Annotated in this window: 94 protein-coding genes, 1 tRNA gene and 1 pseudogene (2 of these 96 only partly in view); 37 read left to right on the top strand and 59 right to left on the bottom strand. The window is 73.1% G+C overall.

Annotation, left to right across the window (positions count from 1 at the left end; genetic code table 11):
* The 3 genes in view from GQS52_RS07620 to GQS52_RS07630 are tightly spaced (at most 54 nt apart) and all read right to left on the bottom strand, a layout consistent with a single transcriptional unit that may run on beyond the window.
* Positions 1-257, bottom strand: the beginning of a protein-coding gene (locus tag GQS52_RS07620; RefSeq protein WP_259370641.1) for a TrkA family potassium uptake protein. It extends 433 nt beyond the left edge of the window; 257 of the gene's 690 nt are visible here — the first part of the coding sequence; the start codon lies at positions 255-257; the stop codon falls past the left edge of the window.
* Entirely contained in the window at positions 250-1,653 is a 1,404-nt protein-coding gene (locus GQS52_RS07625) for a potassium transporter TrkG (RefSeq protein WP_182312612.1), read from the bottom strand. The genes GQS52_RS07620 and GQS52_RS07625 overlap by 8 nt, the downstream gene beginning before the upstream one ends.
* Positions 1,654-1,707: 54 nt before the next feature.
* Complete coding sequence (locus GQS52_RS07630; RefSeq protein WP_346268229.1) at positions 1,708-2,031, bottom strand: hypothetical protein; 324 nt, start codon at positions 2,029-2,031, stop codon at positions 1,708-1,710.
* 163 nt (positions 2,032-2,194) lie between these two features.
* On the opposite strand from GQS52_RS07630, the gene GQS52_RS07635 reads away from it, so the two are divergent.
* Both GQS52_RS07635 and GQS52_RS07640 read left to right on the top strand, forming a co-directional pair.
* The gene (locus GQS52_RS07635) at positions 2,195-3,016 is read left to right on the top strand and encodes a helix-turn-helix transcriptional regulator (RefSeq protein ID WP_182312615.1); all 822 of its coding nucleotides are present in this window, start codon (positions 2,195-2,197) and stop codon (positions 3,014-3,016) included.
* Positions 3,013-3,228, top strand: a complete 216-nt coding sequence (locus GQS52_RS07640; protein ID WP_182312617.1) for a DUF397 domain-containing protein — start codon at positions 3,013-3,015, stop codon at positions 3,226-3,228. Before GQS52_RS07635 ends, GQS52_RS07640 begins: the two co-directional genes overlap by 4 nt.
* Positions 3,229-3,339: 111 nt before the next feature.
* On the opposite strand, the gene GQS52_RS07645 is transcribed toward GQS52_RS07640, so the two are convergent.
* The 3 genes from GQS52_RS07645 to GQS52_RS07655 all read right to left on the bottom strand — a co-directional run bounded on the left by GQS52_RS07645 (position 3,340) and on the right by GQS52_RS07655 (position 7,261).
* Entirely contained in the window at positions 3,340-4,665 is a 1,326-nt protein-coding gene (locus tag GQS52_RS07645) for a serine hydrolase domain-containing protein (RefSeq protein ID WP_182312619.1), read from the bottom strand.
* A gap of 228 nt (positions 4,666-4,893) precedes the next feature.
* The gene (locus tag GQS52_RS07650; protein ID WP_182312621.1) at positions 4,894-5,748 is read right to left on the bottom strand and encodes an META domain-containing protein; all 855 of its coding nucleotides are present in this window, start codon (positions 5,746-5,748) and stop codon (positions 4,894-4,896) included.
* Between the two features lie 151 nt (positions 5,749-5,899).
* Positions 5,900-7,261, bottom strand: coding sequence for a serine hydrolase domain-containing protein (locus GQS52_RS07655; protein ID WP_182312623.1), 1,362 nt, complete (start codon positions 7,259-7,261; stop codon positions 5,900-5,902).
* A gap of 162 nt (positions 7,262-7,423) precedes the next feature.
* Between GQS52_RS07655 and GQS52_RS07660 the strand changes: the two genes are divergently transcribed.
* Positions 7,424-8,029: a TIGR03086 family metal-binding protein gene (locus GQS52_RS07660; protein WP_182312625.1), complete on the top strand. Its 606-nt coding sequence runs from the start codon at positions 7,424-7,426 to the stop codon at positions 8,027-8,029.
* A gap of 135 nt (positions 8,030-8,164) precedes the next feature.
* A complete protein-coding gene (locus GQS52_RS07665; protein ID WP_182312627.1) occupies positions 8,165-9,214 on the top strand; it encodes a phosphatidylinositol-specific phospholipase C domain-containing protein in 1,050 nt (349 codons plus the stop codon).
* A gap of 128 nt (positions 9,215-9,342) precedes the next feature.
* Here GQS52_RS07665 and GQS52_RS07670 read toward each other — a convergent pair whose 3' ends face one another.
* The 4 genes from GQS52_RS07670 to GQS52_RS07685 all read right to left on the bottom strand — a co-directional run bounded on the left by GQS52_RS07670 (position 9,343) and on the right by GQS52_RS07685 (position 13,334).
* Complete coding sequence (locus GQS52_RS07670; protein WP_182312629.1) at positions 9,343-10,380, bottom strand: terpene synthase family protein; 1,038 nt, start codon at positions 10,378-10,380, stop codon at positions 9,343-9,345.
* 109 nt (positions 10,381-10,489) lie between these two features.
* Positions 10,490-10,987, bottom strand: coding sequence for an ATP-binding protein (locus GQS52_RS07675; protein WP_182312631.1), 498 nt, complete (start codon positions 10,985-10,987; stop codon positions 10,490-10,492).
* 297 nt (positions 10,988-11,284) lie between these two features.
* Positions 11,285-12,052 carry an enoyl-CoA hydratase-related protein gene (locus GQS52_RS07680; protein WP_182312633.1) on the bottom strand — a complete coding sequence of 256 codons (768 nt, stop codon included), beginning with the start codon at positions 12,050-12,052 and terminating at the stop codon, positions 11,285-11,287.
* 118 nt (positions 12,053-12,170) lie between these two features.
* Positions 12,171-13,334, bottom strand: coding sequence for an Ig-like domain-containing protein (locus GQS52_RS07685; RefSeq protein WP_182316282.1), 1,164 nt, complete (start codon positions 13,332-13,334; stop codon positions 12,171-12,173).
* 416 nt (positions 13,335-13,750) lie between these two features.
* On the opposite strand from GQS52_RS07685, the gene glgX reads away from it, so the two are divergent.
* From glgX to GQS52_RS07705, 4 genes are all read left to right on the top strand, one after another.
* Positions 13,751-16,084 (top strand): glycogen debranching protein GlgX, encoded by a 2,334-nt coding sequence (gene glgX, locus GQS52_RS07690; protein ID WP_182312635.1) that lies wholly within the window; start codon positions 13,751-13,753, stop codon positions 16,082-16,084.
* A 140-nt stretch (positions 16,085-16,224) separates the two neighbouring features.
* On the top strand, positions 16,225-18,180 hold the full coding sequence (locus tag GQS52_RS07695; RefSeq protein WP_182312637.1) for an ABC transporter transmembrane domain-containing protein: 1,956 nt from the start codon (positions 16,225-16,227) through the stop codon (positions 18,178-18,180).
* Complete coding sequence (locus GQS52_RS07700; RefSeq protein WP_182312639.1) at positions 18,177-20,195, top strand: ABC transporter transmembrane domain-containing protein; 2,019 nt, start codon at positions 18,177-18,179, stop codon at positions 20,193-20,195. Before GQS52_RS07695 ends, GQS52_RS07700 begins: the two co-directional genes overlap by 4 nt.
* Before the next feature lie 244 nt (positions 20,196-20,439).
* Complete coding sequence (locus tag GQS52_RS07705) at positions 20,440-22,455, top strand: M4 family metallopeptidase (protein ID WP_259370642.1); 2,016 nt, start codon at positions 20,440-20,442, stop codon at positions 22,453-22,455.
* 160 nt (positions 22,456-22,615) lie between these two features.
* Here the strand turns inward: GQS52_RS07705 and glgP are convergent, their stop codons facing one another.
* Positions 22,616-25,297 (bottom strand): alpha-glucan family phosphorylase, encoded by a 2,682-nt coding sequence (gene glgP / locus GQS52_RS07710; protein ID WP_182312643.1) that lies wholly within the window; start codon positions 25,295-25,297, stop codon positions 22,616-22,618.
* 635 nt (positions 25,298-25,932) lie between these two features.
* Here glgP and GQS52_RS07715 point away from each other — a divergent pair.
* The 4 genes from GQS52_RS07715 to glgB all read left to right on the top strand — a co-directional run bounded on the left by GQS52_RS07715 (position 25,933) and on the right by glgB (position 34,148).
* Positions 25,933-28,071 carry an alpha-1,4-glucan--maltose-1-phosphate maltosyltransferase gene (locus GQS52_RS07715; RefSeq protein WP_182312645.1) on the top strand — a complete coding sequence of 713 codons (2,139 nt, stop codon included), beginning with the start codon at positions 25,933-25,935 and terminating at the stop codon, positions 28,069-28,071.
* Positions 28,068-29,777: a maltose alpha-D-glucosyltransferase gene (gene treS, locus GQS52_RS07720; RefSeq protein WP_182312648.1), complete on the top strand. Its 1,710-nt coding sequence runs from the start codon at positions 28,068-28,070 to the stop codon at positions 29,775-29,777. Before GQS52_RS07715 ends, treS begins: the two co-directional genes overlap by 4 nt.
* A 410-nt stretch (positions 29,778-30,187) precedes the next feature.
* The gene (locus tag GQS52_RS07725) at positions 30,188-31,690 is read left to right on the top strand and encodes a maltokinase (protein ID WP_182312650.1); all 1,503 of its coding nucleotides are present in this window, start codon (positions 30,188-30,190) and stop codon (positions 31,688-31,690) included.
* 94 nt (positions 31,691-31,784) lie between these two features.
* Complete coding sequence (gene glgB, locus GQS52_RS07730; protein WP_182312652.1) at positions 31,785-34,148, top strand: 1,4-alpha-glucan branching enzyme; 2,364 nt, start codon at positions 31,785-31,787, stop codon at positions 34,146-34,148.
* Positions 34,149-34,320: 172 nt separating this feature from the next.
* On the opposite strand, the gene GQS52_RS07735 is transcribed toward glgB, so the two are convergent.
* Complete coding sequence (locus GQS52_RS07735) at positions 34,321-35,748, bottom strand: cation:dicarboxylase symporter family transporter (RefSeq protein WP_259371064.1); 1,428 nt, start codon at positions 35,746-35,748, stop codon at positions 34,321-34,323.
* A gap of 101 nt (positions 35,749-35,849) precedes the next feature.
* A complete protein-coding gene (locus GQS52_RS27590) occupies positions 35,850-36,101 on the bottom strand; it encodes a hypothetical protein (RefSeq protein WP_259370643.1) in 252 nt (83 codons plus the stop codon).
* Between GQS52_RS27590 and GQS52_RS07740 the strand changes: the two are divergent.
* Together GQS52_RS07740 and GQS52_RS07745 are read left to right on the top strand one after the other, a co-directional pair.
* Positions 35,983-37,560: pseudogene (locus GQS52_RS07740) on the top strand (ATP-binding protein); the annotation flags it as partial. The gene GQS52_RS27590 and the pseudogene GQS52_RS07740 overlap by 119 nt on opposite strands.
* A 91-nt stretch (positions 37,561-37,651) precedes the next feature.
* Positions 37,652-38,332, top strand: a complete 681-nt coding sequence (locus tag GQS52_RS07745; protein ID WP_182312656.1) for a response regulator — start codon at positions 37,652-37,654, stop codon at positions 38,330-38,332.
* A gap of 65 nt (positions 38,333-38,397) precedes the next feature.
* Here the strand turns inward: GQS52_RS07745 and GQS52_RS07750 are convergent, their stop codons facing one another.
* Both GQS52_RS07750 and GQS52_RS07755 read right to left on the bottom strand, forming a co-directional pair.
* Positions 38,398-39,423, bottom strand: coding sequence for a 6-phosphofructokinase (locus GQS52_RS07750; RefSeq protein ID WP_182312658.1), 1,026 nt, complete (start codon positions 39,421-39,423; stop codon positions 38,398-38,400).
* Between the two features lie 49 nt (positions 39,424-39,472).
* A complete protein-coding gene (locus GQS52_RS07755) occupies positions 39,473-40,492 on the bottom strand; it encodes a 2-hydroxyacid dehydrogenase (protein WP_182312660.1) in 1,020 nt (339 codons plus the stop codon).
* Between the two features lie 182 nt (positions 40,493-40,674).
* Between GQS52_RS07755 and pta the strand changes: the two genes are divergently transcribed.
* The 3 genes from pta (at position 40,675) to pyk (ending at position 45,704) form a co-directional block, all read left to right on the top strand.
* The gene (pta, locus tag GQS52_RS07760) at positions 40,675-42,798 is read left to right on the top strand and encodes a phosphate acetyltransferase (protein ID WP_182312662.1); all 2,124 of its coding nucleotides are present in this window, start codon (positions 40,675-40,677) and stop codon (positions 42,796-42,798) included.
* Positions 42,799-42,947: 149 nt separating this feature from the next.
* The gene (locus GQS52_RS07765; RefSeq protein WP_182312664.1) at positions 42,948-44,171 is read left to right on the top strand and encodes an acetate kinase; all 1,224 of its coding nucleotides are present in this window, start codon (positions 42,948-42,950) and stop codon (positions 44,169-44,171) included.
* A 108-nt stretch (positions 44,172-44,279) separates the two neighbouring features.
* On the top strand, positions 44,280-45,704 hold the full coding sequence (gene pyk, locus GQS52_RS07770) for a pyruvate kinase (protein ID WP_182312666.1): 1,425 nt from the start codon (positions 44,280-44,282) through the stop codon (positions 45,702-45,704).
* 96 nt (positions 45,705-45,800) lie between these two features.
* Here the strand turns inward: pyk and GQS52_RS07775 are convergent, their stop codons facing one another.
* The 4 genes from GQS52_RS07775 to GQS52_RS07790 form a co-directional block, all read right to left on the bottom strand.
* Positions 45,801-46,955, bottom strand: a complete 1,155-nt coding sequence (locus GQS52_RS07775; protein ID WP_346268230.1) for a hydrogenase expression protein HypF — start codon at positions 46,953-46,955, stop codon at positions 45,801-45,803.
* 127 nt (positions 46,956-47,082) lie between these two features.
* On the bottom strand, positions 47,083-47,613 hold the full coding sequence (locus GQS52_RS07780) for a DUF6114 domain-containing protein (RefSeq protein ID WP_182312671.1): 531 nt from the start codon (positions 47,611-47,613) through the stop codon (positions 47,083-47,085).
* Between the two features lie 119 nt (positions 47,614-47,732).
* Entirely contained in the window at positions 47,733-48,350 is a 618-nt protein-coding gene (locus tag GQS52_RS07785) for a DUF6230 family protein (protein WP_182312673.1), read from the bottom strand.
* A 574-nt stretch (positions 48,351-48,924) separates the two neighbouring features.
* Complete coding sequence (locus GQS52_RS07790; protein ID WP_182312675.1) at positions 48,925-49,875, bottom strand: tetratricopeptide repeat protein; 951 nt, start codon at positions 49,873-49,875, stop codon at positions 48,925-48,927.
* Between the two features lie 275 nt (positions 49,876-50,150).
* Between GQS52_RS07790 and GQS52_RS27595 the strand changes: the two genes are divergently transcribed.
* On the top strand, positions 50,151-50,960 hold the full coding sequence (locus GQS52_RS27595) for a TetR/AcrR family transcriptional regulator (protein ID WP_259370645.1): 810 nt from the start codon (positions 50,151-50,153) through the stop codon (positions 50,958-50,960).
* A 72-nt stretch (positions 50,961-51,032) separates the two neighbouring features.
* Here the strand turns inward: GQS52_RS27595 and GQS52_RS07805 are convergent, their stop codons facing one another.
* The 5 genes from GQS52_RS07805 to GQS52_RS07825 form a co-directional block, all read right to left on the bottom strand.
* Positions 51,033-52,733 (bottom strand): methylmalonyl-CoA mutase family protein, encoded by a 1,701-nt coding sequence (locus tag GQS52_RS07805; protein WP_182312677.1) that lies wholly within the window; start codon positions 52,731-52,733, stop codon positions 51,033-51,035.
* A gap of 105 nt (positions 52,734-52,838) precedes the next feature.
* Positions 52,839-53,168 carry a DUF3817 domain-containing protein gene (locus GQS52_RS07810; RefSeq protein ID WP_182312679.1) on the bottom strand — a complete coding sequence of 110 codons (330 nt, stop codon included), beginning with the start codon at positions 53,166-53,168 and terminating at the stop codon, positions 52,839-52,841.
* Between the two features lie 78 nt (positions 53,169-53,246).
* The gene (locus GQS52_RS07815) at positions 53,247-53,756 is read right to left on the bottom strand and encodes a MarR family transcriptional regulator (RefSeq protein WP_182312681.1); all 510 of its coding nucleotides are present in this window, start codon (positions 53,754-53,756) and stop codon (positions 53,247-53,249) included.
* Positions 53,757-53,899: 143 nt separating this feature from the next.
* Positions 53,900-54,217, bottom strand: a complete 318-nt coding sequence (locus tag GQS52_RS07820) for an MTH1187 family thiamine-binding protein (RefSeq protein WP_182312683.1) — start codon at positions 54,215-54,217, stop codon at positions 53,900-53,902.
* Positions 54,214-54,585: a DUF3817 domain-containing protein gene (locus tag GQS52_RS07825; protein ID WP_182312685.1), complete on the bottom strand. Its 372-nt coding sequence runs from the start codon at positions 54,583-54,585 to the stop codon at positions 54,214-54,216. The genes GQS52_RS07820 and GQS52_RS07825 overlap by 4 nt, the downstream gene beginning before the upstream one ends.
* Positions 54,586-54,726: 141 nt before the next feature.
* On the opposite strand from GQS52_RS07825, the gene GQS52_RS07830 reads away from it, so the two are divergent.
* The 4 genes from GQS52_RS07830 (at position 54,727) to GQS52_RS07845 (ending at position 57,405) form a co-directional block, all read left to right on the top strand.
* Positions 54,727-55,365, top strand: a complete 639-nt coding sequence (locus GQS52_RS07830) for an AIM24 family protein (RefSeq protein ID WP_182312688.1) — start codon at positions 54,727-54,729, stop codon at positions 55,363-55,365.
* Positions 55,366-55,367: 2 nt separating this feature from the next.
* The gene (locus tag GQS52_RS07835) at positions 55,368-56,018 is read left to right on the top strand and encodes an AIM24 family protein (RefSeq protein ID WP_182312689.1); all 651 of its coding nucleotides are present in this window, start codon (positions 55,368-55,370) and stop codon (positions 56,016-56,018) included.
* The gene (locus GQS52_RS07840; protein ID WP_259370646.1) at positions 56,015-56,788 is read left to right on the top strand and encodes an AIM24 family protein; all 774 of its coding nucleotides are present in this window, start codon (positions 56,015-56,017) and stop codon (positions 56,786-56,788) included. Before GQS52_RS07835 ends, GQS52_RS07840 begins: the two co-directional genes overlap by 4 nt.
* A gap of 152 nt (positions 56,789-56,940) precedes the next feature.
* Positions 56,941-57,405, top strand: coding sequence for a MarR family transcriptional regulator (locus GQS52_RS07845; protein ID WP_182312691.1), 465 nt, complete (start codon positions 56,941-56,943; stop codon positions 57,403-57,405).
* Between the two features lie 108 nt (positions 57,406-57,513).
* Here GQS52_RS07845 and meaB read toward each other — a convergent pair whose 3' ends face one another.
* Together meaB and GQS52_RS07855 are read right to left on the bottom strand one after the other, a co-directional pair.
* A complete protein-coding gene (gene meaB, locus GQS52_RS07850; RefSeq protein WP_182312693.1) occupies positions 57,514-58,473 on the bottom strand; it encodes a methylmalonyl Co-A mutase-associated GTPase MeaB in 960 nt (319 codons plus the stop codon).
* A gap of 60 nt (positions 58,474-58,533) precedes the next feature.
* Positions 58,534-59,745: an acetyl-CoA C-acetyltransferase gene (locus tag GQS52_RS07855; protein WP_182312696.1), complete on the bottom strand. Its 1,212-nt coding sequence runs from the start codon at positions 59,743-59,745 to the stop codon at positions 58,534-58,536.
* A gap of 180 nt (positions 59,746-59,925) precedes the next feature.
* Here GQS52_RS07855 and mce point away from each other — a divergent pair, with 180 nt between their 5' ends.
* From mce to GQS52_RS07880, 5 genes are all read left to right on the top strand, one after another.
* Positions 59,926-60,354: a methylmalonyl-CoA epimerase gene (gene mce / locus GQS52_RS07860; RefSeq protein WP_182312698.1), complete on the top strand. Its 429-nt coding sequence runs from the start codon at positions 59,926-59,928 to the stop codon at positions 60,352-60,354.
* Between the two features lie 292 nt (positions 60,355-60,646).
* The gene (gene scy, locus GQS52_RS07865) at positions 60,647-65,020 is read left to right on the top strand and encodes a polarized growth protein Scy (protein ID WP_182312699.1); all 4,374 of its coding nucleotides are present in this window, start codon (positions 60,647-60,649) and stop codon (positions 65,018-65,020) included.
* A 102-nt stretch (positions 65,021-65,122) separates the two neighbouring features.
* Positions 65,123-66,058 carry a cellulose-binding protein gene (locus tag GQS52_RS07870; protein ID WP_182312701.1) on the top strand — a complete coding sequence of 312 codons (936 nt, stop codon included), beginning with the start codon at positions 65,123-65,125 and terminating at the stop codon, positions 66,056-66,058.
* A 202-nt stretch (positions 66,059-66,260) separates the two neighbouring features.
* A complete protein-coding gene (locus GQS52_RS07875; protein WP_182312703.1) occupies positions 66,261-67,268 on the top strand; it encodes an ABC transporter ATP-binding protein in 1,008 nt (335 codons plus the stop codon).
* A gap of 2 nt (positions 67,269-67,270) precedes the next feature.
* Positions 67,271-68,038 (top strand): ABC transporter permease, encoded by a 768-nt coding sequence (locus GQS52_RS07880; protein WP_182312705.1) that lies wholly within the window; start codon positions 67,271-67,273, stop codon positions 68,036-68,038.
* 51 nt (positions 68,039-68,089) lie between these two features.
* Here GQS52_RS07880 and GQS52_RS07885 read toward each other — a convergent pair whose 3' ends face one another.
* Positions 68,090-68,404 carry an ATP/GTP-binding protein gene (locus GQS52_RS07885; RefSeq protein WP_182312707.1) on the bottom strand — a complete coding sequence of 105 codons (315 nt, stop codon included), beginning with the start codon at positions 68,402-68,404 and terminating at the stop codon, positions 68,090-68,092.
* A gap of 191 nt (positions 68,405-68,595) precedes the next feature.
* Here GQS52_RS07885 and GQS52_RS07890 point away from each other — a divergent pair, with 191 nt between their 5' ends.
* Complete coding sequence (locus GQS52_RS07890; protein WP_182312709.1) at positions 68,596-69,624, top strand: LLM class flavin-dependent oxidoreductase; 1,029 nt, start codon at positions 68,596-68,598, stop codon at positions 69,622-69,624.
* A gap of 117 nt (positions 69,625-69,741) precedes the next feature.
* On the opposite strand, the gene GQS52_RS07895 is transcribed toward GQS52_RS07890, so the two are convergent.
* On the bottom strand, positions 69,742-70,134 hold the full coding sequence (locus GQS52_RS07895; RefSeq protein ID WP_182312711.1) for an SCO5389 family protein: 393 nt from the start codon (positions 70,132-70,134) through the stop codon (positions 69,742-69,744).
* Between the two features lie 214 nt (positions 70,135-70,348).
* Here GQS52_RS07895 and nucS point away from each other — a divergent pair, with 214 nt between their 5' ends.
* Positions 70,349-71,008: an endonuclease NucS gene (gene nucS, locus GQS52_RS07900; RefSeq protein ID WP_182312713.1), complete on the top strand. Its 660-nt coding sequence runs from the start codon at positions 70,349-70,351 to the stop codon at positions 71,006-71,008.
* Positions 71,009-71,096: 88 nt separating this feature from the next.
* Here the strand turns inward: nucS and GQS52_RS07905 are convergent, their stop codons facing one another.
* From GQS52_RS07905 to GQS52_RS07915, 3 genes are all read right to left on the bottom strand, one after another.
* Positions 71,097-73,706: an ATP-binding protein gene (locus tag GQS52_RS07905; protein ID WP_182312715.1), complete on the bottom strand. Its 2,610-nt coding sequence runs from the start codon at positions 73,704-73,706 to the stop codon at positions 71,097-71,099.
* 295 nt (positions 73,707-74,001) lie between these two features.
* The gene (locus tag GQS52_RS07910) at positions 74,002-74,343 is read right to left on the bottom strand and encodes an STAS domain-containing protein (RefSeq protein ID WP_182312717.1); all 342 of its coding nucleotides are present in this window, start codon (positions 74,341-74,343) and stop codon (positions 74,002-74,004) included.
* A gap of 116 nt (positions 74,344-74,459) precedes the next feature.
* Positions 74,460-75,308 (bottom strand): 3-hydroxyacyl-CoA dehydrogenase family protein, encoded by an 849-nt coding sequence (locus GQS52_RS07915; RefSeq protein WP_182312719.1) that lies wholly within the window; start codon positions 75,306-75,308, stop codon positions 74,460-74,462.
* A 168-nt stretch (positions 75,309-75,476) separates the two neighbouring features.
* Here GQS52_RS07915 and GQS52_RS07920 point away from each other — a divergent pair, with 168 nt between their 5' ends.
* Positions 75,477-76,049 (top strand): cob(I)yrinic acid a,c-diamide adenosyltransferase, encoded by a 573-nt coding sequence (locus GQS52_RS07920; protein ID WP_182312721.1) that lies wholly within the window; start codon positions 75,477-75,479, stop codon positions 76,047-76,049.
* Between the two features lie 109 nt (positions 76,050-76,158).
* Here the strand turns inward: GQS52_RS07920 and GQS52_RS07925 are convergent, their stop codons facing one another.
* Positions 76,159-76,728: a hypothetical protein gene (locus GQS52_RS07925; RefSeq protein ID WP_182312723.1), complete on the bottom strand. Its 570-nt coding sequence runs from the start codon at positions 76,726-76,728 to the stop codon at positions 76,159-76,161.
* Positions 76,729-76,922: 194 nt separating this feature from the next.
* Here GQS52_RS07925 and GQS52_RS07930 point away from each other — a divergent pair, with 194 nt between their 5' ends.
* Together GQS52_RS07930 and GQS52_RS07935 are read left to right on the top strand one after the other, a co-directional pair.
* Positions 76,923-78,194 (top strand): histidine kinase, encoded by a 1,272-nt coding sequence (locus GQS52_RS07930; protein WP_259370648.1) that lies wholly within the window; start codon positions 76,923-76,925, stop codon positions 78,192-78,194.
* Positions 78,191-78,895: a response regulator transcription factor gene (locus tag GQS52_RS07935; RefSeq protein WP_259370649.1), complete on the top strand. Its 705-nt coding sequence runs from the start codon at positions 78,191-78,193 to the stop codon at positions 78,893-78,895. Before GQS52_RS07930 ends, GQS52_RS07935 begins: the two co-directional genes overlap by 4 nt.
* A gap of 155 nt (positions 78,896-79,050) precedes the next feature.
* Here GQS52_RS07935 and GQS52_RS07940 read toward each other — a convergent pair whose 3' ends face one another.
* From GQS52_RS07940 to GQS52_RS08060, 25 genes are all read right to left on the bottom strand, one after another.
* Positions 79,051-79,521, bottom strand: a complete 471-nt coding sequence (locus GQS52_RS07940; RefSeq protein ID WP_182312725.1) for a DUF2550 domain-containing protein — start codon at positions 79,519-79,521, stop codon at positions 79,051-79,053.
* Between the two features lie 102 nt (positions 79,522-79,623).
* Positions 79,624-80,004, bottom strand: coding sequence for a F0F1 ATP synthase subunit epsilon (locus tag GQS52_RS07945; protein ID WP_182316286.1), 381 nt, complete (start codon positions 80,002-80,004; stop codon positions 79,624-79,626).
* Positions 80,005-80,134: 130 nt separating this feature from the next.
* Positions 80,135-81,577: a F0F1 ATP synthase subunit beta gene (gene atpD / locus GQS52_RS07950; protein ID WP_182312726.1), complete on the bottom strand. Its 1,443-nt coding sequence runs from the start codon at positions 81,575-81,577 to the stop codon at positions 80,135-80,137.
* Positions 81,578-81,582: 5 nt separating this feature from the next.
* Positions 81,583-82,503, bottom strand: a complete 921-nt coding sequence (locus GQS52_RS07955) for a F0F1 ATP synthase subunit gamma (protein ID WP_182312727.1) — start codon at positions 82,501-82,503, stop codon at positions 81,583-81,585.
* Between the two features lie 4 nt (positions 82,504-82,507).
* Entirely contained in the window at positions 82,508-84,079 is a 1,572-nt protein-coding gene (gene atpA / locus GQS52_RS07960; RefSeq protein ID WP_182312728.1) for a F0F1 ATP synthase subunit alpha, read from the bottom strand.
* 161 nt (positions 84,080-84,240) lie between these two features.
* Complete coding sequence (locus GQS52_RS07965; RefSeq protein ID WP_182312729.1) at positions 84,241-85,056, bottom strand: F0F1 ATP synthase subunit delta; 816 nt, start codon at positions 85,054-85,056, stop codon at positions 84,241-84,243.
* Positions 85,053-85,613 carry a F0F1 ATP synthase subunit B gene (locus GQS52_RS07970; protein ID WP_182312730.1) on the bottom strand — a complete coding sequence of 187 codons (561 nt, stop codon included), beginning with the start codon at positions 85,611-85,613 and terminating at the stop codon, positions 85,053-85,055. The genes GQS52_RS07965 and GQS52_RS07970 overlap by 4 nt, the downstream gene beginning before the upstream one ends.
* Positions 85,614-85,618: 5 nt before the next feature.
* Positions 85,619-85,870 carry an ATP synthase F0 subunit C gene (locus GQS52_RS07975; RefSeq protein WP_182312731.1) on the bottom strand — a complete coding sequence of 84 codons (252 nt, stop codon included), beginning with the start codon at positions 85,868-85,870 and terminating at the stop codon, positions 85,619-85,621.
* Between the two features lie 51 nt (positions 85,871-85,921).
* Positions 85,922-86,749, bottom strand: a complete 828-nt coding sequence (atpB, locus tag GQS52_RS07980) for a F0F1 ATP synthase subunit A (RefSeq protein WP_182312732.1) — start codon at positions 86,747-86,749, stop codon at positions 85,922-85,924.
* A 254-nt stretch (positions 86,750-87,003) separates the two neighbouring features.
* The gene (locus GQS52_RS07985) at positions 87,004-87,423 is read right to left on the bottom strand and encodes a hypothetical protein (protein WP_182312733.1); all 420 of its coding nucleotides are present in this window, start codon (positions 87,421-87,423) and stop codon (positions 87,004-87,006) included.
* A gap of 364 nt (positions 87,424-87,787) precedes the next feature.
* A complete protein-coding gene (locus GQS52_RS07990) occupies positions 87,788-89,104 on the bottom strand; it encodes an MraY family glycosyltransferase (protein ID WP_182312734.1) in 1,317 nt (438 codons plus the stop codon).
* Positions 89,105-89,220: 116 nt separating this feature from the next.
* Positions 89,221-90,507, bottom strand: coding sequence for a serine hydroxymethyltransferase (gene glyA, locus GQS52_RS07995; RefSeq protein ID WP_182312735.1), 1,287 nt, complete (start codon positions 90,505-90,507; stop codon positions 89,221-89,223).
* 218 nt (positions 90,508-90,725) lie between these two features.
* A complete protein-coding gene (locus tag GQS52_RS08000; RefSeq protein ID WP_182316287.1) occupies positions 90,726-91,343 on the bottom strand; it encodes a protein-tyrosine-phosphatase in 618 nt (205 codons plus the stop codon).
* Positions 91,344-91,437: 94 nt separating this feature from the next.
* A complete protein-coding gene (locus tag GQS52_RS08005) occupies positions 91,438-92,085 on the bottom strand; it encodes an L-threonylcarbamoyladenylate synthase (RefSeq protein WP_182312736.1) in 648 nt (215 codons plus the stop codon).
* Between the two features lie 190 nt (positions 92,086-92,275).
* Complete coding sequence (gene prmC / locus GQS52_RS08010) at positions 92,276-93,121, bottom strand: peptide chain release factor N(5)-glutamine methyltransferase (RefSeq protein ID WP_182312737.1); 846 nt, start codon at positions 93,119-93,121, stop codon at positions 92,276-92,278.
* Between the two features lie 59 nt (positions 93,122-93,180).
* Positions 93,181-94,257 carry a peptide chain release factor 1 gene (gene prfA, locus GQS52_RS08015; RefSeq protein WP_182312738.1) on the bottom strand — a complete coding sequence of 359 codons (1,077 nt, stop codon included), beginning with the start codon at positions 94,255-94,257 and terminating at the stop codon, positions 93,181-93,183.
* 122 nt (positions 94,258-94,379) lie between these two features.
* Positions 94,380-94,604: a 50S ribosomal protein L31 gene (gene rpmE / locus GQS52_RS08020; RefSeq protein ID WP_182312739.1), complete on the bottom strand. Its 225-nt coding sequence runs from the start codon at positions 94,602-94,604 to the stop codon at positions 94,380-94,382.
* A 149-nt stretch (positions 94,605-94,753) separates the two neighbouring features.
* The gene (locus tag GQS52_RS08025; protein WP_182312740.1) at positions 94,754-95,851 is read right to left on the bottom strand and encodes an LCP family protein; all 1,098 of its coding nucleotides are present in this window, start codon (positions 95,849-95,851) and stop codon (positions 94,754-94,756) included.
* A gap of 164 nt (positions 95,852-96,015) precedes the next feature.
* A complete protein-coding gene (gene rho / locus GQS52_RS08030; protein ID WP_182312741.1) occupies positions 96,016-98,121 on the bottom strand; it encodes a transcription termination factor Rho in 2,106 nt (701 codons plus the stop codon).
* Positions 98,122-98,478: 357 nt separating this feature from the next.
* Positions 98,479-99,396 carry a homoserine kinase gene (gene thrB / locus GQS52_RS08035; RefSeq protein WP_182312742.1) on the bottom strand — a complete coding sequence of 306 codons (918 nt, stop codon included), beginning with the start codon at positions 99,394-99,396 and terminating at the stop codon, positions 98,479-98,481.
* A gap of 552 nt (positions 99,397-99,948) precedes the next feature.
* Positions 99,949-101,055, bottom strand: coding sequence for a threonine synthase (gene thrC / locus GQS52_RS08040; RefSeq protein WP_182312743.1), 1,107 nt, complete (start codon positions 101,053-101,055; stop codon positions 99,949-99,951).
* 7 nt (positions 101,056-101,062) lie between these two features.
* The gene (locus GQS52_RS08045; protein WP_182312744.1) at positions 101,063-102,355 is read right to left on the bottom strand and encodes a homoserine dehydrogenase; all 1,293 of its coding nucleotides are present in this window, start codon (positions 102,353-102,355) and stop codon (positions 101,063-101,065) included.
* A 96-nt stretch (positions 102,356-102,451) separates the two neighbouring features.
* Positions 102,452-103,843 (bottom strand): diaminopimelate decarboxylase, encoded by a 1,392-nt coding sequence (gene lysA / locus GQS52_RS08050; RefSeq protein ID WP_182312745.1) that lies wholly within the window; start codon positions 103,841-103,843, stop codon positions 102,452-102,454.
* A 78-nt stretch (positions 103,844-103,921) separates the two neighbouring features.
* Complete coding sequence (gene argS / locus GQS52_RS08055) at positions 103,922-105,583, bottom strand: arginine--tRNA ligase (protein WP_182312746.1); 1,662 nt, start codon at positions 105,581-105,583, stop codon at positions 103,922-103,924.
* A gap of 198 nt (positions 105,584-105,781) precedes the next feature.
* Entirely contained in the window at positions 105,782-106,237 is a 456-nt protein-coding gene (locus GQS52_RS08060) for a response regulator (protein WP_182312747.1), read from the bottom strand.
* Between the two features lie 204 nt (positions 106,238-106,441).
* Here GQS52_RS08060 and GQS52_RS08065 point away from each other — a divergent pair.
* The 4 genes from GQS52_RS08065 to GQS52_RS08080 all read left to right on the top strand — a co-directional run bounded on the left by GQS52_RS08065 (position 106,442) and on the right by GQS52_RS08080 (position 111,661).
* A tRNA-Arg gene (locus tag GQS52_RS08065) sits at positions 106,442-106,513 on the top strand.
* Positions 106,514-107,135: 622 nt separating this feature from the next.
* Complete coding sequence (locus GQS52_RS08070) at positions 107,136-107,621, top strand: alkyl sulfatase C-terminal domain-containing protein (protein ID WP_182312748.1); 486 nt, start codon at positions 107,136-107,138, stop codon at positions 107,619-107,621.
* Positions 107,622-108,033: 412 nt separating this feature from the next.
* On the top strand, positions 108,034-109,020 hold the full coding sequence (locus GQS52_RS08075) for an ATP-binding protein (protein ID WP_182312749.1): 987 nt from the start codon (positions 108,034-108,036) through the stop codon (positions 109,018-109,020).
* Positions 109,013-111,661, top strand: coding sequence for a S8 family peptidase (locus tag GQS52_RS08080; protein ID WP_182312750.1), 2,649 nt, complete (start codon positions 109,013-109,015; stop codon positions 111,659-111,661). The genes GQS52_RS08075 and GQS52_RS08080 overlap by 8 nt, the downstream gene beginning before the upstream one ends.
* Positions 111,662-111,683: 22 nt before the next feature.
* On the opposite strand, the gene GQS52_RS08085 is transcribed toward GQS52_RS08080, so the two are convergent.
* Entirely contained in the window at positions 111,684-113,045 is a 1,362-nt protein-coding gene (locus GQS52_RS08085; RefSeq protein ID WP_182312751.1) for a tyrosine-type recombinase/integrase, read from the bottom strand.
* 419 nt (positions 113,046-113,464) lie between these two features.
* On the opposite strand from GQS52_RS08085, the gene GQS52_RS08090 reads away from it, so the two are divergent.
* Positions 113,465-114,703: a hypothetical protein gene (locus tag GQS52_RS08090; protein WP_259370650.1), complete on the top strand. Its 1,239-nt coding sequence runs from the start codon at positions 113,465-113,467 to the stop codon at positions 114,701-114,703.
* A 358-nt stretch (positions 114,704-115,061) separates the two neighbouring features.
* Here the strand turns inward: GQS52_RS08090 and GQS52_RS08095 are convergent, their stop codons facing one another.
* Positions 115,062-115,343, bottom strand: partial view of a hypothetical protein gene (locus tag GQS52_RS08095; RefSeq protein ID WP_259370651.1) — the end only. Its footprint extends 591 nt past the window's final position; only the last 282 of its 873 coding nucleotides appear in the window; its start codon lies off the right edge, out of view; its stop codon occupies positions 115,062-115,064.

Here is a 115,343-nt window from a genome sequence, read left to right on the forward strand (position 1 = left end):
CCGACGACCGCCCGGTCGAACTCGTGGACGGACAGCTGGCGCAGCACGTCCTCCTTGGTGGAGTCGGCGCGCACCACGTGGGTGAGGGAGCCGGAGAGGGACTGGACGATCTCCGGGTCCTGGTCTATGCCCAGGACCTCGGTGTCCTCGTCGACCAGTTCCAGTGCCAGGGAGCGCCCGAAGCGCCCCAGGCCGATGACGACGACGGAGTTGCCGTGCGCGATGCGGCGCGGTCTCGTACTGCGGTTCCTAGCCAATGACGGGTCGCTCCTCGGGCAGGTCGTACAGGCGTTCCCGGCTGCGCAGGGCCAGCGCGGAGGCCGCGGTGATGGGGCCGATGCGGCCGATGAACATCAGCACGACGAGCAGGGTCTGGTTGAAGGCGGGCAGGTCGGCGGTGATGCCGGTGGACAGGCCCACGGTGGCGAAGGCGGAGATCACCTCGAACAGGGCGCGGTCGAGGGAGAAGTCCGTGGAGAGCATGAAGACCACGGTGGAGGACGCCACGGCCGCGACCGACAGCAGCACCACCGTCAGGGCCTGCCGCTGGACGGTGCCCGGCAGTCGGCGGCCGAAGATGTTGACCGCGGCCTCGCCGCGGATCTCGGCGTAGACGACGAAGAAGAGCACGGCGAAGGTGGTCACCTTGATGCCGCCGGCCGTGCCGGCGCTGGCACCGCCGACGAACATCAGGATGTCCATGCCCAGCCAGCCGGCCGGGGTCATGGCGGAGATGTCGATGCTGTTCAGCCCGGCACTGCGGGTCATGGCCGACTGGAAGAACCCGGCCAGCACCTTGTCGGGGGCGTCCAGCGGCCCCAGGGTCGCGGGGTTGGTCCACTCCACGGCGGTGACGAACACGGCGCCCCCGGCGAGGAAGACCCCGCTCGCCCACAGCACGATCTTGGTGTGCAGGGACCACCTGGCGGGCCTGCGCAGACGGCGGCGCAGTTCGAACAGCACCGGGAAGCCGAGACTGCCGCAGACGGCGGCGAGCGCGACCGGCAGGCAGATCCACGGGTCGGTGACGAATCCCATCAGGCTGTCCGGGTACAGCGCGAAGCCGGCGCTGTTGAACGCCGAGACCGAATGGAAGATCCCCAGCCACGCCGCCCGCGGCCACGGCTCGTCGTAGCCGAGGGCGAAGCGGGGGGCCAGCATCAGGGCGACGGCGGCCTCGATGGCCAGGCTGTACTTGGCCACCCCGAGGACCAGGGACCGCAGGTCGCCCAGACCGAGGCTCTTGGTCTCGGTCGCGGCCGACAGCCGGGCGCGCAGCCCCATGCGGCGCGACACCAGGACGCCCAGCGCCGAGGCGAAGGTCATGATGCCCAGACCGCCGACCTGGATCAGCCCCAGGAGGACGACGTGGCCCAGGCCGGTCCAGTGGCTGGGGGTGTCGACCACCACCAGGCCGGTCACGCACACCGCCGAGGTCGCGGTGAACAGCGCCTCCAGCAGGGTCGCGCCGCCCGGCCCGACCCGGGCCGCGGGCAGCATCAGCAGTGCGGTGCCCACCGCGACCGCGACCGCGAAGCCGACCGCGACGGCCTGCGCGGGATGCCTCAGCCGCAGCCGCCGGAACGGCGACCGCCGGGCACGGCGGTCGCCGCCCGGGGCCCCGACTGCGCGGAGGAACGACGATGGACGCATCCGACCGACAATAGCCACCCCTCGTGAACAGCACATCCGCCCCCCGGGTCTCCGTCACGAGCCCGGGCCGCACGAGCCCGGGCCGGGCTCGGCGCGCCCGACACCGCGGCGCAGCGCGGCGGCGAGCGCGCGGGCCGTCGCGACGTTGCAGCGCCCGAGGTCGACCAGGGGCGTCGCCCACCACGTCCGCCTCGGGACGTCCAGCCACAGCGACGGCAGGGTGACGCCCGCCTCCTTGAGCGCTTCGGCGAGTTCGCCGCACACCGCCTCCGCCTCCTCGACCTCGTCCGGCTCCTCGTCCTCCTCCGGCTCCACGGTCCCGTCCGGCTCCACCGGCTCCACCGGCTCCACCGGCGCCTTCGCCGCCCGCTCCTCCACTGCCCGCTCCGTTCCGTCTCCGTTCGCCGCTCACGACGAGCGGCCGACTGACTACCTTGTGTACTCCCAGCATCACCGCCTGTCGGTGGGGGAACTGCGGTCGAGCCGTTGTCGGCCCGCAGGGCAACAGAGCATCTGAGCAAGAGGACGACCAGGGGGCACGATGGCCGACCGGCCGGTCGAGGACGAGAACTCCGCGCGGGCGGCGCTGGCGGGCACGCTGCGGTACCTGCGGGAGAGGACGGGCAAGTCCCTCGGGCAACTGGCCGAGGACACGCGGTACGACAAGAGCTACCTGTACCGGCTCGAAGCGGGCGAACGCCTCTCCAAATCCCCGGTCATGGAGGACCTGGACGCCTACTACGGATCGGACGGCCTGCTGGTCCGGCTGTGGAAGCTGGCGCGGATGGAGATGTACAAGGACAAGTACAAGGCGTTCATGCGGTACGAGGCCTCCGCCACGATCATGCACAAGTACATGCTGGCGATCCCCGGGCTGTTGCAGACGGAGGCCTACGCCCGAGCCATCCTGTCGGCGCCGCCAACTCTTCGGAACGAGGACGAACTCGAAGAGAAGGTGATGGTGCGCATGGGACGCCAGGAACTGTTGCACCGCGATCCTCCGCCGAGCATCCGGGTAATTCTGGACGAGTCAGCACTCCGACGCCCCACAGCTGTCCCGAGTACATGGACCGAGCAACTGGCTCACCTTGTCGACTCGGCGGCTCGGCAGACCGTGACGATTCAGGTGCTTCCCTTCAGCGCCGGCCTCCACGACCTTGTCAGTGGCTCGCTTTCCCTCCTGTGGCAGGCGGACGGCAGCTGCGTTGTCTACATGGAGGGCAACGCGTTCGGAGAGCTGATCGAGGAGCCTGCGGAGGTGGGCAGATTCCGCTTGTCATACGACCGAGTGCGAGATCTGGCTCTGCCACCATCGGAATCGGTGGCCTTCATCGAACGCCTTCTGGAGGAGTACTCACAATGAACCAAACCTCTGACCTCGCCACTGCCGCTTGGCGCAAGTCGAGTTACAGCGACGAGGGCGACGCCAACTGCGTCGAGGTCGCCGACGGGATACCCGGCGCCGTCCCCGTCCGGGACAGCAAGGACCCGCACGGTCCGGCACTCGTCTTCCCGGCGGACGCCTGGGCGTCGTTCGTCGCCGCCGTCAAGGGCGGGGAGTTCCCGGCCTCCTGACACCTCCGGCACCGCGTACGGCGGCGGCCCGCGCGCACCGCGTGGTGCGTGCGGGCCGCCGCCGTCCTGAACGGGTGCCGGGTCCTGCGGTTGCCGTACGGCTTCCGCTACCTACCCCGGCAGCAGGCTCCCGGTGGTGCGAGTGGTGTCGGCGGGCGCGCCGGGGCACAGGGCCGTGAGGGTGTGGCGGTCCCAGGCCGCGTCGATCGGGTGGGGGCGGGGGACGCCGTTCTCGTCGAGGTCGTTGTACTTGGTCAGGTTGGTGCCCGTGGTCACCTGGCGTCGGCCGTCCGCGCTGGACAGCGCCAGGGTGGACATTCCCATCACCGTCCCGTTGTGGCCCCAGAAACGGCCGCACGGCAGGTCGGTGGCGAAGAGGCCGAGGCCGTAGTGGCCGGCGGCGTTGCCCTGTTCGTCGGTGATCGGCACGGTGCGCCGCATCTCGGCGAGCTGTTCCGGCCCCAGGAGGGCGCCCTGGAAGAGCTGCCGGTAGAAGCGGTTGACGTCGTCCACGGTGGAGACGAGGGCCCCGGCGGTGTCGAACGCGGAGGGGTGGTAGACGCTGTAGTCGCGCGGCGGGTCGAGCGTTCCGAAGAACGCCTCGTAGGCGGCCGAGTGCGGCCCGGGGACGAACGGGGTGGCGGGGAAGGACGTGTCCCGCAGTCCCGCCCTCTCGATCACGTTCCGGGCGATGTACTTCTCGGCGGTGGTGCCGGTGACCTTCTCCAGCAGCAGTCCGGCGAGGACGTAGTTGGTGTTGGAGTAGGCCCACTTCTCCCCCGGTTCCCCGGTGGGGGGCGCGGCCAGTCCGTGGCGGACGAGTTCCTCCTCCCCGAAGGCGCGGAACCGGTTGTCGTGGATGCTCCGGGGCGACCGCTCCGCGAAGGAGGGGAAGACGGTCTCGAGGTAGTCGGCGATGCCGCTGGTGTGGTTGAGCAGCATCCGCACGGTGACGGCCCGGCCCCGCTCGCCGGGGACCAGTTCCGGCAGGTGGTCGCCGATCGGGTCGTCCAGTCCGATGCGGCCGGCCTCTACGAGTTGGAGGACCGCGACGGCGGTGAAGGTCTTGGTGACGCTGCCGACCCGGTGCCGCATGCCGGCGTCCGCCGGGCGCCCGGTGTCCACGTCGGCGACCCCGGTCGCCCCCGCCCAGCTCTCCCCGCCGTCGCGCACGGCCGAGTAGGCGCCGTACATCCCGGCGTCGCGGAGCGCGTCGAGGCTTTGCTGCAGGGCCGCCGGGTCGATCCCGGACGCCGCTCCCGCCGCCGTCGCCGTTCCTGTGGCCGTCGCCGCCGTCCGTGCGCCCTGCGCTGCGGTCGCCGCGGGTACGGCGGCCGCGGCCGGCAGGGCCGTGACCGTCAGGACCACGGCGCCGAGGCCGACCGCGATGCGGCGCAGGCCCCGGCGGGCGGTCGGTCGTGCGGCGGGTTTCGTCATGCCGTCTCCCCTGTGATGTGGGCCGTGACGGCTCGATTCTTGTGCACCCTGCGCGCCACGGCCGTCCGCCGGGGGGAGGAACCTGTCTCCGCCGCACGGTTGACCGCCCCGGACGTCCCCCTCGGGGTGACGGGGGCCGGCCCCCGTGCGAGAGCGCGGCGCGCGGCGGCACAGGGCGGGGGCGCGGCGGCACGGTCGGGGACGCGGCGATATCCGCACCCCGCCGGGTCACTTCCGGGCTGCGGTCGCGGTGAGGCCCTTGCCGGAGTCGGTGGTGAGGGTCAGGGTGCCGTCCTCGCGGTCGTGGGTGACCTTGCCGGAGAGGATCTCGCGGAGTTCGTTCTCGGTCTTCATGACCGGCCCGGGGCACATCCTGCGGCTGCTCGCGATCTCGCCGAACTCGATCCGGTCGCCCTTGACGGCGGCCTCCGTGCTGAAGCCGTTGCAGCCGAGGCTGCCGCCGGCCCTGCCGTCCTCGCCGATGGTGAAGTGCGCCTTGCCCTCGACCTCGGCGGGCAGGGACTTCGCGGTCCCGCCGTCCACGAGCCCGGTCACCACCCACTCGGTGCCCTCGAGCGGCTCCTGCGGCCCGGGGGGCTCCGGGCCGAAGGTGATGCTGTCGCCGTTGTCCTTGGTCAGGACGAGGGTCTCGCCCTTGCCGGAGAGCTCGGCGGTGAGTGCGCCGGTGAAGACCTCGGCGAACCGTTCCTCGAACCGCTGGACGTCCTCGGCGCAGCCCTTCTCGGTCATCGCGACGTCGGAGACCGTGACCGTGTCGCCCTCGACCTCGACGTCGGCGCCGAGGCTGTTGCAGCCCGCGCTGCCCCCGGACTTGCCTCCGGGCCCCTCCGCCCTGCCGGGCTCGAACTCCACGTGGGCGTCGGCGTCCGGGGGCAGGGGGTACTTCTTGCCGTCGACGGTGACGCTCTCCGGCACCCAGCGGACACCGGTCACGGCCACGTCGTTCTTCACCGCGCCGCTGCCGGCTCCCGTCCCGTCGACGGTCTGCGTGCCACAGGCCGTCAACGCGGCGGCCCCGAGCAGTGCCACGGCTGAGTGCTTGAGCTTCGTCCCTCGATCCATGGCCCTGTGACGTGCGCGGCCGGTCACCGGTTCCGCGCCGCCGCGGCGACCGGGGTGGAGTTGCGGTGCCAAACCGTCGTTCCGCAGCCCTTTTCTGCGGCGTGTCGTTGCGTTTTGGCGCCGCAACTCCCCCGTTGCCGTCGGCCGACGGTCAGCGGTTGCCGGGCGTCCCGAAGCGGAGAACCTGGGCCGACTGGTCCGGGCCGTTGACCAGCATCTCCGCCACGGCGGCCGGGTCCGTCTTCTCCGGCCCCTTGGCTGCCGCGGCCCCGCCCTCACCCGTGGGGCACAGGGCCTGGAGCAGGTACCCGCCGAGGGCCAGGTCGATCGGGTGGGGGTCGATCCGGCCGTCGTCGGTCATCTTCTGGTACTTCATCAGGTTGACCCCGTAGGACATCTGACGGCGGCCGTCCTCGCTGGTCAGCGACTCCGTGCCCGCGCCGAACACGGTTCCGCCGTGGCCCCAGTACCGGCCGCAGGGCAGGTCGAACGCCATGATGCCGAGGCCGTAGTGGCCCATGACGTTGCCCTCCACGTCGGTGACCGGCACGGTGCGCCGCATCTCGGCGAGCTGCTCGGCGCCGAGCAGCCGGCCGTCGAGGAGCAGCCGGTAGAAGCGGTTGAGGTCGTCCATGGTGGAGACCATCGCTCCGGCCGTGTCGAGCGAGGAGGGGTGGTAGACGCTGTAGTCGCGCGGCGGGTCGATGATTCCGAAGAGCGACTCGTACGCCTTCGAGTGCGGCCCGGGCACGAACGGGGTGCGGGGGAAGGACGTGTGCCGCAGTCCCGCCTTCCGGATCACGTTCCGGGTGATGTATTCCTCGGCGCTCGTGCCGGTGGCCTTCTCCAGCAGCAGCCCGGCGAGGATGTAGTTGGTGTTGGAGTAGGACCACTTCTCGCCCGGCTCGCCGGTCGGCGGGGCCTCCAGCCCCATGCGGACGAGTTCCTCCTCCTCGAAGGAGCGGAACCGGTTGTCGTCGAGGCTCTGCGGCGACATCTGCTGCAGGGAGGGGTACGCGTACATGACGTAGTCGGCGATGCCGCTGGTGTGGTTGAGCAGCATCCGCACGGTGATGCTGCGGCCCCGCTCGCCGGGGACCAGTTCCGGGAGGTGGTCGCCGATCGGGTCGTCCAGTCCGATGCGGCCGGCCTCGACCTGCTGGAGGACCGCGACGGCGACGAATGTCTTGGTGACGCTGCCGATCCGGTGCCGCATGTCGGCGTCCACGGGGCGGCCGGTGCGCACGTCGGCGACTCCCGCCTCCCCCTTCCAGCGGTCCCTGCCGTCGCGCACCGCCGAGTAGACGCCGTACATCCCGGCCTCGTGGACCGCGTCGAGTCCCTGCTGCAGGGCCGCCGCGTCGATGCCGGACGTCTCCGCCGCCGGCGCCTGCCCGGCGGGCGCGGCGACCGCCGTCGGTACCGCGGTGGCCGTCAGGACCGCGGCTCCGAGGCCGAACACGATGCGGCGCAGCCTGCGGCGGGTGGTCGGTCGTGCGGTGGTCGTCGTCATGCCGTCTCCCCCTGTGATGTGGCCTGTGACGGTTGTGATTCTTGTGCACCTCCTGCACTGCTGTCGTCATACGAGGGGACCAACCGGCATCCCTCCCGGGTGTGATGCTCCGGTTGCCCGTACTGGGTCGCCGGGAGGAGGGGCCGCTGCGAGGGTGGGTCCATGAGCGACGAGAGCCCCCACTCCCCCGACGAGGTCCTGCGGTGCCACGCAGAGGCCCTGGCGTTCTTCGGCCGGGGGGTGCACGCGGTACTCCCCGACCGGTGGGACCTGCCCACCCCCGACGAGGACTGGACGGTGCGCGACCTGGTCAACCACCTGACGGTGGAGCAGTTGTGGGTCCCGCCCCTGGTGGACGAGGGCCTGGACCCCGCCGCGGTCGGCGACCGGTTCGACGGCGACGTGCTGGGGGACGACCCGGCCGCGGCCTGGGACGCGGCCGCCGGGGCGGCGCGGCGCAGCTGGGAGCGGCCCGGCGCCCTGGAGAAGCGGGTGCACCTGTCGTACGGGGTGAGCAGCGGCCTGGCCTACTGCGCGCAGATGACCGCGGACGCCACGGTGCACGGCTGGGACCTGGCGCGGGCGGTCGGCGCGGACCCCCGCGTGCCCGAGTCGCTGGTCGCCTTCTCGCTGCGCGAGTTCGGCAGGTACTCCGGTTCGCTCGCGGACAGCGGCCTGTTCGCACCGCCGGTCGAGATCCCCGGGAACGCCCCGGCCGCGGACCGGCTGCTGGCCCTGACGGGCCGTTCCCCCGGCTGGAGGCCCTGACCCGCACGGCGACCGGCGCGGGGCGCCGGCTCCGCGCCCGCGCCCGCGCCGTACGTTCGTCCGGAGGCTACCCTCCGGTACTCCAACTCCCGTAATCTGCCGCCCACTTGTTGCTCTGCGCACCGTGGAGGTGGCATGCGGGTCCGTCGTGCACGTCGGGTCGGGGCGTTGGCGGGGGCGGTGGTGGCGGCGGTGGTCCTGGCGGCCGTGCCCGGGAGCGCCGGGGCGGCGGGGAGCGGGGCGGCGGCGGGGGCCGCCCTGTCGGCGACCACCGCCGCGGGCGTGCACAACGCCTACGAGAAGGGCACGTTCACCTACTTCGTGGACGCGCTGGACTCCGGCGCCGCCCTGGTGGAGCTGGACGTGTGGGCCGACTCCCTGAGCAGGCGGTGGCGGGTGAGCCACAGCAACCCGTTCGGGAACGACAACAACTGCGAGTACGCCGACAGCCCCGAGGAGCTGCGCGGGCAGGTCCGCAACCAGGACCTGGGCAGCTGCCTGGACAACATCCGCGCCTGGCACGACGCGAACCCCGGGCACCGGCCGATCGTGTTCAAGGTCGAGTTCAAGTCCGGCTTCAACAACAGGGCGGGGCTGGGCCCGGACGAGTTCGACGCCCTGGTGCGCGGCAGGCTCGGCGACATGGTGTTCACCCCGGCACGGCTGATGGCCGGCGGGCACGCCACGCCCGACGACGCGGCCCGGGCCGGCGCCTGGCCGAGCAGGGAGGCGCTGGCCGGCACGGTGATGTTCGAGGTGATCCCGGGCACCGTGGAGCAGTCCAACCCCACGGACACCCTGTGGACGGACGTGGAGTACGCCCGCCACCTGCGGGCCGCCCCCTCCACGGCGCAGGCCTTCCCGACCGTGCTCGGCGCGGAGGCGGGCGACCCGCGCACCCGCTACTCGGACACCTCGCTGCGGCCGTGGTTCGTGGTGTTCGACGGCAGTGCCGGCTCCTACGCGGCCGGGGGGATCGACACCTCCTGGTACGCGCGGAACAACTACCTGCTCGTGATGACGGGCGCCCACTCGGTGGCCCCGGCCATCGACGCGTACAACCCCACCGAGCAGCAGGCGCTGGACCGGCTGGCGCTGCTCGCCGGCCGGCACGCGAGCTTCGCGACCAGCGACTGGTCCTCGCTGCGGCCGGAGGTGCTGGGCACGGTGCTCCCGCGCGGCTGACAGGACGCCCGGCCGCCCCGGCCGCGCAGGAGTTCCGGAGTGCGCGGCCGAGGCGACCGGAGTGACGGGGCCCGGGCGGCAGAACCCGGGCGGCGGGGCCCGACTGACGGGCCCGGGCGGCGGGCCGCTCAGGCGGGGGAGGCCGGGCGGGGGACGCCGGGGGCGGTGCCCGGGCCCGGGGAGGGGACGCAGGCCGCCTCCCCGCCGCGGACGAACCGGTGGTGGTGGAGGTTGCCGCTCATCAGGTGGCCGAGCTCCCTGAGGTAGAGCAGGACGTCGCCCCGTTCCCCGAGCGGGCCGTGCAGGACCCGCGCGCACGTCTCGGCGAAGTCCTCCTCGGCCGCGGCCACGAGCCCGGCGAGCTTGTCCACGGCGCCCTGCACGGTGCGGCCCTCGTGCGCGACGAAGACCCACACGGCGCTCACCGACCGGGGCGCGCGGCACTCCTCGGGGAAGGAGAACAGCTCGTCGACCAGCGTCAGGTGGTCGACGGCCAGGTCGCGGGCGGCCGCCAGGGCCGGGCTCTCCGAGAGCTCGCGGGTGAGGTCGACGCCGATCGCGTACTCGGTCAGGACGGCGGCCCTGTGGGCCGCGTGGTGGGTGCGGCGCACCCCCAGGTAGGTGGCGAAGTCCAGGACGGTGTCGTCGTGCCCCTCCGCCGCCTCGTGCAGCGAGCACTCGACGGTCTCGCGGTGCGCCTGGCGGTAGCGGCGGGCCACGGCCGGGGGCATCCGGGGCGTGGTGCGCGAGAGCGCGGTGTACAGCAGCCGGCCGAGGGCGAACCCGGCGGGCGGGGCCACGTCGTCGAGCACGGACAGGAGCCGGTCGCGCAGGACGGCGGCGCGCTCGGGGTCGTCGCGGACGCCGGGGGCCCGGAACGCCTCGTCGGCCAGGGCCGTGGGGACGGCCAGGGACGCCAGCCCCGCGGCGCGGTCGTCGAGCGTGCGCGGGTAGCACAGGGCCGCACGCAGCGGGAGGCGGCGGGCGAGGAAACGTTCGGCCGCATCCTCGTTCCCGAAGTGCCCGACGAGGCCGGCCCGGGCGAGGTCGTTGCAGTGCCGTTCGATCGCGGCAGCGTCGTGGTGCCGCTCGGGCGGGAGCCACGAGGGCACGTCGGGGAGCTGGAACGCGGCGTCGCGGTACCGGGCGATCTGACTGAGCTGCACCCGGACACCATAGGACGAAAGGCGCACTTCGGGTGGCCGGGCGCAACGCCTAGTCCTACACTGCCCCCCTTTCGCAGCAGGCCTCCGCGGCAGCGCCGGGCGCCGGCCGTCAGTGGTCGGCGACGCGCATCTCGAACCAGGTGGTCTTGCCGCGCGGCAGCAGGTCCGCCCCCCAGCGGTCGGAGAGCCGGTCGACGAGGAACAGGCCGCGTCCGCCGGTGTCCTGGTCGGTCACCGGCATCAGGCACGGCAGCGCACGGGAGGGGTCGCGCACCTCGACGCGGATCCAGCCGCGCCGCCGCAGGATGCGCAGGCCGAAGGTGCGGGCGCCGGTGTGCCGGACGGCGTTGCCCACGAGTTCGGACACCAGCAGTTCCGCGTTCTCGGCGAGCTCCCCCAGTCCCCACAGGCGCAGGACCGAGACGGTGAGCCGGCGGGCGGCGGAGGCCGACTCCGGCCGCGAGGGGAGCTGCACCTCGTCGACCGAGGGGTCCCCGACGAGGTCGAGCGCCATCGACGCGCGGGTGTCCTCGACAGTGGGTGCCCGTCCGGCGGCGGCCGTCGCCGTTCTCCGCCACGACTGCTCGAAACCACCCCTGGCCGTCATGCGGAACATCATGGCCGCCTACTGGCCGGTCGGGTCCGGAACCTGCGAATTCAACGGCCCGCCGGAGCGGCTTTCGCCCGTTCGGGGCGGCGCGCGGGCCGGATGTGCGCGCGGTGCGCACGAGATGTGTGCGACGCGTGGTCCGGACGTGCGCGAAATGCAGGGGCGCGTGCGGGACGCACCCGTGCCGGGCCGGCCGTGCGGCCGGCCCGGCACCCGGGATCCCGGGGCCCGGGGGTCCGGGAACCGGGAGTCCGGAAGCCCGGGGTCCGGGGCCCGGGAGTCCGGGGTCCGGGGTCAGACGAACTTCGCCTTGCCCGGCCCCTCCTCGACGAAGCTGCGCATGCCCCGCTCGCGGTCCTCGGTGGCGAACAGGGACGCGAACAGGTTCCGCTCGATCGTCAGGCCGGTGTCGATGTCGGTCTCCAGGCCGGCGTCCACCGCCTCCTTGGCCGCGCGCAGCGCGTACTGCGGGCCGGCGGCCAGCTTCGACGCCCACTCCAGGGCCGCGGTGTACACCTCCTCCGCGGGGACGACGCGGTCCACCAGGCCGATGGTCAGGGCCTCGTCGGCCCGCACGTGGCGGCCGGTGAAGATCAGGTCCTTGGCCTTGGAGGGGCCGACGAGCCGGGACAGCCGCTGGGTGCCGCCGGCGCCGGGGATCAGGCCGAGGAGGATCTCGGGCTGGCCCAGCTTGGCGTTCTCGGCCGCGATCCGCACGTCCGCGCACAGCGCCAGTTCGCAGCCGCCGCCGAGCGCGTAGCCGGTGACGGCCGCGACGACGGGCTTGGGGATGCGGGCGACCGCGGTGAAGGCGTCCTGCAGGGCGCGGGACCGCTCGACCATGTCGGTGTGGGACATGGCCTGCATCTCCTTGATGTCCGCGCCCGCCGCGAACACCTTCTCCCCGCCGTAGAGGACGACGGCCCGCACGTCGGAGCGTCGCCCGGCCTCCTCCGCGGCCTCGCGCAGCCGGTCCTGGGTGGCCGCGTCCAGTGCGTTCATCGGAGGGCGGGCCAGCCGGATCGTGCCGACGCCGCCGTCCACCTCGAGGTTCACAGTCATGGCCGGAGCGTACTGCCCCGTGCGCGGCCGCGGCCCGGCGGCCCGGCCCCCGCCGGGGGGTGCCGGGCCGCCGGGCCGCGGGTGCGCGAAGGGGGCCCCGCAGGCCCCCCGGCGGGGCCTACTGCTCGGCGGTCCACTCCTCCCAGGACATGTTCCAGCCGTTGAGGCCGTTGTCCGGGGCGACCTTCTTGTCCTTGGAGTTCTTGACCTCGACCACGTCGCCGACGATCGAGTTGTCGAAGAACCAGGCGGCCGGGGTGGTGCTGCCGCCGCCGCGCACGTCGCGCAGGCCGACGCAGCCGTGGCTGACGTTGGCCGAGCCGAACGTGCCGGCCGAGGCCCAGTAGTTGCCGTGGATGAAGGTGCCCGAGGTGGTCAGCCGCATGGCGTGCGGCACGTCCTTGATGTCGTACTCGCCGCCGAAGCCGACGGTGTCGCCGTTCATCCGGGTCACCTCGTACTTCTCGGTGATCACCATCTTCCCGTTGTAGGTCGTGGTGGCCGGGGCGCCGGCGGTGATCGGGAACGTCTTGACCGTCTTCCCGTCGCGCACGACCTTCATCGTCTTGGCCGCCGCGTCGACGGTGCTGACCTGGCTGCGCCCGACGGTGTACGTCACGTCCTTGGACTGGGTGCCGTAGACGCCCTCGGCGCCCTCGACGCCCCTCAGCCGCAGGCTCAGGGTGATCTTCGTCCCCTTGGCCCAGTACTTCTCGGGCCGGAAGTCCAGGCGGCGGTCGCCGAACCAGTGCCCCTCGACCGGCACCGACGGCGAGGCGGTGACCTTCACGGCCTCCTCGACGGCCTTCCGGTCGGTGATCGGCCGGTTGAAGTTGAGGGAGACCAGCATGCCCGCGCCGACGGTGTCGCCGTCCTCGGGCGTGAAGTGGCCGATGAAGGTGTCCTCCGGCACCACCGTGGTGAACACCGAGTGCCTGGCGGACCTGCGGCCGTCGGCGTCCTCGGCGACCGCGTCGACGCTGTACCGGGTGGCGTTCCACAGCGCGTGGACCGGTTCCCAGGCGGTGCCGCCCCCGGTGATCCTGCCCTCGACCTCGTTGCCCTTGTCGTCCTTGACCTCGACCGAGGTCAGCTTCCCCTTGGCGGCGGTGACCTCGAGCGCGCCCGCGGTGGCCACGTCCTCCGCGCCGTCCTCGGGGAGGACGGTCACCACCGCCTGCGAGGCGGTCCTGTCGCCGCCGGCCTTCTGCTTCCCGTCCTTGCCCCCGTCGCCCGCATCGGCGCTGCCGCCGCCGCAGGCGGTGGCCACCAGCATCAGCATCCCGATCAGCAGCGCCGTCGGCGCCGCTCCCCTGCGGCCCCCCGGTGCCGCCGCCCGTATCGGCTTCACCCTCTGCTCCCCTCCGCGGACGTCCCGCGAAAGGGGTGCGCGCAGCGCGCACCCCCCGGCCCGGGACGTCCCGGCCCGATTCACCTGATCCCCCTGGAAAGCGCGGGCCTTTCCGGCACACCGCGCTGATACAAGTCAGACAATCACATTCCTTGCTGCGGACGGGGCACCGCCGTGTCACCGTTTGGTTCCAAGGGGTCCGTCCCGCCGTCACCCGGCAGTCCGGAAAAGGCCGGTGAGCGTGAGAGCCCGCACCGGTGCGGGAAGAAAGGGAGCAGGACCCTGCGGGGCCGGTCCGGAAAAGGGGACACCGCGACCGACCCGCGCGAGCAGCAGGAGGCGGTCACGTGACGAGCACGCGTGAGCACGGGGCCGCGCAGGCGGCACCCCCGGCAGGAGCGGCCGGGACGGCACGACCGGGCGCCCCGGCCGCGGCCGGCACCCCGCCCGCGGCCCGCACCCGGCCGGTGTGGCCGGGCGAGCCCGAACCCCTGGGGGCCCGTCACCGCGCCGGCCCCGACGGCGGCCCCGGCACCAACTTCGCCCTGTGGGCGGCCGGCGCGGAGGCCGTCGAGGTGTGCCTGTTCGACGACGACGGCACCGAGACCCGCTGCCCGCTGCCCGAACGCACCCGGCAGGTCTGGCACGGCTTCGTGCCCGGCGTCCTGCCCGGACAGCGGTACGGCTACCGGGTGCACGGCCGCTGGGACCCGTGGACCGGCGCCCGGTGGAACCCCGCCAAGCTGCTGCTCGACCCCTACGCGCTCGCCGTGGACGGCGAGTTCGGCCTCCCCCCGGGGGTGCGCACGGGCCGCCCCCTGCCCCTTCCGCCGCAGGTGTACGCGCACGCCCGCGACTGGCCCGAGCAGCACGTCGCCGACACCGTGCGCGACGACCGCGACTCGGCCCCGTACGTGCCCAAGGGCGTGGTGGTGCACGACCCCTACGACTGGTCCGGGGACCGCCGTCCCGACACCCCCCTGGCCGACTCGGTGATCTACGAGCTGCACGTGCGCGGCTTCACCAAGCGCCACCCCGGCGTGCCCGAGCACCTGCGCGGCACCTACGCGGGCCTGGCGCACCCCGCCGCGCTGGAGCACCTGGTCTCCCTGGGCGTCACCGCGGTCGAACTGCTGCCGGTGCACCAGTTCGCCCACGAGGACCACCTGCTGCGCCGCGGGCTGGTCAACCACTGGGGCTACAACTCGGTCGGCTGGTTCGCCCCGCACGCCGCGTACGCCGCCTCCGACAGCCGCGGCGGGCAGGTCCGCGAGTTCAAGGAGATGGTGCGGGCCCTGCACGCGGCCGGCATCGAGGTGATCCTCGACGTCGTCTACAACCACACTGCCGAGTCCGGGGAGCTGGGCCCGGTGCTGTCGCTGCGCGGCATCGACAACCGCGCCTACTACCGCCTACAGCACGACGCCCGCCGCTACGCCGACGTCACCGGCTGCGGCAACACCCTGGCCGTCGTCCAGCCGCAGGCCCTGCGGCTGGTCACCGACTCGCTGCGCCACTGGGTCACCGAGATGGGCGTCGACGGCTTCCGCTTCGACCTGGCGCCGGCCCTGACCCGGTCCGTGTGGAACGAGGTCGACATGCTCTCGCCCTTCCTCGCGGCCGTCGCCCAGGACCCCGTGCTGCGCCGGGTCAAACTGATCGCCGAACCGTGGGACGTGGGCCTCGGCGGCCACCGGACCGGCGCCTTCCCCCCGCAGTGGGCGGAGTGGAACGACCGCTACCGCGACACCGTGCGCGACTTCTGGCGCGGCGCGGGAGCGGACCTGCGCGACCTGGGGTACCGGCTGTCCGGCTCCAGCGACCTGTACGCGCACAACGGGCGCGGCCCCTGCGCGTCCGTCAACCTCGTCACCGCGCACGACGGTTTCACCCTGCGCGACCTGGTCAGCTACCACCACAAGCGCAACGGGGCCAACGGCGAGGACAACCGCGACGGCACCGACGACAACCGGTCGTGGAACTGCGGCCACGAGGGCGAGACCGCGGACCCGGGGATCACGGCCCTGCGCCGCCGCCAGATCCGCAACCTGCTGACCACCCTGCTGCTGTCGTCCGGGGTCCCGATGCTGGTGGCCGGCGACGAGATGGGCCGCACCCAGGGCGGCAACAACAACGCCTACTGCCAGGACAACGAGACCTCCTGGGTGGACTGGTCGCTGCTGGAGGACCCGTCCTGGCGCGCCCTGGCAGGCCTGGTCTCCCGGCTCGTCGCACTGCGCCGGACGCATCCGGTGCTGCGCCGGCGGACGTTCTTCACCGGCCGGCCCGGCCCCGGCGGCCTGCGCGACCTGGCCTGGTTCACCCCCGCGGGGCGGGAGATGACCGAGCAGGACTGGTTCGCGCCCGCCGACGCCCTGGGGATGTACCTGTCCGGCCGGGACCTCCCCGGGCGCGACCGCCTGGGCCGCCCGGTTTCCGACGACAGCTTCCTGGCCGTGCTGCACCGCGGCCCGCTGCCGGCGGACTTCACCCTCCCCGGAGCGCCGTGGGCGGCGGAGTACGAGGTCGTGGCGGACACCTCGCTGGAGGAGCAGCCGGCCCCGGGCGGCGTCCGGCACCCCGGCGGGGCGGTGGTCGCCGTTCCGGCCCGCAGCGTCCTGCTGCTGCGGGCGCTCCCCGAGGCCCCGGAAGGGCGGGACGGCCACGGGGCCGGCGCCTGAACCCGGGGCCGGCACCCGGCCCCGGGGCCCGTCCGGCCGGAGGATCCCCGGGCCCGGGCCGCCGGACGCACCGCGGCCGGGAGCGGTCGTCCGAAAAACGGGGTGATCACTGTCAGTGCCTGCGTCTACCCTCGTGCGTGATGGAGCAGACGCCCGCCACCGGCACTTCCCCGGACACGCCCGCCGCCCCCCGCACCGACACCGACACCGGTCCCGCCTCCGGCACCGGTCCCGCCTCCGGTCCCGCCTCCGGCACCGGTCCCGCCTCCGGTCCCGCGCCCTCCCCGGGCACGGCCGGGGAGGGCGGACCGTCCGCCGGACGCTCGCCCGTCCGCTCCCTGCTGCGCCTGTGGCCCTGGGTCAGGCCGGTGCGGGCCCGGCTGATCGGCTCCGCCGCGGCCGCCGTCACCGCCTCGTGCCTGGGGCTGCTGTTCCCCCTGGTGCTCAAGGAGATCGTCGACGGGCCCGTGGCCGACCGGGACCCGGCCGGCATCTGGCTGCCGGCCGTCGCGCTGCTCGGGCTGGGCGTGGCCGAGGTCCTGCTGTTCGGACTGCGCCGCTGGCTGGTCGCCCGGTCGATGGCGGGGGTCGAGACCCGCCTGCGCGCGGACCTCTACCGCCACCTGCAGCGGCTCCCCGTCGCCTTCCACGACCGCTGGGCCTCGGGGCAGCTGCTCTCGCGCGCCACCGGGGACCTGACCGTGCTGCGGATGTTCCTGGCGTTCGTCCTGGTCTTCCTCGTGGTCAACGGCACCACGATCGTGGTCGGACTGGGCATCCTGCTCGCCCAGGACTGGCTGCTCGGGCTGGTCCTCCTGGCCCCCACCCTGCCGCTGATCGCCGTCTGCTCGCTGTTCGAGACGCGGTACGCCCTGCAGACCCGCCGGGCCCAGGACCAGGCCGGGGACCTGGCCACGGTGATCGAGGAGTCGGTGCTCGGCATCCGGGTGATCAAGGCGTTCGGCCGGCACCGCAGCCAGGCCCGGGCCTTCCACCGGCAGTCCGAGCAGCTTCGCGGCACCGAACTGCGCAAGGCCCGGCTGCTGTCCGACCTGTGGGCGGTCGTCATCGGCCTGCCCGAGCTCGCCATGGGCGCGGCGCTGGTGATCGGCTGCGTGCAGGTGGCGGACGGGGACCTGTCGGCGGGGACGCTGGTGGCGTTCCTGGCCGTCGCCCTCGCCCTGCGCTGGCCCGTGGACTCGATCGGCTGGATGCTGGCGTTCAGCAACGAGGCGGCCACCGCGGCCGACCGCTACTTCGAGGTGATGGACTCGCCCCCCGCGGACCCGGACGGCGAGGACCTCCCCCTGCGCCGGGACGGCCTGCGGTTCGAGGGGGTGCGCTTCCGCCACCCGGACGCCCCGCCCGGCTCCCCCGACCTGCTGCGCGGGGTGGACCTGCACGTGCGCCCGGGCGAGACGATGGCCCTGGTCGGGGCCACGGGATCGGGCAAGACCACGTTGACGTCCCTGGTCCCGCGCCTGCACGAGGCGACCGGCGGGCGGATCCTCCTGGACGGGGCGGACGTCTCCCGGCTGCCCCGGGAGCGGCTGCGCGAACTCGTCGCCGTGGCCTTCGAGGACCCGGTCCTCTTCTCCGCCACGGTGCGCGAGAACGTCCTGATGGGCGCCGAGGGGGCCGGCGAGGAGGCCCTGCTCCGGGCACTGGAGACGGCGCAGGCGCAGTTCGTGCACGGGCTGCCCGAGGGGCCGGACACCGAGGTGGGCGAGCAGGGGCTGAGCCTGTCCGGCGGCCAGCGGCAGCGCCTCGCGCTGGCCAGGGCCGTGGTCGGCTCGCCCCGCTTCCTGGTCCTGGACGACCCCCTCTCGGCCCTGGACGTGCACACCGAGTCGCTGGTGGAGGCGGCGCTGCGCCGGGTCCTGGCCACCACCACCGCGCTGGTCGTGGCGCACCGGCCGTCCACGGTGCTGCTGGCCGACCGGGTGGCCCTGCTGGACGGCGGCCGGATCGCCGCCGTCGGCACCCACCACGAACTGCTGGAGCGCTGCCCGCGGTACCGCGAACTGATGTCCGGCCGGGCCGTGCCCGCCGAGGACGGCCGTGACGGGACTCCGGAGAGGACCCCAGCCCCATGACGACGAGCACGTCCCGCGCACAGGACCGCCCGGAGCCGCACGACCGTCCGGAGCCGCAGGAGCACGCGGAGCCGCACGACCGTCCGGAGCCGCAGGAGCACGCGGAGCCGCAGGACCGCCCGGAGAAGGCCCCCGCCGACGGGCGCACGGCCGGGAAGGCCCCCTCCGCGGGGCCGCCCGCCGAGGACTCCCCCGCCGAAAACGCCCCCGTCGAGGAGGCCTCCGCCGAGGAGGCCCTCGCCGAGGAGGACATCCCGGTTCCGCCGGGGGCCGCGGCCTCGCTGCTGCGTTCCCTGCTGCTCCCGCACCGGCTGCGCGTCGGCCTGGCCCTGCTCCTGCTGCTGCTGCAGCAGGCCTGTGCCCAGGCGGGGCCGCTGCTGGTGGCGTTCGCCATCGACCGGGCGGTGCCCGCGCTGCGCCGGGGCGATTTTGGGGTGCTGGTCGCGGTGGCCGCGGCGTACGGGGTGTCCGCGGTGGGCAGTGCCGTGCTCCAGCGCGGGTACGTCCGCACCACCGCCACGGTGAGCCAGTCGGTGCTGCTGGACCTGCGCGGCCGGATCTTCCGCCACACCCAGGCGCTGAGCCTGGACTTCCACGAGCGGTACACCTCGGGCCGGATCGTCTCCCGGGCCACCTCGGACGTGGACGCCCTCCGCGACCTGCTGGACGAGGGACTGGGGGAGCTGCTGTCGGTGTGCGTGTCGGTGGTGTACATCACCGCCGTGCTGCTGGCCGCGGACTGGCGGATGGGGTCGGTGGCGGTGGCGTCCACGGTCCCGCTGTACCTGGTGGTGCGGTCGTTCCGGCGCCGGTCCGCCGGCGTCTTCCGCCGCAACCGCACCGCGGTGGCGCAGGTCATCGTGAAGTTCTCCGAGACGATGAACGGCATCCGCCCCGTGCAGGCGTTCCGCCGGGAGCGGGCCAACGACGCCGCCTTCGGGCGGCTGAACGACGCCTACGGCCGGACGGTGGGCGACGGGGTCCTGGAGATGGCCCGGTACGTGGTGCTCTCCCGGCTGGTGGCGAACACCACGGTGGCGGGCGTGGTGGTGTGGGGGGCGTACCGGGTGGCCGACGGCACCCTGGCGCTGGGGGTGCTGGCCGCTTTCGTGCTGTACCTGCGGCGGCTGTACGACCCGATCGACCGGCTGGGCATGTTCCTGAACTCCTACCAGTCGGCCGCCGCCGCGCTGGAGAAGATCGCCGGTCTGCTGGCCCGGCGCCCGGCGGTGCCCGAGCCGTCGCGTCCGGTGCCGCTGCCGGAGCGCGGGGCCGGGCGGGGGCGCGAGGTGGTCTTCGAGGGCGTGGCCTTCGAGTACCGCCCGGGGGTGCCGGTGCTGCCGGAGTTCTCCCTGCGGATCCCGGCCGGGCAGACGGTCGCGGTGGTGGGGGCGACGGGCGCCGGCAAGTCGACGCTGGCGAAGCTGCTGGCCCGGTTCTACGACCCGTCGGCGGGCCGGGTGCTGCTGGACGGGGTGGACCTGCGGGAGTTGGCGTCCCCTCAGCTGCGCAGCGGCGTGGTGATGGTGACCCAGGAGTCGTTCCTGTTCTCGGGGACGGTGGCGGAGAACATCGCGGTGGGCCGCCCCGACGCCACGCGGGAGCAGGTGGAGGCGGCGGCGCGGGCGATCGGGGCGCACGAGTTCGTCGCGTCGCTGCCGGAGGGCTACGACACGGACGTGCGCAAGCGCGGCGGGCGGATCTCGGCCGGGCAGCGGCAGTTGGTGGCGTTCGCCCGGGCCCTGCTGGCGGACCCGTCGGTGCTGGTCCTGGACGAGGCGACCTCCTCGCTGGACGTGCCGGGCGAGCAGGCGGTGCAGCGGGCGATGCACACGGCGCTGCGCGGGCGGACCGCCGTGATCGTCGCGCACCGGCTGTCGACGGTGGAGATCGCCGACCGGGTGCTGGTGATGGAGGCCGGACGGATCGTCGAGGACGGGACGCCGGCCGAACTCATCGGCGGCACCGGCAGGTTCGCCGGCCTGCACCGGGCATGGCGGGACAGTCTGGTGTGAACCGGGACGTCCGGGCGTTCGCTGTCCGGACGGCGGGAGTTTCTTAACGGACGCTTTACAGAACTCCGCACTTTCAATGGGTGACAAGTACACGTCACAAGTGGCACGCTCTCCCCCGTCCGTCGCACACCGGTTCCCCTTTCGGTCGCACGGACGACTGCGCTCCGCCCGGTCGGCCACCGTCGCCCGGTTCCCCACCCGGCCGCCCCCACCACGCGGCCGAAGCGCACGAGGAGACCCCACCGTGTCCCGTCCCGCCCACAGACGTGCCGCCACCGGCGCCCTGCTCGCCGCCTCCGCCCTCCTGGCGGCCGGCCTGCAGGTCACCGCCGCCCAGGCCACCCCCACCGCCCCCGCCGCCGCGAAGCCCAAGGCCGACGCCGGCGCGATGCCCGTCAAGCTCTCGGCCGCCGAGCGCGGCTCCCTGCTGGCCACCGCCGCGGACCGCGCCGACGCCACCGCCGACCGCCTGGGCCTCGGCTCCCAGGAGGAGCTGCGGGTCGTCGACGTCGTCAAGGACGCCGACGGCAGCGTGCACACCCGCTACAACCGCACCTTCGCGGGCCTCCCCGTGCTCGGCGGCGACCTGGTGGTCCACCAGAAGCCCTCCGGCGCGCACGAGGGCGTCACCAAGGCGGTCAAGGCCGACGTCAAGGTCTCCTCCACCGAGGCGAAGGTCACCGCCAAGGCCGCCAAGGCCAAGGCCGTCGAGGCCGCCGAGGCCGAGAAGGCCGACGACCCGGCCGCCAAGAGCGCCCGCAAGGTGGTCTGGGCCGCCGACGGCAGGCCCACCCTGGCCTGGGAGACGGTGGTCACCGGCCTGCAGCACGACGGGACCCCCAGCGAGCTGCACGTCATCACCGACGCGAAGACCGGCAAGGAGCTGTACAGCTACGAGGCTGTCCACACCGGCACCGGCACCGGCCAGTACAACGGCAGCGTCACCATCGGCACCACGCTGTCGGGCAGCACCTACCAGCTGAACGACACCACCCGCGGCGGCCACAAGACCTACGACCTCAACGGCGGGTCCTCCGGCACCGGCACCCTGTTCACCGACGCCGACGACGTGTGGGGCAACGGCCTGCCGAGCAACCGGCAGACCGCCGGCGTGGACGCCCACTACGGCGCGCAGGCCACCTGGGACTACTACAAGAACGTCCACGGCCGCAACGGCATCCGCAACGACGGCAAGGCCGCCTACAGCCGGGTCCACTACGGCAACGCCTACGTCAACGCCTTCTGGTCCGACTCCTGCTTCTGCATGACCTACGGCGACGGCTCGGGCAACACCAAGCCGCTGACCTCGCTCGACGTGGCCGCCCACGAGATGACCCACGGCGTCACCTCCAACACCGCCAACCTGACCTACAGCGGCGAGTCCGGCGGCCTCAACGAGGCGACCTCCGACATCTTCGCGGCCGCGGTGGAGTTCCGCTCCTCCAGCGCCGCCGACCCGGGCGACTACATGGTCGGCGAGAAGATCGACATCAACGGCAACGGCACCCCGCTGCGCTACATGGACAAGCCCTCCAAGGACGGCTCGTCCAAGGACTACTGGTACTCCGGCCTCGGCTCGGTCGACGTGCACTACTCGTCCGGCCCGGCCAACCACTTCTTCTACCTGCTCTCCGAGGGCAGCGGCGCCAAGACCATCAACGGCGTGAGCTACAACAGCCCGACCTACGACGGCCTGCCCGTCACCGGCATAGGCCGGGCCAACGCCGAGAAGATCTGGTACAAGGCCCTGACCACGTACATGACCTCCAGCACCAACTACGCCGGCGCCCGCACCGCCACCCTGAGCGCCGCCGCCGACCTGTTCGGCTCGGGCAGCGCCACCTACAACGCGGTCGCCGACGCCTGGGCCGCGGTCAACGTCGGCGCCCGCTCCGGCGGTGGCGGCGGCGGTGGCGGCACCTCCTTCACCAACGGCACCGACATGGCCATCCCGGACGCCGGCTCCGCGATCGAGTCCCCGATCACCGTCACCGGCGTGACCGGCAACGCCCCCAGCACGCTGAAGGTGAACGTGCAGATCACGCACACCTACATCGGCGACGTGAAGATCGACCTGGTGGCCCCCGACGGCAGCGTCTACGCCCTCAAGGCCGCGAGCTACGACTCGACGGACAACCTGGACACCACCTACACCGTCAACGCCTCCTCCGAGGTCGCCAACGGCACCTGGAAGCTGCGGGTGCAGGACATGTACCGCTCCGACACCGGCACGCTGACCAACTGGGGCCTCACCTTCTGACGGGTCCCCGCAGGTCCTGACGGGCCGTCCGCCGAGGGACCCCGGCGCACGGAACCCGGAACACGGACCCCGGAGCACACGCACGGAGCACACCCGGGCACACGGGCGGGGCCCGGCGGCCGTCACAGGCCGCCGGGCCCCGCCCGCGCGTGCGGCCGCGTCAGCGCAGCAGGCCGCCGGCCGGTTCCCCGGCCCGGCCCCCGCCCCCTCCCCCGTCCGGGACCGCGATCAGCCCGAGCTCGGTCCCGGAGGCGAGGAGCCGGTGGGCGGGCAGGATCCGCACCGTGTAGCCGAACGGGCCGGTGCGGTCCAGCTGCAGGGGGCCCTCGAAGATCCAGCGGCCCTCCAGGTCGGGACCGCCCACCGGCTTGAGCGCGACCGCGGTGCCGCCGGTGATCCGGTCCGCCTCGTCCACCCGGCCGGAGACCGCCTGCACCTCGACGTCCGCCGGGTCCAGGCCGCCGAGCGCCACCTGCACCCGCAGCGACAGCGTCGCCCCCAGCTCCGCCGTGCCGGAGAGCGAACCGGCCTCGACGTGGTCGACCGCCACCTTCGGCCAGGCCGCCCGCACCCGGGCCTTCCAGCGCGCCAGCTCCGCGGCCGGGCGCGCCCCCCGGGCCGTCATCGTGCGGTGCGCCCGGGCCGCCGGGGCGTAGAGCCGCTCCACGTAGTCGCGGACCATCCGCCCGGCCAGGACCTTCGGGCCCAGCGTGGTCAGGGTGTGCCGGACCATCTCGATCCACCGGCGGGGCAGGCCGGAGGAGCCCCGGTCGTAGAAGCGGGGGGCGACCTGGCCGGAGAGCAGGTCGTACAGGGCCGCGGCCTCGATCGCGTCGCGGCGGTCGGTGTCGCCCTCGGCGGTGCAGCCGTCGGCGGTGGGGATCGCCCAGCCGTTGTCGCCGTCGAACCACTCGTCCCACCAGCCGTCCAGCACCGACAGGTTGAGGCCGCCGTTGAGCGCGGACTTCATCCCGGAGGTGCCGCACGCCTCCAGCGGGCGCAGCGGGTTGTTCAGCCACACGTCGCACCCGGGGTACAGGTGCTGGGCCATGGCCATGTCGTAGTCGGGCAGGAAGACGATCCGGTGCCGCACCTTCGGGTCGTCGGCGAACCGCACCAGCTCCTGGACCAGGCGCTTGCCCGCGTCGTCGGCCGGGTGCGCCTTGCCGGCCACCACGATCTGGACCGGCCGCTCCGGGTGGAGCAGCAGTTCGGTGAGGCGGGCGCGGTCGCGCAGCATCAGGGTGAGCCGCTTGTAGGAGGGGACGCGCCGGGCGAAGCCGACGGTGAGCACGTCGGGGTCGAGGACGTCGTCGACCCAGCCGAGTTCGGCGTCGGCGGCGCCGCGCTGGCGCCACGAGGCGCGGACCCTGCGCCGCACCTCGTGCACCAGCTGCTCGCGCAGGGTGCGGCGCAGCTCCCAGATCACGCCGTCGGGGACGCCCGCGACCGGGTCCCAGTGCTCGGCGGCGCCCACCGCCATGGCGTCCTCGGCGCGCTGCATCCCGATCTGCCGGGCTCCCAGGCGCAGCACCTCGGGGGCGACCCAGGTGGGGGCGTGGACGCCGTTGGTGATGGAGGTGATGGGCACCTCCTCGGGGTCGAAGCCCGGCCACAGTCCGGCGAACATGGTGCGGCTGACCGAACCGTGCAGGGTGCTGACGCCGTTGGCGCGCTGGGCCAGGCGCAGGCCCATGACGGCCATGTTGAACACCCGCGGGTCGCCGCCGGGGTAGTCCTCGGCGCCCAGGCGCAGGACCCGTTCCACCTCGACGCCGTCCAGTTCGCCGTCGGCGGCGAAGTGGCGGGCGACCAGGTCGCGGTCGAAGCGGTCGATGCCGGCGGGGACGGGGGTGTGGGTGGTGAACACGGTGCCGGCCCGCACCGCCTCCAGGGCGGCGTCGAAGTCCGTGCCCTCCCCGGCGGTGACCATCTCCCGGATGCGCTCCAGGCCGAGGAAGCCGGCGTGGCCCTCGTTGGTGTGGAAGACCTCGGGCTCGGGGTGGCCGGCCAGCCGCTGGTGGAGGCGGACCGCGCGCACGCCGCCGATGCCCAGCAGCATCTCCTGCAGGAGGCGGTGCTCGCTGCCGCCTCCGTAGAGGCGGTCGGTGACGCCGCGTTCGGCGGCGCCGTTCTCCTCGACGTCGGAGTCGAGCAGGAGCAGCGGGACCCTGCCCACCTGCGCCTTCCACACGCGGGCCCGCAGCATCCGGCCGCCGGGCAGGGCGAGGAAGACCAGGGCGGGCGCCCCGGACTCCTCGCGCAGGAGGGTCAGCGGCAGCTCGTTGGGGTCGAGCACCGGGTAGTGCTCCTGCTGCCAGCCCTCGCGCGAGAGCGACTGGCGGAAGTAGCCGTGCCGGTAGAGCAGCCCGACGCCGACGACGGGCACACCCAGGTCGCTGGCGGACTTGAGGTGGTCGCCGGCCAGGATGCCCAGGCCGCCGGAGTACTGGGGGAGGGCGGCGGTGATGCCGAACTCCGGTGAGAAGTAGGCGATGGCGGCGGGCAGCGCGTCCTTGCCGCCGGGCAGGGGGGCGTGGGCGGGGGAGCCCTGGTACCACCGCGGGTTGGCCAGGTAGTCGCGCAGGTCCTCCACGGCGGCGTCGAGGCGGCGCAGGAACCTGCGGTCCGCCGCCAGCACCGCGAGCCGCTCGGCGGAGACCGTGCCGAGCAGCCGCACCGGGTCGCCCCCGGCGGCCCGCCAGCCCGCCGGGTCGACGGTGTGGAAGAGTTCGCGGGTCTCCGGGTGCCAGGCCCAGCGCAGGTTCTGGGCGAGTTCTCCGAGTGGCTGCAGGGCTTCCGGCAGCACCGTACGCACAGTGAAACGACGAATTGCCTTCACCCCTCGACCGTAGCCGCGAACGGGCCGCGGGCCGGGCGGGTATCCCGGAAGTCCCGTGCCAAACCCGGATGGGTGCAGTCGTATTCACCCGTGTGCACGCACAAGGGGCGCGTGCGCCGCACGGGGACGGGTTCCGGTTCCCCCGGCGTGCCTCCGCGCGCCCCGGCGCGGTCGGCTGCACCTGCTCCGCGCCCGCGGGCCCGGCGCACGCGGCGGGGTCACGACACGCCACCCGTCCGGACGTTTCATCACATTCGTAGTATCGACCACTCGGGTGACGGCGATTCGCCGACGGGGAGGCCCGAAGAGTGCCGCCGGCGGCCCGCGGGGCCCTGGCTCCCCGGACCTGCGCTCCGGTACGGGCTGCGCAACCCCGGACGGTGATGCGAGTATCGCTCTTGGTAGTCCTCCGGCGATTCGGCTCACGAGGCGGTACGCCTTGGCACGTTATGCCCTTTTTCTACCGGTACGCTACGTTCGCCCGCCGTCGGCCGTCGACGCGGGAAGCACACCCGTAACCGGTCGACGGGTTGGCGGGCGGCGTACCCCGGGCAGGCTCAACGGAGCACACGTTGCGGACCCTGTCTCACCCCCCACGCCCTCGATCCCCGATGCGGACGCGGACAGGAGCGGTCATGCCAGCAGGAACCGACGCCACGGAGCGCAGCGCCCGACGCGCGCCCGCCAGGAAACGCACCGCCTCCCCGGCCTCCCGGCCACCGGGGCAGGACACCGTCGGCCGGATCCCCGTCCTGGACGTCCGTCCCCTCGTGGAGTGCGGGCGGCTCCCGGCCCGCGCCGTGGTGGGCGAGACCTTCACGGTCACCGCCACGGTCTTCCGCGAGGGGCACGACGCCGTCTCGGCCAACGTGGTCCTGCGCGACCCCAGGGGCAGGCCGGGGCCGTGGACCCCGATGCGCGAACTCGCCCCGGGCACCGACCGGTGGGGCGCCGAGGTGACGCCCACCCGCGAGGGCCGCTGGACCTACGCCGTCGAGGCGTGGAGCGACCCGGTGGCGACCTGGCGGCACACCGCCGGCATCAAGGTGCCCGCCGGGATCGACGTCGAACTCGTGCTGGCCGAGGGCGCCGAGATCCACGAGCGGGCGGCCGCCGGGGTGCCCAAGAAGCACGGGCGGGCCGCCGTCCTGGACGCCGTCGACGCGCTGCGCGACACCGGGCGCCCGCCGTCCGCCCGCCTGGCCGCGGCCCTCGCCCCCCAGGTGGACGAGGCCCTGGCCCGCCACCCGCTGCGCGAACTGGTCAGCTCCTCGGCGCCGCTCCCCCTGCGGGTGGAGCGCAGGCGCGCCCTGTTCGGCTCGTGGTACGAGATGTTCCCCCGCTCCGAGGGCGCGGTCGTGGACCCGACGGGGCAGCACCCCCCGGTCAGCGGCACCCTGCGCACCGCCGCCGAACGGCTGCCCGCAGTCGCCGCCATGGGCTTCGACGTGGTCTACCTGCCGCCGATCCACCCGGTGGGCCGGACGTTCCGCAAGGGCCCCAACAACTCGCTGTCCGCGGGCCCCCACGACGTCGGCTCCCCCTGGGCGATCGGCTCCCCCGACGGCGGGCACGACGCGGTCGCCCCGGAGCTGGGCACGATCGAGGACTTCGACCGCTTCGTGGCGCGGGCCGCCGAACTGCGCCTGGAGGTGGCGCTGGACTTCGCCCTGCAGTGCTCCCCCGACCACCCCTGGGTCACCGAGCACCCCGAGTGGTTCCACCGGCGCCCCGACGGGTCGATCGCCCACGCGGAGAACCCGCCCAAGAAGTACCAGGACATCTACCCGATCGACTTCGACCGGGACATGGACGGGCTGGTGAAGGAGACCTGCCGCGTCCTGCGCTTCTGGATGGGCCACGGGGTGCGGATCTTCCGCGTGGACAACCCGCACACCAAGCCGGTGGTGTTCTGGCAGAGGGTCATCGCGGACGTCAACGGCACCGACCCGGACGTGATCTTCCTGGCCGAGGCCTTCACCCGGCCGGCCATGATGCACACCCTGGCGAAGATCGGCTTCCAGCAGTCCTACACCTACTTCACCTGGCGCAACACCAAGGACGAGCTGACCGAGTACCTCACCGAGCTGTCGGGCGAGGCCGCGGGCTGGATGCGGCCCAACCTCTTCGTCAACACCCCCGACATCCTGCACGCCTACCTCCAGCACGGGGGCCGCCCCGCGTTCGAGGCCCGCGCGGTGCTCGCCGCGACGCTGTCGCCGACCTGGGGCGTCTACGCCGGCTTCGAACTGTGCGAGAACACCCCCGTGCGCGAGGGCAGCGAGGAGTACCTGGACTCGGAGAAGTACCAGCTGCGCCCGCGCGACTGGGCCGCCGCCGAGGCGTCGGGGAACTCCCTCGCCCCGCTGATCACGCGGCTGAACCGGCTGCGCCGCCGCCATCCGGCGCTGCAGGAGCTGCGCAACCTGCGGTTCCACCACGCCGACAACGACGCGGTGATCGTCTACTCCAAACGCAGCCGGATCCCCGACCCCGACGGGGAGGGGACCGCCTCCGGCACCGGGACCGACACCGTCGTGGTGGTCGTGAACCTCGATCCGCACCACACCCACGAAGCCACTGTCTCGTTGAACCTCGCGGAACTCGGCCCGGCGCCCGAACAGGGAAGGGCCGGCGGCTCCTTCGCCGTGCGTGACGAACTCACCGGCGAGACCTACCACTGGGGCCGCCAGAACTACGTACGGCTCGGGCCCGGCCGCTCCCACGTCCTGTCCCTGCGGCCGTCCTCACCCATCGGAGGGTCACCCAATTGACCGTCAACGAACCCGTCCACGACACCTTCGAGGACACGCCCGCCAAGGACCGTGACCCCGACTGGTTCAAGCGCGCCGTCTTCTACGAGGTCCTGGTCCGCTCCTTCCAGGACAGCAACGGCGACGGCGTGGGCGACCTCAAGGGCCTCACCGCCAAACTGGACTACCTGCAGTGGCTGGGCGTGGACTGCCTCTGGCTGCCGCCGTTCTTCAAGTCCCCGCTGCGCGACGGGGGCTACGACGTCTCCGACTACACCTCCGTGCTGCCCGAGTTCGGCGACCTCGCCGACTTCGTGGAGTTCGTCGACGCCGCCCACCAGCGCGGCATGCGCGTGATCATCGACTTCGTGATGAACCACACCAGCGACCAGCACGAGTGGTTCCAGCAGTCGCGCAGCGACCCCGACGGCCCCTACGGGGACTACTACGTCTGGGCCGACGACGACAAGCAGTACCAGGACGCCCGGATCATCTTCGTCGACACCGAGGCGTCCAACTGGACCTTCGACCCGGTGCGCAAGCAGTACTACTGGCACCGCTTCTTCTCCCACCAGCCGGACCTGAACTTCGAGAACCCCGCGGTGGTCGAGGAGATCCTGGCCGCCCTGCGGTTCTGGCTGGACCTGGGCATCGACGGCTTCCGGCTGGACGCGGTGCCCTACCTGTACGCGGAGGAGGGCACCAACTGCGAGAACCTGCCGCGCACCCACCAGCTGCTCAAGCGGGTCCGCGCCGAGATCGACGCCCACTACCCGGACACCGTGCTGCTGGCCGAGGCCAACCAGTGGCCCGAGGACGTCGTCGACTACTTCGGCGACTACGCCAAGGGCGGCGACGAGTGCCACATGGCGTTCCACTTCCCCGTCATGCCGCGGATCTTCATGGCGGTGCGCCGCGAGTCCCGCTACCCGGTCTCGGAGATCCTGGCCAAGACCCCGGCCATCCCCTCCGGCTGCCAGTGGGGCATCTTCCTGCGCAACCACGACGAGCTCACGCTCGAGATGGTCACCGACGAAGAGCGCGACTACATGTACGCGGAGTACGCCAAGGACCCGCGGATGCGGGCCAACATCGGCATCCGCCGCCGCCTGGCCCCGCTGCTGGACAACGACCGCAACCAGATCGAGCTGTTCACCGCCCTGCTGCTGTCCCTGCCCGGCTCGCCGATCCTGTACTACGGCGACGAGATCGGCATGGGCGACAACATCTGGCTCGGCGACCGCGACGCGGTGCGCACCCCCATGCAGTGGACCCCGGACCGCAACGCCGGCTTCTCCTCCTGCGACCCGGGGCGGCTGTACCTGCCGACCATCATGGACCCGGTCCACGGCTACCAGGTGACCAACGTCGAGGCGGCGATGAGCTCCCCCAGCTCACTGCTGCACTGGACCCGGCGGATGATCGAGATCCGCAAGCAGAACCCCGCCTTCGGCCTGGGCACCTACACCGAACTGCCCTCCAGCAACCCGGCGGTACTGGCGTACCTGCGCGAGTACGGGGACGACCTGGTGATGTGCGTGAACAACTTCTCGCGCTTCGCCCAGCCCACCGAGCTGGACCTGCAGGCGTTCGACGGCCACCACCCGGTCGAGCTGATCGGCGGGGTGCGCTTCCCCGCCATCGGCCAGTGGCCGTACCTGCTCACCCTGGCGGGCCACGGCTTCTACTGGTTCCGGCTGCGCCGCGACACCGCCGGGACGGCGTAGGAGCCCCCGCCGTCCCCCGCCGTCCCCCGCCGGCCGCGGCCCCCTCCGCCGCCGGCCCCCGCCGCACCCGCTCGTCCCGCCGCCGGGACCGCGGAGACCGGCCGCCTGCCCGGAACCGAACCGGTTTCTGACGGTCCGTCCCGGGCAGGCTACCCCTTGCCGGACGGCCCCGACCGCACCGCGCGAACCCCGCGGACCCGGCCGCCCGCACTCCACGCCCGCCCCGCCCGGCCGTTCGCGCCGGAGCGTCCCCGCCGGTGCGGACACCCCGTCCGCCCCCGCGTGCTTTACGCCAGTTGCACCACCTGGACGGCCGAACCTCGTCCGACACGAAGCCCCGTTGCCGGACAGCCGCCGCCGCAATCCGGGAGGCTCGCCCTGCGCGATCGGCTCCCCGGGGAAAGGACGTCATGTCGGACACTTCCTGGACCCTTCACGTCCCGGCCGCTCCGCACCTGTCCGCCGGTACGACGATGAACGCGCTGGCCCCCCTCCTGCACGACTGGCTGCCACGGCAGCGCTGGTTCGCCGGCAAGGGGCACCGGATCACCGGGTTCTCCCTGCGCTCGGGGACCGAGCTGCTACCCGTGGGCGGCACCGGCCGCACCCCCGGACTGCTCCACCTGCTGGTCGAGGTCGAGCAGGCCGCGGCCGCCCAGCACTCCGGCGACCGGCCGCCGCCCCGGCACAGCGACTGCTACCAGCTGCTGCTGGGACTGACCGGCGTCCTGGCGCCGCACCTGGCCCACGCCCGGATCGGCCGGCCCGAGAGCGGGCCGCTGGAGGGGCTGACGGTCTACGAGGCCATGCACGACCCCCGCCTGGCGGGCCTGCTGCTGGAACGGCTGCGGGCGCCCGGCTCCCTGGGCGGGCTGCGGTTCCGCCGTTCCGCGGGCTCGGCCGTGCCCGCGGGACTGACCCCGCGGTTCAGCACCGCCGAGCAGTCGAACACCTCGATCGTCTACGGGGACTCCTGCATCCTCAAGCTGTTCCGCCGGATCAGCCCGGGCCGCAACCCCGACCTGGAGCTGACGCTCGCCCTCGCCCGGCAGGGCTGCTCGCGCGTGCCCGCGCCCACCGCCTGGTTCGAGACCGTCCGCCCCCGGGGCGACCGGGGCGAGCCGACCACCCTGGGCGTGCTGCAGCACTACCTGCCCGGCGCCCTGGACGGCTGGGACTGGGGGCTGGCCGCCGTCGACACCGTGCTGGGCGACCGCAGGGACCGTTCCGGCGACGAGGCGTTCACCGCAGAGTCGTTCCTGCTGGGCCGGGCCACCGCCGAGGTGCACAGCGCCCTGGCCCGCGCCCTGCCCGGCGCCGTGCTGCACCGGCCGCAGCTGGAGGCGCTGGCCGCGGGCATGGCCGAGCGCCTGGACGCGGCGGCCGCGGCCGTCCCCGCGCTGGTGCACCACCGCGCCGGGCTGCGCACGGCCTTCGCCGACCTGGCCGACCTCGGCAGACGAGGGCGGGCGGTGACCGCCCAGCGCATCCACGGCGACCTGCACCTGGGCCAGACCCTGCGCACCGAGGACGGCTGGAAGCTGATCGACTTCGAGGGCGAGCCCGCCCGCCCGCTGGCCGAGCGGCGCATGCCGCAGCCGGCAGTGCGCGACGTGGCGGCCATGCTGCGCTCCTTCGACTACGCGGCCCGCTGGTCCGAGATGACCGCCGAACGGCCCCCCGATCCCGGTGCGTGCGCGCGGGCGGCCCGGTGGGCCGAGGTCAACCGGGCCGCCTTCTGCGCGGGCTACGCCGAGGCCGGCGACCACGACCCGCGCGACGAACACGTGCTGATGCGCGCCTTCGAGACCGACAAGGCCGTCTACGAGGTGCTGTACGAGGCCCGGAACCGGCCGTCGTGGCTGCCGATCCCCCTGGCCGCCTGCGCGCGGCTGGCCGCCGCCCGCAGGTGACCGCGGGCCGGGCGCCGGCGGCGGCCGCCCCGCCCACCGTTCCCACCGGACCCGCAGCCGCCCGGCTGCGGCCCCCCACAAGGAGGACCCGACCGTGACCCCGCGCTCCCCGTCCCGCCACACCGCAGGCGCCAAGGCCACCCGGACGGTCCGGCCGCCCCAGGCGTTCCTCCCCCAGCGCACCCCGGCCGAGGGGCCGCCGCCCGGGGCCGCCGCCGGGCCGGACGCGCTCGCCCCCGCCCCGGTGGACGAGGGGGAGCTGCGGCGGGTCCTGGAGGGGACCCACCACGACCCCCACTCCTTCCTGGGCGTGCACCCGGCGCCCGGCGGGCTGCTCGCCGTGCGGGTGCTGCGCCCGTTCGCCGAGCGGGTCGAGGTCACCGCGGGCGGGACGCGGGCCGTGCTCACCCACCACGGCGACGGGCTGTTCACCGGCCTGCTGCCGGCCGGCGCCCCGCCCTCCTCCCGCCTGACGGTCACCTACGGGGGGACCGCCCACGAGACCGGCGACCCGTACCGCTTCCTGCCCACCCTCGGCGAGCTCGACCTGCACCTGATCCGCGAGGGCCGGCACGAGGAGCTGTGGAAGGCCCTGGGCTCGCGGGTGACGAGCGAGACCGCTCCCGGCGAGGACGCCCCCGTCACCGGCACCCGGTTCACCGTCTGGGCGCCCAACGCCCGCGGGGTCCGCCTGGTGGGCGAGTTCAACCACTGGGACGGCACCGCCCACCCCATGCGGTCCCTGGGCGCCTCCGGGGTGTGGGAGCTGTTCGTCCCCGGGCTGGGCGAGGGGACGCTGTACAAGTACGAGATCACCGGCCCCGACGGGCACCGCAGGACCAAGGCCGACCCGATGGCGCGGGCCGCCGAGGCGCCCCCGGCGACCGCCTCGGTGGTGACCGTCTCCCGCCACGAGTGGGGCGACGAGGAGTGGATGCGCGCCCGCGGCGCGCGCCCCGTCCACGAGGCGCCGTTCTCCGTCTACGAGCTGCACCCGGCCTCCTGGCGGCCCGGGCTGACCTGGCGCGACCTGGCCGAGCAGCTGCCCGCCTACGTCAAGGACCTCGGCTTCACCCACGTGGAGCTGATGGGGGTGGCCCAGCACCCCTTCGACGGCTCGTGGGGCTACCAGGTCACCTCCTACTACGCCCCCGACTCCCGCCTCGGCGGCCCGGACGACTTCCGGTACCTGGTCGACTCCCTGCACCGGGCCGGCATCGGCGTGATCATGGACTGGGTGCCGGCCCACTTCCCCAAGGACGACTGGGCGCTGGCGCGGTTCGACGGCACCACACTGTACGAGTACGCGGACCCGGCCAAGGCCGAGCACCCCGACTGGGGCACCCTCGTCTTCGACTACGGCCGCACCGAGGTGCGCAACTTCCTCGTCGCCAACGCCGTGTACTGGTGCGAGGAGTTCCACGTCGACGGGCTGCGGGTGGACGCGGTGGCGTCGATGCTCTACCTGGACTACTCGCGCGAGTACGGCCAGTGGTCCCCCAACCGCGACGGCGGGCGGGAGAACCTGGAGGCGGTCGCCTTCCTGCAGGAGATGAACGCCACCGTCTACCGCCGCTGCCCCGGGGTGGTGACGATCGCCGAGGAGTCCACCGCCTGGGACGGCGTCACCCGGGCCACCCACCACATCGGCCCGGGCGGCTTCGGCGGCCTGGGCTTCGGGCTGAAGTGGAACATGGGGTGGATGCACGACTCGCTCGGCTACGTCTCCCACGAGCCGGTGCACCGCAAGTACCACCACCACGAGATGACGTTCTCCATGGTCTACGCCTACTCGGAGAACTACGTGCTGCCGATCTCGCACGACGAGGTCGTGCACGGCAAGGGCGCTCTGGTGGCCAAGATGCCCGGCGACTGGTGGCAGCGGCGCGCCAACCACCGCGCCTACCTGGGCTTCATGTGGGCCCACCCGGGCAAGCAGCTGCTGTTCATGGGGCAGGAGTTCGCCCAGGGCGGCGAGTGGTCGCACCGCGACGGCCCGGAGTGGTACCTGACCGACGACGCGCACTTCGCCGCCGGGGACCACCGGGGGGTGCGCGACCTGGTGCGCGAGCTCAACCGGGTCTACGCCGCCACGCCGGCGCTGTGGGAGCGGGACACCTCCCCGGAGGGCTTCTCCTGGATCGACGGGGACGCCGCCGAGGACAACGTCTTCTCGTTCCTGCGGTACGACGCCTCCGGCGACCCTCTGGTGTGCGTCAGCAACTTCTCGCCCGTGGTGCGCGAGGACTACGTCGTCGGGCTTCCCGGACTGCCCGGGGCGCCCGGCGGGGGCGGGGCCTGGCGCGAGGTGCTCAACACCGACGACACCGCCTACGGCGGCAGCGGCGTGGGCAACCCCGGCACGGTCGCGGCCGAGCCGCTCGGCGCGCACGGCAGGCCGACCCGCGTCCGGCTGACCCTGCCGCCGCTGGCCACCCTCTGGCTGCGCCCGGCCTGAGGCCGGGAGCCGGACGCCGGGTGCCCGGATGCCGGGAGCCGGACGCCGGGTGCCCGGATGCCGGGAGCCGGATGCCGGGTGCCCGGGCGCACGGCCGCCGGGGCCGGACCGGGAGGCAGCCCGGTCCGGCCCCGGCGTCGGGGCGGTGGAGGTGGCGGAGCCGGTCAGCCGGTCAGCCGGCCACTCCGGCGGTCTCCGGGCGTCCGGCCCGGCCCGCGGCCTCCTCGCCGCCGGGGGCGGCGGGGGCGTCGTCACCGGGGGCGCCGTGGTCGTCCACCAGCGTGCGCTCGTCGAAGGGCAGCTCGCCCGCGAAGACCCGGCGGGCCTGCTCGCGGTCGAACTCCTTGGTCCAGGTGCCGATCAGCACGGTGGCCACCGCGTTGCCCGCGAAGTTGGTCAGGGCGCGCGCCTCGGACATGAAGCGGTCGATGCCGACGATCAGGCCGACGCCGTCGACCAGTTCGGGGCGGTGCGACTGCAGGCCGCCGGCCAGGGTGGCCAGGCCCGCGCCGGTCACGCCGGCCGCGCCCTTGGAGGCGATGATCATGAAGACCAGCAGGGAGACCTGCTCGCCGACGCTCAGCGGGTCGCCCATCGCCTCGGCGACGAACAGCGAGGCCATGGTCAGGTAGATCGCGGTGCCGTCCAGGTTGAACGAGTAGCCGGTGGGCACGGTGATGCCGACGACCGGGCGGGAGACGCCCACGTGCTCCATCTTGGCGATCAGCCGCGGCAGCGCCGACTCCGAGGAGGAGGTGGACAGGATCAGCAGGAACTCGCGGCCCAGGTACTTCAGCAGGGAGAAGATGTTCACCCCGGTGAAGACCTTGAGGATCGCGCCGAGCACGACGAAGACGAAGACGGCGCAGGTCACGTAGAAGCCGAGCATGATCACCGCGAGGCTCTTCAGCGCGTCCAGGCCGGTCTCGCCGACGACCGCCGCGATGGCCCCGAAGGCGCCGACCGGGGCCACCCACATGATCATCGCCAGGACGCGGAAGACCAGCTTCTGGATGTGCCCGATGCCGCGCAGCACCGGCTCCCCGGCCCTGCCCATGGCCTGGAGGGCGAAGCCGACCAGCAGCGCCACCAGCAGGGTCTGCAGCACCTCGCCCTCGGTGAAGGCGGAGACCAGGGTCTTCGGGATGACGCCCAGCAGGAAGTCCACGGTGGTCTCGCCGCCCTCGGCGACCTGGGACTGCCCGGCGTCCTTGACCGCCTCGGTCAGCCGCAGGCCCGAGCCGGGGTGGAGCACGTTGCCGACGACCAGGCCGATGGCCAGGGCCACGGTGGACATCAGCATGAAGTAGCCGAGCGCCAGGCCGCCGACCGCACCGACCTTGGCGGCCTTGCGGACCGACCCGACGCCGAGCACGATCGTGCAGAAGATGATCGGCGAGATCATCATCTTGATCAGGTTGACGAAGCCGGTGCCCAGCGGCTTGAGCTCCACGGCGACGCCGGGCGCGGCGAAGCCGACCACGATGCCGAGCACCACGGCGGCGATGACCGCGACGTACAGGTAGTGGGTGCGGTCCTTGCGGCGCACGGGCACCGCCTCCTCCGCACCGGGCCCGGTGGCCGCCCTGGTGTCCTTCACCGACACGTTTGCTCTCCTTCTGTCCGACGCCGTCCCTGCGTCCCCCGGAGTTCGGCTGCGGTGACTATGCGCGCCGGAGGTGACGCCGGTCACCGTTGTGTTCATTGCGTGCGCGGCATCCGCGCGGCACGGATCCGGACCGCCGGGTGCAGACTGGGGGCCATGCCGCACCTCCTGTCCCGGTTCCTCCGCGTCCGGCTGCGCCCGCGCAGCCTGGCGGGCCAGCTGTTCGCGATGCAGGTCGTGGTGGTGGCCGCGGTGCTCGCCGGGTGCTCGGTCCTCGCCTGGCTGGACGCCCTCTCCCAGGCGGAGGAGACCGCGCAGGGCCAGGTGACGGCCGTCGCGGAGTCCATGGCCGCCTCCCCCACCGTCCGCGCGGCCGTGTCCGCCGACGACCCCACCGCCGTCCTGCAGCCCTACGCCGAGCAGGTGCGGCGCGCCACCTCGGTGACCTTCGTCACGGTGATGGCCCCGGACGGCACCCGGTACACCCACCCGAACCCGGAGGAGATCGGCGGGCGGTTCGTCGGCCACACCGCTCCCGCGTTGGCGGGGCGCACCTTCACCGAGACCTACACCGGCACCCTGGGCCCCTCGGTCCGGGCGGTCGCCCCGGTGCGGGACGGCGGCCGGATCACCGCCCTGGTCAGCTCCGGCATAGCGGTGGAGACGATCAGCGCCCGGGTCAGCCGCCGGGTCGTGGTGCTGGTCGCGGTGGCGGCCGGCGCGCTGGCCGCGGGCGGCACCGCGACCTACGTCGTCAACGCCCGGCTGCGCCGCCACACCCGCGGCATGGGCGCCGCCGAGCTGGGCCGGATGTACGACTACCACCAGGCGACGCTGCACGCGGTGCGCGAGGGACTGGTCCTGCTCGACGCGGACCGCCGGGTGGCGCTGTGCAACGACGCCGGCCGGGAGCTGCTGGGACTGCGCGAGTCCCCCCAGGGGCGCGGCGCGGCGGAGCTGGACCTCCCCGAGTCGCTGACCGGGGCCCTGCTGGCGGACGAGCCGCGGGTGGACGAGGTGCACCTGACCGCCGAGCGGGTGGTGGTGGTCAACACCGCCCCCGTCCGGTCGCCGTCGCGCACCGGCACGGTGGTCACCCTGCGCGACCACACCGAGCTGCAGGCGCTGGCCGGGGAGCTGGACTCGGTGCGCGGCTTCAGCGAGGCCCTGCGCGCACAGGCCCACGAGGCGGCGAACCGGCTGCACACCGTGGTCTCGCTGATCGAGCTGGGCCGTGCGGACGAGGCCGTGGAGTTCGCCACCGCCGAGCTGCGGCTGGCCCAGGAACTGACCGACCAGGTGGTCCAGTCGGTCGCCGAACCGGTGCTGGCCGCGCTGCTGCTCGGCAAGGCGGCGGAGGCGAACGAGCGCGGCGTCGAACTGGTGGTGACCGGGGACAGCCGGATCGACGACGGGGTGATCCCGCCGGCGCTGGGCGCGCGGGACCTGGTGACCGTCCTGGGCAACCTGGTCGACAACGCGGTGGACGCGGCGATCGAGGGCACCGACCGGGGGCGGGGGCGCCCGCGGGTGACGGTGACCGCGCGCACCGGGGACGGCGAGCTGCTGGTGCGGGTCGCGGACACCGGCCGCGGGGTGGACCCGGACGAGATCGGGGAGGTCTTCCGGCGCGGCTGGTCGACCAAGGGGCCCGGTGCCGGCGGCGGCGGGCGGGACGGCTCCGGTTACGGTTCCGGCGACGGTTCCGGCGACGGCTCCGGGGGGCCGGGCCGGGTGCACGGCCGCGGCCTGGGGCTGGCCCTGGTGGCCCAGGCCGCGCGCCGCAACGGCGGGACGGTGACCGTGGGACGGGAGGTCGGCGCGGTGTTCACCGTCCGCATCCCCTGGAGCCCTCCTCCGGCCGCCCGGCCGGCACCGCGGCCGAGGGGGGCGGCGCGTGATCGAGGTGCTGGTCGTCGAGGACGACCTCCTGGCCGCGGACGCCCACCGCGCGTACGTGGAGCGGGTGCCGGGCTTCACGGTGGTCGGCACCGTCCACTCGGGGGGCGACGCGCTGCGGTTCGTGAGCCGGCACGGGCCGGTGGACCTGGTCCTGCTCGACCTGTACCTGCCCGACGGCCACGGGCTGCAGGTGGTGCGCAACCTGCGCGCGGCCGGCCACACCGCGGACGTGATCGCGGTGACCTCGGCCCGCGACCTGGCCGTGGTCCGCCGGGCGGTGTCGCTGGGCGTCGTGCAGTACCTGCTCAAGCCCTTCGCCTTCCCCGCCCTGCGGGACCGGCTGGAGCGCTACGCGCGCTTCCGCGACACCCTGCACGGGGGCGAGGCGGCGGGCCAGGACGAGGTGGACCGGGCGCTGTCCGCGCTGCGCACCCCGGGCGCTCCGGTGCTGCCGAAGGGGCTGAGCGCGCAGACGCTGACCGCCGTGCGGGACGCGCTGCGCTCGGCGCCGGAGGGCCTGTCGGCCGGGGAGGCGGGAGCGGCCGTGGGCGTCTCGCGGATCACCGCCCGCCGGTACCTGGAGCACCTGGTGGAGACCGGCCGGGCGGTGCGCAGCCCCCAGTACGGCCAGGTCGGCCGCCCCGAGCTGTGCTACCGCTGGTCGGGGGCCGGATAGGCCCGCGGGCGGGCCGGCAGTCGGCCCAGGGGCCCGGGGGACGGGCCGGGCCGGCGTCGGGCCGGTCAGAAGACGGACTCGGCCTCGGCCATGCGGTCCTCGGGGACGTGCTTGAGCTCGGCGACGGCGTCGGCGAGCGGGGCGAGGACGATGTCGGTGCCGCGCAGCGCGGTCATGTGGCCGAAGGCCCCCTTGTGGACCGCCTCCACCGCGTGCCAGCCGAACCGGGTGGCCAGCACGCGGTCGTAGGCGGTGGGGGTGCCGCCGCGCTGGACGTGGCCGAGGATGACGGTGCGGGCCTCCTTGCCCAGCCGCCTCTCCAGCTCGACGGCGAGCCGGTTGCCGATGCCGGTGAACCGCTCGTGGCCGTACTGGTCGATCTCCCCGTGCTCGAAGGGCATGGTGCCCTCGGCCGGGGAGGCGCCCTCGGCGACGACCACGACGGCGAACTTCTTGCCGCGGGCGAAGCGCTCGCGCACCATCGCGCAGACGTCCTCGGGGTCGAAGGGCCGTTCGGGGACGAGGATGCCGTGGGCGCCGCCGGCCATGCCGGACTCCAGGGCGATCCACCCGGCGTGGCGGCCCATCACCTCGACCACCATGACGCGCTGGTGGGACTCGGCGGTGGTCTTGAGGCGATCGATGGCCTCGGTGGCCACGCCGACGGCGGTGTCGAAGCCGAAGGTGCGGTCGGTGGCCGAGATGTCGTTGTCGATGGTCTTGGGCACGCCCACCACCGGCATGCCCGCGTCGGAGAGCATCCGGGCGGCGGTCAGGGTGCCCTCGCCGCCGATGGGGATCAGGGCGTCGAGCTCGTAGGTGCGGCGCAGCTGCTCGCAGTCCTCGGCGGCGGCGCGCAACCGGGCGCGCTCGAGGCGCGCGGAGCCGAGGATGGTGCCGCCGCGGGCGAGGATGCCGCTGACGGAGTTGAGGTCCAGGGGCCGGTAGCGGCCCTCCAGCAGTCCCTTGAAGCCGTCCTCGAAGCCGATGATCTCGTCGTGGTGCTCGGTGATGCCCCGGTGCACCACCGAGCGAATGACAGCGTTGAGGCCGGGGCAGTCGCCGCCCGCGGTGAGGATTCCGATGCGCATGGTGGTGTCTCTCTCCTGGGAGGGCTGTGCGGGTCGTGGGGCCCGGAGGCTACCGGGAGGGCGGCCGGCCGGCGGGGACGAGCACGTTCTCGCCGGCGCGGCCCGCGAGCCAGTCCCGGACGTTGCCCGCCGTGGCGCCGACGATCTGGCCGACCGCGTCCCGCGTGAAGTAGGCCTGGTGGGAGGTGACCAGCACATGGGAGAACGTCATCAGCCGGGCCAGGGTGTCGTCGGTCATCACTTCGAGGGACTTGTCGAGGAAGAACAGCCCCGCCTCCTCCTCGTAGACGTCCAGGGCGACGCCGCGGAGCCGGCCGCGGCGCAGGGTCTCCACCAGGGCGGCGGAGTCGATCAGGCCGCCGCGTCCGGTGTTGACGAGGACGGCGTCGTCCTTCATCAGCGCCAGGGCGCGCGCGTCGACCAGGTGGTGGGTGGCGGGCACCAGGGGCACGTGGAGGCTGACGACGTCGGCCTTGGAGAAGAAGGTCTCCCGGTCGGTGTACTTCATGCCCAGCGCGGTGCAGGCGGGGTTCTCGGCGACGTCCCAGCCGAGCAGGCGGCAGCCGAAGCCGTGGGCGATCCGGGCGAAGCACTCGCCGATCTTCCCGGTGCCGGCCACTCCGACGGTGAGGCCGTGCAGGTCACGCCCCATCAGTCCGTCGAGGCGGAAGTCGAAGTCGCGGGTGCGGTGCACGGCCCGCACCACGCGGCGCTCGACCGCCAGGGCCAGGGCCCAGGCGAACTCGGCGACGGAGTGGGGCGAGTAGCGGGAGACCCGGGCCACGGTCAGGCCGAGTTCCTCGGCGGCGTCGAGGTCGATGTTGTTGTGGCCGGTGGAGCGCTGGGCGACCATCCTGGTGCCGCCGCGGGCGAGGACGGCGAGGACGCCCGCGTCCAGGACGGAGTTGACGCTGGAGCTGACGACCTCGTAGCCGGCCGCCAGGGGGGCGGTGTCGTGGTCGAGGGCGGCGGCCAGGCAGCGCACGGAGGGGCCGCCGGGGACGGCGTCGAAGGCCGCCTCCAGCAGGGGCCGCTCGTCGGTCTGCACTCCGAATGCCAGGATTTCCACAGGTCTCTCCGGTCCGCTCGGGTCCCGCTCCCGGCGGCCCTGTCGGGTTCGCTCCGGCGGGCGCGACGGAACAATCCTTACCGGTATTGTCAAGAGATAATCGCACCCTCCTTGGTGGATCTTTTGCTGTCAAACCGGGACACCGAATCCGGTCGGCGCGGAAGACGGAACGGAGACCACGCGTGGCGCGCAGTGTGTATGTGACGGGCACGGAGCGGGGCGACGGCCGCCAGGTCGTCGAGCTGGGGGTGATGGAGATCCTGACCCGGCAGGTGGACCGGGTGGGCCTGTTCCGCCCCCTCTTCCACGGGACGGACGGCCGGCGCGAACCGGACCACGTCGTCGACCTGCTGCGCTCGCGCTACCGGCTCTCCCAGCCGCCCGGGCGGATCTACGGCATGTCCTACGAGGAGGCCGCCGCCCTCCAGGCCGAGGCGGGCCTGGACGAGCTGGTCGCCCGCCTGGTGGAGCGGTTCCGCGCCACCGGGCGGGAGTACGAGGCGGTGCTCGTCCTCGGCACCGACTTCGCCGACACCAACCTCCCCTCCGAGCTGGCCTTCAACGCCCGCCTGGCGAACGAGCTCGGCGCCCCGGTGCTGCCGGTGGTCGGCGGCAGCCGCGAGAGCGCCGCGGCGGTGGCCGACGAGGTGCTCAACGCCCACCACGCCTACGCCTCCCTGGGCTGCGACGTGCTGGCGATGGTCGCCAACCGGGTCGCGCCGGACGAGCGCGACGCGGTCCTGGAGCGGCTGCGCACCCGCCTGCCCGTGTCCGTCCACGTCCTGCCCGAGGACTCCTCCCTGGCCGCGCCCACCGTCGCCCAGGTGGTCGAGGCGGTCGGCGGCGAGGTGCTGCTCGGCGACGCGGCCGGGCTGGACAGGGACGTGCGCGAGATCGTCTTCGGCGGGGCCATGCTGCCCACCTTCCTCAAGGCCCTGACCGAGGGCTGCCTGGTGGTGACCCCCGGGGACCGCTCGGACCTGGTCGTCGGCGCCCTCGCCGCGCACGCCGCCGGCTCACCGCCGATAGCCGGCGTGCTGCTGACCCTGGGCGAGCGGCCCGGACCCGACGTCCTGGCCCTGGCCGCCCGGCTGGCCCCCGGCACTCCCCTGGTCTCCGTCTCCGCCAACAGCTACCTGACGGTCACCCAGCTGTCCTCGCTGGAGGGGAGGCTGACCGCGGACACCCCGCGCAAGGCGGAGACCGCGCTGGGCCTGTTCGAGCTGTACGTGGACACCGCGGAACTGGCCGACCGGATGTCGGTGGCTCGCTCCGCCCGGGTCACCCCGATGATGTTCGAGCGCGAACTGCTGGAGCGCGCCCGCGCGGACCGGCGCACCGTCGTCCTGCCCGAGGGCACCGAGGAGCGCATTCTGCGCGCCGCCGAACTGCTGCTGCGCCGCAACGTCTGCGACCTGGTCCTGCTCGGCGGCGAGGACGCCGTCCGCAAGCGGGTCGCCGAGCTGGGGGTGGACCTGGGGCTGGACTCCGCCCCGGACGGCCGGGCCCGCGCGGTGGTGGTCGACCCGCGGACCTCGCCGCTGCGGGAGCGGTTCGCACAGTTGTACGCGAAACTGCGCGCCCACCGGGGCGTGACCGTCGAGGCCGCCCGCGACACGGTGGCCGAGGTGAACTGCTTCGGCACCCTGATGGTCCGGGAGGACCTGGCCGACGGCATGGTCTCGGGCGCCGCGCACTCCACCGCGGACACCGTCCGCCCGGCGTTCGAGGTCATCAGGACCGCCCCCGGGGCGGCGATCGTCTCCTCGGTGTTCTTCATGTGCCTGGCCGACCAGGTCCTGGTCTACGGCGACTGCGCGGTCAACCCCGACCCGGACGCCGAGCAGCTGGCCGACATCGCCGTGCAGTCCGCCGCCACCGCCGCCCGCTTCGGGGTGGAGCCGCGGGTGGCGATGCTGTCGTACTCCACCGGCACCTCCGGTTCGGGGGTGGACGTGGACAAGGTCCGCAAGGCCACGGAGCTGGTCCGCGAGCGCCGCCCCGACCTGCTGGTCGAGGGGCCGATCCAGTACGACGCGGCGGTCTCCGCGGAGGTGGCCGCGGCCAAGCTGCCCGGCTCCCGGGTGGCCGGGCGGGCCACCGTGCTGGTCTTCCCCGACCTGAACACCGGCAACAACACCTACAAGGCCGTGCAGCGCTCGGCCGGGGCGGTCGCGGTCGGCCCGGTGCTGCAGGGCCTGCGCAAGCCGGTCAACGACCTCTCCCGCGGGGCGCTCGTGCAGGACATCGTGAACACCGTCGCCATCACCGCCGTCCAGGCGCAGGACTCGGAGCGGAACGGGTGAACGCGGAACGGGTGAACGCGGGGCGGGCGGGCGCGGGGCGGGCGGGCGCGGGACGGGCGGGCGCGCCGGCGGATCCGGGGGTGAGCCCCGCCGCGGACCGGGCAGGCGAGCGTACGACCGAGGTGGACCGGACGGCCGAGGACGGCACAGTGACTGCGACCCCAACGGCGGGCACCCGCGTGCTCGTCCTCAACTCCGGCTCCTCGTCGGTGAAGTACCAGCTGATCGACATGGCCGACGGCTCCCGGGCGGCAGCCGGGCTGGTGGAGCGGATCGGCGAGCGGACCGGCCGGGTGGTGCACAACCCGCCCGCCGGCGGCGGCCCCCGGCGTATCACCGAGGGGCCCGTGGCCGACCACGCGGCGGCCCTGCGCGCGGCGGCCGGGGAGCTGGAGCGCGACGGCCTGGGCCTGGACTCCCCGGAACTGGCCGCCGTGGGGCACCGGGTGGTGCACGGCGGCACCCGCTTCACCGGGCCGACCCTGATCACCGACGAGGTCCTCGCGGCGATCGGGGAGCTGGTGCCGCTGGCCCCGCTGCACAACCCGGCCAACATCGCCGGCATCGAGGTGGCCCGCGCACTGCGCCCGGACCTGCCCCAGGTGGCGGTCTTCGACACCGCCTTCCACACCACGCTCCCCGAGTACGCGGCCCGCTACGCGATCGACCGGGCCGTCGCCGACCGGTACGGGATCCGGCGCTACGGCTTCCACGGCACCTCGCACGCCTACGTCTCCCGGGCCGCGGCCGAGCTGCTGGGCCGCCCCGTGGAGGAGACCAACACCGTCGTGCTGCACCTGGGCAACGGCGCCAGCGCCTCGGCGGTGGCCGGCGGGGTGTGCGTGGAGACCTCGATGGGGCTGACCCCGCTGGAGGGCCTGGTGATGGGCACCCGCTCCGGCGACGTGGACCCCGCGGTGGTCCTCCACCTCGCCCGGGCCGGCGGGATGGACGCCGACGGGATCGACGACCTGCTCAACCGGCGCAGCGGCCTGGTGGGCCTGTGCGGCGACAACGACATGCGGGAGATCGGCCGCCGCATCGGCGAGGGGGACGAGGCCGCTCGGTTGGCGTTCGACGTCTACGTGCACCGGCTGCGCAAGTACGTCGGCGCCTACTGCGCGGTGCTCGGCCGGGTGGACGCGGTGGTCTTCACCGCCGGCGTGGGGGAGAACTCGCCGGCGGTGCGCGAGGCCGCGCTGCGCGGCCTGGACGCGTTCGGCATCGAGGTCGACCCCCTGCTCAACTCCGTGCGCGCGAAGGCCGCCCGGCTGGTCTCGACGCCGTCCAGCAGGACCGCGGTGGCCGTGGTCCCCACCGACGAGGAACTGGAGATCGCCCGCCAGACGTACGCGCTCGCCGGCCCCCGGTAGGGCCGGCTGCACGGGCCGCGCCACGGGCGCGCCCCGCCGGAGACAACCGCCACAAGTTACCCGTCAGAAAATTCCGCAGCGGAACAAACCCTCGATAGGATCCTCCCCATGCGCCGAGCCAAAATCGTCTGCACCCTGGGCCCCGCCGTCGACTCCTACGATCAGCTCAAGGCACTGATCGAGGCCGGCATGGACGTGGCCCGCTTCAACATGAGCCACGGCTCGCAGCCCGAGCACGAGAAGCGCTACCGCAAGGTGCGCCGCGCCTCGGAGGAGACCGGCCGCGCCGTCGGCGTGCTGGCCGACCTCCAGGGCCCGAAGATCCGCCTGGGCCGGTTCGCCGAGGGGCCGGTGACGGTCGAGGCGGGCGACACCTTCACCATCACCACCGAGGACGTCCCCGGCGACCAGGAGACCTGCAGCACCACCTACAAGGGGCTGCCCGGCGACGTGAAGCCGGGCGACCCGGTCCTGGTCAACGACGGCGCGGTGGCCCTGGAGGTCGTCGAGGTCGACGGGCCGCGGGTGCGCACCCGGGTCGTCGAGGGCGGCGTGCTGTCCAACAACAAGGGCATCAACCTGCCCGGCGCGGCCGTCAACGTCCCCGCCCTGTCCGAGAAGGACAAGGAGGACCTGCGCTTCGCCCTGCGCATGGGCGTCGACATGGTCGCCCTGTCCTTCGTGCGCAACGCCGCGGACGTCGACGACGTGCACGCGGTCATGGACGAGGTCGGCATCCGCAGGCCGGTCATCGCCAAGATCGAGAAGCCGCAGGCCGTGGAGGCGATGGAGGAGATCGTCCTCGCCTTCGACGGCGTCATGGTGGCCCGCGGCGACCTGGCCGTGGAGTACCCGCTGGAGCGGGTGCCGCTGGTGCAGAAGAAGCTGATCACGCTGTGCCGCCGCAACGCCAAGCCGGTGATCGTGGCGACCCAGATGATGGAGTCGATGATCAGCTCCTCGCGCCCGACCCGCGCCGAGGCCTCCGACGTGGCCAACGCCATCCTGGACGGCACCGACGCGGTGATGCTCTCGGCCGAGTCCTCGGTCGGCAAGTACCCGATCGAGACGGTCCGCACGATGTCCCGCATCGTCGAGGCCGCCGAGGAGGAGCTGCTCTCCCTCGGCCTGCAGCCGCTCAACCCGGGCCGCAAGCCGCGCACCCAGGGCGGCTCGGTGGCCCGCGCCGCCGCCGAGCTCGGCGACTTCCTGAACGCGAAGGCGCTGGTGGCCTTCACCGTCTCCGGCGACACCGCGCGGCGGCTGTGCCGCTACCGCTCCCCCATCCCCGTGCTGGCCTTCACCACCGACGCCGCCACCCGCGCGCAGCTGGCCCTGAGCTGGGGCGTCGAGGCGTTCGTGGCGCCCTTCGTGAAGGACACCGACGCGATGGTCGCGCAGGTCGACCACGACCTGACGCGGCTGGGCCGGTTCGACGAGGGCGACACCGTGATCGTCACGGCCGGCTCCCCGCCCGGCACCCCCGGCTCCACCAACATGGTCCAGGTGCACCACCTGGGCACCCTGCGGTAGCGCCCCGCGGCGGCCGGCCGCGCACACGAAGGCGCCGGGCGCCGGGACCCCTCGGGGTTCCGGCGCCCGGCGCCGTTTCGCGGCTCCCGGACGGGCTCAGTCGTTGTACAGGCGCATTCCGGGGATCTTCAGCGTGCCGCCGAACTGGCCGGCCTGCACGACCGTCACCTTGGTGAAGAACGCCTCGGGGACGTTGAGCGGGGGCGGGCTCTCGGGGCTGAAGGTGACCGGGATCAGCCCGAAGAGGTTGCCCTTGAGCGACTCGGTGTACATGGTCACCGTGCCGTTGCGGATCTCCGAGGTCGAACCCTTGCGTGCCTGGACGTGGTAGGTGACGCCGCCGCCGCCGTCGACCAGCTGGTGCAGGTCGCGGATGTCGACGCCGCTCGCGGTGAACTTCAGGACGTCCTTGACGGTCCCGTTCGCCGTCCTGACCTTCACGATCCCCTTGTAGTCCAGACCGTGCAGGGCCAGCAGGCTGGTCTCCAGGGTCCAGGGGCGGTCCGGCAGGAGGGTGGGGGTCTTCTCGTACTCGGCGTCGGCCAGGGCCTCGGCGTCGTAGGTGGGGCAGGGGTAGGGCTGCTTGCCGTCGGCCTGCTCCGGCTCCGTCGCGTCCGCGGACTCCGCGGGCCCGGCGGACTCCGCGGGCTCCACGGGTTCGGCGGACGCGGCGTCCTCGGCGGCCTGCCGCGCGGCGTCGCCCGCGGTGTCCGCGGCGTCCTTCGCCGCGTCCCCGGCCTTCTCCGCAGCGTCGCCGGCCGGGTCACCGGTGCCCTCCTGCGGGGCGGTGGCGCTCGGCGAGGGAGAGGCCGCGGCCTCCTCCCCGGCGGGCTCCTGCGGCTCGTCGCCCTTCGGGCCGCCCTCGAAGAAGTCCTTGATCGGGTCGATGATCGGGTCGAGCAGCCCGGTGCGCCCGTCCTCCTCGGCGGCCGCCTCCTGCTGCTGCGCGTCCTCCTGCGCGGGGGCGGTCGGCGAGGCGGTCGGGGCCGGGGCCTCTCCCGCTCCCCCACCGCCCGTACTCGCGCCGGGCCGCGGTGCCGTCCCGCCGCCCGACGGCTCCTGCGCGGCCGGCGCCGAGGCTCCGGCAGAGGGGGCCGCGGGGGCCGGGGTGGCCGACTGCGTCTCCTCCTCCTCCGGCGGCCGGTCGGGCTGGGTCACGCACGGGCCCGGCGCGAAGGGGTTCTCCGGCAGCTCGTCCGCCTGGGCGAGCTTGGGGGTCAGCCCCATGCCCATCAGAACCGCGGTGGGCATGGCCGCGAGTGCGATCGCCCTGCCCGTCGGGACCTGCAGGCGGGTCAGCAACGACTTCCTGGGGGCCGCGTGCCGCGGCCCCGGCCCGGTGGCGCGGGCCCGGCCGTCCGGCGCCGCTTGCGCCTCGTCACCCCGCACGGTGCCTCCCGTTCGTAGACTCGTCGTCCGCCCCGGGGCCTGCCGCGGCCTTCTGGAGCGTGAATCCTGCGCTGTCGTTCGGTGTGCTCTCGTCGTGCTCCGCGGGGGCGTCGGCCTCCGCGGCCGGTCGGGGCGGGACCCAGGACAGGGCCAGGGCGCCGCCGAGCAGGGCCAGCAGGAACCCGATCACGAAGCCGCCGATGTTGGAGACCACCAGGGAGACCAGGGCCAGGAGGATCGCGGCGACCCCGGAGAAGGTGCGCACCAGGGGCTGGAACCACATGGTCAGGCCCAGCACCACCAGCAGGACGCCGATGATCAGGGAGCCGGCCCCGGCGGTGGTGGCCATCCGGATGCTCAACTGGCCGAGGGTGAGGTTGGCGTAGGGGAAGTACGCGATCGGCAGCCCCCCGAGAAGGGTCAGCAGCCCCGCCCAGAACGGGCGCTGCCACCGCCACGTCCGGAAGGAACGGCGCCAGCTGCCGAGGCGGTCACTCAGTTCTTGCGACTCGGCACTCATGGAAATGCATCTCCCTGGGACTGTCGATCGGTCGAACCGGGACATGGCCTGTCCGGTCGCTGAGGGGGTGCGGCGCGGGCGGAGGCACCCAGGGCTCCCCGCCCGCGCCGCTCAGTGCATCAGTAGCACTCGTGCTTGCCCTTGAGGACCTTCATGTTCAGGCCCGAGAGCTTGAAGGTTCCCGCGGTGGTCGCCCACGCGGTCTGCTTCACATCGGTCAGCACGACGCTCTCCGCCTGCTGGGAGAACGACCCCGGCAGGGCGGCGTCGCCCTTCTTGACACCCGGGCCCTTGGTGGTGGACCCGACGGCCGTGCCGATGTCGATGTTGGTGAACGTGGCATCGGCGGACAGGGTGTCCAGGTCGATGTAGAGGTTCTTGGCCTCGACCGGGTCCTTCCCGCCACCCGCGCCCAGGTTCAGCGACACGTCGCCGAAGCCGGGAACGGGGAGCACCACGGACTGGCACAGGTTCTTGATCGTGGCGCTGTCGAACGCCGAGACCGCGACCGGCACCTTCTCGCCGTTGTGCTTGGTGTCCAGCGCGCCGTACTGGACGAAACCGTTTCCGTCCAGACGCTCCGCGGCGACCTTGAACTGCTGCCCGGAGACGCTGAACGAGGCCGCGAGCGCGCCCTGTCCGAGCGCCACACCGATCGCGGCGGTCGCCGCGACGCTGGGCACCATGACGACTGCGAACCGCTTCCACTTGGTGCGGCCACGAGCCATAGACTCCATGACTTTCCTCCTTCTCGGACGTACATCTCCGGTGGAGGCCCGTTGCGGGCCGCGAATCCACCTGGGATGGGAGAAGAGCTACGTCCTCGGGAAGGAGATGCGCCCAGGCCGGCCGGAACTGGTGGACACCAGCGCAGGACCGGCGACAACGGCGATCACCCCCGAGCGACAACCACTGGCCACGCTCTCGCGCAACCTGCTGGACAGGCTCCGCCGGTGGCGGAGACCCCCCTGTCCGGACGGCACCGCGGTGCCGTCCGCCCGGTGGGGACCCGTCCCCTTCGCACCGGCCGGATGCCGGGCTGCGGGACGGACCGAGCTTGGCCGATCGTGGTCCATCGGGGGCTGCCGCACAAGTGGTTCGTTACCAGCGGGTAACGACTGTGTGGGCGCAGGTGTTTCCGGAAAGTGACGATCGCCACCCTGAGTGACCGGCGGCCATCGGGCGAAAACGTGACAGGAAGCCGCAAAGACCCCCGGGGCCCGGAGGTCGACTTACCGCAAGTAATAGCCGCCGTGCTTCATCAAGATTTGGTAAAGTACGGCGGCGAAACGTTAAAACTCGATACGCCCGCTAGAAGAGCACCCTCGCCAGCGCCGTACGGGCCGCGACGACCCGCGGGTCGTCGGCCCCGATCACCTCGAAGAGCTCCAGCAGCCGCACCCGCACCGCGTCCCGGTCCTCGCCGACGGTGCGGCGGACGGTGTCGACCAAGCGGGAGAAGGCGTCCTCCACGTGGCCGCCGACCATGTCCAGGTCTGCCGCGGCGATCTGCGCCCGCGGGTCCGACGGCTTCTCCGCCGCCTCCCTGCGCACCGCCTGCGCGTCCAGTCCCTGCACCCGCTGCAGGAGTTCGGCCTGCGCCAGGCCGAGCTTGGCCTCGGCGTCGCCGGGCCGGTCGGAGAGGACGTTGCGGTAGGCCTGGATCGCGCCGCCCAGGTCGCCGCGGTCGAGCGCGTCGTGCGCGGCCGCCAGCACCGGGTCCTGCGGGGCCTCGGGGGCCGCCGCGGCCCCCTCGCCCGGCTCGACGGGGGCGCCCACGATCCCGAACTGCGTCTCGGCCACCTCGATCAGCTGGTCGAGCACCTGCCGGATCTGGGCCTCCGGGGAGGCGCCCTGGAACAGCGGCACCAACTGGCCGCCGACCACCGCCATCACCGCGGGGATGCCCTGGATGCCGAACTGCTGGGCCAGCATCTGGTTGGCGTCGACGTCGACCTTGGCCAGCACGAAACGGCCGGCGTACTCGGCGGCCAGCCGCTCCAGGACCGGGCCGAGCTGCTTGCAGGGCCCGCACCACTCGGCCCAGAAGTCGATCACGACCGGGACCTCGGCCGAGCGCTGGAGGACGTCGGCCTCGAACCCGGCCTCGGTGACGTCGAACACGAGCCGGGCGCCGGCCGCGGCGTCCCGGGAACCCGGGCCCGCCTGCGGGCGGGCCTCCGCCTTCTGCCTGGCCTCGCTGGCCGCCTTCACCGCGGCGAGGTCGACCACGCCGCTCATGGACATGTTCCGTGGCTGCATGGCGCCAATCCTCCCCCCTCGGCCGGGCATGTGTGAAACCGGCTGCCGGTCCGGCGCGCTCCGGCGGCCTCGTGCGGCGCGGGGTCCCCACCTCGCGCCAGTGGCTGTCGCTCTTACGCTACGGGTCGTAGCGTAAGTGCCGGGGAGCCGGGCGGGCAAGGGCGCCCGGGGGCGGGGACGGTGATCCGCCTCACCCCGCGCCGCGGGGGCCCGGCGGGCACCCCCGGGGGTATCGTCCTTGCCTCTCCTCCCCCGCGAGCACTCCAGGAGCGTCCATGGCCACCTTCGGCAACGCCAGGCGGACCGGCCGGCCGCGCAGCGCCGAGGCCGACGCCGCCATCCTCGCCGCCACCCGCACGGCCCTGGTCGAACTGGGCTGGGGGCGGCTGACGATGGGGGACGTGGCGGCCCGGGCCGGCGTCGCCAAGACGACCCTGTACCGGCGCTGGTCGTCCAAGAGCGAACTGGTCGTGGACGCGGTGGCCGTGCTCTTCGACGAACTGCGGCTGACCGACCGCGGGAGCCTGCGGGCCGACGTGGAGGACATGGTGCGGCAGATCGGCGAACTGCTCGATCGGCCGGAGACCAAGACGGCGCTGATGGCGGTGATGGCCGAGTCGGCCCGCGACCCGGCGCTGCGGCTGCGGATCCGCGACGCCATCGTCGGCCGGCAGCGGCACCTGGTCGTCCAGGGGCGCCGGCGGGCCCAGGAGCGGGGGGAGCTCCCCCCGGACGCGCCCGGGGCACAAAACTGCGCGGACCGCGCGGACTGCCCGGGGAGTGCGGGGAACGCGGAGAGTGCGGGGAACGCGGAGGGCCCGGGGGGCGCGGAGGCCGCGGGCTGCGCGGGCTGCGGCGGGGCCGGCGGGGAGGGGCCGGGCCCGGGGGCCCGCGCGGCGGCCCGCAGCACGGACCTGGTCTTCGACGTGATCGCCGGGGCGGTGGTCAACCGCACCCTGGTCAGCGCCGAGCCGGTGGACGAGGCGTGGGCCCGCGCCTTCACCACCCTGCTGCTCGGCGGGATGGCGGAGGCCGACCGGCAGATCCGGGAGCAGGAAGGGGCCGGCAACGCCCCGCGCGCCTGACCTCGCGCGGGGCGTTGCCGGAGAGCGCCGCCGGGGGGCGCCGCCGGCCGGGGCCGTGCGGGCCCGGCGGGTTCAGAACCGGGCGGGCTCGGTGTAGCCGCCCCACTCCTCGCGCAGGACGCCGCAGATCTCGCCGAGGGTGGCCTCGGCGCGGACCGCGTCCAGCATCGCCGGGATCATGTTCTCCCCGCCGCGGGCGGCATCCAGCATCCGGCCCAGGGCGGCGTCGACCGCGGCGTCGTCGCGGGCGGCGCGGCGGTCGGCGAGGACGCGCACCTGCTCCTTCTCCACCTCGTGGCTGACCCGCAGGATCTCCAGGTCGCCGGTGACCGAGCCGTGGTGGCAGTTGACGCCGACGACCCTCTTCTCGCCCTTCTCCAGCGCCTGCTGGTAGCGGAAGGCGGCCTCGGCGATCTCGCCGGTGAAGTAGCCGTCCTCGATGCCGCGCAGGATCCCGGAGGTCATCGGGCCGACGGCGTGGTTGCCGTCGGGGACCGCGCGGGCGCCCAGTTCCTTGATCCGGTCGAAGATCGCCTCGGCCTCGGCCTCGATGCGGTCGGTCAGCGCCTCGACGTACCAGGAGCCGCCCAGCGGGTCGGCCACGGAGGTGACCCCGATCTCCTCCATCAGCACCTGCTGGGTGCGCAGGGCGATCTCGGCGGCCTGCTCCGAGGGCAGCGCCAGGGTCTCGTCGAGGGCGTTGGTGTGCAGGGAGTTGGTGCCGCCGAGCACCGCGGCCAGGGCCTCCACCGCGGTGCGCACCACGTTGTTGTAGGGCTGCTGGGCGGTGAGCGAGACGCCGGCGGTCTGGGTGTGGAAGCGCAGCCACTGGGCCTTGTCGGTCTTCGCGCCGTAGACGTCCCGCAGCCAGCGGGCCCAGATCCGGCGGGCGGCGCGGAACTTGGCGATCTCCTCGAAGAAGTCGAGGTGCGCGTCGAAGAAGAAGGACAGGCCCGGGGCGAAGGTGTCGACGTCCAGGCCGCGGGAGAGGCCGAGCTCGACGTAGCCGAAGCCGTCGGCGAGGGTGTAGGCGAGCTCCTGCGCGGCCGTGGAGCCGGCCTCGCGGATGTGGTAGCCGGAGACCGACAGCGGCTTGTAGGCGGGGATGCCCTTCGCGCAGTACTCCATCAGGTCGCCGATGAGGCGCAGGTGCGGCTCGGGCGCGAAGAGCCACTCCTTCTGCGCGATGTACTCCTTGAAGATGTCGGTCTGCAGGGTGCCGTTGAGCACCGACGGGTCGACGCCCTGCCGTTCCGCGGCCACCAGGTACATGCAGAAGACCGGCACCGCGGGCCCGGAGATCGTCATGGAGGTGGTGACCTCGCCGAGCGGGATGCCCCGGAAGAGGACCTCCATGTCGGCGGCGGAGTCGATCGCCACTCCGCAGTGGCCGACCTCCCCCAGGGAGCGCGGGTCGTCGGAGTCGCGGCCCATCAGGGTGGGCATGTCGAAGGCGACGGACAGGCCGCCGCCGCCGGCGTCCAGGATCATCCGGTAGCGCTCGTTGGTCTGCTCGGCGTTGCCGAACCCGGCGAACTGGCGGATGGTCCAGGTGCGCCCGCGGTAGCCGGTCGGGTGCAGTCCCCGGGTGAAGGGGTACTCGCCGGGCCAGCCGATGCGCTCGAAGCCGGGGCGGGTCTCCCCGGGGGCCGGGCCGTAGACCGGCTCGACCGGGTTCCCGGACAGGGTGGTGAAGTCCGCGTCGCGCTTGCGGGCGGAGTCGTATCGGGCCTGCCAGCGGCGGCGGCCTTCTTCAACGGCGTCGACGTCCATACGACGAAAGTACTTGGACGTCCGAGCAATTACTAGGACGTCCAAGTATTTTTTGCCGTGCGACTCGGAAAAGCCCCCCGGACGGGTGCCGCCGCAGGAGTGGCGTCAGGCCCGGACCGGCTCCGGGGCCGGCTCCACCAGCGGCTCGACCTGGCGGGAGATCTTCCGCTCGACCACCACGCCGAGGACCGGGATCGTGCCGGCCAGCAGCACGCCGACGATCTTCCCGAAGCCCCACTTCGCCTTGGAGCCGAGGTCGAAGGCGAAGACCACGTAGAGGATGTAGAGGAGGCCGTGGAGCTGGGAGACCGCGAAGGTGACGTCCTCGCCCGTGCCGAAGCCGTACTTGAAGACCATGCAGGTGCACAGCACCAGCAGCATCACGGCAGTGACGTACGCCATGACCCGGTAGCGGGTCAGCACACTCTGCTTCATGCGTTTGAGGGTAACCGGGCGGCCCTGCGTCCCCGACGGCGCCCCCGACCCCCGCTTTGCCGTGCCTTTACCCCGCCCTTACTTCTCCTCGAAGTCCCCGGCGGCCAGCCGCAGCGGCCTCAGCATGGCGAAGATCTCCGCGCACTCCTCGTCGTCGTACGCGCCCAGGCCGAAATCCATGGCCATCAGGTCGCGGGTCGCGCCCTCCACGACCTCCCGGCCCCGCGCGGTGATCGAGGCCAGGGTGCCGCGGCCGTCGTTGGGGTTGGGGCGCTTGTCCACGAAGCCGGAGCGCACCAGCCGGTCGACGGTGTTGGTCACCGAGGTGGGGTGGACCATCAGCCGCTCCCCGATCTTGGACATGGGGAGCTCGCCGGCCTTGCTGAAGGTCAGCAGCACCAGCGCCTCGTAGCGGGCGAAGGTGAGCCCGTAGGGCTTGACCACCGCGTCGACCTGGGACAGCAGGATCTGGTGGGCCCGCATGATCGAGGTGATGGCGGCCATCGCCGGCACGGCGCCCCACCGCTGCCGCCACAGCTCGTCGGCGCGCGCGATGGGGTCGAACGGAAGACTGAGGGACTTCGGCACGCCAGGAAGCCTATAGGTCCGCCGTTCGGGGGAGTTCCCTGTCTCACTGTGCGGCCCTGCGCGGCCCTGTGCGGGCCCCGCGGCAGGCCGGACGGGCGGCGCGGGTCCCGCGGCCGCCCGGGCGGCCGCGGGACCCGCGGGGGCTAGGACGCCGCAGGCGTCCCGGGGCCGTCCGCCAGCCGGCGCTCGACGGCGGCGACCTTGGAGGTGAGGCCGTCGGTGACGCCGGGGCGGACGTCGGCCTTGAGGACCAGGCTCACCCGGGGCGCGCGGGCCTCGACCGCGGCGACGGCGCGGCGGACCACGTCCATCACCTCGTCCCACTCCCCCTCGACACAGGTGAACATCGCGTCGGTGCGGTTCGGCAGGCCGGACTCGCGGACCACGCGGACGGCGTCGGCGACGTACTCCCCCACGTCCTCGCCGACGCCCAGCGGGGTGACCGAGAAGGCGACGATCACGCACCCACCGCCTGCTCGTCCCGGTCGCCCGGCGCGTCCTGCGCCTTGCGCCCGTGGGCGGCGGCGACCCACCGCTCCTCCTCCGCCTTGAGCAGGCGCTCCGCGTAGAAGCCGGCGAAGGGGATCACCGAGAGCACGAAGTACAGCACCGGGCGGCCCAGGGACCACTTGGTGCGGTTCCAGGCGTCCAGCAGGAAGAGGCAGAAGAGCACGAACAGGAAGCCGTGCACGGCACCCAGCACGGGGACCGCGTTGAAGTCGGTGGTGCGCTTGAGCACCGAGGCGGCCAGCAGCACGACGAAGGACACCGCCTCGACGAAGGAGACGAGGCGGAATCGGCGTACGGCGGAGGCGGTCTTCACGTCCACGGGCGGGGTTCCTCTGGTGGGCGGGGCACGGGCACGGGGCGCCGGGGCTTGTGAAGGCGTGCACAAGCTCGGCGGGTCCCATTATCGCCACAGCCGACCCGGCACCCGTCCGCGGGGCCCCCGGAGGGGTAGCGTCGGGCCGTGGCTCAGTTTCGACTCCAAGGGACCAAGGTGCTCGCGGTCGACATGGCCGGCGACGCCGTGAAGGCCAGGAACGGCTCGATGGTCGCCTACGACGGCCGGATGTCGTTCAAGAAGATGACGGGCGGCGGTGAGGGCCTGCGCGGGATGGTGACGCGCAGGATCACCGGGGAGCAGATGGAGGTGATGGAGGTCGCCGGGCACGGCACGTGCTGGTTCGCCGACCGGGCGAGCGAGGTCAACCTGGTGCGGCTGAACGGGGAGAAGCTGTTCGTCGAGGCGAGCAACCTGTTGTGCGCGGAGGCCTCGCTGCGCACGGGCACGTCGTTCACCGGGCTGCGCGGCGCGAGCCAGGGCAACGGCCTGTTCACCACCACGGTCGAGGGGCACGGCCGGGCGGCCCTGCTCTCCGACGGGCCGGCCGTGGTGCTGCGGGTCTCGCACGGCATGCCGCTCCAGGTCGACCCCGGGGCGTACGTCGCGCACACCGGCGACCTGCGGCAGCAGTTCCAGACCGGGATCAGCTGGCGGACCGCGGTCGGGGAGGGCTCGGGCGAGTCCTTCCAGATCCGCTTCGAGGGCGAGGGCCTGGTGTACGTCCAGCCCAGCGAGCGCAACACGATCGGGGGGCAGCTGTAGGCATGGGTTTCCACCGGATCAACTCAAAGATGGTCGAGGCCCGGGTGCGGCCCGGCGAGCGGCTGTTCAGCCAGCGCGGGGCGATGCTCGCCTACCGCGGCGCGGTGTCGTTCACCCCGAACGTCCAGGGCGGGAGCGGCGGCATCGGCTCGATGATCGGCCGGCGGATCGCCGGCGAGGCGGCGCCGCTGATGAGCGTCGAGGGCTCGGGCTCGGTGATGTTCGGCCACGGCGGGCACGAGGTGCACGTGGTCGACCTGGCCGGGGACACCCTCTACGTCGAGGCGGACCGGCTGCTGGCCTTCGAGGGGACGCTGCGGCAGGGGACGATGTTCATGGGCTCCCAGGGCGGGGTCATGGGCATGGTCCGCGGGCAGGTCACCGGCCAGGGGCTGTTCACCACCACCCTGGCCGGGCACGGCTCGGTGGCGGTCATGGCGCACGGCGGGGTCTTCGAGCTCCCCGTCTCCCCGGACCGGCCGGTGCACGTGGACCCGCAGGCCTACGTCGCCCACCGCGGGGAGCTGCGCAACAAGCTGTCCGCGGCGCTGGGCTGGCGGGACATGGTGGGACGGGGGTCGGGCGAGGCGTTCCAGCTGGAGCTGTCCGGCCACGGCACGGTGTACGTGCAGGCGAGCGAGGAGAAGCTGTGAACCACTTCCAGGGCCCCGCGGGCGGCGGGCCGGTCGTCCACGACGCGCACTCCCTGCCGGTGGACGACAACGTCAACCCCTACGCGTTCAGCGTCGACCTCAAGGGCGAGTGGTTCCTGCAGAAGGGGAAGATGATCGCCTACTACGGGCGGATCGACTTCCAGGGGCTGGGGGCCGGGCCGCTGGACCGGCTGGTGGCCGCGAACTTCCACTCGCCGCTGCACACCTCGGACTGGGTGGTGGCCTCGGGGCAGGGCCGGATGGTGCTCGCCGACCGCGCCTTCGACGTCAACTCCTACGACCTGACGGACGGCAACCTCACCATTCGCTCCGGCAATCTCCTCGCCTTCCAGCCGGGACTGGCGCTCAAGCAGTCGATCGTCCCCGGCTTCCTCACGCTGCTCGGCACGGGCAAGTTCATCGCCTCCTCGAACGGCCCGGTGCACTTCGTGGAGCCGCCGCTGCGGGTGGACCCGCAGGCGCTGGTGGGGTGGGCGGACTGCCCCTCCCCCTGCCACCACTACGACCACGGCTACCTGCGCGGCGTCATGGGCGGGATCAGGCAGCTGACCGGCCTGGGAGGGGTCTCGGGCGAGGAGCACCAGTACGAGTTCGCCGGGGCGGGGACCGTGCTGCTGCAGTCCAGCGAGACGGTCGTGCCGGTGGTGGACGGGCCTTCGGGCGCGGGGCAGCAGGCGGCGGCGCACGGCCCGGCGGGCATGCAGCTGCCGGGGCAACTGGGGGACCTGCAGCGCCGTTTCGGACTGTGAGCGCACGGCTCCGCAGTGTGATTCCGAACACGTGAGTCGATTTTCCGGTGTGTGCATATGCAAAAGGTCGGCCTGCTCCGCAAGAATCGGAGCAGGCCGACCCGGCTGCCATGATTGATTCGTTTTTCAACTTCTTTAGGTAGAATTGACACATGGACACCCCCTGGCTCACCGAGGACGAACAGCGCCTGTGGCGCACGCACCTGGAGGTCAGCAGGCTCCTGACCCACCAGATGGAACGCGACCTCCAGCCCTTCGGGCTGACCATGAACGACTACGAGATCCTGGTCAACCTCTCGGAGTCCGAGGACCACCGGATGCGGATGAGCGACCTGGCCCGCTCCACCCTGCAGTCCAAGAGCCGCCTGTCCCACCAGATCACCCGGATGGAGAACGCCGGGCTGGTCCGCCGCGAGAGCTGCGAGTCCGACCGCCGCGGCCTGTTCGCCGTGCTCACCGAGCACGGCTGGGAGACGATGCGCAAGGTCGCCCCGCACCACGTGGAGTCCGCGCGCGAGCACTTCATCGACCGCATGGACGCCGACGGGCGGGCGACCCTGCAAACCGTCCTGGCCCCGGTCCGCGACCACCTGCGCAGCCTGCGCGAACGCCCGTAGGGGCCCGCCCGCAGCGGGCCGGGGCCCGGGCCGGGGCCGCACACCCCTGCGGCCCGGGCGTCCCCGGCTCGTGGACGGCGCCCCTGCACGGGGGGCGCCGCCCGTCGTTCAGCCCGCGGTCGTCAGGCCCTCGACCAGCTCGTCGGCCGCACGGTAGGGGTCGAGCTCGCCGGCGACGATGCGCCCGGCCAGCGCGTCCAGGCGGCGGTCGCCGTGCAGGTCCCCGATCCGCTCGCGCAGCGCGGTGACCGCGATGGCCTCCACCTCCAGTGCGGCCCTGCGGCGGCGGCGCTCGGCCAGCACGCCGTGCTCCTCCATCCAGGCCCGGTGCTTCTCCAGAGCCTCGACGACCTCGTCGACGCCCTCGCCGCGCGCCGCGACCGTCTTGACGATCGGCGGCCGCCAGTCGCCGGGCTGCCGGGCCTCGCCGAGGCCGAGCATGTGGTTGAGTTCCCGGGCGGTGGCGTCCGCCCCGTCCCGGTCGGCCTTGTTGACCACGAAGACGTCGCCGATCTCCAGGATCCCGGCCTTGGCCGCCTGGATGCCGTCGCCCATGCCGGGCGCCAGCAGCACGACGCTGGTGTCGGCCTGGGCGGCGATCTCCACCTCGGACTGGCCCACGCCGACGGTCTCGACCAGGATCACCTCGCACCCGGCCGCGTCCATCACCCGCACCGCCTGGGGGGCGGCCCAGGACAGGCCGCCCAGGTGGCCGCGGGTGGCCATGGAGCGGATGTAGACGTCCGGGTCGGAGGTGTGCTCCTGCATGCGCACCCGGTCGCCCAGCAGCGCCCCGCCGGAGAACGGCGAGGACGGGTCGACGGCCAGGACGCCGACCCGCTTGCCCAGCTTGCGGTAGGCGGTCACCAGCGCGGAGGTGGAGGTGGACTTGCCCACGCCGGGCGAGCCGGTCAGGCCCACCACGTAGGCGCCTCCCGTCAGGGGGGCGAGCGCGGCCATCACCTCGCGCAGTTGCGGCGACGCCCCCTCCACCAGCGAGATCAGCCGGGCGACGGCACGCGGCCGCCCCTGCCGTGCCTGCTCCACCAGGGTGGGGACGTCCGCCATGGGTGTTCCGTACCTCTCTCGTACCGGTTCGCTAATGTCCGCTGGGCCGACCGGGAACGGTCACTTGCCGGGAACGGTGATGATCAGGGCGTCGCCCTGGCCGCCGCCGCCGCACAGGGCGGCCGCACCGGTGCCGCCGCCGCGGCGCTTGAGCTCCAGCGCCAGGTGCAGCACGACGCGGGCGCCGGACATGCCGATCGGGTGGCCCAGCGCGATGGCGCCGCCGTTGACGTTGACCTTCTCCATCGGCACGCCGAGGTCCTTGACGGACTGCACGGCCACCGCGGCGAACGCCTCGTTGATCTCGACCAGGTCGAGGTCGTCGACGGTCAGGCCCTGCTTGCCCAGGGCGTGGCGGATGGCGTTGGACGGCTGCGACTGCAGGGAGTTGTCCGGGCCGGCCACGTTGCCGTGGGCGCCGATCTCGGCGATCCACTCCAGGCCCAGCTCCTCGGCCTTGGCCTTGCTCATCACGACCACCGCGGCGGCGCCGTCGGAGATCTGCGAGGAGGTGCCGGCGGTGATCGTGCCGTCCTTGGCGAAGGCCGGGCGCAGCCTGCCCAGGGACTCCACGGTGGTCTCGCCGCGGATGCCCTCGTCCTGGGAGAAGACGACCGGCTCGCCCTTGCGCTGCGGGATCTCCACGGGGGTGATCTCCGCGTCGAACACGCCGTTCTTCTGGGCGGCGGCGGCCAGCTGGTGGGAGCGGGCGGCGACCTCGTCCTGCTCGGCGCGCCCGATGCCCAGGCGGGTGTTGTGCTTCTCGGTGGACTCGCCCATCGCGATGTTCTCGAAGGCGTCGGTGAGGCCGTCGTGCGCCATGGCGTCGAGCATCTGGATCGCGCCGTACTTGTAGCCCTCGCGGGACTTCGGCAGCAGGTGCGGGGCGTTGGTCATCGACTCCTGGCCGCCGGCCACGATCACGTCGAACTCGCCGGCGCGGATGAGCTGGTCGGCCAGGGCGATGGCGTCGAGGCCGGAGAGGCAGACCTTGTTGACGGTCAGCGCCGGGACGTTCATCGGGATGCCGGCCTTGACCGCGGCCTGGCGGGCGGGGATCTGGCCGGCACCGGCCTGGAGGACCTGGCCCATGATGACGTACTGGACCTGGTCGCCGCCGATGCCGGCCCGGTCCAGTGCCGCCTTGATCGCGATGCCGCCGAGGTCCGCACCGGAGAAGCTGCGCAGCGAGCCCAGCAGCCTCCCCATGGGGGTGCGGGCGCCCGCGACGATGACGGAGGTCGTTCCCTGCGCTGCAGTGGTACCGGTCATGCTGCGGCCCCTTCGCGGGTGGTCGAACTGAGGGTTTCCGCCCAATGTACTGAGGGCGGTGCTCCCGGTCACCGGGACGGCGGTGTGATCGCGAGCACGTTGCGTCACGGCGTGTGACAGCCGTCGCACCTGCGCCGTTGCGCCTTCCCCCACAACCCGTGGATGAGGTCCACTTGTTCCATGCTGACTCGTATCGACCACATCGGAATCGCCTGCTTCGACCTCGACAAGACGGTCGAGTTCTACCGCTCCACCTACGGCTTCGAGGTCTTCCACTCGGAGGTCAACGAGGAACAGGGCGTGCGCGAGGCCATGCTCAAGATCAATGAGACCTCGGACGGCGGCGCCTCCTACCTGCAGCTGCTGGAGCCGACCCGCGAGGACTCCACGGTGGCCAAGTGGCTGGCCAAGAACGGCGAGGGCGTGCACCACATCGCCTTCGGCACCGCCGACGTCGACGGCGACGCCGCGGACATCCGCGGCAAGGGCGTGCGGGTGCTCTACGACGAGCCGCGCACCGGCTCCATGGGCTCGCGGATCACCTTCCTGCACCCCAAGGACTGCGGCGGAGTCCTCACCGAACTGGTCACCTCCGCGAAGGAGCACTGACCGGTAACCTGCGCGAAGCCCCATCTGATCCCTCCTGCACATCCGTTGGGCCCGGTAGAGTGCAGATTCGGCGCGGCGGGAGGGTGCAGTCGTCGGTGGCGTGCGAGCCGGACTCACGGCCCGCACCCGCCCTCGGATCTGTCACCATTTCCCGGGGAGGCGGTATCGACCCGGGAGCTCACCCGGACGGCGGTTCCCACAACCGCCGCCGCCCGGTGCAAGGGCAGGCGCCCGAGGCGGGACGGAACGGCGCCGGCCGAGGATGCGAGCAGGAGACGGATGGGACCGCGCAGTGCGTGGCTACGACCGCTACGAGGCTGAGGACCACCTCTCTCAGTTCGAGGCCGAGATGGAGCGGCTGCGGACCGAGCGGGAAAAGGCGATCGACCACGCCGACGACCTCGGTTACCAGGTCGAGGTGCTGCGCGCCAAGCTCCACGAGGCGCGCCGCGCCCTGGACCGGCCGCGCGGTTACGAGAACATCAGCCACCAGGCCGAGCAGCTGCTGCGCAACGCCCAAGTCCAGGCCGACCAGTTGCGGGCCGACGCCGAGCGCGAGGTGCGCGAGGCGCGCGCCTCCACCCAGCGGATGCTCCAGGAGACCGCCGAGCGGCAGGCCCAGCTGGAGGCCGAGTGGCACGCCGAGGCCGTGGCCCGGCGCCGCCGCCTCGACGAGGAGCTCGCCGAGCGCCGCGCCACCGTCGAGGCCCACGTCAACGAGAACGTCGCCTGGGCCGAGCAGCTGCGCTCCCGCGCCGAGAGCCAGGCACGCCGCCTGATGGACGAGGCGCGGGCCGAGTCCGAGGCCGCGCTGGAGGCCGCCCGCACCGAGGCCCGGCGGATCGCCGAGCAGGCCCGCGAGCGGATGGCCGCGGACGGCGAGGCCGCCCGCGCCGAGGCGGAGGCGCTGCTGCGCCGCGCCCGCACCGACGCCGAGCGGCTGCTGGCCGCCGCGTCCGCCCAGGCCGAGGAGGCCACCGGCGAGGCCGAGCGGCTGCGCACCTCCACCCGCAGCGAGTCCGAGGAGGCCCGCCGGGAGAGCGCGGAGCAGACCCGCCGGGCCGAGCGGATGGCCCTGGAGGCCGAGACCGCGCTGCGCGAGGCCCGCGCCGAGGCGGAGCGGCTGCGGGAGGAGGCCGAGGCCGCCGCGACGAAGCGCCTGGCCGGCGCCGAGACCGACGTCGAGCAGCGGATGCGCACCGCCCGCACCGAGATCGCCCGCCTGGTCAACCAGGCCACCGAGGACGCGGAGACGGCCAAGGCCGAGGCGGAGCAGATCCGCGCCGAGGCCCGCGCCGAGGCCGAGCGCCTGGTCGCCGAGGCCGAGGAGAAGGCCCGCACCGCCGCGTCCGAGGACGCCGCGGCCCAGCTGGCCAAGGCCGCCCGCACCGCGGAGGAGGTGCTGACCAAGGCGTCCGAGGACGCCAGGGCCACCACCCGCGCCGCCGCCGAGGAGGCCGAGCGGATCCGGGCGGAGGCCGCCGCCGAGGCCGCGCGGCTGCGCGGGGAGGCGGAGAGCGCCGCCGAGCAGCTCAAGGGCGCCGCCCAGGACGACACCAAGGAGTACCGGGCCCGCGCCGTCGAGCTGCAGGAGGAGGCCCGCCGGCTGCGCGGCGAGGCAGAGCAGCTGCGCGCCGAGGCCGTCGCCGAGGGCGAGCGGATCCGCGCCGAGGCGCGCCGGGAGGCCGTCGCGCAGATCGAGGAGGCCGCCGGCAGCGCGGAGGAGCTCCTCACCAAGGCCAAGACGGACGCCGCCGAGCTGCGCGAGAAGGCCACCGGGGACAGCGAGCGGGTGCGCACCGAGGCCATCGAGCGCGCCTCCGCGCTGCGCCGGCAGGCCGAGGAGGCGGTGGAGCGCGCCCGCGCCGAGGCGGAGAAGCTTCGCACCGAGGCGGAGCAGCAGGCCCTGGAGACGGCCGGCGAGGCCGAGCGGGCCGCGCAGGAGCTGCGCACGGCCGCCGAGGCCGCCGCGGAGCGCGCCCGCGCGCAGTCGCTGGCGGAGGCGGAGCGGCGGCGCGAGGAGGCCGACGCGCGGCTGGCGGAGGCGGAGCGTGCCGTGCGCGAGGCGGACGCCGACGCCGAGCGGCTGCGCACCGAGGCCGCGGAGGAGGCCGAGCGGCTGCGCGCCGAGGCCGCCGAACGGGCACGGGCCCTGACGGAGCAGGCCGAGGCCGAGGCGGCGCGGCTGCGCGACGAGGCGGCCTCCGACGCCGCCGGGAGCCGGGCCGAGGGCGAGGCCGTCGCGGTGCGGCTGCGCACCGAGGCCGCGGCCGAGGCGGAGCAGCTGCGCGAGGAGGCCAGGACCGCGGCCGACCGGCTGCGCGCCGAGGCCCAGGCGGCCCGCGAGCGGGCCGAGGCCGAGGCCGCCGAGGCCCTGGCCGCGGCCCGGGAGGAGGCGGCGCGCCGCAGGCGCGAGGCGGAGAAGCTGCTGGCCGACGCCCGCGGGGAGGCCGAGAACGAGCGGACGGCCGCCCACCGGGAGAGCGAGGAGCTGCTGGCCGCCGCCCGCAAGCGGGTGGAGGAGGCCGGCGCGGAGGCCGACCGGTTGATCGCCGAGGCCGAGCGGCGGTCGGCCGAGCTGGTCGCCGCCGCGGAGCAGACCGCCCAGTCGGTGCGCGACGCGGTCGCCGGGCTGCACGAGCAGGCCGAGGAGGAGATCGCCGGGCTGCGTTCCGCGGCCGACCACGCGGCGCAGCGCACCCGCGCCGAGGCCCAGGAGGAGGCGGACCGGCTGCGCGCGGACGCGCACGCCGAGCGGGAGCGCGCCGCAGAGGACGCGGACCGGCTGCGCCGCGAGGCGCAGGAGGCGGCCGAGCAGGCCGGCGCCCTGGCGGAGCGCACCGTCGCCGAGGCCGTCGCCGAGGCGGACCGGCTGCGCGAGGAGGCCCGCGAGGAGTCCGGCCGCAGGCGCGCCGAGGCCGCCGAGCAGGCCGACCGGCTCGTCGCCGAGGCCGTCGCCGAGGCGGACCGGCTGCGCGGGGAGGCGGCCGAGGTCCTGGCCGGTGCCGAGCGGGACGCGCAGAGCACCCGGCAGGAGGCCGACGCGCTGCGCGACGAGGCCCGCGAGGAGGCCAACCGCAAGCGCACCGAAGCCGCCGAACAGGCCGACCGCCTCGTCACCGAGGCCCGCTCCGAGGCCGAGAAACTCCTGACGAAGGCCCGCGAGGAAGCGGACGAGCACGTCGCCGCCGCCGAGCGGGACGCGCAGAACACCCGGCAGGAGGCCGACGCACTGCGCGACGAGGCCCGCGAGGAGGCCAACCGCAAGCGCACCGAAGCCGCCGAACAGGCCGACCGCCTCGTCACCGAGGCCCGCTCCGAGGCCGAGAAACTCCTGACGAAGGCCCGCGAGGAAGCGGACGAGCACATCGCCGCCGCCGAGCGGGACGCGCAGAGCACCCGGCAGGAGGCCGACACGCTGCGCGACGAGGCCCGCGAGGAGGCCAACCGCAAGCGCACCGAGGCCGCCGAACAGGCCGACCGCCTCGTCACCGAGGCCCGCTCCGAGGCCGAGAAACTCCTGACGAAGGCCCGCGAGGAAGCGGACGAGCGCGTCGCCAAGGCCGGGCGGCAGGCGGAGCGCCTGGTCATCGAGGCCAACACCGAGGCCGACCGCATCCGCGCCGAGGCGGACAACCTGGTCGGCGAGGCCGTCGCCGAGGCCGACCGGCTGCGCGAGGAGTCGACCGCGGAGGCGGAGCGCCTGCACGCGGACGCCGTCTCCGAGTCGGGCCGCCTGCGGGCGGAGGCCGCCGCGGTACTGGCGCAGGCCCGGCGGGACGCCGAGGCGGAGCGCGAGGAGAGCGCCCGGGCCGCCGCCGAGGCCGCGGCCGAGGCGGAGCGGGTCCGCGACGAGGCCCGCGAGGAGGCCAACCGCAGGCGCACCGAGGCCGCCGAACAGGCCGACCGCCTCGTCACCGAGGCGCAGTCCGAGGCGGTCAGGACCGCCGCGGCCGCCGAGGAGCAGGCCGACACCATGGTCGGTGCCGCGCGCACCGAGGCCGAGCGGATCGTCGCCGAGGCCACCGCGGAGGGCAACGGTGTGGTCGAGCGGGCGCGTACCGACGCCGACACCATGCTGGCCGAGGCCCGGCGCGACTCCACCGCGATCCGCGAGCGGGCGGAGGAGCTGCGCCGCCGTGCGGAGTCCGAGGTGGAGGAGCTCCACGAGCGTGCCCGCAAGGAGGCCGCGGAGGCGATGAAGTCGGCCGGCGAGCGGGTCGACAAGCTGGTCGCCGCGGCCGCCGAGCAGTTGGAGGAGGCCCGGGCCAAGGCGTCCGAGCTGACCTCGAACGCGGCGAGCGAGGCCGGCAAGGTCCGCATCGCGGCGGTGAAGCGGGCCGAGGCTCTGCTGAAGGAGGCGGAGCAGAAGAAGGCCGATTCCGAGCGCGAGGCGGAGCGGCTGGTGGCCGAGGCGAAGGCCGAGGCCGAGCGCATGATCGACGGGGGAAGGCGTGAGCTGGACCAACTGGTGCAGCGCCGCAGGGACATCAACGCGGAGATCTCCCGCGTGCAGGACGTCCTGGAGGCGCTGGAGTCGTTCCAGGCCCCGTCCGCCGGAAACGGCAAGAAGGGGACGGAACGTCAGGAAACCGTCAAGGCGGGCACCGGTGCGGGCAGCACACGTTCGAACGGCAAGCGTTCTGACGACGCGCCACTCGATTGAGGGGACAATTACCGGATTGACAACGCATTGACTCGATGACACGCCGGTAAGACCCCTAGGATTTCCACTATCACCTCACCGGTCTCTTTCGACAGGAACCCCATGAGCGACACCTCATCCCCCTTCGGCTTCGAGCTAGTGCGGCGTGGGTACGACCGCACGCAGGTGGACGACCGCATCACCAAGCTCGTTGCCGACCGCGACAGTGCTCTGGCCAGGATCACCGCGCTCGAGAAGCGAATTGAGGAGCTCCACCTCGAGACCCAGAACGTCCAGACCCAGGTGAACGACGCGGAGCCGTCGTACGCCGGTCTCGGGGCCCGGGTCGAGAAGATCCTCCGGCTCGCCGAGGAGGAGGCGAAGGACCTCCGGGAGGAGGCCCGCCGCGCGGCCGAGCAGCACCGCGAGCTGGCCGAGAGCGCCGCCGCGCAGGTGCGCGCCGACGCCGAGGCGTTCGCCACCGAGCGCAAGGCCAAGGCCGAGGACGAGGGCGTCCGGATCGTCGAGAAGGCCAAGGGCGAGGCGTCGCAGCTGCGCGCCGAGGCCACCAAGGACGCGCAGAACAAGCGCGAGGAGGCGGACGCCCTCTTCGAGGAGACCCGCGCCAAGGCGGCCCAGGCCGCGGCCGACTTCGAGACCAACCTGGCCAAGCGCCGCGAGCAGTCCGAGCGCGACCTGGCCTCCCGCCAGGCCAAGGCCGAGAAGCGCCTCGCCGAGATCGAGCACCGCGCCGAGCAGCTGCGCCTGGAGGCCGAGAAGCTGCGCACCGACGCCGAGCGCCGCGCCCGCCAGACGGTGGAGACCGCCCAGCGCCAGGCCGAGGACATCGTGGCCGACGCCAACGCCAAGGCCGACCGGATCCGTTCGGAGTCCGAGCGCGAGCTGGCCGCCCTGACCAACCGCCGCGACAGCATCAACGCCCAGCTGACCAACGTCCGCGAGATGCTGGCCACGCTGACCGGCGCCGCGGTGGCCGCCACCGGCACCCCGGACGACGAGGGCACCTCCCGCGGCGTCCCGGCCCAGCAGAGCCGCTGAGCCGGCCCCGCGGGGCCGCACCGGCCCCGCGGGATCCCGCAGGGACGCACCGCGGGACGCGCTCCCGGCGCACCGCACCGGATCCCCCCGCCCTCCCGGGCGGGGGGATCCGCCGTCTCCGGGCCCCGGCCCGCCGGGTTGTTACCGATTCGTCGACCCGGCGAGGTAGGCGGCGGGCGGCCGGGCGCATAGCGTGGAGCACATGATCGAACTGGAGGGCCTGACCAAGCGCTACGGCGACAAGCTGGCCGTCGACAACCTGACGTTCTCGGTGCGCCCGGGCGTCGTCACGGGCTTCCTCGGGCCCAACGGCGCCGGGAAGTCCACCACGATGCGCATGATGCTGGACCTGGACCGGCCCACCGCCGGCTCGGTGCGGATAGACGGCAAGCACTACCGGCAGCTGGACGAGCCGCTGAAGCACATCGGCGCGCTCCTGGACGCGAAGGCCGTGCACGGCGGCCGCACCGCCCACAACCACCTGCTCTGCCTGGCGCAGAGCAACCGCATCCCCCGCGCCAGGGTCGACGAGGTCCTGGAGACCGTCGGCCTCACCGCGGTGGCGAAGAAGCGTTCCGGGGGCTTCTCCCTCGGCATGGGGCAGCGCCTCGGCATCGCGGCGGCGCTGCTCGGCGACCCGCGGATCCTGATGTTCGACGAGCCGGTCAACGGCCTCGACCCCGAGGGCATCCACTGGATCCGCAACCTGATGAAGGACCTCGCGGCCCAGGGGCGGACGGTGTTCGTCTCCAGCCACCTGATGAGCGAGATGGCGCTGACCGCCGACCACCTCATCGTCATCGGCCGCGGCAAGCTGCTCGCGGACACCTCGATGGCCGACTTCATCGCCGTCAACTCCCGCTCCTTCGTGCGGATCCGCACCCCCGAGCCCGAGCGGCTGCGCGACGCCCTGGCGAAGGCGGGGGCCTCCGCGCCCGCGACCGCCGCCGACGGCGCCCTCGAGGTCGAGGACCTCCCGGCGGAGCGGATCGGCGAACTCGCGGCCGAGCACGGGCTCGTGCTGCACGAGCTCAGCCCGCAGCGCGCCTCCCTGGAGGAGGCGTTCATGCGGATGACGGCCGCCTCGGTGGAGTACCAGGCCGGGGCCCCCGTGCCGGGCGCGGTGCCCGTTCCGGGCGCGGTGCCCGGCGGGGCGGTTCAGCAGTGGGGCGGCTCGTGGGAGCAGCGCAAGCAGGGAAAGGAGTCCTGACCATGGCGTCAGCCACAGCGGTACTGCAGTCGGAGTGGACCAAGGTCAGGTCGGTGCGGTCGACGGTGTGGACGCTGGTCACCGCGTTCGCCGTCACCGTCGCCGTGGGCGGTGGCATCTCCGCCCTGGTCACCGCGACCTGGGGGGACGCGCCGCCGGCCGACCGGGCGATGTTCGACGCGGCGCAGACCAGCTTCTCCGGGATGTTCCTCGGCCAGCTGGCCCTGATCGTCTTCGGCGTCCTGGTGATCGGCGGGGAGTACAGCACCGGGATGATCCGCTCCTCGCTGGCCGCGGTGCCGCAGCGGGGCGTGCTGCTCGCCGCCAAGGTCGCCGTGGCGACGGCGCTGGCCCTGGTGACCGGGATGGTGACCAGCTTCACGGCGTTCTTCGTGGGCCAGGCGTTCCTGGGGCAGCGGGCCACCACCCTGGCCGAGGAGGGCGTGCTGCGCGCGGTGTTCGGCGCCGGGCTGTACATGACCCTGATCACGATGTTCGCCATGGGGGTGACGGCGATGCTGCGCAGCCCGATGCTCTCGCTCGGCATCCTGATGCCGTTCTTCTTCCTGGTCTCCAGCATCCTCGCCGCGGTTCCCAAGGCGAAGGAGGTGGCGCAGTACTTCCCCGACCAGGCCGGCGCGCGCATCATGCAGGCCGTGCCCATGGGCGACGCCCCGTACGGCCCGTGGGGCGGGCTGGGGATCATGGCGCTGTGGGTGGTGGCCGCGCTGGCGGGCGGCTACCTGGTGCTGAAGAAGCGCGACGCCTGAGGGCGTCCGCCCCCTCACCGGCCTCCCCCCGGCCCGCCGGGGCCCCGTCCCTCAGTGGCGGGGGGCGTTCCGCGACCGCTGCAGCTTCGCGCTGCGGCGGTCGCGCGCGTTCCAGCAGGATCCGTGCCAGTGCCGGCGGTCGTCCACTCCCCCGTACTCGGGCCAGGCCACCACGTGCCCCGTGCCCGGGGGGATCTCCTGGTCGCAGCCGGGGCACCGGTAGTACTTCCCGGCGGAGCCGGACACCTGACGGACCGTCCACTCCTCGCCGCGCCAGTCCACGGTGCGCTCGTGGCCGAAGACCGGGCCGCCCGGGCGCTCGGCGGGGAGAGCGCCCGGCCTGGGGCGGTTTCTGCGCGGCGACACGGCACACCTCACATCGCACGGATCACACGGATCGTTGTCGGGCAACCGCGCCCAAGCCTACGCCGATGCCGCCCGCACACCCCGAAACGATCATGATTATCCGAGAATCGCCCTGCCGGGCCGTGCCTTTGGCACGTGTCAGGCGTTATCGCCTTCGAGGGAAACCGGATCGGGCGGAGGGGGAAAGGACCATGCGCGTCGGAGCGTTCGTGCTCGCGGCCCAGTTCCCGGGACAGGGACAGGCGGAGGCGCTGCACCGCGCGGTGCGCTCCGCCGAGACCGCGGAGGAGGCCGGGCTCGACGACGTGTGGCTCGCCGAGCACCACTTCGTGCCCTACGGCACGTGCCCGTCGGCGGTGACACTGGCCGCGCTGCTGCTCGGCCGCACCCGGCGGATCGGGATCGGCACGGCGGTCAGCGTGCTGCCCAACGCCCACCCGGTGGCCCTCGGCGAACAGGCGGCCCTGCTGCACCTGCTGTCCGGCGGCCGCTTCTCCCTCGGCGTCGGCCGCGGCGGGCCGTGGGTGGACCTGGAGGTCTTCGGCGGCGGCCTCGAGGCGTACGAGAGGGGCTTCCCCGAGTCGCTGGACCTGCTGCTGCGCTGGCTCCGGCAGCCGCGGGTGGCCGCCGACGGGGAGCGCTACCGCTTCCGCGAGGTCGCCGTGGTGCCGCGGCCCGGGGAGCTGCCGGACGGCCCGGCGTCCCCGCCCGTGGTCGTCGCCTGCACCTCGCCGGACAGTGTGCGGCTGGCCGCCCGCCGGAGACTGCCCATGCTCCTGGGGATGCACTGCGGCGACGCGGAGAAGGCCGAGATGGTCCGCCTCTACCGGCGGGAGGCGCTGGCCGCCGGCGCCACCCCCGAGCAGGTGCGCGCGGCCGGGCACGTCTCGGTGGGCGTGGCGCAGGTGGCCGACCGCGCCGAGGAGGCCCGCGAGACCCTGCTCAAGGCGATGCCGGGCTGGTTCGAACTGGGCCTGGGCGCCCACACCACCGTGGACGGGCGGGCCCGTTCCATGCGCGACCCGCACGCGTACACCTCGCTGCTGTGCGACCTGCACCCGGTGGGCCCGCCGCGGCTGTGCGCCGACCGGATCGCCGCCACCGCCGAGGCCACCGGGATCACCAGGTTCGCCTTCCTGACCGAGGGCTCGGGCGACCTGGCGGCCACCGAGCACAACCTGGCGCGCCTGGGCGGCGAGGTGCTCCCGCTGCTGCGCTGACGCCTCCCGCGGGCGCGCGCCGCGACGGGTGCCCGCGGCACGCGACGCGACGGGTGCCCGCGGGAAGAACGGGCGGTGCGCAGGGGGCTCCGCCTCCCGCACACCGCCCGCGGCGGTTCAGCAGTCCCGCAGCAGCGGCGACTGGTTGAGCAGCTGGCCCCGCACCGAGGTGAAGCGCGCGTGCGCCTGGTCGGCCTCCTCCCCGAGCGGGAAGACGGCCACGCGGTGGCAGTTCTGGAAGGCCAGGCGAACCCCGAAGTGCCGCTGGAGCGCTCCGCGTATCGCGTCGCTCGCCAGGGCCCGGAGCAGCTGCCCGCGCGCCTGCTCGTCCGGCGGGGGGACCTGGTTGTCGGCGAACGGACCCCCGTCCGCGCCCAGTCGGTCCACCAGAGAACTGATCATCTCCCAGGCATACGGCAGGGAGGTCCGGACGCAGTCGACGAATTCCGCTTCGTCGACCTCGCCTCGCTCGGCCTTTTCGAGGAGGGCCGGTGAGACGTCGAGCGACATGAGGTACTCCTCTCGCGGCCCCCTCTTCAGGGAGGGCCTGCACGGACACATGAGGAAGACCGCAGCAACGCACACGCCGCACAACGGCTTCCCGTTCAACCGTAGAGCCCGGATCCGTCACGCACCAGGCACATACGAGCACAACCAGCCATCACCGGCGACCGGTTCAACCGTGAATCGCCCGCGGAGCCCCGCGTGGACTAGCCTGCCGACCGTGCGTCTCGTCATTGCCCGCTGCTCCGTCGACTACGCAGGCCGGCTCACCGCCCACCTGCCGTCGGCCCCGCGGCTCATCCTGGTCAAAGCAGACGGCTCGGTGTCCATCCACGCCGACGACCGTGCCTACAAGCCCCTCAACTGGATGTCTCCGCCCTGCACGCTCAAGGCGGAGGAGGACGTCTGGACGGTGGTCAACAAGGCCGGTGAGAAGCTGATCATCACCATGGAGGAGGTGATCCACGACTCCTCCCACGAACTGGGGGTCGACCCCGGGCTCATCAAGGACGGCGTCGAGGCCCACCTCCAGGAGCTGCTCGCCGACCGCATGGAGGTCCTGGGCGAGGGCTGGACCCTGATCCGGCGTGAGTACCCCACGGCCATCGGCCCGGTGGACATCCTGTGCCGGGACGCCGACGGCGGCACGGTCGCCGTCGAGATCAAGCGCCGCGGCGAGATCGACGGCGTCGAGCAGCTCACCCGCTACCTCGAACTGCTCAACCGCGACCCCCTGCTGGCCCCGGTGAAGGGCGTCTTCGCCGCCCAGGAGATCAAGCCCCAGGCCCGGGTGCTGGCCACCGACCGCGGCATCGGCTGCGTGACCCTCGACTACGACGCGATGCGCGGCATCGAGGACGACAAGCTCCGCCTGTTCTGACACCGGCACCGGTCCCGCGCGGCACGCGGGAACGGGAACGGGCCGGCCGACCCCGCGTGCGGGGTCGGCCGGCCCGTTCCCGTTCCCGTCAGGCCGGCGTCGTGCTGCTCGTGCCGCCCCCGGCGCTCGGGTACGCCACGCTCTCGCCGCCCTCGGCGGGGGCGCTCGCCGAGTTCGTGGTGCCGCCCTCGGTGGTGCCGGTGTCACCGGTTCCGGCGTCGGCTCCCCCGGAGGGTTCCCCGGTGGAGCTGGGCTCCGCGGACGGGCTTCCGCTCGTCCCGTCCGAGGCACCCGTGTCACCGGTGCCCCCGCTTCCGCCCGTGGTGCCGCCCGTGCTCCCGCCACCGCCCGTGGTGCCGCCGCCCGTGGTGCCTCCGGAGGACGAACTCCCCCCGGGCGAGGGGCTCGTGGATTTGGCGGGTGTGCTCTTGCCCGGCGTGGGGCTCTCCGACTCCTTCTCCTCCTCCTCGGAGGCGCTGGCGCTGGGGTCGGCGGTGCCGCTGGGCCCGGTGCCCGAGGGGGCGGGGCCGGACGGTCCGACCGGCCCGGCAGGCTGCTGCCCGGGCGGCCCGTCCTGCGTCCGCTCCTCCTGCTCGGCGGACTCGTCGGGGGCGACGTTCATCGGGGTGTTGTCCTGCGGGCCCTCCGCCGCCGTGCTGCCGAGGGTGACGACGGTCCCCAGCACCGCGACCAGCAGCGCCCCGGCGCACGCCGCGACGACGTTGCGGCGCGGCCCGGCCTGCAGCAGTCCCCGCACACCGCCCGGCGCCCGGCCCGCGACCGGTGCCGGTGCCGGTGCCTGTGCCGCGGACGCTCCCGCGGGCCTGCGGGACGCGGTCGCGGACGCCGGCGGCCTCCCCTTCGCGGCGCGGGCGGCCAGGGCGGGCAGCACGGTCGTGACGGCCGCGGCCGACTCGTCCGCGGCGCTCCCGGCACCGGCACCGGTTCCGGCACCGGTGCCGCCGAGCGTGTCGGCCTCCCCCGTGACGTCCACGACCAGCGCCAGCGTGCGGCGGCCGACCAGCACGCCCGTCCGGTCCGCGAGGGCGCCGCGCAGGCCGATCGACGCCTCCAGTTCGCTGCGCGCCCGGTCCGGGTTGCCGGTGCACAGCGCCAGCACGCCCAACTCGTGGTGGAAGTAGGCCTCCTCGGCGACGTCGCCGGTCAGCCGGGCGGCCTCCTGGCCGATCCGCAGGGTCCGCTCCCAGGCGGTCCAGTGCAGTGCCGCCGCGAAGACCGGGGCCGCTGTGCGGGCCAGCAGTACGGCGGCGCTGGGGTGCCCGGTGTCGCGTGCGGCCGCCATGGCGGCGAGCACCGCGTCCGCCTCCTGGGCGACCCGGTGCGTGGTGACCGAGGGGTGGCCCGCCCACCAGGCGTAGTGGCGGGCCGCGGTGAGCGCCTGCTCCGCCGGGCCGTCGCCCGCCGCGGCGAGCAGCTGGGGGCGCACGCCGGCCGCGAGCCGGTAGCGGGAGGCCGCGGCGGTGAGCAGGCCGCAGTCGAGGAGCTCGCCCAGCGCCGTGTCTGCGTGGGTGTCCCCCACCAGGGCCGGCAGGTGGGCCGGATCGGGGCACTCGCCGTCCAGCACCACCGCGAACCGCAGGGTCTCCCGGGCCGAGGCGCTCAGGCGGGAGGCGAACAGCCGGGCCGGTGCGGCGCTCTCGGCCAGGGACGGCAGCGGGGGCCGGCCCGCCGCGGGGGCGTGCTCCGCACCCGCGGAGCCGGAGCCCCACACGTCCGTCTCACCGTCGTCCCCGCGGCCGCCGGAGGAGGGGCCGGACGCGGGGCCGTCCGGTGCCGTCCCGGCCTCGTCGCGCTGCGCCAGGAGCTCGGCGGCCTGGACGAAGCGCAGGGGCAGGCCCTCGGACTCGAACCACAGGTCGGCCGCCCAGGCCGCCTCGTCGTCCTCCAGGGACCGGCCGCACCGCTGGGCGAGCATCTCCAGGCACGCGGACCGGCTCAGGCCGGCCAGGGGGACCTCCTCGACCCCGGATCCGGCCGCGGGCTCGGGCACGTCGGGCAGCGCGGAGAGGAGGAAGGCGCACTCGGGCGCGCCGGCGAGCAGTTCCTCCAGCTGCGCCCCGCCGAACTCGAGGTCGTCGACCACCACGATCGCGCCGATGCCGCGGACCAGGTCCGCCAGCGCGTCGGGGGCGGGGCGGTAGCCGTCGGTGCGGTGGACGGCCGCGCACAGTTCCTGCAGCAGGTCGGCCGGGCCGCGGTGGCGGCCGTGGAGGCGGACGACGCCGTCGGGAGCGAATCGTTCCTCCTCGCACTCCTCCGCCACGGCGTCCAGCAGTGCGGTGCGGCCCGAGCCGGAGGGGCCGGTGAGCCGGACCGAGCGGCCGCGGGCGAGCAGGCGGACCAGCCGCTCCTGCTCGTCGTCGCGCTCGACGAGGTCCGTCCTGCCGCGCGTCAGACTTCCCGGCGGCGGCACCGGCCGCGCCGCGGCGGCGACGGCCTCGCGCTCCTCGGCGGTGCGCTTCGGGGGCACCGGGGGCTTCTGGTCGAGCGGGCGGGCCCGGACCTCGCTGCCATCGACCGGATTGACCGTCAGGAGGTAGTCGCCGGCGATCAGTTCGGTGATTCCGCGCCCCTGGACCGGTGTCCCGGCGGGGCCGTCCGCGCCGAGGGCGGGAAGGGACTGGCGGGGGGCCGCGGGCGGCCTCGCCCCGCCGCCGGACGCACCGGATCCCGGCACCCCGGACCCCTGCGCCCCTGTTCCCGACGCCCCCGGGCCGGACCGCTTCGGACCGGCCGTTCCGGTCCCCGTCGGGTCGGGCGCGTCCGCGTCGCGGCGCGGCGTCCCGCCGTCGTCGGGAAGGTAATCGGGTCCCCCGGTGTGCGGGTCCATGCTCTCCAGCCCCTCGGTGCCAGCCCCGGTTGCGTCGGCGGTCCGCGAGGGGGACGCGCCGGAACCCGAACCCTAGTGCCTCCCGGCATATTTCAGTAGCGCAGGGTGAGCATGCTCCCGACAGGTCCGTACCGGACCGGTATCAGCCCCGGCTACCGATCTGCTCCCCCGGCCAGGCGTCTGCGGCGATGCCGCCCTCGATGGCCAGGATCCGGTGCAGCCGCGTCGCCACGAGGAGCCTCTGCAGCTGCACCGGGACGCCCCGGAGGACGAGCCGGCGTCCGGCCCGGCCCGCCCTCCGGTGCGCACCCATGATCACGCCGAGGCCCGTGGCGTCCCACGAGGCCAGCTCGGTCAGGTCCAGCACCAGGTCGCCCTCGCCGGAGTCGACGGCACGGTGCAGCACCGTGCGGGCGTCCGCCGCGCTCCGGACGTCGAGGCGCCCCCCGACGGCGAGCCGGTGGTGGTCGCCCCTGATCCGCATGAACACTCCCCGACTTTTCGACGAACGGTCTCTTCCCATCTGACCGCCCATCGCGTGCGCTGGATGCCGTCCGTGAGCCAATCGATACCGAATTCACTCACCTGGGTGAGGACTTCTCAGTAGCTGTAGAAGCCCTTGCCGCTCTTGCGGCCGATGTCGCCCGCGTCGACCATGCGGCGCATGATCTCCGGCGGGGCGAACTTCTCGTCCTGGCACTCGGTGTAGATGTTGCCGGTGGCGTGCAGCAGGATGTCGACGCCGGTCAGGTCCGCCGTGGCCAGCGGGCCCATGGCGTGGCCGAAGCCCAGGCGGCAGGCGGTGTCGATGTCCTCCGCGCTGGCCACGCCGGACTCGTAGAGCTTGGTGGCCTCGACGACCAGCGCCGAGATCAGGCGGGTGGTGACGAAGCCGGCCACGTCGCGGTTGACGACGATGCAGGTCTTGCCGACGCCCTCGGCGAACTCCTTGGCCGCGGCCAGGGTCTCGTCGCTGGTCTTGTAGCCGCGCACCAGCTCGACCAGCTGCATCATCGGCACCGGCGAGAAGAAGTGCACGCCGACGACGCTCTCCGGGCGGCCGGTGACCGCGGCGATCTTGGTGATCGGGATGGCGGAGGTGTTGGAGGCGAGCACCGCGCCGTCCTTGGCGATGCGGTCCAGCGAGCGGAAGATCTCCTGCTTGACCTCGATCTTCTCGAAGACCGCCTCGACGACGACGTCAGCGTCGGCGACCGCGTCCATGTCGGTCGTGGTGGTGATGCGGCCCAGCGCGGCCTCGGCGTCGGCCGCCTCCAGCTTCCCCTTGGAGACGAACCTGTCGTACGACGCCCTGATGCCGTCGGTGGCGCGGGTCAGCGCCTCGTCGGTGACGTCGCGCAGCACGACCTCGTGACCGGCCTGCGCCGAGACCTGCGCGATGCCGGACCCCATGAGCCCTGCCCCGATGACGGCGAGCTTCTTCGCCACTGCGTGTCCCTCTTCTCGTTCGTGCGCCGGTGGTCCTGGGACCTTAACGCCCGTTCACGTTACCGGGCAGCAGTAAGAGGCGGACATCACGGTTCCCGGCCGCGGCTGTGACCGGGGGCACCCTTCCCTCCCCCGGGCGGACGGCCCCGGCGGCGCTACTCTTCGCCCATGGTCAACCTCACGCGCATCTACACCCGGACCGGGGACGACGGCACCACGGCCCTCGGCGACATGAGCCGCACGGCGAAGACGGACTCGCGGATCAGCGCGTACGCCGACGCCAACGAGGCCAACGCGGTGATCGGCACCGCCATCGCCCTGGGCAACCTGCCCGAGCCGGTGGTCGCCGTCCTCACCCGGGTCCAGAACGACCTGTTCGACGTGGGCGCCGACCTGGCCACCCCGGTGGTGGAGAACCCCGAGTACCCGCCGCTGCGGGTCCAGCAGAGCTACGTCGACAAGCTGGAGGCGGACTGCGACGCCTTCCTCGCGGACCTGGAGAAGCTGCGCAGCTTCATCCTCCCCGGAGGGACGCCCGGCGCCGCCCTGCTGCACCAGGCGTGCACGGTGGTGCGGCGTGCCGAGCGCTCCACGTGGGCGGCCCTGGCCGAGCACGGCGAAACGATGAACGCCCTGACCGCCACCTACCTCAACCGGCTCTCGGACCTGCTGTTCATCCTCGCCCGCACCGCCAACAAGGAGCGCGGCGACATCCTGTGGGTCCCCGGCGAGAACCGCTGACCCCGGCCCGGTGCCGGCCGGGCCGGTCCCCCGCCGACAGCCCGCGCCGGGCCCGGTGCCCCTCCGGCACCGGGCCCGCGCCGTCGGCCCGCCGGGCCCGGCCCGGCGGTCACCGGGAGGCCGTCTCCTTCTCCTCCGCCCGCGCCCGCGGCTCCGCCTTCGGCCACACCGTGTAGCTCAGGGCGACGACCACCGCGATCCCGCACACCCACAGCATCCGAGCCTGCCACTCCCCCAGGACCGCGGTGCGCCCCGGGTCCCCCACCCACCACACCGTCACCTGCAGCAGGGCCGCGGCCACCGCCGCGCCGGCCAGCGTGCGGCCGCACATCGCCCACTCGTGCCGCGCCCGCGCCGCGCCGTACTTCGGCGGCCCGGCCGGTTTCGGCCCGCCCCCCAGGCGGTGGGCGGCGTGCCCGTCCGCCCAGCGGACCAGGTAGTGCCCGTAGGACACCGAGAAGCCGAGGTAGACGGCGGCCAGTCCGTGCTGCCAGTCGGCCGCGGCGCCCGCCCGCAGGTCGGCCGCGGTCGCGGCGAGCAGCACCAGGTCCACCACCGGCACGCAGGCCAGCAGCACCGCGCCGGTGCGGCGCAGGCCCAGCAGGTACCGGGCGCCCAGTCCGGCCGCCAGGACCGCCCAGAAGGCGACCTCGCAGGCGACGATCACGGTGACGATCACTGTCGGCTCCTTCCGCGGCTCCCGCCGGGGTCCCCGTCCGTCCCCCGCGGTCCCCTCCAGCCTTCCGGCCGCACGGGCCGTCCGCGTCGTCGCCGCCGGTGATCCGCGGCTGCATCCTTCGATGTACCCGCGGGCCTCCGGGGCGGGCCGCGGGAGGGAGGCGCGGGCCGCCGGGCACCGTGTTTGATGGTGCTGTGCCGGTACCCCGCCCCCTCTCCGCCCGCCCCGCCGCGCCGCCGCACCGCCTGCGGCCGCACCGCGACGACGTGCTGATCGCCGCGGCCGGCCTGCTCGGCGGGCTGGTGATGTGGTCGCTGGACCTCTACACCGTCGGCCCCCCGCGCGAGGACCCCGGATGGCGGCCCCTCGTGCCGCTGGTCGTGATGACCGCCGCGGAACTGCTGCGCCGCACCGCCCAGCCGTGGGCACTGCTGCCCGCCACCGCCGCGCTCGTCGCCGACCAACTGTCCGGCTCCCTGCTGCCCACCGTCCTGATGTTCACCGACGTCGTCTACGCGGCGGTGCTCTACGGGAGCCGCCGCACGGCGCGCCGGGTCCCGCAGGCGGGCATGCTGGTGACGGTGGCGAGCACCGCGGTCTCCTTCGCGGTGTGGCAGCAGGCGGAGGCCCTGGTCGTCGGCGTGCTCTGCGGGCTCCTCACGGTCGGCCCCGCCTGGACCGGCGTCCTCATCCGGGACCACCGCGACGCGGCCGCCGCGGAGCGGCTGCGCGCGGAGCAGACCGCGCTGCTGGCGGAGATGGACCGGCGTCAGGCCGTGGGCGCCGAACGGGCCCGGATGGCCCGCGAGCTCCACGACGTGGTGGCCAACCACCTCTCCGCGATCGCCATCCACTCCACCGCCGCGCTCTCCCTGTACGGGAGCGGCGGGGAGGACGGGGACCCGGCCCGTTCGTCGCTGGAGACCATCCGGGGGAGCAGTGTCCAAGGTCTGGCCGAAATGCGCCGCCTCATCGGGCTGCTGAGGGACTCCGAAGGGGACCGGGAGCCCTCGGCCGCGCCCACCCTGGCGGGTCTGGACGCCCTGGTGGAGCAGGCGCGTTCGGCCGGGGCCGCCGACGGTCTGGAGTTCCGTCTGCACAACGGGGCGCCGGACGACGGCGACGTCCCGGCGCCGGTGGCCCTGGCCGCCTACCGGATCGTCCAGGAGTCCCTCACCAACGCCCTCAAGCACGCGGCCCCCGGCCCCGTGGAGGTCCGTGTGGAACCGCAGGACGGCTCCCTGGCGGTCACCGTGCGCAGTGCCTTCCGCCCCGACCCCGGGGCGCGGGCCCCGGGCGCCGGGGCCGGCCTGGTCGGCATGCGCGAACGCGCCGTGCTGCTGGGCGGGGTGTTCGGGGCCGGACCCCTGCCCGGACCCCTGCCCGGCGCCCGCACGGACGGCACCGGCACGGGCACCTGGCAGGTCCGCGCAGTCCTGCCGCTGACGAACGAGGAGGCACCGTGACACATCGGCCGGGCCACGGGCCCGCAGCCCCCGCCCCGGAGCGCCCGGTGCGGGTGCTCGTCGCCGAGGACCAGGCCGCGGTCCGCGCCGGCCTGGTACTGATCCTGGGCTCCGCGCCGGACGTCGAGGTGGCCGGGGAGGCCGCCGACGGCGTCGAGGCCGTGCGGCTGGCCCGCGAACTGCGGCCGGACGTGGTGCTGATGGACGTGCAGATGCCCCGGCTGGACGGGGTCTCGGCGACCCGGCGGATCGTCGGGGACGGCCTCGCGGACGTGCTGGTGCTGACCACCTTCGACCTCGACGAGTACGTCTTCGGCGCGCTGCGCGCCGGGGCCGCCGGGTTCCTGCTCAAGGACACCGACGCCCGCGCCCTGGTCGAGGGGGTGCGGCTGGTGGCGCGCGGGGAGGGGATGATCGCTCCCGCGGTGACCCGCAGGCTGATCAGCGCCTTCGCCCGGCCTGCGGGCAGGCGCGCGGAGCCGGCCGACCCGCGGGTGCTCGACGGCCTGACCCGCCGCGAGCGGGAGGTCCTGGCCTGCGTGGGCGAGGGGATGTCCAACGCGGAGATCGCCTCGCACCTGGGGATGGCGGAGGCGACGACGAAGACCCATGTGAGCCGGATGCTGGGGAAACTCGGGCTGCGCAGCAGGGTGCAGGCCGCGGTGCTGGCCCAGGAGCTGGGCCTCGGCGGGCCGGGCTGAGCGGTGCCGGACCGAGCGGCGCCGGACGGGCCGGGAGGTGCGGGCCGGGGGCCGGAGGAAGCCGGGGCACGAGGGCGCGAAGGCACGGGGGCCGGGCCGCCGGGCGCCGGGGCGTCAGGGGCCGGGGAACGGAAGAACCGGCCGGTGCGTGGGCGTCAGGCGACGTTCACGCGCTGGCCGGGGGGCGCGGCCTCGAGCCAGGCGAGGAAACCCGTCAGGGCGTCGTCGCTCATGGCGAGCTCGAGTCCTTCGCCGCGGTGGGTGCAGGCGAGGACCACCGAGTCGTCGAGGAGCGCGAGCTCCTCCTCGCCCATCGGGGTGCGGCGGTGCAGAACCCCGATCTCGGCGCGTTCCAGCACGTGGCGGGGGCGCAGGGCGTAGGAGAAGACGCGGAACCACTCGATGCGGTCGCTGCTGTAGCGGGCCACACCGTACACCCAGCCCTTGCCTCCGCCCTCGGCCGCCGTACCGGCGGCAGTCGGGCCGGCGGACACCGGGTGGAGCCGCAGGCTGCAGTCGAAGGTGCCGCCGGAGCGCTGGATGACCCTGCGCCGCAGGCCGAAGGCGACCAGCGCCAGGACCAGGACCGCAATGCAGCAGGCGACCACGACGAGAGCGAGGATCACGCTGACCACCTCCTCGCTTCGACGGTTAGGAAACTCTACCGCTCATCACGGGTCCGGCGAGCGGGCCGCCGCCCGACGGGGCGGCCCGCCTGCCGGAAGTGCTCACCGGTGTACGCCGGCGACCGCACGCAGACGGATCTCCGCGCGCCGCTCGGCGGCGGCGTCGGCCTCCGCCTTGGCGCGCTCCAGGGCACGCTCGGCGCGGCCGACGTCGATCTCGTCCGCGAGCTCGGCGATCTCCGCGAGGACGGAGAGCTTGTTGTCGGCGAACGAGATGAAACCGCCGTGGACGGCGGCGACGACGGTTGCGCCGTCGGAGGTGCGGACGGTCACCGGGCCGGACTCCAGCACGCCGAGGAGCGGCTGGTGCCCCGGCATGATGCCGATGTCACCCGACGGCGTACGTGCGACGACCAGGGTCGCCTCGCCGGACCAGACGTTGCGGTCGGCCGCGACGAGCTCGACGTGCAGCTCGGCCAAGATGGCTCCTCGGGTCTGCCGCCCGCCTGGTGCGGCGGGCGTCGTGTCAAAGAATAACGGGGGCGGGAGGGGGGCGGCGAACACCGCCCCCCTCCCCGGCCGGGGCCGGTGACCGGCAGGTCACCGGACCGGCTCAGGAGACGCCCAGCTCCTTGGCGTTCTTCTCCAGGTCCTCGATGCCGCCGCACATGAAGAAGGCCTGCTCGGGGAAGTGGTCGTACTCGCCGTCGGCGATCGCGTTGAACGCGTGGATCGACTCGTCCAGCGGGACGTCCGATCCGTCGACACCGGTGAACTGCTTCGCCACGTGGGTGTTCTGCGACAGGAAGCGCTCGATGCGGCGGGCCCGGTGGACGGTGAGCTTGTCCTCCTCGCCGAGCTCGTCGATGCCGAGGATCGCGATGATGTCCTGCAGGTCCTTGTACTTCTGCAGGATCCCCTTGACCCGCACCGCGCACTCGTAGTGGTCCTGCGCGATGTAGCGCGGGTCCAGGATGCGGGAGGTGGAGTCCAGCGGGTCCACCGCCGGGTAGATGCCCTTCTCCGAGATCGGGCGCGACAGAACGGTGGTCGCGTCCAGGTGGGCGAAGGTGGTGGCCGGCGCCGGGTCGGTCAGGTCGTCCGCGGGGACGTAGATCGCCTGCATGGAGGTGATCGAGTGACCGCGGGTCGAGGTGATGCGCTCCTGCAGGAGGCCCATCTCGTCCGCCAGGTTCGGCTGGTAGCCCACCGCGGAGGGCATGCGGCCCAGCAGGGTGGAGACCTCGGAACCGGCCTGGGTGAAGCGGAAGATGTTGTCGATGAAGAACAGCACGTCCTGCTTCTGCACATCGCGGAAGTACTCCGCCATGGTCAGGCCGGCCAGCGCCACGCGCAGACGGGTGCCCGGGGGCTCGTCCATCTGACCGAAGACCAGGGCGGTCTTGTCGATGACGCCCGAGTCGGTCATCTCCTCGATGAGGTCGTTGCCCTCACGGGTGCGCTCGCCGACGCCGGCGAACACCGAGACGCCCTCGTGGTTGTTGGCGACGCGGTAGATCATCTCCTGGATGAGCACCGTCTTGCCGACACCGGCACCGCCGAACAGGCCGATCTTGCCGCCCTTGACGTACGGGGTCAGCAGGTCGATGACCTTGACGCCGGTCTCGAACATCTCGGTCTTGGACTCGAGCTGGTCGAAGGCCGGGGCCTTGCGGTGGATCGGCCAGCGCTCGGTGACCTCGACCGTGGACGGGTCCACGTTGAGGATCTCGCCGAGGGTGTTGAACACCTTGCCCTTGGTGACGTCACCGACGGGGACGGTGATGCCCGCGCCCGTGTCGGTCACCGGGGCCTGGCGGACCAGGCCGTCGGTGGGCTGCATGGAGATGGTGCGCACCAGGCCCTCGCCCAGGTGCTGCGCGACCTCGAGGGTCAGCGTCTTGACGGCGCCGTCCTGGGCCGGGTCGGCGACGTCGACCTTGAGCGCGTTGTAGATCTCGGGCATCGCGTCGACGGGGAACTCCACGTCGACGACCGGCCCGATGACCCGCGCGACGCGGCCCGTCGCCGTGGTCGTCTCAACAGAGGTGGTCATAGTTGTCAGTCACTCCCCGCGGTCGCGTCGGCCAGGGCACTCGCGCCACCGACGATCTCGCTGATCTCATTGGTGATTTCGGCCTGGCGGGCCGCACTGGCAAGCCGCGAGAGCGACTTGATGAGCTCCTCGGCGTTGTCGGTCGCCGACTTCATCGCCCGGCGGCGGGCGGCGTGCTCGGAGGCAGCCGACTGCAGCAGGGCGTTGTACACGCGGCTCTCGACGTACCGCGGCAGCAGGGCGTCCAGGACGTCCTCGGCCGACGGCTCGAAGTCGTACAGGGGGAGGGCCTCCCCCTCCTTGGCGGTCTCCTCGTCCGACTCCGCCCTGTCCAGGCTGAGCGGCAGCAACCGGACGTCGACCGGGGTCTGCGACACCATCGAGACGAACTCGGTGAAGACGATGTGCAGCTCGTCGACGCCGCCGGCGGCCGTCTCGGTGGTGAAGGCCTCGATGAGGCCGCCCGCCACCTTCTTGGCGTCCGCGTAGGTCGGCTGGTCGGTGAAGCCGGTCCAGGCGTCCGCAACCTCGCGCTGGCGGAAGTTGTAGTACGCCACGCCCTTGCGGCCGACGATGAAGGTCCGGACCTGCTTGCCCTCCGCCTCCAGCCGCTCGGTCAGCTTGTCCGCCGCCTTGATGGCGTTGGACGAGTAGCCGCCGGCCAGGCCGCGGTCGCTCGTGACGAGCAGGACCGCGGCGCGGACCGGGTTCTCGGCCTCGGTGGTGAGCGGGTGCTCGGTGGTGGAGCCGGTGGCCACCGCGGTCACCGCGCGGGTGAGCTCACGCGCGTACGGCGTCGACGCCGCCACCGCCCGCTGCGCCTTGACGATGCGGGAGGCGGCGATCATCTCCATCGCCTTGGTGATCTTCTTGGTCGCGGTGACGGACCGGATGCGTCGCTTGTAGACGCGAAGCTGGGCTCCCATAAGCTCAGACCTCGCCCAGGAGCTTGCCGTCCGCGGTCTCGAACTGCCGCTTGAAGTCGGCCACCGCGGCCGTGAGCGCCTCGACGGTCTCGTCCGGCAGCTTGCCGGTCTCGACGATGCCGTTGAGGAGGTCCTTCTTCTCGCGGCGCAGGTGGTCCAGCAGCTCCTTCTCGAAGCGGCGGATGTCCTCGACCGGGACGTCGTCCAGCTTGCCGGTGGTGCCGGCCCAGATGGAGACGACCTGCTCCTCGATCGGGAACGGCGCGTACTGGCCCTGCTTGAGCAGCTCGACCATGCGCTTGCCGCGCTCCAGCTGCTGCTTGGAGGCCGCGTCCAGGTCGGAGCCGAAGGCGGCGAACGCCTCGAGCTCGCGGTACTGGGCCAGGTCCACGCGCAGACGGCCGGAGACCTGCTTCATGGCCTTGATCTGCGCGGAACCGCCGACGCGGGAGACCGAGATGCCGACGTTCAGGGCCGGGCGCTGGCCGGCGTTGAACAGGTCGGACTCCAGGAAGCACTGGCCGTCGGTGATGGAGATGACGTTGGTCGGGATGAACGCCGAGACGTCGTTGCCCTTGGTCTCGACGATCGGCAGGCCGGTCATCGAGCCGGCGCCCATGTCGTCGGAGAGCTTGGCGCAGCGCTCCAGCAGGCGGGAGTGCAGGTAGAAGACGTCGCCCGGGTAGGCCTCGCGGCCCGGCGGACGGCGCAGCAGGAGGGACACGGCGCGGTAGGCGTCGGCCTGCTTGGTCAGGTCGTCGAAGACGATCAGGACGTGCTTGCCCTCGTACATCCACTGCTGGCCGATGGCCGAACCGGTGTAGGGGGCGATGTACTTGAAGCCCGCCGGGTCGGACGCCGGGGCGGCGACGATGGTGGTGTACTCCAGGGCGCCGGCCTCCTCCAGCGCACCGCGCACGGACGCGATGGTGGAGCCCTTCTGGCCGATCGCGACGTAGATGCAGCGGACCTGCTTCTTCGGGTCGCCGGAACGCCAGTTGTCGCGCTGGTTGATGATCGTGTCGACCGCGAGGGCGGTCTTGCCGGTCTGGCGGTCGCCGATGATCAGCTGGCGCTGGCCGCGGCCGATCGGGGTCATCGAGTCGACGGCCTTCAGGCCGGTCTGCATCGGCTCGTGGACCGACTTGCGCTGCATGACGGTCGGGGCCTGCAGCTCCAGCGCGCGGCGGCCGGAGGTCTCGATCTCGCCGAGGCCGTCGATCGGGTTGCCCAGCGGGTCGACGACGCGGCCGAGGTAGCCCTCGCCGACCGCGACCGACAGGACCTCGCCCGTGCGGCGGACCGTCTGGCCCTCCTCGATGCCGCTGAACTCACCGAGGATGACGACACCGATCTCGCGCTCCTCGAGGTTGAGGGCGAGGCCGAGGGTGCCGTCCTCGAACTTCAGCAGCTCGTTCGCCATGACCGAGGGAAGGCCCTCGACCTTGGCGATACCGTCGCCTGCGACGGTGACAGTGCCGACCTCCTCGCGAGAGGCGGCGTCCGGCTTGTACGACTGGACGAAATTCTCCAGCGCGTCCCGGATCTCCTCCGGCCGGATCGTGAGCTCCGCCATCTGGTGTCCCTGCTCTCCTAGTTGGGCCCGAAGTTTTCCTGGGGGTCTGGGGGCTGCACCCGACGCGACGGGTACTGCGGGCCCCCAGAAGACTCCAGTCACGGCCCAACCCGGGCCGCTTCCATGCTTGTTGTTGTGCCGGTGTGCTTCTCGCGCGGCGGTCAGCCGGCGAGCCTGCGGGTTGCGTCGTCGATCCGGCTGCCGACGGTGCCCTCGATGACCTCGTCGCCGATGCGCACCCTGATCCCGCCGACGACCTCGGGGTCGACGTCGAGGTTGAGGTGGACCGTGCGGCCGTACAGCCTGCCCAGCGCCGCGCCGAGGCGCGTGCGCTGCACGTCGCTGAGCGGGACCGCGCTGGTCACCACGGCGACCACCCTGCCCCTGCGGGCGGCGGCCAGCTTGGAGTACTCCTCCAGGCCACCTTCCAGGCTACGTCCTCGCGGACGGGTCACCAGCCGGGTGACCAGCCGCTCGGTGACGATGTCCGCGCGGCCGCCGAGCAGGTCGCGGACCAGGTCGGCCCGGGCCGAGACGGTCGAGGCCTGCTCGGTGAGCGCGGCCCGCAGCTCGGGGTCGGAGGCGACGATGCGTCCGAAGCGGAACAGCTCGTCCTCGACGTCGTCGAGTGCGTCGACGCGCTGGGCGCCGATCAGCTCGGCGACGGTCGACAGCTCCTCGACGGCGTCGGTCAGGTCACGCGGCTGCGACCAGCGGCTCCGGACCATCCCGGAGACCAGCTCGATCGTCTCCTCGCCGACCTGGCCGGCCAGGAGGCGCGACACCAGGTCGGCCTTGGCCTGCCCGGCCTGCGCCGGATCGGTGAGGATCCGGCGCAGCGACACCTCGCGGTCGAGCAGCCCCGTGACGGCGGCCAGTTCCTCGGCGAGCACGGACGCGCGGACAGAGGTGTTGTCCGTCAGCGCGTCGAGCCGCTCGCGTGCGGCAGCCAGTGCCTCGCGGCTTGCTCCGTTCATCGGGCAGCGCCCTCCTCGGCGCGGTCCTCGAGCGCGTCGAGGAACCGGTCGATGACACGGCTCTGCCGGGCGTGGTCCTCGAGGGACTCCCCGACGAGCCTGCCGGCCAGGTCGGTGGCGAGCCTGCCGACGTCCTGGCGCAGGGTGAGCGAGGCCTGCTTGCGGTCGGCCTCGATCTGGGCGTGGCCGGCAGCGATGATCTCCTCACGCTGCCGCTGGCCCTCGGCACGCATCTCGGCGATGAGCGCAGCGCCCTGCTCCTGCGCCTCCTGGCGCAGGCGCGCGGCCTCGTGCCGGGCCTCGGCGAGCTGCTCCTTGTACTCGGCGAGCACGCTCTGGGCCTCGGCCTGCATGGCCTCCGCCCGCTCGATGCCGCCCTCGATGGCGTCCGTGCGGTCCGCCAGCGCCTTCTGAGCCTTGGGAAGGACGAGCTTCCACAGGACACCGAAGAGGATGACGAAGCAGACGGCGCCCCAGAACAGGTCCGCCGGAGCGGGCAGGAGGATCCCGATGCCCTCGGGTGCCTCCGCCGCCAGCGGTGTCGTCGTCGTCGTCATCGTGATCACTGGAAGAGGAAGCCGGCGACGAGACCGATGAGGGCGAGGACCTCGATGAACGCGAGACCCAGGAACATGGTGGTGCGGAGCATCGGGGCGGCCTCGGGCTGGCGGGCCATGCCCTCGATGGTCTTGCCGACCATGATGCCCAGACCGATGCCGGGGCCGATGGCAGCCAGGCCGTAACCGATGGCGTTGAGGTTGCCGGAGACGGCGTCGGCCGCGGCGAGGATGTTGCTCACTGGTTTTCCTTCCATGGTGTGGCGTACGGCGAGGAGTACGCCGTACGTCGGTTCAGTCCGCGAGGCTCAGTGTTCGTGGCTGATCGCCATGTTGATGTACATCGCGGTGAGCAGCGTGAAGATGTAGGCCTGCAGCGCTGCGACGAAGAGCTCGAACCCGGTGAAGGCGAGGCCCATCACCGCGGAGCCGGCTCCGGCGACGGGCAGCAGCCCGCCGCCGTGGAGCAGCAGGTACGAAGCTCCACTGAAGAAGAGGACGAGGAGGATGTGGCCGGCCATCATGTTCGCCAGGAGCCGGAGCATCAGCGAGAAGGGCCGGATGATCAGGGCCTGGAGGGCCTCCAGGAGGATCACCACCGGGGCCAGGGCCTTCGGCACGCCGGGGACGACCGTCTGGACCTTGATGTAGCCGAACAGGCCGTGCTCGCGGACGCCGTCCACGTGGTAGATCGCCCAGGTGATCATGGCCAGCAGGAAGGGCAGCCCGATGGTCGAGCTCGCCGCGATGTTCACGCCGGGGACGATCGCCAGGATGTTGGCGCCGAGGACGAAGAAGAAGAGGGTGACCAGGTAAGGCAGGTACCTGGTGCCCTTCACCCGGCCCAGCGTCTCCAGGGCGATGGAGTTCCGCACGAAGTCGATGGCCGTCTCGGCGACGTTCTGACCGCCGCGCGGCACACGCTGCGGATTGCGCATCGCGATGGCGAACAGGGCCGCGATCACGAGGGTGACCAGCACCAGGGCAATGCGGATGCGGTTGAGTTCGAAGACCGTTCCCTCGAAGAGGACCGCGTCGGGGAAGAACTCGGAGATTGACGGCGTGTGGAATTCGCCGTCGCCGCCCGCTGCGAGCGGCGTCTGGGTCAGCGCAAGCGCGTTCAGCGTGTGCTCCATGTTTGAGGGCCGAAGGAAGCTTCAGCTGCAGCCGTACATGACATACAGGGTCGATTGCACACCGGCTGGGCCGGCGGCCGGTCCGGATCGGACGGCGCGCCTGCGGCGGGAGTGAGCACCATGTGCCGATGCGTCCGCCCTTGGCACGCCCGAACGGGGCCGGTCGAGAGCGGTCAGTCCCTGTGAGCCGTTCCGAAGACCCGCCCAGCAACCACTTTCCGCGCTACTAACATACCAACCCTTTACCTTGCCCGTCATCGGCCCCCTCCCCCGCCGCCGGCGTCCTTCCCCAGCTCGGGGTTGACGTAAGCCATGCGGGCGCGGTAGAGGACCATCGCCTCCAGGGCGAGGAACCCGAAGGTTCCGACGAGGAAAGCGCCGAAGAACATCCAGGTCGAGAAGAAGTCCCGGCCCTGCAGGAGCCAGAGCACCAGGACCAGCAGGATGATCTTGATCAGCCAGGAGCCCATGACCGCGGCCGCGAGCTGCTGCGGTGCGAGCCGCACGGTCACCAGGCCCACCAGCGCGGTCACCGCGAGGAAGACCACGGGGACGGCGATGCCCAGCAACCCGCCGACCGCACCGGCCCCGCCGTCCACGGCGTAGCCGACGAGGGCCGCCACGGCCGCCGCGGCGAGCGCGCCGAGCAGGCCGAGCCGGAGTACCCGGAGCATGGCCTCGCTCACGGTCACCGGTCGGCCCGGTGCACCGCGTTGCGCACGTGTGGGCATGGCGTCTCCCATGGATCGGGACTGGCGGAAGTTGTCACGGGGAGCCCTCGGGGGCACCGGCCCGGATCACCGTACGATTCAGCGCCCCATCGCCGATGGGGCTGAGTGCAGGAGCTGACGTTCGGCGCTTGTGCAAGGTATCACAAGCGTTCCGGCGCCAGTTTCCCCGGCCGGGCCCAGGTTTCCCGGACGAGGGAGACGTTCCGCACACTCGCTTGCCCGAGGGGCGCCGGGGTGGCCCTTATCACACTTTCCGTAGTGCCGGCGTAAAGGCCTCGCCGGCCCCTGCCCGCAGGCCGGGCGGGCCTCAGCCCACCCGCGCCTCCCGCTCCTCCCGGGCCCCGGCCGGACCGGTGCCGGCGCCGAGGGCGTGCGCGCCGTTGGCCCCGCGGGCGGCCTCCTCCGCCGTGGGCGCCCTGTCCGCACCCGGCTCCGTCCCGGCCCCGGCGGCCCGGGCCCGCCGCCGGTAGCGCGGCGGGACGAACGCCTCCGCCCAGCGCGGGGCGCGGGGCTTGAACCGCGGCAGGAGGAGCACCACCAGGCCGGCCGCGCTCAGCACCACGATCGCCAGCATGATCAGCAGGCTGTTGGACTGCACCGAGACCGCGACCGCGCCGAAGGCGATCAGCGCCGACCAGAAGTACATGATCAGCACGGCCCGGCTGTGGGAGTGGCCCACCTCCAGCAGACGGTGGTGCAGGTGGCCGCGGTCGGCGGCGAACGGCGACTGGCCCTTCCAGGTGCGGCGCACGATCGCCAGCACCAGGTCGGCGGCCGGGATCGCGATGACCGTCAGCGGCAGCAGCAGCGGGATGTAGACCGGCACCATGGCGTGCACCGTGTTCCGCTCAGAGCCGGTGAGGGGGGTGATCGCGTCCGGGTCGACCTGCCCGGTGATCGACACCGCGGCGCCGGCCAGCATCAGGCCGATCAGCATCGACCCCGAGTCGCCCATGAAGATCCGCGCCGGGTGCAGGTTGTGCGGCAGGAAGCCCACGCACATGCCGATCAGGATGGCGCTGAACAGCGTCGCCGAGGCGGCCGTCTCCATCCCGTAGCCGTACCAGAGGCGGTAGGCGTACATGAAGAACGCCAGGGCCGCGATGCAGACCATGCCCGAGGCCAGGCCGTCCAGGCCGTCCACGAAGTTCACCGCGTTGATGGTGACGACGACCACGGCCACCGTCAGCAGGGTGGACACCCCGGGACTGAGCGAGACGCCGCCGACGAAGGGCACCGGCAGGTAGAGGATCTGCAGGCCCTGCAGGACCATCACCGCCGCGGCGACCATCTGGCCGCCGAGCTTGATCAGGGCGTCCACGCCCCACTTGTCGTCCAGCACGCCCAGGATCCAGATGATCCCGGCGCCGGCCAGGAGCGCCCGGGGCTCGTCGGAGAGGGTGAACATCTTCCCGACGTTGGTCAGCTGCGAGGCGACCAGCAGGCCCGCGCACAGGCCGCCGAACATGGCGATGCCGCCGAGGCGCGGTGTCGGCTCCCGGTGCACGTCACGGGCCCGGATCTCCGGCATGGCCCCGGCCGCGATCGCGAACTTCCGCACCGGGCCGGTCAGCAGGTAGGTGACGGCGGCCGTGATGCAGAGGGTCAGCAGGTATTCACGCAAAATTCGCTCCCCGGAGCATCGCAGCGCTGGTCCTCACAGCGACACAGCCTATTCGGGTCCGGGCCCCGGCTGTGAACACGGACGAGGACGCCGGGGGCGGCCGGACGGTTGCACCGTCACGCCTGCCCCGGACGGGGCGGGAAGCGCGCCGTCAGGTCGGCGACCTCCGCCGCCACTCCCCGCGCGCCGCGCAGCGCCCTGCCGATCAGGTCGGCGATCAGCGCCGCCTCGTCCTCCCCCATCCCCTGGCACGTCACCGAGGCGGTGCCCAGCCGGATCGCCGAACCGGCCGAGGGCGGCCGCGGGTCCCCGGGCACCGCGCACTTGTCGACCACGATGCCCGCACCGGCGCAGCGCGCCCGGGCCTGCTGCCCGTCCAGGCCGAGGCCGGTGACCCCCGCGACCATCAGGTGGGTGTCGGTGCCGCCGGTGCGCAGGGCCAGCCCCTGCCCGGCCAGGCCCGACGCGAGCGTCCGGGCGTTGGCCACCACCTGCCGCGCGTACCGCGCGAACGCCGGGGTCGCCGCCTCGGCGAAGGCGACCGCCTTGGCCGCCACGACGTTCATGTGCGGGCCGCCCTGGGAGAACGGGAAGACCGCCCGGTCGATCCGGCGGGCCAGCTGCGCACCGCACAGGATCAGCCCGCCGCGCGGCCCGCGCAGCAGCTTGTGGGTGGTGCCGGTGACCACGTCGGCGTACGGCACGGGGTCGGGCGCCGCGCCGCCGGCCACCAGCCCGAGGGTGTGGGCGGCGTCCACCACCAGGTACGCCCCCACCTCGTCGGCGATCTCCCGGAACGCCGCGTGGTCGAGGTGGCGCGGGTAGGAGATCGCGCCGCACACGATCGCCTTGGGCCGGTGCGCCAGCGCCAGTTCGCGCACCCGGTCCATGTCCACCAGCCCGGTGCGCGGGTGCACCCCGTAGCCGACGAAGTCGAACCAGCGGCCGGAGAAGTTGGCCCGGGAGCCGTGGGTGAGGTGCCCGCCCTCGGGCAGCCCCATCGCCAGCACGGTGTCGCCGGGCACCAGCAGGGCCGCGTAGGCGGCCAGGTTGGCCGAGGAGCCCGAGTACGGCTGCACGTTGGCGTGCTCGGCGCCGAACAGCGCCGTGGCCCGCTCGACCGCCAGCTGCTCCGCCAGGTCGACGATCTCGCAGCCCGCGTGGTACCGGGCGCCCGGGTAGCCCTCGGCGTACTTGTCGGTCAGCACGCTGCCCAGCACCGCCAGGACGGCGGGCGAGGTGAAGCTCTCCCCGGCGAGCAGCTGCAGCCGGGTCCTCTGCCGCTCCTCCTCGGCGCGGACGATGTCCGCCAGCCGCGGGTCGACGCGGTCCAGCAGCTCGAGACCGGGGCTTGCGGCCCGGTCTGCGGCGGACGTGCTCGGCGGTGTTCCGGCGACCGTCATGGCGGGACTCTCCGGACGTGGGGAGCTGGAGGGCCCGGACACCCCGGGCCCTCCCCACTGTAGGGCGGGGCCCGGGGCCCCGCCCGGCGAGCGGGGACGGCGGCGTGAGCGGGACGGGGAGCGGCGGGAGCGGGCGCGGGACGGCGCGGTGCAGCAGGACGCGGTGCACCGCGCGGCTGCGCACGGCGCGGCCGGGGGCCGGGGGCCGGTCCCGGGTGCTACCGGCTGGGGGCGGGGACGCCGGTGAGCGCGGTGACGACCGGGTCCAGGGCGCTGCGGATCTCCTCGCCGCAGTTGCGGAAGACCGTGATCGGCGCCCCGTACGGGTCCTGCACCTCGTCGGCGTCGGGGTCGGGCGCCAGCAGCCAGCCGCGCAGCGCGGCGGCCGCGCGCACCAGGGCGCGGGCGCGCTCGACGACCCCGCCCTCGGGCAGGGTGGCCGGGTCTATCGCCCGCACCAGACGGTTGAACTCCTTGAGAGTGAAGGTGCGCAGGCCCGCCGCGTGCCCCATGGAGACCACCTGGGCGCGGTGGTCCCGGGTGGCGGTGAGCACCAGGTCCGCCTCGGCCACGTGCTCGTCCAGCAGTTCCCGGCCGGTGAACCCGTCGGTGCACGCACCGTACTCGGCCAGCACCGTGGCGGCGTGCGCCTCCATCGGGGCGCCCTCGTGCCCCCAGGTCCCGGCGCTCTCCACGACGATGCCGGCCGCGGCGTCGCCGAGCCGGCGGGCGAGCTCGTGCCGGGTCATCCGCTCGGCGATCGGCGACCGGCACACGTTGCCGGTGCACACGTGCAGGATGCGGAAGCCGTCCGGCCGGGCGGCGCGGGCCGGTATGCCCCACCGGGGCTGCGTGCGTCCCGGCCCGGCCGGCGGCTCGTGCCCGGTCACTGCGCCGGACCCCGCCCCGTCGGCGGGGCGGTGCGCCGGGTCACTGGCCGACCTCCAGGTCGGGTACGACCTTGCGCAGCTCCTCCGCGGACAGCGCGCCCTCGCGCAGCAGCACCGGGACCCTGCCCGTGACGTCCACGATCGAGGACGGCACGGCGGCCGGGGTCGGTCCGCCGTCGAGGTAGACGGAGACCGAGTCCCCGAGCATGTCCTGGGCCGCGTCGCAGTCCTGCGGGGAGGGGCGCCCGGTGAGGTTGGCGCTGCTGACCGCCATCGGGCCGGTCTCGGTGAGCAGTTCGATGGCGACCGGGTGCAGCGGCATCCGCACCGCGACGGTGCCGCGGGTGTCCCCCAGGTCCCAGCGCAGCGACGGCTGGTGGCGGGCCACCAGGGTCAGGGCGCCGGGCCAGAAGGCGTCCACCAGCTCCCACGCCTGCTCGGAGAAGTCGGTGACCAGACCGTGCAGGGTGTTCGGGGAGCCGACGAGCACCGGGGAAGGCATGCTGCGGCCGCGTCCCTTGGCCTCCAGCAGGTCGCCGACGGCCTCGGGGGAGAACGCGTCCGCGCCGACGCCGTAGACGGTGTCGGTCGGCAGGACGACGAGTTCACCGCGACGCACGGCCGACGCGGCCTCGCGCAGCCCGGCAGCGCGGTCGGTGGGGTCGGTGCAGTCGTAACGCCGGGCCATCAGATTGCCTCCCTGTCGTGTTCCGCCGGCACGGCGCCGCCCTGCGCGCCGTGCCCCTGTGCCCGCCCGGGGAGCGACCCCCGGACCCCCGGCCCGAGTTCCCCCGCCGTCACGGCGTCGCCCTGCGCGCCGTGCCCCTGTGCCCGCCCGGGGAGCGACCCCCGGACCCCCGGCCCGAGATCCCCCGCCGTCACGGCGTCGCCCTGCGCGCGGTCGTGAACCGGGGCCGGTTGTTGAGGTCGCGGTGATCGGCCGCGTCCACCCAGCCGGCCTCCTCGTTGAAGATCCAGGGCACCTGACCGCCCTGGGTGTCGGCGTGCTCGACGACGACCACGCCGCCCGGCCGCAGCAGCCGGCGCGCGGTGCGCTCGATGCCGCGGATGGTGTCCAGGCCGTCCTCGCCGGAGAACAGCGCGAGCTGCGGGTCGTGGTCGCGCGCCTCGGGCGCGACGTACTCCCACTCGGTCAGCGGGATGTACGGCGGGTTGCTGACCAGCAGGTCGACCTGCCCGTTCAGCTCGGGCAGCGCGGTCAGGGCGTCGCCGTGGTGCAGGACGACCCTGGTGCCCTCGACGTTGAGCCGGGCCCACTTCAGGGCCTTCTCGTCGAGTTCGACGGCGTGCACGCGCGAGCGCGGCACCTCCTGGGCCAGGGCCAGCGCTATGGCCCCGGAGCCGGTGCACAGGTCGACGATCAGCGGCTCGGCGACGTCCATGGCGCGCACCGCGTCTATCGCCCAGCCGACCACCGTCTCCGTCTCCGGCCGGGGCACGAAGACCCCGGGCCCGACCTGGAGCTCCAGGTAGCGGAAGAAGGCGCGCCCGGTGATGTGCTGGAGCGGTTCGCGGGCCTCGCGGCGGGCGATCGCCTCCCAGTAGCGGGCGTCGAAGTCGGAGTCGGGCACGGTGTGCAGTTCGCCGCGCTTGACCCCGTGCACGTAGGCGGCGAGCTCCTCGGCGTCGAAGCGCGGGGAGGGCACGCCGGCGTCGGCCAGCCGCTGGGTCGCCTGCGCGACCTCTGCGAGCAGCAGGTTCACTGGGGCCCTCCTGACGGGGAAACGGTCGGTTGCGCTCGACGCACGTTACTGCGGCCGGCTCACTGCGCCGCGGCGAGCTTGGCGGCGGAGTCCGCGTCGACGCACGCCTGGATCACCGCGTCCAGGTCCCCGTCGAGGACCTGGTCGAGGTTGTAGGACTTGAACCCCACCCGGTGGTCGGAGATCCGGTTCTCGGGGAAGTTGTAGGTGCGGATGCGCTCGGAGCGGTCCACCGTGCGCACCTGGCTGCGCCGGGCGTCCGACGCCTCCTTCTCGGCCTCCTCCTGGGCCGCTGCGAGCAGGCGGGCGCGCAGGATGCGCATCGCCTGCTCCTTGTTCTGCAGCTGGCTCTTCTCGTTCTGGCAGGAGACGACGATGCCGGTGGGCATGTGGGTGATGCGCACCGCGGAGTCGGTGGTGTTGACCGACTGCCCGCCGGGCCCGGAGGAGCGGTAGACGTCGATCCGCAGGTCGTTGGCGTTGATCTCGACGTCGACGTCCTCGGCCTCGGGCAGGACGAGCACGCCGGCCGCGGAGGTGTGGATGCGCCCCTGGGACTCGGTGGCGGGGACGCGCTGCACGCGGTGCACGCCGCCCTCGTACTTCAGCCGGGCCCACACGCCCTGGCCGGGCTCGGCCGGGCCGCCGCCCTTGGTCTTCACGGCCACCGAGACGTCCTTGTAGCCGCCGAGGTCGGAGGGGTTGGCCTCGATGATCTCGGTCTTCCAGCCCGCCCGTTCGGCGTAGCGCAGGTACATCCGCAGCAGGTCGCCGGCGAACAGCGCGGACTCCTCGCCGCCCTCGCCGGCCTTGACCTCGAGGATGACGTCCTTGTCGTCGCTGGGGTCGCGCGGGACGAGCAGCAGGCGGAGCCGGTCGGTCAGCTCCTCGCGCCGCAGTTCCAGCTCCTTGGCCTCGGCGGCGAAGTCGGGGTCGTCGGCGGCCAGCTCGCGGGCGGTGGCGATGTCCTCGCCCGTCTGCTTCCACTCCCGGTAGGCGCCGACGATCGGGGTGAGCTCGGCGTAGCGCTTGTTGAGCCTGCGGGCCTCGCGCTGGTCCGCGTGGACCGACGGGTCTGCGAGCTGCTTCTCGAGGTCGGCGTGCTCGCCGATCAGGTCCTCGACCGCCTCGAACATGGGCTTCCTCAAAGGTGGGTGCGGGTGCCGCGGTGGCGGGTGGTTGTCCGGTCGGTGACGACAAAGCGCCGGGCCCGGCCCCCCTCGGGAGGGAGGACTGCGGGACCGGCGCCTGTGGGTCGCTACTTCTGCGGCGAACCGAGCTTCTTGCCGAAGCGGGCCTCGAAGCGGGCGACGCGGCCGCCGGTGTCGAGGATCTTCTGCTTGCCCGTGTAGAACGGGTGGCACTGCGAGCAGACGTCGGCGCGGATGACGCCGTCGCTCTTGGTGCTGCGGGTGGTGAACTCGGCACCGCAGGTGCAGGTGACCTGGGTCTCGACGTACTCGGGGTGGATGTCGCTCTTCAAGGGGTTCTCCTAGGTTCGGGAGGGCTCCGGGTCGACGGGCCCCTCCTGCCCTCGGCGGACGGGAGGGTTGGGTGCCGGACGTGAACCGGGGCCGACGTGTCAGTCTGCCAGGACCGACCCGTACTTCCCAAACCGGCAGGAGGTCCCTGCTATTCCCCGGCCCCGGGAGCGGGGGTCCCGGATGCTGAAGACCCTCCCCGGGCGGCCGCCGACCCCTCGGTGGCGGAGGCGGGGACCCGCCGGTCGGCCCGCAGCGCCGTCCAGACCTCCTGCGCCCCCTTCGTCAGGGGGACGACCCGGTTGGGGTCGCCGGGGTCGTGGCGCACCGGCAGGGTGAGCATGTCGACGTCCTCGGAGCCGATCCGCCTCATGCTGCGGCCGAGGCCGGCCAGCGCCTCGACCGAGGCCAGCTCGGAGTCGGTGGTGACGCACTTCGTCGCGGCGTCCGCGACGTCGTAGAGCCTGGCCGGGCTCGTGAGCACCCCCAGCTCCTCGACCCGGTCCAGCAGCGCGGCCACGAACCGGTGCTGGAGCTCTATGCGGCCCAGGTCGCTGCCGTCGCCGACCCCGTGCCGGGTGCGGACGAACGCCAGGGACTGCTCGCCGTCCAGGACGTGGCGCCCGGCCTCCAGGTCCAGCTTGCTCCTGCGGTCGTGGATGGGCTTGTCGACGGTCAGCGGGACCCCGCCGAGCGCGTCGACGAGCTCGGTGAAGCCGGTGAAGTCGATCTCCACGTAGTGGTCCATGCGGATGCCGGTCATCGACTCCGCCGTCTTGACCGCGCAGGCCGGTCCGCCGACCGAGTAGGAGTCGTTGAACATCGCGTTCGCCTCGGCGGGCGCCGTGCCGCCGTCGCTCCTGGCGCACGGGGGGCGGTAGGTCCGGGTGTCGCGGGGGATGCTGACCACGGTGGCCCTGCGGTGGCCCTCGTGGACGTGGACGACCATCGCGGTGTCGGAGCGGGCGGTGCCGTCGTCGTCGCCGTAGGCGCCGTTCTCCCCGGCGCGCGAGTCCGAGCCGAGCAGGAGGATGTCCAGCGAACCGTTGTCGGCGTCCTCGGGGCGGTCGCCGCCCAGGACGCCGTTGATGTCGATGCCCTTGAGGTTGCCGTTGAGCTCCAGGTAGACGACGCCGAGGCCGAAACCGCCCAGGAGGAGCACGAAGGCGGTGATCCAGACCCCGGCCACCAGGGCGGGGCGGGAGCGCCCGGAACCGCTGCCCACCGGCTCGTTCCCGAAGTAGTCCATCCCGCCACCCCCTTCCTCGAGCCTTCACCTGCGGATACCCCGTTTCACCCCCTTCAGGCGCGCGGGGACCGCTTCCCGACACGAACGGCCCAGGGGCCGCCCCGCCGAGTGGCGGGGCGGCCCCCGGGGTGCCGCAGGACGGTTCGCGTCCGGTGGACGGGCCGTCAGTCGTTGCTGTTGCCGGGCGACGGCGTCGTCTTGGCGATCTGCATCAGGAACTCGGCGTTGCTCTTGGTCTTCTTCATCCGGTCCAGGAGCAGCTCGATGGCCTGCTGGGAGTCCAGGGCGTGCAGCACCCGGCGGAGCTTCCAGACGATCGCGAGCTCCTCGCCGCCGAGCAGGATCTCCTCCTTGCGGGTGCCGGACGCGTCGACGTCCACCGCGGGGAAGATGCGCTTGTCGGCGAGCTTGCGGTCGAGCTTGAGCTCCATGTTGCCGGTGCCCTTGAACTCCTCGAAGATCACCTCGTCCATGCGCGAGCCGGTCTCGACCAGCGCGGTGGCCAGGATGGTCAGCGAGCCGCCGTCCTCGATGTTGCGCGCGGCGCCGAAGAACTTCTTCGGCGGGTACAGCGCGGTGGAGTCGACACCACCGGACAGGATGCGGCCGGAGGCGGGCGCGGCCAGGTTGTAGGCGCGGCCCAGACGGGTGATGGAGTCCAGCAGCACGACCACGTCGTGGCCCAGCTCGACCAGGCGCTTGGCCCGCTCGATGGCCAGCTCGGCGACCGTGGTGTGGTCCTCGGCGGGCCGGTCGAAGGTCGAGGAGATGACCTCGCCCTTGACCGAGCGCTGCATGTCGGTGACCTCTTCGGGGCGCTCGTCCACGAGCACGACCATCAGGTGGCACTCGGGGTTGTTGTAGGTGATCGCGTTGGCGATCGCCTGGAGCACCATGGTCTTGCCGGTCTTGGGCGGGGCGACGATCAGGCCGCGCTGGCCCTTGCCGATCGGCGAGACGAGGTCGATGATCCGGTTCGTCAGGCCGTTGGACTCGATCTCCAGGCGGAGCCGGTCCTGCGGGTACAGCGGGGTGAGCTTGCCGAACTCGGGGCGGCCCCGGCCGGACTCGGGGGCCATGCCGTTGACCGAGTCCAGGCGCACCAGCGCGTTGAACTTCTCGCGGCGCTCGCCCTCGCGGGGCTGGCGCACGGCACCGGTGACGTGGTCGCCCTTGCGCAGGCCGTTCTTGCGGACCTGGGCGAGGGAGACGTAGACGTCGTTCGGGCCGGGCAGGTAGCCGGAGGTCCGGATGAAGGCGTAGTTGTCGAGGATGTCGAGGATGCCGGCGACCGGGATCAGGACGTCGTCCTCGGCGACCTGCGGCTCGCTCGCGAACTCGTCGCGCCCGCGGCGCCCGCGGCGGTCGCGGTAGCGGCCGCGGCGCCCGCGGCGCCCGCCCTCGAAGTCGTCGTCGTCGTGGGCCGCCGCTGCGCCGCCGCCCCCGCGGTTGCCGCGCTCGCCGCGGTTGCCGCCGTCGCCGCGGTTGCCGCCGTCGCCGCGGTTGCCGCCGTCGCCGCCGTCCTCGTTCTTGTTCCGGCGGTTGCCGCGCTCGGCACGCTCACCGCGCTCACCGCGGTCGGCACGCTCGCCGCGGTCGCGGCGCTCGCCGCGCTCGCCGCGCTCGGCACGGTCACCGCGCTCGTTCTTGTTGCGGCGGTCGCCCTGGCGGTCCTCGCCGGCGGTGCGGTCGGCGGTGCGGGCCTGGCGGCTCCCGTCACCGTCCTGGCCCTGGGCGGACGGCGCCTCCTTGACGGCCTTCGGCTCGCCGGCGGCCTCGCCCTGCCCGGCCGCGGCCTCGCCCTCGGGGCTGCCGGCGGGGGCGGTGGCGCGGCGCCTGCGGCGCTCGACGGGGGCCTCGTCGGAACCGGACTGGCCGGGGATCTCGATCTGGCCGCCGTCGGCCTTCTCGGTCTTCTCGGCCTTGTCCGCCGGTGCGGCCTCGCCGGTGCGGGCGCGCGAGGTGGTGCGGCGCTTGGGCTTGGCGGCGGCCGCGCCGTCGCCCTCGGAGGCGGCCGCGGCGGGGGCGGAGGCGCCCACGGACGCCTGCTTCTCCTTGATGACCTCGATCAGCTGGCTCTTGCGCATGCGCGCGGTGCCCCTGATGCCGAGGCCGGAGGCCAGCTGCTGGAGCTCTGCCAGCACCATGGCGTCCAGGCCGGTGCCCGACCGGCGGCGCCTGGGGGCAGCACCGGTGGCAGGCGCGGCGGGAGCGTCCGGAGCGGGCGCGGCGTCCGTACGCACGCCCATCAGATCGGTGGTGTCGCTCACGAAGGGTCCTTCCCTGGAGCGGGCGTCGGCCTGTCTGGCGCGGCGACCGGTTGTGCTGTCCGGTTCCGGTCCCGTCGCGCGGGCCCGGTCCGGGGCGGTGGTCCGCCCGGTGGCGGAGAATCAATGCGGGGTTTCCGGGGCGATGCGGTGATCAGACGTAGCTCGCACCGGTTCCGGAGCTCAGTGGCCACTGCTCAGGCAGCGCAGGAGGCTCCCGGAAGAAGAGCGGTCCCGAAGGGGGACACAGAGCACCGCGCCCTCGGGGCGCATGGTGCAGACATGAGATTAACACTACCGGATCCAACAAACATTCCCCCTTTCCGTGCCCGTTGGCGGGTGTCGTCGCAGCACGGTCGCTCATGCCCCCAGCGGGAGCACCGTCGCCCCCGACGGGTCGATCGCGAGGCGGCTGGCCGTCCAGGTGCCGTCCGCCATCAGGACCACCTTGTCGGCGGAGGCCTCGTCGGTGAGGGCGAGCACGGTGGGGCCGGCTCCGGAGATCACGGCCGGCACCCCCTCGGCCCGCAGTGCGTGCACCAGGTCGGCGCTGGCCTGCATCGCGGGGGCCCGGTACTCCTGGTGGAGGCGGTCCTCGGTGGCCGGCAGCAGCAGCTCGGGGCGCCTAGTCAGCGCCTCGACGAGCAGCGCGGCACGGCCCGCGTTGGCGGCCGCGTCCACGTGCGGGACTGTGCGCGGCAGCAGGCCGCGCGCGGTCTCCGTCAGGACGGGGTTCGCGGGCACGAACACCACGGGGACGACCGAGGGGGCGGGGTCCATCCGGACGGCGCGGGCGGCGCCGTTCTCGGTCCAGGCGAGGGTGAACCCGCCGAGCAGGCACGCCGCGACGTTGTCCGGGTGGCCCTCGATCTCGGTGGCGAGTTCGAGCAGCCCCGTCTCGTCGAGCCGCTCGGGCCCGCCTATGGTGACCGCCCGCGCGGCCATGATGCCGGCGCAGATGGCCGCGGAGGACGAGCCGAGGCCGCGGCCGTGCGGGATGCGGTTGGCGCAGACCACCTCGAGGCCGCGGGGCTGGCCGCCGAGGAGGTCGAAGGCGGTGCGCAGGGCCTTGACGACCAGGTGGTTCTCGTCCCGGGAGAGCGTCCGGGCGCCCTCTCCGGCGATGTCGACGTGCAGCCCGGAGTCGGCGACACGGACGACGACGTCGTCGTAGAGGCCGAGGGCCAGGCCGAGGGCGTCGAATCCGGGGCCGAGGTTCGCGCTGGTCGCGGGAACCCGGACGCGGACCGCTGCGGCGCGGAAGGCGGGACCGGCCATCTGTCGGGGACTCTCCTTGTGGGATGCGGAAGTGCTGCCTCGCGGCCCCGGCGGCCCTGCCGGGGGAATGCCGCGCGAGGACACGGCGCACTGCGGCGCCTGCGGGGAGCGGGCTGCTGGGTGCCGGGCGATGCCGATGGCACGGGACCGGGCGGAGCGACGCACCGCCGGTCACCGCCCAGCCTATCGAAGGAAGGTTCAGCGGCGACATACGGCGCACGGACAGCGCGTGGTGCGTGTCGTACGCCCGGCCGTGCGCCCCCGGTTCCCGAACCGGACCGGTCCGGGCCTGGCCTGGTCCGTTCCGGGGTCGGGGCCGGGATCCGTCCGGCGTCCGATCACCACTCTGCCCGCTTCCCCGCCCGGTGAAACCGGGCGGGGAAGGAGCGGTGGAACCGCGTCGGCGCGAGGGCCGGGCGCGGGGGCCGGGCCCGAGGCTGACGCCCGCGTCGGGGGTCCGCCCGTGTCGGGGGCCGCTGTGTCCGGGGGCCGCCGGTCACGGCGGCCCCCGGAACGGGAAGGGCCGTACCGAAACGGCGGAGCCCCGGGGCCTCAGGCGAGGCCGAGCTGCTCGGCCGCGGCGTCGGCGTCGACCGGCACGGTGAGCGGCTGCGGCGCGCCGGCCACGGCCCAGTCCGGGTCCTTCAGGCCGTTGCCGGTGACGGTGCACACGATCCGCTGGCCCGGGTCGACCTTGCCCTCGTCGGCCGCCTTGAGCAGGCCGGCGACGCTCGCCGCCGAGGCGGGCTCGACGAACACGCCCTCCTGTGCGGCCAGGAGCCGGTAGGCGGACAGGATCTGACGGTCGGTCACTGCCTCGATGAGGCCGCCGGACTCGTCGCGGGCGGCCTCGGCGAACTCCCAGGAGGCGGGGTTGCCGATGCGGATCGCGGTGGCGATGGTCTGCGGCTTCAGCACCGGGGCGCCGTTGACGATGGGCGCGGAGCCGGCCGCCTGGAAGCCCCACATCCGCGGGTTGCGGGTGGACATGCCGTCGGCGGAGTACTCGCGGTACCCCCTCCAGTAGGCGGTGATGTTGCCGGCGTTGCCGACGGGGAGCACGTGGATGTCGGGGGCGTCGCCGAGGGCGTCCACGATCTCGAAGGCCGCGGTCTTCTGGCCCTCGATGCGCACCGGGTTCACCGAGTTCACCAGCGCCACCGGGTACTTCTCCGACAGGGCGCGGGCCAGGGTCAGGCAGTCGTCGAAGTTGCCGTCCACCTGCAGGATGCGGGCGCCGTGCACCAGTGCCTGGCCCATCTTGCCCAGGGCGATCTTGCCCTGGGGCACCAGGACGGCGCTGACCATGCCGGCGCGCACCGCGTAGGCGGCGGCCGAGGCGGAGGTGTTGCCGGTGGAGGCGCAGATGACGGCCTGCGCGCCCTCCTCCTTGGCCCGGGTGATGGCCATGGTCATGCCGCGGTCCTTGAAGGAGCCGGTCGGGTTGGCCCCCTCGACCTTGAGGCGCACGTCGCAGCCGGTGCGCTCGGAGAGCACCTGGGCGGGGACGAGGGGGGTGCCGCCCTCCATCAGGGTGACCACCGGGGTGTCGGCCGTGACCGGGAGCCGGTCGCGGTACTCCTCGATGATCCCCCGCCACTGGTGGGTTCCCCGGCCCTGTCGGGCTGCTGCCTGAGGACGGTCGATGGCAGATGTCATGAGGTCCTTACTCCCCTTCCACACGCATGATGCTCGCGACGCCCCGGACGGTGTCCAGACTGCGCAACGCCTCCACAACGGCGGAGAGGGCGGCGTCGGGCGCGCGGTGGGTGACGACGACGAGCGAGGCGTCGCCGTCCTTGCCCTGCTGGCGCACGGTGTCGATGGAGACACCGTGCTCGGCGAAGACGAGGGCGACCTGGGCCAGGACGCCCGGCTTGTCGGCCACGTCGAGACTGATGTGGTAGCGCGTGACCACCTCGCCCATCGGGCTGACGGGCAGCCGGGTGTAGGCGGACTCCCCCGGCCCGGTGGTCCCGGCGACCTTGTTGCGGCACACGGCCACCAGGTCGCCCAGGACGGCGGAGGCGGTCGGCGCGCCGCCGGCGCCGGGGCCGTAGAACATCAGCCGGCCGGCGGCCGCGGCCTCGACGAAGACCGCGTTGTACGCCTCGCGGACGGAGGCCAGCGGGTGGGTCAGCGGGATCATCGCCGGGTGCACGCGGGCGGTGACGGCGCTGCCGTCGGGGGTGCGCTCGCAGATGGCCAGGAGCTTGACCGTGCAGCCCATGCCGCGGGCGGAGGCGATGTCGGCCGCGGTGACCTCGGTGATGCCCTCGCGGTGCACGTCGGAGATGGTCACCCGGGTGTGGAAGGCGATGCCGGCGAGGATGGCGGCCTTGGCGGCGGCGTCGAAGCCCTCGACGTCGGCGGTCGGGTCGGCCTCGGCGTAGCCCAGGGCGGTGGCCTCGTCCAGGGCCTCGGAGTAGCCGGCGCCGGAGGAGTCCATCCGGTCGAGGATGAAGTTGGTGGTGCCGTTGACGATGCCGAGCACCCGGTCGACCTTGTCGCCCGCCAGGGACTCGCGCAGCGGGCGGATCAGCGGGATGGCGCCGGCGACGGCGGCCTCGTAGTACAGGTCGACGCCGTGCTCGACGGCGGCGGCGTGCAGTGCGGTGCCGTGCTCGGCCAGCAGCGCCTTGTTGGCGCTGACCACGCTGGCGCCGTGCTCGAAGGCGGTGGTGATCAGGGTGCGGGCGGGCTCGATGCCGCCGATGACCTCGACGACGACGTCGATGTCGTCGCGTTTGACCAGCTCGGTGGCGTCGGTGGTGACCAGCTCGGCCGGCACGCCCTCGCGCACCCGGCCGGGGCGGCGCACCGCGATCCCGGCCAGTTCCACGGGGGCGCCGATCCTGGCCTCGAGGTCGTCGGCGTGCGTCGTCATGATGCGCGCCACCTCAGAGCCGACGACTCCACAGCCCAGCAGCGCCACCTTCAGCGGACGCGTACGCATCATCCGACCTCGTTTCTCACAACTACGCGTATGCACACCAGTCTCGTGCAGCCGCCGGGGAACTTTGCCCCCCGTCCGGCATTTGAGACAAAGATCTTGTCATCCGACATCGAGACGCAGGAGATCCTCCTCCGTCTCCCGCCGGACGATCACCCGGGCCCGACCGTCCGCCACCGCGACCACCGGCGGGCGCAGCACGTGGTTGTAGTTGCTGGCCATCGAGCGGCAGTAGGCACCGGTGGCCGGCACGGCGATCAGGTCACCGGGTGCCAGGTCGGACGGCAGGTAGGCGTCGCGGACCACGATGTCGCCGGACTCGCAGTGCTTGCCCACCACCCGGGCCGCCATCGGCTCGGCGGCCGAGGCGCGCGAGACCAGGGCGACGGAGTACTCGGCGTCGTACAGCGCGGTGCGGATGTTGTCCGACATGCCGCCGTCGACGCTGACGTACGTGCGCAGGCCCTCCAGCGGCTTGACGGTGCCCACCTCGTAGAGGGTGAACGTGGTCGGGCCGGCGATCGCCCGGCCCGGCTCCACCGACAGCCTCGGCACGGCGAGCCCTGCCGCCTCGCACTCGCGGGTGACGATCTCCCCCAGCGACTTGGCGATCTCGTGCGGCTCGCGCGGGTCGTCGTCGCTGGTGTAGGCGATGCCCAGGCCGCCGCCGAGGTCGATCTCGGGCAGCTCGACCCCGTGCTCGTCGCGGATGTCGGCCAGCAGGGACACCACCCGGCGGGCGGCCACCTCGAACCCGGCCATGTCGAAGATCTGCGAGCCGATGTGGCTGTGGATGCCGGCCAGCTCCAGCCACTCCAGCTTCAGCGCTCGGCGCACCGCCTCCGCGGCCTGCCCGCCGGCCAGCGCCAGGCCGAACTTCTGGTCCTCGTGGGCGGTGGCGATGAACTCGTGGGTGTGCGCCTCGACGCCGACCGTCACCCGGATCTGCACCTTCTGGCGCACCCCGAGCCGCTCGGCGACGTGCGCCACGCGCGCGATCTCCTGGAAGGAGTCGATGACGATCCGCCCGACGCCCGCGGAGACGGCGCGTTCGATCTCCGCGACGGACTTGTTGTTGCCGTGCATCGCGATCCGCTCCGCCGGCATGCCCGCCGACAGCGCGGTGGCCAGCTCGCCGCCGGTGCAGACGTCGAGGTTGAGCCCCTCCTCGTCCAGCCAGCGCACCACCGCGCGGCACAGGAACGCCTTGCCGGCGTAGAAGACGTCCGCGCCGGGGCCGAACGCCTCGCGCCAGGCGCGGGCGCGGGCCCGGAAGTCGGCCTCGTCCAGGACGTAGGCGGGCGTGCCGAACTCCTCCGCCAGGCCGCGCACGTCCAGGCCGCCCACGGTCACCGCGCCGTCGGCGCCGCGCGCCACGGTCCGCGACCAGACGTTGGGGTCGAGGGCGTTGAGGTCCGCGGGCGGGGCCTGGTAGTGACCCTCCGGCAGCACGTCGGCGTGACGGGGTCCTGCGGGGTGGGCGGAACGGCTCACGAACTCTCTCTCCTTGCAACGACGGCCGCGGTATCCGGAAGGACCACCGCGGCCGCCTCGATCATGTCCCGGGGACGGTCACATCCGCTCGGGCGCGCTGACGCCGAGCAGGTCGAGACCGTTGGCGATCACGGTCCGGGTCGCCTCGGCGAGCCACAGGCGGGCGCGGTGCAGGTCGTTCGTCTCCTCGTCGCCGCGCGGCAGGATCCGGCAGTCGCCGTAGAAGCGGTGGTAGGTGCCCGCGAGCCTCTCCAGGTAGCGGGCGACCCGGTGCGGCTCGCGCAGCTCGGCGGCCGAGGCCACCACCGCGGGGAACTCGGCGAGGGCGCCCAGCAGCTCACCCTCGCGCTCGTGGACCAGCAGCTCCGGTTTGAAGTCCTCGGCCGACCCCTTGTCGACGCCCATCTCGGCGGCGTTGCGGTTCACCGACGACATCCGCGAGTGCGCGTACTGCACGTAGTACACGGGGTTGTCGTTGGAGGTGCTGGTCAGCACGTCGATGTCGAGGGTGAGCGTGGAGTCGGTGTTGGAGCGGGCCAGCGCGTAGCGGGCGGCGTCCACGCCGATCCAGTCGACCACGTCGTCGATCGTGATGATGTTGCCGGCCCGCTTGGACATGCGGACTTCCTGGCCGTCCTTGAGCATCTTCACGAACTGGCCGATCAGGACCTCGATGTTGCGGTCCGCGTCGTCGCCCGCGCAGGCCGCGATCGCCTTGAGCCGGCCCACGTAGCCGTGGTGGTCGGCGCCCAGCATGTAGACGCAGACCTCGTTGCCCCGGTCCCGCTTGTTCAGGTAGTAGGCGGCGTCCGAGGCGAAGTACGTCGTCTCGCCGTCCGCCTTGACCAGCACGCGGTCCTTGTCGTCGCCGAAGTCGGTGGTGCGCAGCCAGGTCGCGCCGTCCTGCTCGAAGACGTGGCCCTGCTCGCGCAGCCGGTCCATCGCCTTCTCCACCGCACCCGAGTCGTGCAGCGACTTCTCGGAGAACCAGACGTCGAAGTGGACGCCGAACTCCTCCATCGACCGCTGGATCTCGGCGACCATCAGGGCCAGGCCCTCGGCGCGGAAGACCTCCAGCTGCTCGTCCTCGGGGAGGTCGAGCACGCCCGGCTTCGCCTCGACGATCTGCCGGGCGATGTCCGCGACGTACTCGCCGACGTAGCCGTCCTCGGGCACCGGGCGGCCGTGCGCCTGGGCCAGGAGGGAGGCGCCGAACTTGGAGATCTGCACGCCGGCGTCGTTGATGTAGTACTCGGTCGTCACGTCCGCGCCCGCGGCCCGCAGGATCCGGCCCAGCGAGTCGCCGACGGCGGCCCACCGCACGCCGCCGATGTGGATCGGCCCGGTCGGGTTGGCGGACACGAACTCCAGGTTGATCTTCAGCCCGGCGAAGGCGTCGTTCTTGCCGTACTCCCGGCCGGCCTCGACGATGGTGCGCGCCAGCGCGCCCTGCGAGGCGGCGTCCAGGGTGATGTTGAGGAAGCCGGGGCCGGCGATGTCGACGGACGCCACACCGGGCACCTCGGACAGCCGGGCGGCGATGATCTCGGCCACCTTGCGCGGCGGCATCCCGGCGGGCTTGGCGAGCTGCAGCGCCACGTTGGTGGCCCAGTCGCCGTGGTCCCGGTTCTTGGGTCGCTCGACCGTGGCCTGCCCGGGCACGGGAACGGACAGCTCGCCCGCCTCGACGGCGGAGCGGACCGAGGACAGCACGGCGGTGGAAAGCTCAGCAGGTGTCACGCGTCAAGGGTATGGGAGAGCCGGCGTTCCCCCGTACCCGGTTTCACCCTGTGGTCACCCCGCCGTGACCACGGTCACCCGGCCGTGGCCGCGGTCACCCGGCCGTGGCCGCGGTCACCCGGCCGTGGCCGCGGTCACCCGGTCGTGGCCGCGGCGACCGCCCCGCCGCTGCCGTCGGCCGTGATCACCCGGTCGTGGTCATCCGGTGATGGTCGTCCCGCGCGCCGCCCGCCCGTCGCGGACCAGCCGCCGCACCGTCCGCACCAGCTCCCCCGGCTCGAACGGCTTCGGCAGGAACACGTCCACCCCGGCCTCCCCGCCCAGTTCCGCCTCCGAGTGGCTGGAGGCGCTGACGAGGGCGATCGGCAGGTTCCGGGTGCGCGGGTCGGCCCGCAGCCGGGCGGCGGTGCGCAGCCCGTCCAGCCTCGGCATGACCACGTCCAGGGTGACGGCGTCCGGCAGCACCCGGTGCACCAGCTCCAGACACTCGGCACCGTCGCACGCGGTCACGACCTCGAACCCCTCGAGCTCGAGGTTGACCCTGATCAGATGCCGGATCACCGGGCTGTCGTCGACAACCAGGACCCGGCCGGACAAGCCAGGCACACCAGAAGAGTAGGGGCGCCCCTCCGGTTGTGTTCGCGTTTTGACCACTTCTTCCTCCGGGCGGTGTCCCCCGGGTCCCAGCAGCCCCTCCCGCCCCGCCCGCACCTCCCGCCCGGCCTCCCGCGTCCCTCCCCGTCCGGCCTCCCGCGCCCCTCGCCACCCGACCGCGCCGGCCCGCTCCGGCACCGAAACGCCGTTCACGAGAACCCCCTCGGAGCTGGTAGTGTTCTTCCCGTCGCCAAGCGCGGCAGCGCCCCCGTAGCTCAGGGGATAGAGCAACGGCCTCCGGAGCCGTGTGCGCAGGTTCGAATCCTGCCGGGGGCACTTCCGGAAAGAGGGTCTGACCAGTGGAAACGCTGGTCAGACCCTTTCTCGTACATGTCAAAATGCAAACGGCCCTTCGGCCATTGCTGTTTCCCTGACCCGCGGGGTCTGCGATTCGAGCACCACTCCTCCCGCGACTCGTTCCCACAGGTCAGGCACCCCATCAAGGGGCCGGCGGATCCACCCGCCATCAAAAACCTGATGATGTGACGGAACGTACGGCTGAGTGGTGTCGTTTCCCTCACGCACCAGCTGCGACCTGCGCGAACGCGGTCGACCGCGCGTCAAAACGCAAGTGGTCCAGTGGGTCGTTGCCCTAGCCCGATATCGGATCATTTACGCCATTCATGGAGGGCTCCGCCTCCCAGGGCGCCTCCGCTCTTCGCGGTACCTGTCTGCGGACCGGCAGGCCGCGTCACCCACGCCGGTCTTCACCTGCCGCCTGTCCTGGCGCCCGCCTCGGGATCCTGGCTCCCTGGTCCCCGGAAGACTGCAGGGCGATGCGACGCGAAGGGGCGGCCGAGTGCCAGGCGCCCGGTGCTTGGTTTGCCGCCCAGGCACGGCCCGTGCGGCGCGAGTCGGACGGTTCCCACCGCGCCCCGTGGTCACCACCGGGGCGGACATGACGGGCAAGGCTGGCGAGCGCGTCGACTACGGGGCGGAGAACGGCACCTGGCGCTCCTTCTTCCTCTCTGGGGCCACCGAACTGCGCGAGGGCCGGTTCGGAACACTGACCGAGACGACCGCCCCCGACGTCATGAGCCAGCTCACCCCGCAGATGCTCTCCGACGCCCTTGCCATCCAGATCGACCGCCTCAAGGCGTGGGACGAGAACCTGTCCATCGACATCGTCCTCACCGACACCGACGCCCCTTTCCGGCTGCGCCTGGCTAACGGAGTACTGACCTACAGTGCGGCGGCTTCGTCCGGTGACGCCGATGCCACGATCACGACGACGCGGCGCGCGCTGCCGGCCCTCGCCCTCGGCCTGGCCCCCGAACAGCTCGCCGCCACCGGCATCCAGATGAGCGGCGACGTCTCCGTACTCGCCCGGCTCACCGATGCGCTGGACCCGGGCGACAAGAACGTCGCCATCGTCACCCCGTGACAGCCTGGCAGCGGCAGAGGAACCACCCCACCTGGAATCCATGCGGGCCACCGGCCCACGCAGCGGTCCGCCCGGCGCCTTTCGGCTCTCGACCGCACCCTGCCCTGCCCTGTCCCTGCGGCGGCCCGCATGCCTGCGCTGCCATGCGGCAGGACAGCACGTCCACGACGATCGGCCCTTGCTTCGCAACCGGGCCAGGTCCCGAGGGCGGTCGCACAGCAAGGCGCCGCCACATCTGCTGCACACCATCTTCGGGGAGCGTTCCTGCCGGCCTCGCTGGCCCTGCCCATCCGGGCGGCGGCCGGTCCTGGCGGGCCGTACGATGCAGGCGCGGGTGCCTCCACGGCCCCCGGGTATCAGACCAGCGAGCACACTCGTACACCAGCGGTCGGCATCGGGAAGGTGACAGGCGATGGCAGCGAACGCCGAGCACCTGAAGGCGCTGGTGCGTGCACATGCCGAGGCCGATGACGATCTCTTCTACAGCGTGGCTCTGCAGGTGGCGGCGAAGTCCGCCCGGCAAGGGCAGGGGAAGTTCGCTGTGGACCTGCGGGAGCTCGTGGAGGCAGCACGGCAAAAACAGGGACAGGCGAGCAAACGGCGTGCCGCGACACCGGTGGTGCAGCCCCGCGGTGAGCTCTCCAGCCTGTTGACGGCCGGATATCCCGATATTCAGCTGGACGACATGACGCTGGACGCCGGGTTGCGTGCCTCCCTGGACCGGGTGCTGCACGAGCAGCGTCAGCGTGCCCGGCTGGAGCGTTTCGGCTTCACTCCGGTACACCGGATCCTGCTGTCAGGACCCCCTGGCACGGGCAAGAGCATGACCGCCGCGGCCCTGGCCGGCGAGCTGAAGCTGCCGTTGTTCACCATCCGCCTGGATGGTCTGATCAGCCGGTTCATGGGCGAGACGGCAGCGAAGCTGCGTCTGGTCTTCGACGCGGTGGCCCAGACGCGGGCGGTGTATCTGTTCGACGAGTTCGACGCGCTCGGGGCTGAACGCGCGGCAGGTAATGACGTCGGAGAGGCCCGCAGGATCCTCAACTCGTTCCTGCTGTTCCTGGACGAGGCGCCCTCCGAGAGCCTGGTGGTGGCTGGCACCAATCACCACCAGCTGCTGGACCGGGCGCTGTTCCGCCGTTTCGACATGGTCGCCACCTACGGCCCGCCTACTCCCGAGCAGGCGGTTCAGGTCATGCGTCGGCGCCTAGCCGGAATGGATACGAGCACAGTACGGTGGGGCGCTGTGACAGACAGTGCATCCGGTTTGAGCCATGCCGAGCTGGTCAAGGCGGCGGAAGCCGCGGCCAAGCGGGCCATCCTCGCCGACCAGGACGTGGTGGACGAACCGCTGCTGCTGGAAGCGCTGACCGAACGGCACGCCTCCCGTCATGCCTGAGCCCTCCGCCCCCGCACGGTCCACGCCGCACCTGGTGGTGCCCTGGCGGGCCGCCACCCTGACACCGCGTTCCGAGTCCTCCGGTGGAGGCGGTACGAAGCTGGTCCGCCGTGAGGACCGCAGCGGGCACGCCGCTGCTCTGGTGGACGGTCTGGAAAGGGCCGAACGGGAGTCGGCCCGGCTCGCCCAGGAGGCGCCCGACGGCTTCCAGCCCGACGGTTTCGCGGTGCGGATCGAGGCAGCGCGTGACCATCCCCTGCAGCTGGACCGTCTGGACGGCTCCGGCCTGACCTTGATGAGCAGTCATCCGCAGACCGACGACAGGTCGCAGGATGCGCTGGTGTGGGTCCCGTTCGACAAGGTCGCCTCTTTCACACAGCGGATCTCCGCCTTCACCCTGGATACCGAAGACGGCAACCCCCAGCAGGCCGCGCTCGTGGCCAATATGGAGCACATCCGGCGGGCGCTGCTGGAGCACCTCTGGCAGGAGCGGCACGCGCTGCCGCCGCTGGCCGAGGAGCGGTGGTGGGAGCTGTGGTTCGATCCGCGGATCTCGCCGACAGATCCGGTGGCCGCTCTACGCGCTCTGGCGGAGGCGTGGCAGTGGCGCATGAGCGACCGGGCGATCCACGTGGGCGAACGCATCGTCGCGCACGTCTCGGCGACCGGCAACGACTTGACGGCCTTGCTGGGCACGAACACCTGCCCTGTCGAGATCCGCACGCCGACGTTCGCCGAGGGCCTCTACGCCGTCGACCGCTCTTTCCGGGTGAGCCTCGCCGAGGACCTCGCCCAGCGCGTCAAGCCCGCCGACCCGCACGCGCCCGCCGTATGTGTCCTGGACACGGGGATAGCGCAGGAGCACCCGCTGCTGAAGCCGGCGCTGCACGAGCGCGCTTACAGCGTGCTGCCCGGCAGCACCCCGGCCGACCGTAACGGGCACGGCACGCAGATGGCCGGACTCGCCCTATTCGGCGATCTCGCCTCCGCCCTGGAAGCACAAGGCCCTGTGATCCTCGGCCACGGCCTCGAGTCCGTGAAGATCCTCGACGACGGTCTTGCGCCGGTCAAGTCTCCGCGGACCTTGGCCGAGACGACCGCGAACGCCGTGGCGACCGCCGAGATCGGCAACGGCGGCCCCGCACCCTCGGGCCGGGTCTTCTCCATGGCCGTCACCCGGCACTCGGGCGAAGGCGAGAACGGTGTAGACGGCACAGCGACCCTGTGGTCGGCCACCCTGGACGCCCTGGCAGCCGGAACGACCGTGGCCGTACGCGAGGACCGTATCGATCTGATCGGCGCACCGGACCCGCAGGCGTCGCGGCTGATCATCGTCAGCGCCGGCAACATCCGCGGACATGTCCCGCACCAGATGCGCGACGACACCGGCCGGCTCGACCCCTTGCTGCTCTGCGACCTGTCCCGGATCGAGGAGCCCGCCCAGGCACACAACGTGCTGACCGTCGGCGCCTGCACCCACCTGGACACTGTCCCCGACCTCCCTCCTTTCCGGGGCTTCAGGCCCCTGGTCGCTCCGGGCGGCCTGTCCCCGTTCAGCCGGACCTCGGTGGCCCTGACCAACCCGGCCATCACCAAGCCCGACATCGTCCTGGAAGGCGGCAACCTCCTCGTCGCCCCCGACGACAGCATGCTGGACGAGCACGAGCTGGTGAGCGTGCCGACGACCCACCACGACGCCGCGCGTCAACTCGCCTGGGCCAACGCCACCAGCGCCGCGACCGCCCAGGCAGCGGCCCTGGCCGCCACCGCCATGAGCACCTACCCGGGACTGCGCGCGGAGACCGTCCGCGCCCTACTCGTCCACGAGGCCCAGTGGACCCCGGCGATGGTCGAGCCCGGCCTGTTCAAGAAGACCGGTACCCCCAAGCTCGCCAAGGGCGAGCTCATGCGGCAGGTGATCCGCCGCTACGGCTGGGGAGTTCCCACCGCCGACCGCATCCGCAGCAGCGCGTCCAACGCCGTCACGATGATCATCCAGAACACCCTGATGCCGCTGAAGCAAGGCAAGAACGGCCAGCTCCGCTTGGCCGAACTGAAACTGCACCAACTGCCCTGGCCCCTGGAACAGCTGCGCGACCTGGCCGAGACCACCGTCGACCTGCGCGTGACCCTCGCCTACATGATCGAGCCGAACCCCGGCCGGCGCGGCATGCTCGGCCGCTACAGCTACGCCTCGCACGGCCTGCGCTTCGCCGTCAAAGGCTCCACCGAGTCCGCCGACGCCTTCCAGAGCCGCCTGGCCGAACAGGCCGAACACGAAACCGACGGCACCGGCAACCCCAAGGCGTTCGAGTCCGACGGCCACTGGCTGGTCGGCCCGCGGTTCCGCAACCTCGGCTCCCTGCACGCCGACATCTGGCGCGGCTCCGCCGCCGAACTCGCCGACTGCGGCATGCTCGCCGTCTACCCCGTCGGCGGCTGGTGGAAGGCGAACAAGCGTAAGGACCGGATCGGCCTGCCCGTCAGCTACGCCCTGCTGGTCTCCCTGCGGACCCCGGAGGTTTCCACCGACCTGTACACCCCCATTGCCACTCAGCTCGGCGTCCCGGTGGAGATCGCGCCGGAGGCGCGGTCCGAGATCACCGACGGCATCCCCGTCCAGATGGAGCTCGGCTGGTGACCTTGCCCGGGCCAGCAACGGCCTACTCCTCCGGGTCCACCGGCGGATCATAGGCGTACAACAGCTCCTCGATGCGCTGGTTGTTGATGGACTGGCGGTCGTAGAGGCACTTCGCGTAGCGGGTGAGGAGGACTTCGACGCTGTTGCCGGCGCGTTGGGCGACCTCCGCCGGATCCGCCCCGGCGCACAGCCAGGTCGACAGGGCGGAGTGGCGCAGGTCGTAGGGGCGTTTGGCGAGTGGGGTGGCCGCGAGGGCGGGTGGCAGGGCCAGGGCGCGGGCTTCGCGCCAGACGTGGTGGTAGGCGGTGTAGCTGAGGATGTTGCCGCGTTCGCTGAAGAACAACCGGCCGTCGTCGGCCGTGCCGAAGGTGGTGACGCTCTCGCGCCACATCGCCACGAGATGAGGCGGGAGCGGCACCACCCGTGTGTCGCCCGGCCGGCGGTTCTTCAATCCGCGCTCGTCATGATTCAGGCCGGTGTCGGTCCACCGCTTGCCGGCCTGCGGCAGGGTGCGGTGCAGGACCAGCCGGCCCCAGCCACTGCTCGGCAGGCGGCAGTCCGGCAGCGTCACCGCAACAGCTTCTTCGGGGCGCAGACCGGCGTAGTACATGCCCGCGAACAGCCCCACCAGCCGGCGCCCGCGGGCCCGCCGGTATCCGCCGACGTAGGAGATGGCCGTCAGCAGGTCGCGTGCCTGGCTGGGATTGGCGACGACCCGCGGGTCCACGGAAACAGCCGGCTTGGGCACACTCCAGCGAACTTGCTCCAGCGGGTTGCTGCCCAACTCACCCCGCTCCATGGCGTACCCCAGGGCGTGTACGAGGACTTTGCGTTTGCGGCGCATCGTCTCCACGGCCGCCTCGCCGCCGTCCTGTTTGCGGCGCAGCGACTCCAACACGTCGCGAGCCAGGACCGGGTCGTACAGGTCGATCAAGGGCCGGGAGGCTTTGGCCACCCATTGCAGGGCCAGCCGGTCCTGCGGTGGCGGCATCGGGTCGCCCTGCCTGGGCATGACGAAGGCCCAGTGGCGCAGGGCCCGGCGCAGCACCTGCTCGGTGGGTCTGCCGCGCCGGTCCCAGCACATCGCCAGCGTGACGGCGGTCAGCGCGTCGCTGACTTCGTCGCGGGTCTTGGCTGCCCGGCCGGGCCAGTGGGCCCGGGCGTACTCGGTCGCGAAGGCGTACCAGGTCAGCTGGGACAGTCTCTGCGGTTCCCTGGCGGTGCTGGGGCCCTGCGCCAGGCCCGCCCGGATGGCCCGCACCAGCTGCGCACCGAACTCACCCGCCATCTCCGCGACGGCACTGCTCCCGTCCCACCGCCCTTCACCGTGGAGCGGTACCGCGTAATCCGGCGCGGCCCCAAGGCTGCGCACGTTCGAGTCCATGTCCCCTCCTCCTGATCGGCACAGGCATGACTTCCCGGCACGAGCATTCGGACATCCACCTGAACGAGGCCACCCGGGCCACGCAGAGTTGACGAACAGAACGGCTGGCACCCCGACGGAGGTGTCCGGCGCCGCCGGTGCCCGACAGCCGCCATGGCCAGATCCGCACGGTGACACACCATGCGTACTTGCGTGCGCCCTCACACACCCGACTACCGTCCCGGTCGGCCAGGGCACGCGGACACCGTGGGGGATGCATGGCAAGAACCGCTCGACAGATCCTGAACTCACTCAGCCGCACGCAGAACGTTCACGTCAGATCGACCGCAGACCTCGTCGCCCATGTCGACTCCGCGGCAGCGGCCCTCGACAAAAAGCGCAGGGAAAAGGGCCAGGAGGCGGTCCGGAGGAAGCCCGACGTGCGTCCCGTCGCCAAGGCCGACGTCGGCGGCTCTCTCGGCCTGACCCCCTGGCAGGTGCTGCACGCTGTCGCCCGCGGGTATGTACTGGCAGGCCAGGGCATGGGGCGAGGACTCGCGGAGCACTGGCTGAGCCTGAAGTACTGCGAGGCGCTGCACGGCAACCGAGCCGGCGCCATGGACCTCACCGACAAGGGCCGCACCGCCGAGCGCTGGTACAAGTCCATGCAGGCCCGGGAACTGGCCGTCGGCTTCGGCCTCGCCGCCGCCGAGCACATCGTGCGGAAGCGGTATCCGGACCACATCGTCTCGGTCGTGGACACGAGCACGATCCTGCGGGCCGGCTGGGCCCTCGGCGGCGCGCAGCGGGACAAGGGCTCACGCCCCCGGCCCGACTTCCTCATCGAAGCGTGGAAGCCCGGTGAACCGTCGAAGGTCACGTTCGTGGTCTGCCGGGGCAACCACCAGAAACCGTCCAAGCGATCCGGCCGCACCCGAAGCACCACGATCCAGCAGCTGGTCAAGGGAGCGGAGCTGGCCGAGGGCATGCAGATCGGCGAGTGGAACTCGACACCGTGCCTGATGCTGTCCACCGAGCTCATGGGGCAGGGCGGGGTCGTCGTCAACGCCCTCCAGGCTCCCGGCGAAGTCCGGCTCCCTCTCCGTATACCGGGAGCACCCGGGAACGCCGATGTGGAGATCGACGGCAAGTCCGGTATCCCCTACCCCAACGCCATCCGCATCCCCGCCCGCGAGGGCCGACGGGCACGGAACGTCGACGGATTCCAGGTCGGCGAGAACGACCTGGCCTGGTTCGGGCAGCTCCTGGCCCGCACCGGCGCCGCAGGGCTGACCGCCTTCGCCGGCGGAGGCCAGAACACAGCCCAGTACCTCACCAAACACCAAGGCCGTGAGCACTACGACGTGCCCACCTTCGCCGCCACCTCCAGCTCACACGACGCCGAGATCGCCGTCGGCGGCAGGAAATTCGTCGGCACCGACCACGTCTTCCGCATGGAGACCGTCCGCATCGAGGCATTCTCCGGAATGGACGCGGACCTGTACGGGCTGATCAGCGAAGGGCACGTGGAGGAATACCGGCGCGCGGCCTACGAACTACGCTCCACCCTGCCCAGCGCCGAAGAATCCAGGAAATGGAGCGGGCCGATCTCGTTCCACGAGGACGGCACCGTCATGGCCCTGAGCATCCTGCCCGTCCGCAGAAGAAACGCGCTCTGACCCACCCCGGGCACCGGCACTTTCAGAAATCCGCTTCCAGGGATGCCCGCCCGCGCGAGGTCGAAATATAGCCGCAGATCCCCGGTTTCCCCAACCGGGGATTCTCCGGATTCTGCTCCCTCCACCGCCTGAAACCACAAATACCCGACGGTGCCATGCGCGCAGCCGCCGCCCCGGCCGCCCCGGGGTCGGCAGCCCTTCCTCACCTCCGCCCCCCCGAGGGCCTCACCACTGTGTGCAACGGACGAGTCACCGTCATCGAGGTTTGCCTCTGGCCGAGTCTCCCGTTGATGTCCTCCCGCCCGGCCGGCGACGGGCCACAGTGGCTGGAGTGGGACGTCGCACGGTGTCTGTGGGTTCAACGACCTCGATCCGTTGACGCACGGGGAGAAGACGGAGCAGGGTGCGCTCCAGCCGTGGCCGCGAGATCGTTCAGGGTGGCGTTCACCACCGGCCAGCACATGTCGACCGTGTCTCGGTTCGGGCTGTGCCCCGTCCGTTTTTCTGCGAGGGGATGGACGAGGTTCCTGTAGTACCGGACGAGTTCCGAGGCCAGCTTGGCATCGTGCTCGATCCACTTGTTCCGGTGTGCGAAGTCCACGAGATCTTTCAGACCCATGTCCCGCAGCGGCTTCGGCAA

Source organism: Streptomyces sp. SCUT-3, assembly GCF_014083985.1.
GTDB classification, from domain to species: Bacteria; Actinomycetota; Actinomycetes; order Streptomycetales; family Streptomycetaceae; genus Streptomyces_H; species Streptomyces_H thermolineatus.

Excerpts from the sequence above, each read along its gene's own strand:
- GQS52_RS07875 (WP_182312703.1), top strand. The coding sequence starts at position 66,261 with ATGATCGAACTGGAGGGCCTGACCAAGCGCTACGGCGACAAGCTGGCC.
- prfA (WP_182312738.1), bottom strand. The coding sequence starts at position 94,257 with ATGTTCGAGGCGGTCGAGGACCTGATCGGCGAGCACGCCGACCTCGAG.
- GQS52_RS07635 (WP_182312615.1), top strand. The coding sequence starts at position 2,195 with ATGGCCGACCGGCCGGTCGAGGACGAGAACTCCGCGCGGGCGGCGCTG.
- GQS52_RS07750 (WP_182312658.1), bottom strand. The coding sequence starts at position 39,423 with ATGCGCATCGGAATCCTCACCGCGGGCGGCGACTGCCCCGGCCTCAAC.
- GQS52_RS07665 (WP_182312627.1), top strand. The coding sequence starts at position 8,165 with ATGCGGGTCCGTCGTGCACGTCGGGTCGGGGCGTTGGCGGGGGCGGTG.
- GQS52_RS07625 (WP_182312612.1), bottom strand. The coding sequence starts at position 1,653 with ATGCGTCCATCGTCGTTCCTCCGCGCAGTCGGGGCCCCGGGCGGCGAC.
- GQS52_RS07695 (WP_182312637.1), top strand. The coding sequence starts at position 16,225 with ATGGAGCAGACGCCCGCCACCGGCACTTCCCCGGACACGCCCGCCGCC.
- GQS52_RS07775 (WP_346268230.1), bottom strand. The coding sequence starts at position 46,955 with ATGCCCACCGCGGTTCTGATGGGCATGGGGCTGACCCCCAAGCTCGCC.
- thrC (WP_182312743.1), bottom strand. The coding sequence starts at position 101,055 with ATGACATCTGCCATCGACCGTCCTCAGGCAGCAGCCCGACAGGGCCGG.
- GQS52_RS08075 (WP_182312749.1), top strand. The coding sequence starts at position 108,034 with ATGGCAGCGAACGCCGAGCACCTGAAGGCGCTGGTGCGTGCACATGCC.
- GQS52_RS27590 (WP_259370643.1), bottom strand. The coding sequence starts at position 36,101 with ATGGACTCCGCGACGGCCGTCACCTGGCCCTGCGCGGTCTCCTCCGCC.
- GQS52_RS07955 (WP_182312727.1), bottom strand. The coding sequence starts at position 82,503 with ATGGGAGCCCAGCTTCGCGTCTACAAGCGACGCATCCGGTCCGTCACC.
- mce (WP_182312698.1), top strand. The coding sequence starts at position 59,926 with ATGCTGACTCGTATCGACCACATCGGAATCGCCTGCTTCGACCTCGAC.
- GQS52_RS07675 (WP_182312631.1), bottom strand. The coding sequence starts at position 10,987 with ATGACGGCCAGGGGTGGTTTCGAGCAGTCGTGGCGGAGAACGGCGACG.
- GQS52_RS07920 (WP_182312721.1), top strand. The coding sequence starts at position 75,477 with ATGGTCAACCTCACGCGCATCTACACCCGGACCGGGGACGACGGCACC.
- GQS52_RS07640 (WP_182312617.1), top strand. The coding sequence starts at position 3,013 with ATGAACCAAACCTCTGACCTCGCCACTGCCGCTTGGCGCAAGTCGAGT.
- GQS52_RS07975 (WP_182312731.1), bottom strand. The coding sequence starts at position 85,870 with ATGGAAGGAAAACCAGTGAGCAACATCCTCGCCGCGGCCGACGCCGTC.
- GQS52_RS07725 (WP_182312650.1), top strand. The coding sequence starts at position 30,188 with ATGTCGGACACTTCCTGGACCCTTCACGTCCCGGCCGCTCCGCACCTG.
- GQS52_RS07660 (WP_182312625.1), top strand. The coding sequence starts at position 7,424 with ATGAGCGACGAGAGCCCCCACTCCCCCGACGAGGTCCTGCGGTGCCAC.
- GQS52_RS08045 (WP_182312744.1), bottom strand. The coding sequence starts at position 102,355 with ATGATGCGTACGCGTCCGCTGAAGGTGGCGCTGCTGGGCTGTGGAGTC.
- GQS52_RS07985 (WP_182312733.1), bottom strand. The coding sequence starts at position 87,423 with ATGCTCCGGGTACTCCGGCTCGGCCTGCTCGGCGCGCTCGCCGCGGCG.
- GQS52_RS07785 (WP_182312673.1), bottom strand. The coding sequence starts at position 48,350 with ATGGAGTCTATGGCTCGTGGCCGCACCAAGTGGAAGCGGTTCGCAGTC.
- GQS52_RS07870 (WP_182312701.1), top strand. The coding sequence starts at position 65,123 with ATGAGCGACACCTCATCCCCCTTCGGCTTCGAGCTAGTGCGGCGTGGG.
- GQS52_RS07965 (WP_182312729.1), bottom strand. The coding sequence starts at position 85,056 with ATGAACGGAGCAAGCCGCGAGGCACTGGCTGCCGCACGCGAGCGGCTC.
- pyk (WP_182312666.1), top strand. The coding sequence starts at position 44,280 with ATGCGCCGAGCCAAAATCGTCTGCACCCTGGGCCCCGCCGTCGACTCC.
- GQS52_RS07645 (WP_182312619.1), bottom strand. The coding sequence starts at position 4,665 with ATGACGAAACCCGCCGCACGACCGACCGCCCGCCGGGGCCTGCGCCGC.
- GQS52_RS07845 (WP_182312691.1), top strand. The coding sequence starts at position 56,941 with ATGGACACCCCCTGGCTCACCGAGGACGAACAGCGCCTGTGGCGCACG.
- GQS52_RS07680 (WP_182312633.1), bottom strand. The coding sequence starts at position 12,052 with ATGACTGTGAACCTCGAGGTGGACGGCGGCGTCGGCACGATCCGGCTG.
- GQS52_RS07685 (WP_182316282.1), bottom strand. The coding sequence starts at position 13,334 with ATGCTGATGCTGGTGGCCACCGCCTGCGGCGGCGGCAGCGCCGATGCG.
- GQS52_RS07810 (WP_182312679.1), bottom strand. The coding sequence starts at position 53,168 with ATGAAGCAGAGTGTGCTGACCCGCTACCGGGTCATGGCGTACGTCACT.
- meaB (WP_182312693.1), bottom strand. The coding sequence starts at position 58,473 with ATGGCGGACGTCCCCACCCTGGTGGAGCAGGCACGGCAGGGGCGGCCG.
- GQS52_RS08085 (WP_182312751.1), bottom strand. The coding sequence starts at position 113,045 with ATGGACTCGAACGTGCGCAGCCTTGGGGCCGCGCCGGATTACGCGGTA.
- atpD (WP_182312726.1), bottom strand. The coding sequence starts at position 81,577 with ATGACCACCTCTGTTGAGACGACCACGGCGACGGGCCGCGTCGCGCGG.
- GQS52_RS07805 (WP_182312677.1), bottom strand. The coding sequence starts at position 52,733 with ATGGACGTCGACGCCGTTGAAGAAGGCCGCCGCCGCTGGCAGGCCCGA.
- GQS52_RS07970 (WP_182312730.1), bottom strand. The coding sequence starts at position 85,613 with ATGACGACGACGACGACACCGCTGGCGGCGGAGGCACCCGAGGGCATC.
- GQS52_RS07855 (WP_182312696.1), bottom strand. The coding sequence starts at position 59,745 with ATGACCGGTACCACTGCAGCGCAGGGAACGACCTCCGTCATCGTCGCG.
- GQS52_RS07790 (WP_182312675.1), bottom strand. The coding sequence starts at position 49,875 with ATGCAGCCACGGAACATGTCCATGAGCGGCGTGGTCGACCTCGCCGCG.
- thrB (WP_182312742.1), bottom strand. The coding sequence starts at position 99,396 with ATGGCCGGTCCCGCCTTCCGCGCCGCAGCGGTCCGCGTCCGGGTTCCC.
- GQS52_RS07655 (WP_182312623.1), bottom strand. The coding sequence starts at position 7,261 with ATGACGACGACCACCGCACGACCGACCACCCGCCGCAGGCTGCGCCGC.
- atpA (WP_182312728.1), bottom strand. The coding sequence starts at position 84,079 with ATGGCGGAGCTCACGATCCGGCCGGAGGAGATCCGGGACGCGCTGGAG.
- GQS52_RS07715 (WP_182312645.1), top strand. The coding sequence starts at position 25,933 with ATGCCAGCAGGAACCGACGCCACGGAGCGCAGCGCCCGACGCGCGCCC.
- GQS52_RS07780 (WP_182312671.1), bottom strand. The coding sequence starts at position 47,613 with ATGAGTGCCGAGTCGCAAGAACTGAGTGACCGCCTCGGCAGCTGGCGC.
- GQS52_RS07910 (WP_182312717.1), bottom strand. The coding sequence starts at position 74,343 with ATGCGGATCAGGGGCGACCACCACCGGCTCGCCGTCGGGGGGCGCCTC.
- GQS52_RS27595 (WP_259370645.1), top strand. The coding sequence starts at position 50,151 with ATGGCCACCTTCGGCAACGCCAGGCGGACCGGCCGGCCGCGCAGCGCC.
- glyA (WP_182312735.1), bottom strand. The coding sequence starts at position 90,507 with ATGACGGTCGCCGGAACACCGCCGAGCACGTCCGCCGCAGACCGGGCC.
- GQS52_RS07835 (WP_182312689.1), top strand. The coding sequence starts at position 55,368 with ATGGGTTTCCACCGGATCAACTCAAAGATGGTCGAGGCCCGGGTGCGG.
- GQS52_RS07895 (WP_182312711.1), bottom strand. The coding sequence starts at position 70,134 with ATGTCGCTCGACGTCTCACCGGCCCTCCTCGAAAAGGCCGAGCGAGGC.
- GQS52_RS07880 (WP_182312705.1), top strand. The coding sequence starts at position 67,271 with ATGGCGTCAGCCACAGCGGTACTGCAGTCGGAGTGGACCAAGGTCAGG.
- GQS52_RS07700 (WP_182312639.1), top strand. The coding sequence starts at position 18,177 with ATGACGACGAGCACGTCCCGCGCACAGGACCGCCCGGAGCCGCACGAC.
- GQS52_RS08080 (WP_182312750.1), top strand. The coding sequence starts at position 109,013 with ATGCCTGAGCCCTCCGCCCCCGCACGGTCCACGCCGCACCTGGTGGTG.
- GQS52_RS08005 (WP_182312736.1), bottom strand. The coding sequence starts at position 92,085 with ATGGCCCGGCGTTACGACTGCACCGACCCCACCGACCGCGCTGCCGGG.
- GQS52_RS08025 (WP_182312740.1), bottom strand. The coding sequence starts at position 95,851 with ATGGACTACTTCGGGAACGAGCCGGTGGGCAGCGGTTCCGGGCGCTCC.
- GQS52_RS07650 (WP_182312621.1), bottom strand. The coding sequence starts at position 5,748 with ATGGATCGAGGGACGAAGCTCAAGCACTCAGCCGTGGCACTGCTCGGG.
- atpB (WP_182312732.1), bottom strand. The coding sequence starts at position 86,749 with ATGGAGCACACGCTGAACGCGCTTGCGCTGACCCAGACGCCGCTCGCA.
- GQS52_RS07890 (WP_182312709.1), top strand. The coding sequence starts at position 68,596 with ATGCGCGTCGGAGCGTTCGTGCTCGCGGCCCAGTTCCCGGGACAGGGA.
- GQS52_RS08070 (WP_182312748.1), top strand. The coding sequence starts at position 107,136 with ATGACGGGCAAGGCTGGCGAGCGCGTCGACTACGGGGCGGAGAACGGC.